At 66.4% G+C, this 113,630-nt stretch carries 107 protein-coding genes, 1 tRNA gene and 1 riboswitch (2 of these 109 only partly in view); of the genes, 41 read left to right on the top strand and 67 right to left on the bottom strand.

The features are described from left to right. The 3 genes from WHH00_RS06045 to WHH00_RS06035 form a co-directional block, all read right to left on the bottom strand. A protein-coding gene (locus WHH00_RS06045; protein ID WP_406638505.1) for an ATP-dependent helicase crosses the window boundary here: on the bottom strand, positions 1–2,884 show its 5' portion. Its footprint begins 761 nt before the window's first position; the window shows 2,884 of its 3,645 coding nt (coding positions 1–2,884); its start codon is at positions 2,882–2,884; the stop codon falls past the left edge of the window. Then, positions 2,884–6,060 (bottom strand): ATP-dependent helicase, encoded by a 3,177-nt coding sequence (locus WHH00_RS06040; RefSeq protein ID WP_406637342.1) that lies wholly within the window; start codon positions 6,058–6,060, stop codon positions 2,884–2,886. Before WHH00_RS06040 ends, WHH00_RS06045 begins: the two co-directional genes overlap by 1 nt. Positions 6,061–6,233: 173 nt before the next feature. Continuing rightward, entirely contained in the window at positions 6,234–6,650 is a 417-nt protein-coding gene (locus WHH00_RS06035; protein ID WP_406637340.1) for an MGMT family protein, read from the bottom strand. 63 nt (positions 6,651–6,713) lie between these two features. Between WHH00_RS06035 and WHH00_RS06030 the strand changes: the two genes are divergently transcribed. From WHH00_RS06030 to WHH00_RS06015, 4 genes are all read left to right on the top strand, one after another. Further along, positions 6,714–7,424, top strand: a complete 711-nt coding sequence (locus tag WHH00_RS06030) for a 3'-5' exonuclease (RefSeq protein ID WP_231456275.1) — start codon at positions 6,714–6,716, stop codon at positions 7,422–7,424. 322 nt (positions 7,425–7,746) lie between these two features. After that, positions 7,747–8,682, top strand: coding sequence for an ABC transporter substrate-binding protein (locus tag WHH00_RS06025; protein WP_231456310.1), 936 nt, complete (start codon positions 7,747–7,749; stop codon positions 8,680–8,682). A gap of 16 nt (positions 8,683–8,698) precedes the next feature. Next, entirely contained in the window at positions 8,699–9,463 is a 765-nt protein-coding gene (locus tag WHH00_RS06020; RefSeq protein ID WP_066277429.1) for an amino acid ABC transporter permease, read from the top strand. Next, entirely contained in the window at positions 9,460–10,197 is a 738-nt protein-coding gene (locus tag WHH00_RS06015; protein ID WP_350001836.1) for an amino acid ABC transporter ATP-binding protein, read from the top strand. The genes WHH00_RS06020 and WHH00_RS06015 overlap by 4 nt, the downstream gene beginning before the upstream one ends. Positions 10,198–10,355: 158 nt before the next feature. Here WHH00_RS06015 and hemL read toward each other — a convergent pair whose 3' ends face one another. From hemL to hemE, 10 genes are all read right to left on the bottom strand, one after another. Next, positions 10,356–11,687, bottom strand: coding sequence for a glutamate-1-semialdehyde 2,1-aminomutase (hemL, locus tag WHH00_RS06010; protein WP_406637337.1), 1,332 nt, complete (start codon positions 11,685–11,687; stop codon positions 10,356–10,358). A 17-nt stretch (positions 11,688–11,704) separates the two neighbouring features. Further along, positions 11,705–12,814, bottom strand: coding sequence for an LLM class flavin-dependent oxidoreductase (locus tag WHH00_RS06005; RefSeq protein WP_406637336.1), 1,110 nt, complete (start codon positions 12,812–12,814; stop codon positions 11,705–11,707). Continuing rightward, the gene (gene hemB / locus WHH00_RS06000) at positions 12,814–13,794 is read right to left on the bottom strand and encodes a porphobilinogen synthase (RefSeq protein ID WP_406637334.1); all 981 of its coding nucleotides are present in this window, start codon (positions 13,792–13,794) and stop codon (positions 12,814–12,816) included. Before hemB ends, WHH00_RS06005 begins: the two co-directional genes overlap by 1 nt. 61 nt (positions 13,795–13,855) lie before the next feature. Beyond that, positions 13,856–14,743 (bottom strand): uroporphyrinogen-III synthase, encoded by an 888-nt coding sequence (locus tag WHH00_RS05995; protein WP_406637332.1) that lies wholly within the window; start codon positions 14,741–14,743, stop codon positions 13,856–13,858. A 61-nt stretch (positions 14,744–14,804) separates the two neighbouring features. Next, positions 14,805–15,803, bottom strand: a complete 999-nt coding sequence (gene hemC / locus WHH00_RS05990) for a hydroxymethylbilane synthase (RefSeq protein WP_406637330.1) — start codon at positions 15,801–15,803, stop codon at positions 14,805–14,807. Then, positions 15,800–17,077, bottom strand: a complete 1,278-nt coding sequence (locus WHH00_RS05985) for a ferrochelatase (protein WP_406637328.1) — start codon at positions 17,075–17,077, stop codon at positions 15,800–15,802. Before WHH00_RS05985 ends, hemC begins: the two co-directional genes overlap by 4 nt. Continuing rightward, positions 17,074–17,775 (bottom strand): hydrogen peroxide-dependent heme synthase, encoded by a 702-nt coding sequence (gene hemQ, locus WHH00_RS05980; protein WP_231456283.1) that lies wholly within the window; start codon positions 17,773–17,775, stop codon positions 17,074–17,076. The genes WHH00_RS05985 and hemQ overlap by 4 nt, the downstream gene beginning before the upstream one ends. A 111-nt stretch (positions 17,776–17,886) precedes the next feature. Then, a complete protein-coding gene (locus WHH00_RS05975; protein ID WP_406637326.1) occupies positions 17,887–18,864 on the bottom strand; it encodes a hypothetical protein in 978 nt (325 codons plus the stop codon). 106 nt (positions 18,865–18,970) lie between these two features. Beyond that, a complete protein-coding gene (gene hemG / locus WHH00_RS05970; RefSeq protein ID WP_406637324.1) occupies positions 18,971–20,431 on the bottom strand; it encodes a protoporphyrinogen oxidase in 1,461 nt (486 codons plus the stop codon). Between the two features lie 4 nt (positions 20,432–20,435). Then, entirely contained in the window at positions 20,436–21,530 is a 1,095-nt protein-coding gene (gene hemE, locus WHH00_RS05965; RefSeq protein ID WP_406637322.1) for a uroporphyrinogen decarboxylase, read from the bottom strand. Positions 21,531–21,688: 158 nt separating this feature from the next. On the opposite strand from hemE, the gene WHH00_RS05960 reads away from it, so the two are divergent. Beyond that, positions 21,689–23,005, top strand: coding sequence for a glutamyl-tRNA reductase (locus WHH00_RS05960; protein WP_406637320.1), 1,317 nt, complete (start codon positions 21,689–21,691; stop codon positions 23,003–23,005). A 311-nt stretch (positions 23,006–23,316) separates the two neighbouring features. Here the strand turns inward: WHH00_RS05960 and moeB are convergent, their stop codons facing one another. Continuing rightward, positions 23,317–24,516 (bottom strand): molybdopterin-synthase adenylyltransferase MoeB, encoded by a 1,200-nt coding sequence (gene moeB, locus WHH00_RS05955; RefSeq protein WP_406637318.1) that lies wholly within the window; start codon positions 24,514–24,516, stop codon positions 23,317–23,319. Positions 24,517–24,599: 83 nt separating this feature from the next. Here moeB and WHH00_RS05950 point away from each other — a divergent pair, with 83 nt between their 5' ends. From WHH00_RS05950 to WHH00_RS05940, 3 genes are read left to right on the top strand one after another with little or no spacing between them, the layout of a single operon-like run. Further along, positions 24,600–25,265, top strand: a complete 666-nt coding sequence (locus tag WHH00_RS05950; RefSeq protein WP_231456289.1) for a TetR/AcrR family transcriptional regulator — start codon at positions 24,600–24,602, stop codon at positions 25,263–25,265. A gap of 48 nt (positions 25,266–25,313) precedes the next feature. Then, a complete protein-coding gene (locus WHH00_RS05945) occupies positions 25,314–25,538 on the top strand; it encodes a DUF3107 domain-containing protein (protein ID WP_104185044.1) in 225 nt (74 codons plus the stop codon). A 37-nt stretch (positions 25,539–25,575) separates the two neighbouring features. Then, a complete protein-coding gene (locus WHH00_RS05940) occupies positions 25,576–25,878 on the top strand; it encodes a hypothetical protein (protein WP_231456290.1) in 303 nt (100 codons plus the stop codon). A 170-nt stretch (positions 25,879–26,048) separates the two neighbouring features. Here WHH00_RS05940 and WHH00_RS05935 read toward each other — a convergent pair whose 3' ends face one another. From WHH00_RS05935 to WHH00_RS05920, 4 genes are all read right to left on the bottom strand, one after another. Next, a complete protein-coding gene (locus tag WHH00_RS05935) occupies positions 26,049–26,387 on the bottom strand; it encodes a 4a-hydroxytetrahydrobiopterin dehydratase (RefSeq protein WP_406637315.1) in 339 nt (112 codons plus the stop codon). 40 nt (positions 26,388–26,427) lie between these two features. Beyond that, positions 26,428–27,240, bottom strand: coding sequence for a thiazole synthase (locus WHH00_RS05930; RefSeq protein ID WP_406637313.1), 813 nt, complete (start codon positions 27,238–27,240; stop codon positions 26,428–26,430). Positions 27,241–27,245: 5 nt separating this feature from the next. After that, complete coding sequence (gene thiS / locus WHH00_RS05925) at positions 27,246–27,482, bottom strand: sulfur carrier protein ThiS (RefSeq protein ID WP_231456398.1); 237 nt, start codon at positions 27,480–27,482, stop codon at positions 27,246–27,248. Positions 27,483–27,490: 8 nt separating this feature from the next. Then, positions 27,491–28,843 (bottom strand): FAD-dependent oxidoreductase, encoded by a 1,353-nt coding sequence (locus WHH00_RS05920; protein WP_406637311.1) that lies wholly within the window; start codon positions 28,841–28,843, stop codon positions 27,491–27,493. Beyond that, a riboswitch (TPP riboswitch) is annotated at positions 28,839–28,956 on the bottom strand. (Overlaps the previous gene by 5 nt.) A gap of 27 nt (positions 28,957–28,983) precedes the next feature. On the opposite strand from WHH00_RS05920, the gene thiE reads away from it, so the two are divergent. From thiE to WHH00_RS05900, 4 genes are all read left to right on the top strand, one after another. Next, positions 28,984–29,733, top strand: a complete 750-nt coding sequence (thiE, locus tag WHH00_RS05915) for a thiamine phosphate synthase (protein ID WP_406637309.1) — start codon at positions 28,984–28,986, stop codon at positions 29,731–29,733. 76 nt (positions 29,734–29,809) lie between these two features. Further along, complete coding sequence (locus WHH00_RS05910) at positions 29,810–31,339, top strand: RNB domain-containing ribonuclease (protein WP_406637307.1); 1,530 nt, start codon at positions 29,810–29,812, stop codon at positions 31,337–31,339. Positions 31,340–31,640: 301 nt separating this feature from the next. Further along, on the top strand, positions 31,641–33,329 hold the full coding sequence (locus WHH00_RS05905) for a DEAD/DEAH box helicase (RefSeq protein WP_406637305.1): 1,689 nt from the start codon (positions 31,641–31,643) through the stop codon (positions 33,327–33,329). 8 nt (positions 33,330–33,337) lie between these two features. Then, positions 33,338–34,210 (top strand): DNA-methyltransferase, encoded by an 873-nt coding sequence (locus WHH00_RS05900; RefSeq protein WP_406637303.1) that lies wholly within the window; start codon positions 33,338–33,340, stop codon positions 34,208–34,210. A gap of 71 nt (positions 34,211–34,281) precedes the next feature. Here WHH00_RS05900 and WHH00_RS05895 read toward each other — a convergent pair whose 3' ends face one another. Beyond that, positions 34,282–35,130 (bottom strand): PHP domain-containing protein, encoded by an 849-nt coding sequence (locus WHH00_RS05895; RefSeq protein ID WP_406637301.1) that lies wholly within the window; start codon positions 35,128–35,130, stop codon positions 34,282–34,284. 135 nt (positions 35,131–35,265) lie between these two features. On the opposite strand from WHH00_RS05895, the gene WHH00_RS05890 reads away from it, so the two are divergent. Next, complete coding sequence (locus tag WHH00_RS05890; protein WP_406637299.1) at positions 35,266–36,852, top strand: aminopeptidase P family protein; 1,587 nt, start codon at positions 35,266–35,268, stop codon at positions 36,850–36,852. 82 nt (positions 36,853–36,934) lie between these two features. Here WHH00_RS05890 and WHH00_RS05885 read toward each other — a convergent pair whose 3' ends face one another. After that, positions 36,935–37,837, bottom strand: a complete 903-nt coding sequence (locus WHH00_RS05885; protein ID WP_406637297.1) for a general stress protein — start codon at positions 37,835–37,837, stop codon at positions 36,935–36,937. Positions 37,838–37,914: 77 nt separating this feature from the next. Between WHH00_RS05885 and WHH00_RS05880 the strand changes: the two genes are divergently transcribed. Genes WHH00_RS05880 through WHH00_RS05870 form a run of 3 tightly spaced genes read left to right on the top strand, consistent with a single transcriptional unit; the run spans position 37,915 to position 41,025 of the window. Next, positions 37,915–39,198 carry a magnesium transporter MgtE N-terminal domain-containing protein gene (locus WHH00_RS05880; RefSeq protein WP_066277496.1) on the top strand — a complete coding sequence of 428 codons (1,284 nt, stop codon included), beginning with the start codon at positions 37,915–37,917 and terminating at the stop codon, positions 39,196–39,198. Beyond that, positions 39,182–39,883 carry a DUF1003 domain-containing protein gene (locus WHH00_RS05875; protein ID WP_174176464.1) on the top strand — a complete coding sequence of 234 codons (702 nt, stop codon included), beginning with the start codon at positions 39,182–39,184 and terminating at the stop codon, positions 39,881–39,883. The genes WHH00_RS05880 and WHH00_RS05875 overlap by 17 nt, the downstream gene beginning before the upstream one ends. Further along, positions 39,883–41,025, top strand: coding sequence for an Mrp/NBP35 family ATP-binding protein (locus tag WHH00_RS05870; RefSeq protein WP_406637295.1), 1,143 nt, complete (start codon positions 39,883–39,885; stop codon positions 41,023–41,025). The genes WHH00_RS05875 and WHH00_RS05870 overlap by 1 nt, the downstream gene beginning before the upstream one ends. Before the next feature lie 80 nt (positions 41,026–41,105). Here WHH00_RS05870 and WHH00_RS05865 read toward each other — a convergent pair whose 3' ends face one another. The 3 genes from WHH00_RS05865 to sigE form a co-directional block, all read right to left on the bottom strand. Beyond that, positions 41,106–41,513 (bottom strand): Sec-independent protein translocase TatB, encoded by a 408-nt coding sequence (locus WHH00_RS05865; RefSeq protein WP_231456388.1) that lies wholly within the window; start codon positions 41,511–41,513, stop codon positions 41,106–41,108. A 69-nt stretch (positions 41,514–41,582) separates the two neighbouring features. Beyond that, positions 41,583–42,455 (bottom strand): anti-sigma factor, encoded by an 873-nt coding sequence (locus WHH00_RS05860; RefSeq protein ID WP_406637292.1) that lies wholly within the window; start codon positions 42,453–42,455, stop codon positions 41,583–41,585. Positions 42,456–42,462: 7 nt separating this feature from the next. After that, entirely contained in the window at positions 42,463–43,077 is a 615-nt protein-coding gene (gene sigE, locus WHH00_RS05855) for an RNA polymerase sigma factor SigE (RefSeq protein WP_406637290.1), read from the bottom strand. Between the two features lie 225 nt (positions 43,078–43,302). On the opposite strand from sigE, the gene WHH00_RS05850 reads away from it, so the two are divergent. Further along, a complete protein-coding gene (locus WHH00_RS05850) occupies positions 43,303–43,935 on the top strand; it encodes an O-methyltransferase (protein ID WP_406637288.1) in 633 nt (210 codons plus the stop codon). Between the two features lie 57 nt (positions 43,936–43,992). Here WHH00_RS05850 and WHH00_RS05845 read toward each other — a convergent pair whose 3' ends face one another. The 4 genes from WHH00_RS05845 to WHH00_RS05830 all read right to left on the bottom strand — a co-directional run bounded on the left by WHH00_RS05845 (position 43,993) and on the right by WHH00_RS05830 (position 46,892). Then, complete coding sequence (locus WHH00_RS05845; RefSeq protein ID WP_009357720.1) at positions 43,993–44,160, bottom strand: DUF3117 domain-containing protein; 168 nt, start codon at positions 44,158–44,160, stop codon at positions 43,993–43,995. Between the two features lie 233 nt (positions 44,161–44,393). Then, positions 44,394–45,674 (bottom strand): hypothetical protein, encoded by a 1,281-nt coding sequence (locus WHH00_RS05840; protein ID WP_406637285.1) that lies wholly within the window; start codon positions 45,672–45,674, stop codon positions 44,394–44,396. Then, positions 45,671–46,051 carry a DivIVA domain-containing protein gene (locus WHH00_RS05835; protein ID WP_406637283.1) on the bottom strand — a complete coding sequence of 127 codons (381 nt, stop codon included), beginning with the start codon at positions 46,049–46,051 and terminating at the stop codon, positions 45,671–45,673. The genes WHH00_RS05840 and WHH00_RS05835 overlap by 4 nt, the downstream gene beginning before the upstream one ends. Positions 46,052–46,109: 58 nt before the next feature. Continuing rightward, positions 46,110–46,892, bottom strand: a complete 783-nt coding sequence (locus WHH00_RS05830; RefSeq protein ID WP_406637281.1) for a TIGR00730 family Rossman fold protein — start codon at positions 46,890–46,892, stop codon at positions 46,110–46,112. A gap of 104 nt (positions 46,893–46,996) precedes the next feature. Here WHH00_RS05830 and WHH00_RS05825 point away from each other — a divergent pair, with 104 nt between their 5' ends. The 4 genes from WHH00_RS05825 (at position 46,997) to WHH00_RS05810 (ending at position 50,279) form a co-directional block, all read left to right on the top strand. Next, positions 46,997–47,752 carry an amino acid ABC transporter ATP-binding protein gene (locus WHH00_RS05825; RefSeq protein ID WP_231456382.1) on the top strand — a complete coding sequence of 252 codons (756 nt, stop codon included), beginning with the start codon at positions 46,997–46,999 and terminating at the stop codon, positions 47,750–47,752. Positions 47,753–47,819: 67 nt separating this feature from the next. Next, the gene (locus WHH00_RS05820) at positions 47,820–48,707 is read left to right on the top strand and encodes a glutamate ABC transporter substrate-binding protein (RefSeq protein ID WP_406637279.1); all 888 of its coding nucleotides are present in this window, start codon (positions 47,820–47,822) and stop codon (positions 48,705–48,707) included. Between the two features lie 85 nt (positions 48,708–48,792). Then, positions 48,793–49,443 carry an amino acid ABC transporter permease gene (locus WHH00_RS05815; protein WP_102974984.1) on the top strand — a complete coding sequence of 217 codons (651 nt, stop codon included), beginning with the start codon at positions 48,793–48,795 and terminating at the stop codon, positions 49,441–49,443. Beyond that, positions 49,440–50,279, top strand: coding sequence for an amino acid ABC transporter permease (locus WHH00_RS05810; RefSeq protein ID WP_406637277.1), 840 nt, complete (start codon positions 49,440–49,442; stop codon positions 50,277–50,279). Before WHH00_RS05815 ends, WHH00_RS05810 begins: the two co-directional genes overlap by 4 nt. A gap of 55 nt (positions 50,280–50,334) precedes the next feature. Here WHH00_RS05810 and dapE read toward each other — a convergent pair whose 3' ends face one another. Beyond that, on the bottom strand, positions 50,335–51,471 hold the full coding sequence (gene dapE, locus WHH00_RS05805) for a succinyl-diaminopimelate desuccinylase (RefSeq protein ID WP_406637275.1): 1,137 nt from the start codon (positions 51,469–51,471) through the stop codon (positions 50,335–50,337). A 50-nt stretch (positions 51,472–51,521) separates the two neighbouring features. Between dapE and dapD the strand changes: the two genes are divergently transcribed. Both dapD and WHH00_RS05795 read left to right on the top strand, forming a co-directional pair. Beyond that, a complete protein-coding gene (gene dapD, locus WHH00_RS05800; RefSeq protein WP_406637273.1) occupies positions 51,522–52,544 on the top strand; it encodes a 2,3,4,5-tetrahydropyridine-2,6-dicarboxylate N-succinyltransferase in 1,023 nt (340 codons plus the stop codon). A 7-nt stretch (positions 52,545–52,551) separates the two neighbouring features. Continuing rightward, entirely contained in the window at positions 52,552–53,409 is an 858-nt protein-coding gene (locus tag WHH00_RS05795) for a hypothetical protein (protein ID WP_406637271.1), read from the top strand. Positions 53,410–53,455: 46 nt separating this feature from the next. Here WHH00_RS05795 and WHH00_RS05790 read toward each other — a convergent pair whose 3' ends face one another. Both WHH00_RS05790 and WHH00_RS05785 read right to left on the bottom strand, forming a co-directional pair. Continuing rightward, positions 53,456–54,067: a hypothetical protein gene (locus WHH00_RS05790; protein WP_231456376.1), complete on the bottom strand. Its 612-nt coding sequence runs from the start codon at positions 54,065–54,067 to the stop codon at positions 53,456–53,458. 95 nt (positions 54,068–54,162) lie between these two features. Next, entirely contained in the window at positions 54,163–54,765 is a 603-nt protein-coding gene (locus tag WHH00_RS05785; protein ID WP_406637268.1) for a TetR/AcrR family transcriptional regulator, read from the bottom strand. 143 nt (positions 54,766–54,908) lie between these two features. Between WHH00_RS05785 and galE the strand changes: the two genes are divergently transcribed. Next, positions 54,909–55,922, top strand: coding sequence for a UDP-glucose 4-epimerase GalE (gene galE, locus WHH00_RS05780; RefSeq protein ID WP_406637266.1), 1,014 nt, complete (start codon positions 54,909–54,911; stop codon positions 55,920–55,922). Positions 55,923–56,067: 145 nt separating this feature from the next. On the opposite strand, the gene WHH00_RS05775 is transcribed toward galE, so the two are convergent. The 3 genes from WHH00_RS05775 to fdxA all read right to left on the bottom strand — a co-directional run bounded on the left by WHH00_RS05775 (position 56,068) and on the right by fdxA (position 59,071). Beyond that, positions 56,068–57,354: a citrate synthase gene (locus tag WHH00_RS05775; protein ID WP_406637264.1), complete on the bottom strand. Its 1,287-nt coding sequence runs from the start codon at positions 57,352–57,354 to the stop codon at positions 56,068–56,070. Between the two features lie 227 nt (positions 57,355–57,581). Continuing rightward, on the bottom strand, positions 57,582–58,730 hold the full coding sequence (gene dapC / locus WHH00_RS05770) for a succinyldiaminopimelate transaminase (RefSeq protein ID WP_406637262.1): 1,149 nt from the start codon (positions 58,728–58,730) through the stop codon (positions 57,582–57,584). Between the two features lie 14 nt (positions 58,731–58,744). Beyond that, complete coding sequence (gene fdxA, locus WHH00_RS05765) at positions 58,745–59,071, bottom strand: ferredoxin (RefSeq protein ID WP_026265673.1); 327 nt, start codon at positions 59,069–59,071, stop codon at positions 58,745–58,747. 136 nt (positions 59,072–59,207) lie between these two features. Here fdxA and WHH00_RS05760 point away from each other — a divergent pair, with 136 nt between their 5' ends. Then, positions 59,208–59,447, top strand: coding sequence for a hypothetical protein (locus WHH00_RS05760; protein WP_406637259.1), 240 nt, complete (start codon positions 59,208–59,210; stop codon positions 59,445–59,447). A 49-nt stretch (positions 59,448–59,496) separates the two neighbouring features. On the opposite strand, the gene WHH00_RS05755 is transcribed toward WHH00_RS05760, so the two are convergent. Together WHH00_RS05755 and typA are read right to left on the bottom strand one after the other, a co-directional pair. Next, positions 59,497–60,306 carry a hypothetical protein gene (locus WHH00_RS05755; protein ID WP_406637257.1) on the bottom strand — a complete coding sequence of 270 codons (810 nt, stop codon included), beginning with the start codon at positions 60,304–60,306 and terminating at the stop codon, positions 59,497–59,499. Between the two features lie 223 nt (positions 60,307–60,529). Beyond that, complete coding sequence (gene typA / locus WHH00_RS05750; protein ID WP_350001894.1) at positions 60,530–62,458, bottom strand: translational GTPase TypA; 1,929 nt, start codon at positions 62,456–62,458, stop codon at positions 60,530–60,532. 271 nt (positions 62,459–62,729) lie between these two features. Between typA and WHH00_RS05745 the strand changes: the two genes are divergently transcribed. Continuing rightward, the gene (locus WHH00_RS05745) at positions 62,730–63,617 is read left to right on the top strand and encodes an SGNH/GDSL hydrolase family protein (RefSeq protein ID WP_406637255.1); all 888 of its coding nucleotides are present in this window, start codon (positions 62,730–62,732) and stop codon (positions 63,615–63,617) included. Positions 63,618–63,685: 68 nt separating this feature from the next. Here the strand turns inward: WHH00_RS05745 and WHH00_RS05740 are convergent, their stop codons facing one another. From WHH00_RS05740 to ychF, 8 genes are all read right to left on the bottom strand, one after another. Continuing rightward, complete coding sequence (locus WHH00_RS05740) at positions 63,686–65,392, bottom strand: dipeptide ABC transporter ATP-binding protein (RefSeq protein ID WP_406637253.1); 1,707 nt, start codon at positions 65,390–65,392, stop codon at positions 63,686–63,688. An 11-nt stretch (positions 65,393–65,403) separates the two neighbouring features. Further along, positions 65,404–66,354 (bottom strand): ABC transporter permease, encoded by a 951-nt coding sequence (locus WHH00_RS05735; RefSeq protein WP_231456368.1) that lies wholly within the window; start codon positions 66,352–66,354, stop codon positions 65,404–65,406. Continuing rightward, on the bottom strand, positions 66,344–67,273 hold the full coding sequence (locus WHH00_RS05730; protein WP_066277571.1) for an ABC transporter permease: 930 nt from the start codon (positions 67,271–67,273) through the stop codon (positions 66,344–66,346). Before WHH00_RS05730 ends, WHH00_RS05735 begins: the two co-directional genes overlap by 11 nt. A 129-nt stretch (positions 67,274–67,402) precedes the next feature. Continuing rightward, complete coding sequence (locus tag WHH00_RS05725; protein ID WP_406637250.1) at positions 67,403–69,073, bottom strand: ABC transporter substrate-binding protein; 1,671 nt, start codon at positions 69,071–69,073, stop codon at positions 67,403–67,405. Positions 69,074–69,335: 262 nt separating this feature from the next. Next, complete coding sequence (locus WHH00_RS05720; RefSeq protein WP_406637248.1) at positions 69,336–71,114, bottom strand: ABC transporter family substrate-binding protein; 1,779 nt, start codon at positions 71,112–71,114, stop codon at positions 69,336–69,338. Positions 71,115–71,177: 63 nt separating this feature from the next. After that, positions 71,178–72,797, bottom strand: a complete 1,620-nt coding sequence (locus tag WHH00_RS05715; RefSeq protein WP_406637247.1) for a cryptochrome/photolyase family protein — start codon at positions 72,795–72,797, stop codon at positions 71,178–71,180. Positions 72,798–72,858: 61 nt separating this feature from the next. Continuing rightward, complete coding sequence (locus WHH00_RS05710; protein ID WP_406637245.1) at positions 72,859–73,551, bottom strand: SDR family NAD(P)-dependent oxidoreductase; 693 nt, start codon at positions 73,549–73,551, stop codon at positions 72,859–72,861. A 179-nt stretch (positions 73,552–73,730) separates the two neighbouring features. Further along, on the bottom strand, positions 73,731–74,816 hold the full coding sequence (gene ychF / locus WHH00_RS05705) for a redox-regulated ATPase YchF (RefSeq protein ID WP_406637243.1): 1,086 nt from the start codon (positions 74,814–74,816) through the stop codon (positions 73,731–73,733). Positions 74,817–74,916: 100 nt separating this feature from the next. Here ychF and WHH00_RS05700 point away from each other — a divergent pair, with 100 nt between their 5' ends. Further along, the gene (locus WHH00_RS05700; protein WP_406637241.1) at positions 74,917–76,164 is read left to right on the top strand and encodes a DNA recombination protein RmuC; all 1,248 of its coding nucleotides are present in this window, start codon (positions 74,917–74,919) and stop codon (positions 76,162–76,164) included. 152 nt (positions 76,165–76,316) lie between these two features. On the opposite strand, the gene WHH00_RS05695 is transcribed toward WHH00_RS05700, so the two are convergent. Continuing rightward, the gene (locus WHH00_RS05695; RefSeq protein ID WP_188809698.1) at positions 76,317–77,396 is read right to left on the bottom strand and encodes a 4-hydroxy-3-methylbut-2-enyl diphosphate reductase; all 1,080 of its coding nucleotides are present in this window, start codon (positions 77,394–77,396) and stop codon (positions 76,317–76,319) included. A 9-nt stretch (positions 77,397–77,405) separates the two neighbouring features. Next, the gene (locus WHH00_RS05690) at positions 77,406–78,257 is read right to left on the bottom strand and encodes a hypothetical protein (protein ID WP_406637239.1); all 852 of its coding nucleotides are present in this window, start codon (positions 78,255–78,257) and stop codon (positions 77,406–77,408) included. 223 nt (positions 78,258–78,480) lie between these two features. Here WHH00_RS05690 and xseA point away from each other — a divergent pair, with 223 nt between their 5' ends. Further along, complete coding sequence (gene xseA / locus WHH00_RS05685) at positions 78,481–79,821, top strand: exodeoxyribonuclease VII large subunit (protein WP_406637237.1); 1,341 nt, start codon at positions 78,481–78,483, stop codon at positions 79,819–79,821. Next, complete coding sequence (locus WHH00_RS05680) at positions 79,814–80,032, top strand: exodeoxyribonuclease VII small subunit (RefSeq protein ID WP_406637235.1); 219 nt, start codon at positions 79,814–79,816, stop codon at positions 80,030–80,032. The genes xseA and WHH00_RS05680 overlap by 8 nt, the downstream gene beginning before the upstream one ends. 61 nt (positions 80,033–80,093) lie before the next feature. Here the strand turns inward: WHH00_RS05680 and WHH00_RS05675 are convergent, their stop codons facing one another. The 6 genes from WHH00_RS05675 to WHH00_RS05650 form a co-directional block, all read right to left on the bottom strand. Then, entirely contained in the window at positions 80,094–80,948 is an 855-nt protein-coding gene (locus WHH00_RS05675) for a polyphosphate kinase 2 family protein (protein WP_406637233.1), read from the bottom strand. A 51-nt stretch (positions 80,949–80,999) separates the two neighbouring features. Continuing rightward, complete coding sequence (locus WHH00_RS05670) at positions 81,000–82,220, bottom strand: pyridoxal phosphate-dependent aminotransferase (protein WP_406637231.1); 1,221 nt, start codon at positions 82,218–82,220, stop codon at positions 81,000–81,002. A gap of 147 nt (positions 82,221–82,367) precedes the next feature. After that, a complete protein-coding gene (locus tag WHH00_RS05665) occupies positions 82,368–83,330 on the bottom strand; it encodes an ABC transporter substrate-binding protein (RefSeq protein ID WP_406637229.1) in 963 nt (320 codons plus the stop codon). Then, positions 83,327–84,073 (bottom strand): ABC transporter permease, encoded by a 747-nt coding sequence (locus WHH00_RS05660; protein ID WP_406637227.1) that lies wholly within the window; start codon positions 84,071–84,073, stop codon positions 83,327–83,329. Before WHH00_RS05660 ends, WHH00_RS05665 begins: the two co-directional genes overlap by 4 nt. Then, complete coding sequence (locus tag WHH00_RS05655) at positions 84,070–84,780, bottom strand: ABC transporter permease (protein ID WP_406637225.1); 711 nt, start codon at positions 84,778–84,780, stop codon at positions 84,070–84,072. Before WHH00_RS05655 ends, WHH00_RS05660 begins: the two co-directional genes overlap by 4 nt. Continuing rightward, positions 84,780–85,880 carry an ABC transporter ATP-binding protein gene (locus WHH00_RS05650; protein WP_406637223.1) on the bottom strand — a complete coding sequence of 367 codons (1,101 nt, stop codon included), beginning with the start codon at positions 85,878–85,880 and terminating at the stop codon, positions 84,780–84,782. The genes WHH00_RS05655 and WHH00_RS05650 overlap by 1 nt, the downstream gene beginning before the upstream one ends. A gap of 248 nt (positions 85,881–86,128) precedes the next feature. Here WHH00_RS05650 and WHH00_RS05645 point away from each other — a divergent pair, with 248 nt between their 5' ends. Next, positions 86,129–87,142: a pirin family protein gene (locus WHH00_RS05645; RefSeq protein ID WP_406637221.1), complete on the top strand. Its 1,014-nt coding sequence runs from the start codon at positions 86,129–86,131 to the stop codon at positions 87,140–87,142. 15 nt (positions 87,143–87,157) lie between these two features. On the opposite strand, the gene WHH00_RS05640 is transcribed toward WHH00_RS05645, so the two are convergent. Next, positions 87,158–88,105 (bottom strand): N-acetylglucosamine kinase, encoded by a 948-nt coding sequence (locus WHH00_RS05640; RefSeq protein WP_406637219.1) that lies wholly within the window; start codon positions 88,103–88,105, stop codon positions 87,158–87,160. A 60-nt stretch (positions 88,106–88,165) separates the two neighbouring features. Further along, positions 88,166–89,140 (bottom strand): LysR family transcriptional regulator, encoded by a 975-nt coding sequence (locus tag WHH00_RS05635; RefSeq protein ID WP_406637217.1) that lies wholly within the window; start codon positions 89,138–89,140, stop codon positions 88,166–88,168. A gap of 174 nt (positions 89,141–89,314) precedes the next feature. Here WHH00_RS05635 and WHH00_RS05630 point away from each other — a divergent pair, with 174 nt between their 5' ends. Beyond that, complete coding sequence (locus tag WHH00_RS05630; protein WP_406637215.1) at positions 89,315–90,544, top strand: MFS transporter; 1,230 nt, start codon at positions 89,315–89,317, stop codon at positions 90,542–90,544. Between the two features lie 174 nt (positions 90,545–90,718). Then, a complete protein-coding gene (locus WHH00_RS05625) occupies positions 90,719–91,222 on the top strand; it encodes an Lrp/AsnC family transcriptional regulator (RefSeq protein ID WP_066277621.1) in 504 nt (167 codons plus the stop codon). Positions 91,223–91,267: 45 nt separating this feature from the next. On the opposite strand, the gene WHH00_RS05620 is transcribed toward WHH00_RS05625, so the two are convergent. After that, entirely contained in the window at positions 91,268–92,512 is a 1,245-nt protein-coding gene (locus tag WHH00_RS05620; protein WP_406637213.1) for an MFS transporter, read from the bottom strand. Positions 92,513–92,682: 170 nt separating this feature from the next. Here WHH00_RS05620 and WHH00_RS05615 point away from each other — a divergent pair, with 170 nt between their 5' ends. The 4 genes from WHH00_RS05615 to WHH00_RS05600 are packed head-to-tail and all read left to right on the top strand — an operon-like array spanning position 92,683 to position 95,176. Continuing rightward, positions 92,683–93,162 carry an Lrp/AsnC family transcriptional regulator gene (locus WHH00_RS05615; RefSeq protein ID WP_350001937.1) on the top strand — a complete coding sequence of 160 codons (480 nt, stop codon included), beginning with the start codon at positions 92,683–92,685 and terminating at the stop codon, positions 93,160–93,162. Between the two features lie 30 nt (positions 93,163–93,192). Next, positions 93,193–93,618, top strand: coding sequence for a DUF1761 domain-containing protein (locus WHH00_RS05610; RefSeq protein ID WP_406637211.1), 426 nt, complete (start codon positions 93,193–93,195; stop codon positions 93,616–93,618). A 34-nt stretch (positions 93,619–93,652) separates the two neighbouring features. Then, complete coding sequence (gene corA / locus WHH00_RS05605) at positions 93,653–94,648, top strand: magnesium/cobalt transporter CorA (protein WP_406637209.1); 996 nt, start codon at positions 93,653–93,655, stop codon at positions 94,646–94,648. Positions 94,649–94,651: 3 nt separating this feature from the next. Next, complete coding sequence (locus WHH00_RS05600; RefSeq protein ID WP_406637207.1) at positions 94,652–95,176, top strand: hypothetical protein; 525 nt, start codon at positions 94,652–94,654, stop codon at positions 95,174–95,176. Here the strand turns inward: WHH00_RS05600 and WHH00_RS05595 are convergent. After that, positions 95,173–95,982 carry a lysostaphin resistance A-like protein gene (locus WHH00_RS05595; protein WP_406637205.1) on the bottom strand — a complete coding sequence of 270 codons (810 nt, stop codon included), beginning with the start codon at positions 95,980–95,982 and terminating at the stop codon, positions 95,173–95,175. The genes WHH00_RS05600 and WHH00_RS05595 overlap by 4 nt on opposite strands. Before the next feature lie 287 nt (positions 95,983–96,269). Here WHH00_RS05595 and WHH00_RS05590 point away from each other — a divergent pair, with 287 nt between their 5' ends. Further along, positions 96,270–96,635, top strand: coding sequence for a YciI family protein (locus tag WHH00_RS05590; protein WP_231457018.1), 366 nt, complete (start codon positions 96,270–96,272; stop codon positions 96,633–96,635). Between the two features lie 43 nt (positions 96,636–96,678). Here the strand turns inward: WHH00_RS05590 and WHH00_RS05585 are convergent. The 4 genes from WHH00_RS05585 to galU form a co-directional block, all read right to left on the bottom strand. Further along, positions 96,679–96,751, bottom strand: a tRNA-Ala gene (locus tag WHH00_RS05585). 128 nt (positions 96,752–96,879) lie between these two features. Continuing rightward, positions 96,880–97,836 (bottom strand): hypothetical protein, encoded by a 957-nt coding sequence (locus WHH00_RS05580; protein WP_406637202.1) that lies wholly within the window; start codon positions 97,834–97,836, stop codon positions 96,880–96,882. 81 nt (positions 97,837–97,917) lie between these two features. Then, positions 97,918–98,538, bottom strand: coding sequence for a GNAT family N-acetyltransferase (locus tag WHH00_RS05575; protein WP_231457017.1), 621 nt, complete (start codon positions 98,536–98,538; stop codon positions 97,918–97,920). A 4-nt stretch (positions 98,539–98,542) separates the two neighbouring features. Continuing rightward, a complete protein-coding gene (galU, locus tag WHH00_RS05570) occupies positions 98,543–99,448 on the bottom strand; it encodes a UTP--glucose-1-phosphate uridylyltransferase GalU (protein ID WP_231457016.1) in 906 nt (301 codons plus the stop codon). A 115-nt stretch (positions 99,449–99,563) separates the two neighbouring features. On the opposite strand from galU, the gene WHH00_RS05565 reads away from it, so the two are divergent. From WHH00_RS05565 to WHH00_RS05555, 3 genes are all read left to right on the top strand, one after another. After that, the gene (locus tag WHH00_RS05565; protein ID WP_231457015.1) at positions 99,564–100,187 is read left to right on the top strand and encodes a 5-formyltetrahydrofolate cyclo-ligase; all 624 of its coding nucleotides are present in this window, start codon (positions 99,564–99,566) and stop codon (positions 100,185–100,187) included. Between the two features lie 125 nt (positions 100,188–100,312). After that, positions 100,313–100,582, top strand: a complete 270-nt coding sequence (locus WHH00_RS05560) for an FmdB family zinc ribbon protein (RefSeq protein WP_231457014.1) — start codon at positions 100,313–100,315, stop codon at positions 100,580–100,582. 203 nt (positions 100,583–100,785) lie between these two features. Then, the gene (locus WHH00_RS05555) at positions 100,786–101,448 is read left to right on the top strand and encodes a Flp pilus assembly protein CpaB (protein ID WP_406637199.1); all 663 of its coding nucleotides are present in this window, start codon (positions 100,786–100,788) and stop codon (positions 101,446–101,448) included. A 5-nt stretch (positions 101,449–101,453) separates the two neighbouring features. Here WHH00_RS05555 and WHH00_RS05550 read toward each other — a convergent pair whose 3' ends face one another. The 7 genes from WHH00_RS05550 to WHH00_RS05520 all read right to left on the bottom strand — a co-directional run bounded on the left by WHH00_RS05550 (position 101,454) and on the right by WHH00_RS05520 (position 112,498). Further along, positions 101,454–105,662: a DUF4011 domain-containing protein gene (locus tag WHH00_RS05550; RefSeq protein ID WP_231457012.1), complete on the bottom strand. Its 4,209-nt coding sequence runs from the start codon at positions 105,660–105,662 to the stop codon at positions 101,454–101,456. Between the two features lie 130 nt (positions 105,663–105,792). After that, positions 105,793–107,382: a glutamine-hydrolyzing GMP synthase gene (guaA, locus tag WHH00_RS05545; RefSeq protein ID WP_231457011.1), complete on the bottom strand. Its 1,590-nt coding sequence runs from the start codon at positions 107,380–107,382 to the stop codon at positions 105,793–105,795. 98 nt (positions 107,383–107,480) lie between these two features. Then, positions 107,481–108,047, bottom strand: a complete 567-nt coding sequence (locus WHH00_RS05540; protein WP_406637196.1) for a DUF3817 domain-containing protein — start codon at positions 108,045–108,047, stop codon at positions 107,481–107,483. Continuing rightward, positions 108,044–108,880: an SURF1 family protein gene (locus WHH00_RS05535; RefSeq protein WP_406637194.1), complete on the bottom strand. Its 837-nt coding sequence runs from the start codon at positions 108,878–108,880 to the stop codon at positions 108,044–108,046. Before WHH00_RS05535 ends, WHH00_RS05540 begins: the two co-directional genes overlap by 4 nt. A 91-nt stretch (positions 108,881–108,971) precedes the next feature. After that, the gene (locus WHH00_RS05530) at positions 108,972–109,460 is read right to left on the bottom strand and encodes a PTS sugar transporter subunit IIA (protein WP_066277659.1); all 489 of its coding nucleotides are present in this window, start codon (positions 109,458–109,460) and stop codon (positions 108,972–108,974) included. A gap of 41 nt (positions 109,461–109,501) precedes the next feature. Then, complete coding sequence (locus tag WHH00_RS05525) at positions 109,502–111,241, bottom strand: glycerol-3-phosphate dehydrogenase/oxidase (protein ID WP_406637192.1); 1,740 nt, start codon at positions 111,239–111,241, stop codon at positions 109,502–109,504. A 120-nt stretch (positions 111,242–111,361) separates the two neighbouring features. Further along, positions 111,362–112,498 (bottom strand): GuaB3 family IMP dehydrogenase-related protein, encoded by a 1,137-nt coding sequence (locus tag WHH00_RS05520; protein WP_066277663.1) that lies wholly within the window; start codon positions 112,496–112,498, stop codon positions 111,362–111,364. Between the two features lie 49 nt (positions 112,499–112,547). Here WHH00_RS05520 and WHH00_RS05515 point away from each other — a divergent pair, with 49 nt between their 5' ends. Further along, complete coding sequence (locus WHH00_RS05515; RefSeq protein ID WP_406637190.1) at positions 112,548–113,153, top strand: hypothetical protein; 606 nt, start codon at positions 112,548–112,550, stop codon at positions 113,151–113,153. On the opposite strand, the gene WHH00_RS05510 is transcribed toward WHH00_RS05515, so the two are convergent. Further along, a protein-coding gene (locus tag WHH00_RS05510) for an ABC transporter ATP-binding protein (protein WP_406637188.1) crosses the window boundary here: on the bottom strand, positions 113,150–113,630 show its 3' end. It continues 1,250 nt past the right edge of the window; the window shows 481 of its 1,731 coding nt (coding positions 1,251–1,731); the start codon falls outside the window, past its right edge; it ends in the stop codon at positions 113,150–113,152. The genes WHH00_RS05515 and WHH00_RS05510 overlap by 4 nt on opposite strands.

Genomic DNA, 113,630 nt, shown 5'->3' with positions numbered 1-113,630 from the left:
TCCCGTCCTGCAGGGCTTCCAACTCAGCCATCACCCGGACGGATGCCCTTTCCATGGCATCCCTGCGGCCCCTGGCAAGGCGGAGGCGCTCTCCCGTCCGGGGATCCACCGGCCCCTCCAACGGATCGTAGGGCCAGCTGGCCACCTCCATGTCAAGAGCCAGTGGGCTGGCCTCCGGCAATGAAGATTCCTCAACCGAACGCGGGTGAATGCCTGCCCGCACTGGAGTACTGTCGCGGGCCGGTGCGGCCAATGGCTCCAGCTCTGCAAGGAACGGCGACATTTCAGCCCGCCCGGACCTGGACCCCACCCACGCTGCGCTGGACGCCCAAAGGACGTGCTTGGCCCGTGTATAAGCCACGTATGCCAGGCGGCGTTCCTCTGACTCCCCATGCGCCTGGACGGCTGCCTTGAAGTCCTTTTCCGCGTCCAGCCACCCCTTTTGGTCCGGCTGGTCCAGGTCCCACTGGGGCAAATCCGCCCGGTCGCCGCGCAGCGGCCAGGGGAGGGCAGCTGACCCACTGCTCCAGCGCGAGTCGCGGTCGCTGGGAAAGTCCTTGGCATTAAGCCCCGGGACAAAGACAACGTCCCATTCAAGACCCTTGGAAGCGTGCACGGTGAGCAGCTGGACAGCCTCACGGTTGACATCGCTTGGCGGTGCTTCCAGGCCGTTTTCTTCAGCTGAGGCCGCCTCCAGCCAGGACAGGAATGCGAGGATGTCCACGCGCTGGGAGGTCCGCAGGAAGCCCGCGGCTGCGTCCTGGAACGCATCAAGGTTCCGGCGGGCCTGGTGGATGCTGATGCCCGGCCGTGCGGCAACCTCGATATCGAGGAGCATCGCCCTTTCCACTTCCCCCAGCAGCGTGGTCAGGTCGTCCCCCAGGTATCCCCGGAGCTGGCGCAGTTCCGCGGAAAGCCGAAGCATCCGCCCGCGCCCGGCCGGAGTGAGGGACCTGCCGTTCGATGAGGTCCATCCCTCCCGCGGCAGCCAGTCCAGCGCCTCCACCAGGCTGGCGGCGTCTGTGAGGTCGCCTTCCAGGACAGCCGGTTCGCCGTCCGGGACGTTGTCGTCGGCCGCTCCTGCCTGGCCGCGCCGCCGGGCCAGCTGGCTGGACCAGTCCCTCAGCGCCATCAAATCTGCCGGGCCTATCCGCCAGCGGGCCCCGGCCAGCAGGCGCATCAGCGCGTCGGAGCGGCCGGGGTCGGCGAGGACGCGCAAGGTGGCCACGAGATCGACAATTTCCGGAGTATCGAGGAGGCCGCCAAGACCGACGATCTCGTAGGCAATCCCCCGGGCCTCCAACTGGCGCCGGATGGGTTCCATCTGGGCACGACGCCGGCACAGCACTGCGATGGCGGGCGGAACCGGGGAACCGTCGGGCTCGAGCTCAAAGTCCGTCACACGGTATTTCAGGATGTCCTCAGCGAGCGCGGCGGCTTCGTCCACGTCGCTGGCAAACCGGCCCAGCACCACAGACCCCGCGGTTGCGTTCGGACTGGGCTGCAGCGGCGGCACTTCGGGAGGCACCGCTCCTCCCCCTCCGGCCGGGCCGCGCTGCGCGGCCGCCCGTTCCAGGGATTCGGACATGACGTTGGCCGCCGCCAGGATCGATCGCCCGTTCCGCCAAGCGGTCGTCAGGTAGGACGTCGGCGCAGGTGCCCAGGTCCCGGCGTCTTCCGCTGCCTCTTTCCCTACGGCCGTTTCCTCCGCTGCCCCCTGACCGCTCGTCCCCGTCCTTACCGGAAACTCCCGTACAAAATGGAAGAGCTGCCCCGCGGAGGCGCCACGGAATCCGTAAATCGACTGGTTGGGATCGCCGACGGCCGTCACCGCATGCCCGCCGCCGAAGAGCCGCGAAAACAGGACCAGCTGGGCGTGGGAGGTGTCCTGGAACTCGTCCAGCAGGACCACCTTGTAGCGCTGCCGCTCCATCTGGGCAGCCAAGGGGACTTCCCGCGCCACACGGGCGGCGAGGGCCACCAGGTCACCAAAGTCCAGTGCACCCCGCGCCCGCTTGGCCGCCGCATAGCGTCCAACCATGTCAGCCACGCTTGCCCGGGTCCGCAGCATCCCGGCGAGATCGGCCACTGGCTGCGGCGGGTTCTTCTTTTTATCGGCAAGGTAAGGGAGTGACTCGAAGTCGGACAACCGCGCCATGAGCCACGCTTCAACGTCTTCGGGCTCCTGGAGGTGCTCGGCGCACTCACCGGCCAGCTGGATAACTGCCTTCACAAGCGTGGACTTGGCAGCCCGGAAATGCCCGTATTCGCCGTCATAGGCCTCCACGACCTCAGTGGCCAGTTGCCAGGCCTGAGCACCGCCCAGCAGGACCACATCACGCTCCACACCCAGCCGGAGCCCGTAATCGGAGACGATGCCGCTGGCGAACGAGTGGTACGTGGAGACTTTCGGTTCCAGGGCATCGCTGCTGAGCAGTCCCTCCGGAAAAACCCCCCGGCCGTTATCCCGGTCAGCCTTGTCCTGGGCCATCTTGTCCTGGGCGACCAAGCGCTGGAGGGCAGCCAGTTTCGCACGGATGCGGGATGCCAGTTCACCGGCTGCTTTCCTGGTAAAGGTCACGCCCAGGACTTCCTCCGGCCTCACCCAACCGTTGGCCACAAGCCAGACCACGCGGTCGGCCATGGTGGCCGTCTTCCCCGATCCTGCCCCCGCAATGACCAGCCGCGGGGTCAGCGGCGAGGCAATGATGGCCGACTGTTCCGGGGTGGGAACGTTTTTCTCGCCCAGAAGCACAGATAGCTCTTCCGGGCTGAACCGCGGCGGGCGCGGTGTGGCGGCACCGGCCCCGTGCCCGGCAGCCAAGGGCCTGGCAGCCGACGGCGCGGCAGCAAAGGAAGCCTCCTGCTCTTGCACATCCTGCATCATTCAGTCACTTGCCTTCCACGCACACACAACGGACAGACCTCGGGGAGCCGGCAGCCATGGCCGCCGTGGCTGCCTTTGGACGGATCATGCCGTGCTTCGAAGGCGCTGCCTCCCATCACCGACGCCGCATCCTTCACCATGTCAAGGGCCCAGTTGTCCTGGGGATCGATCGGGTCCTGCTGCTGGATGGCGGGACTTTTCACTCCGGTTCCCAGCTGGGCCAGTACAGCCCCGCCGGGCACCGCACCCGCCTGGCTGCCCGGACCGTCGTCGAACCCGCCGGCAAGCACAGCGGCCTGGTAGGCGCCCAGCTGCGGATGCCGCGCCAGTTCCGCCTTGCCTGGCTGGCGTTTCCCCGTTTTCAGATCCACGATCACCAGCCTGCCCTCGGCATCTATCTCCAGACGGTCCACCTGGCCGCGCAGGACGGCGTCCCGGTCCGGGTAGTCGTCAACGGGGACCCTGCCAAGCCCCACCTCGAAATCCTGTTCCACTCCAACGAGGCTCCTGCCCTCGCTGCGCATCAGGAGGACGTACTGCGCCAACTTTCGCACCATGGTCTCAGCACGCTGGAAATCAAGCCTGCCCTCCCAGTTGTCCTTCATGCCCAGGGCAGGCCAGCGCCGGACGAGCTCAGCGACGTACTCGGCGCCGGACGCATCCGGCAGTTCCTGGGCAATCGCGTGGACCAGGGTGCCCAGGCTTCGGGCGAAGTCCGTGGCAGCTTCGCCCCCTGCGGCCTGGACGAACCAGTCGAGTGGTGATTTCTGGACTGTCTCCACTTTTGACGGCGAAACGAAGACCGTACCGCCAGGTGGAACCACTGCCGCTTCGGAGCTCAGCGGCGGAAGACCCCACCAGCTCTGCGGATGCGCGCCCGGGACCGGCGGCTCCGCCTTGGCCAGGCGTGCTAGCACCCTGGCCGCTTCCTCCGCCCGCGGCGCGTCCCTTCCGTCCAGCTGGGCATGCTGCCGCAGCTCGGCAACAAGCGCCCGGAGGGTCATGGGACGCTCCACAGAGGTGAAGCCCCGGGTTTCCTTTCCGGGCGCCAAGGGTGCCACGTAGTCGAGGAAGGAGGAGGGCTGGTCGTCTTCGGAAGATACAGCGGTGCAGACCAGAAGGTCGCGGGCGCGGGACACTGCAGTGGAAAAGCTGCGGAGCTCGTCATACCGGATATCGCGAAGCCGGCTCAAGGGATCCCGCTGCAGGGCGTAGCCGGCGCCGTGCTCCACGGCATCGCTGTACAGGGTGCTTCCCAGGAGCTCGCCGCGGAGCCGGGTGTTCGGCCAGACGCCCTCCTGGAGGCCGGCAACAATCACCACCGGCCATTCACGCCCGGCCGCACTGGCAGGAGTCATAAGTTCGACGGCGTCGTCCACCTGGGCGCGGGCGGCAAGGGTGTCCATGGGCAGCTCCTGGTTCAGGAGATATTCGAGGAACTGTTCAGGGCCCGCCCCGGGCATCTGGTCCACGTAGCGCTCCGCGGTGTGGAAGAGCGCCATCATGGCGTCCAGGTCGCGGTCCGCCCGGGCTCCGTGGGGTCCGCCGGAGAGAGCCGTCCCGGTCCAGCTGCCGGCCAGCCCGGTGGAGTGCCAGAGGGCCCAGAGGACTGACTCTGCGTTGGCGCCGGGTTCAGCAGCTGCCCGGCTGCCTGCCTGGATCATTCGTGCCGCCCGCCGTGCGGCACGGCCCTCGATGCCGAGGGTTGACAGCGCGCCGGGCTCCAGCAGCGCCTCGACCAGCAGCGCATCGCTGGTCCGCCCCCCGCCGCCGTTGATTTCTTCCCTTCTCAAGGATTGCCGCAGCCGACGGAGCTCGATGGACGTTGCTCCGCCGATACGCGAGGTCAGGAGCGACACTGCTGCCTCGGGGGTGAGCAGTGCGGGGTCCAGCGCGATGGCGAAAGCATCAAGCAGCGGACGGACGGCTACCTCGTCCCGGACAGCGGACTCAGCCACCGGGACCCGCACGGCGATCCCCTGGCCGGACAGATACCGCTGGAACTCGCTGACCTGCGCGCCGTTGCGCACAATGACCGCGACGTCGGCCAGGTCCCGGCCATGGTTGATGTGCTGGTCCAGGATCCGTTGGGCAACGTAGCGGAGTTCGTGCACGGCGGACGGAACGAGGTGTGCTTCCACTGCCCCTTCCGGCCCGCCGCTGCCGGAGTGTTCGAGGCGCCTGGCCAGCTGGCCGCCGGCCCTCTGGGAGATCCGTCCGGCAACGCTCAGCCAGGCTTCGGCAACCGCTGGTTTCTGCCGGTGGGCATGCCGCAGCGGACGCTCCACAACGGGGGCGCCGGGCGACAGCAGGTGCGGCAGCTCAGCCACGAGGTCTGGCCTTGCCCCACGGAAGCCCTGGACGACGGTGTCCGGGCAGAAGGCGACGAAAGAGTCCTTGCCGCCGGCGATATCGGCCAGCAGCTCAAAGACTGCGGGATTGGCCTCCTGGATGTCGTCTACCAGGATGACCTGCAGCCGTTCGCGTTCCGCAGCCAGGAACGCAGGAAAGTCCTGGAAGATCTGCCGGGCAGCCGTGATGATCCCGGCGGGGTCGAATGCCTCAGGCATCCGCAGGTCCAGGACGTCCCGGTACTCCGAGTAGAGCGCGGCAGCGGCAATCCAGTCCGGCCTGCCGCAGTCATGTCCAAGCCGCACAAGGTCCTCCGGGGTGCGCCCCGATTCGATGATCCGGTCAAACAACTGCCGGACTTCCTGCCGGAAACCGCGCGTTTCCAGCGCTCCCTCCATATCCGCCGGCCAGGGCAGTTCCAGCCCCGGGAGCCGGTGTCCTTCAAGGAGCTCCTTGATAATGAGGTCCTGCTCGGGGCCCGAGAGGAGCCTGGGCGGCCTTGACAGGGAAAGAAGCCCTTCGGCTTTGGCCCGCCTGATGACATCGAAGGCGTACGAGGCCCAAGTGCGCGCCGGCGTTGTGCTCAGGCTCCTGTCCAACCGTGCGGTAAAGCGATCACGAAGGGTATCTGCGGCAAGGCGGCTGGGTGCCAGAATCAGCATCCGCTCAGGATCCACGCCGTCCCGGAATGCCCTGCGGACGGCGGCCTCGACGAGGGTGGTGGTTTTGCCTGTTCCCGGAGCGCCGGGCATCAGTACCGGGCCGGCTCCTTGGGGGACATCAACGGCGGCCTGCTGGTCGGCAGTCAGCCGGGGCTCCACCGCATGGATGTGGCGGGGCGGTAGCAGCCTAAGGCCAACTGTCTCCGGGTTTCCCTGACTGCGGTCCGGGCTGCCGCCTCCGGGGCCGGCACTTGTGTCCGCATCAGGGGCCGGACCTGCCGGCGAAGCATCCCGGTACTCGTCACGTGGGCCTGTCAAAGGCGTTGTTACTGTCACCCAGACATTCCATCATCAGCCACTGACAATCCATGCAGCCGCCGCTCCAGCCCGCCGGCAACGGCATCAATCACGTCCAGTTCACCTTCGGTCGGCGTCCACCGGGCGGCCGGAAGATCCACGCGCCAGCGTCCTTCCCGGGTCCGTTCGTATTCCACATATGCGCCCACCAGGGGTGTCCCCTCGGCAAGGTAATGGCGGAGGGCTTCAACCTCATGCCCGGCAGGTGCATGGCCGCTCGCCTTGAGGATCCGCCACCAGGGCACGCCGCTTCCGTAGTGGCTCATCACACTGCCTACCTGCCTGGGGCCTCCCGAGCCCAGCAGCTCGGCGACGTCGCCATACGCCACTACGGAGGCGGCTGGCACCAGCTCCACCACGGCCAGCACCGCGTCCACGTACTCAATCCGCATTGATCCAATCTAGCGGCAGTGGGGCTCCACGGAATTGTCAGTGGTGCCCTTTAGCGTTGACATATGAGCACTTGGAACACCCTCCCCCGCGCAGCGTTCGACCTCGAAACCACGGGGCGCAACTCGCGGGCTGCACGTATCGTCACAGCTTCGGTAACGGTGGTGGACCACAACGGCGACGTCATCAGGGAACATGAGTGGCTGGCCGATCCTGGGGTGGAGATTCCCACGGAAGCCAGCGACGTGCACGGGGTCACCACGGAAAAAGCGCGGCGGGAGGGCAGGCCTGCACACGAAGTCACGCAGGAGCTTGCCTCAGTCCTGCAGGAACTTTTCGACACGAACGTCCCCGTCATCGCTTTCAACGCGAGCTACGACTTCACCGTTCTGGCCGCGGAGTCCGCACGGTATGGCGTGCCCCAGTTGAGCCGCTTTCCGGTCCTGGATCCCTACATCATGAACAAGCAGGTGGACCGCTACCGGAAAGGCAAGCGCACCCTGACGGCGCTGTGTGAAGAGTACGGTGTGGTCCTGGACAATGCCCACACCTCCGCGGCCGATGCCCTGGCCACGCTGAGGGTCCTGGACGCCATGGCCGGGAAATTTCCCAAGCTGATGATGCCCGCGAGCCAGCTTCACCAGCTGCAGGTGGACTGGGCCATCAGCCAGGCTGCGGACTTCCAGGGGTACCTCCGGAAGACCAAGCCGGCTGCGGTCATCGAGGGTGACTGGCCCGTGCTTCCCCCGCAGGACGCAAGCCTTGGCGGCTTCTGAAAACTGCCGCTGCACGGTGCGAGGCAAGTCACAGTAACAGGGCTTCACATACGGGTACCCAATTCGTGTGCCCACATTCGGCATCTTCCTGCCTGGCCGTTCGATCGAACCGGATGATGCTCCCACGAGGGAACAATCTTCGATTTAGACCGTCTTTACAGTGCCCCAGTTCGGTTCCTTAGGGAAAAGGGGCAGGTGAGAGAATAAAGTTTTGCGGTCACCCCTGCCTTGCCGTGCGTGAACAGCGCCGGGCAGGTGCCAGGCGCCACAGCGCAGCCTTGCGGCCCGGTTGACTAATGACTCAGATGAAAGCGACAACCTGATGAAAATCAAAGCGATGAAGTGGCTTACCACGGCTCCCGTGGCACTTGCCCTGGCTGTCTCCCTCGCCGCCTGCGGCTCAGGGTCCGCCGAGCCCTCAGGGACACCCACGGACGCCCTCGCCGGCAGCGACCAGCAGACGCTGGACAAGTACACCACCGCCGACGTCACTCCGGTCGACCAGATTGACACGGCCACGCTGGGCCTTAATACAGAGGGCAAGCTTGAGGTGGGCACACTGTCCGACGCCCCGCCGAACATCTTCATCGACCCCTCTGGCAAGTTCACGGGCTACGACAACGAACTGCTGCGCGCCATCGCCGGCAAGCTTGGCCTCGAGGTCGAATTCGTTGCCACCGATTTCTCGGCACTCCTCTCCCAGGTCCAGACCAAGCAGTTCGACGTCGGGTCCTCCTCCATCTCCACCACAGATGCCCGCCGCCAGAACGTAGGCTTCACCAACGGCTACGACTTTGGCTTCATGGCCGTGGTTGCCAAGACCGACAGCGACGTCAAGGGCTTTGCCGACCTCACCGGCGACCTCCGCATCGGCGTGGTCCAGGGCACCGTCCAGGACGACTACGTCACCAACACCCTCAAGCTTGAGCCGATCCGCTTCCCGGACTACGCCACCGTGTACGCCAACGTGCGCAACGGCCAGGTGGACGCCTGGGTTGCGCCGTCCCAGCAGGCCACCGGCCAGGTCAAGGAAGGCGACGGCACCGTCATCGCCGAATCCGTCGTGAACACGCAGAACTTCACTGCCTACGCCGTGGCCAAGGACAACCAGCCGCTGATCGATGCGCTGAACTCCGGCCTGGACGCCGTAATCGCCGACGGAACCTGGTCCAAGCTGACCAAGGAGTGGTACCCGGACCGCGAAATGCCGGCCGACTGGAAGCCGGGCAGCAAGGCCGCCACGGTTCCGCAGAGCTGATTGAGCCGGGACGTTTATGGATCTCTTGGACCAACTGGCTGACACCTTCTTCAACTGGGAGGAAATGGCCAAGGTCATTCCCGCCCTACTCATGGTGGGACTGCCCAACACGCTGATATTGGCCGTGGCCTCCGGCATTTTCGGTTCCCTTTTGGGGCTCGCGCTGGCCATGATGGGCATCTCCCGCAACGCGGGAGCCCGATGGGTGGCCCGTATCTATACCGACATCTTCCGTGGCCTGCCCGCCATCCTGGTGATCCTGGTCATCGGCATCGGGCTCAGCCCCATCGCCCGGGAAATTACCGGGTCCCGGAACCCCTACCCACTGGGCATCCTGGCCCTGACCCTGATCGCGGCTGCCTACATCGGTGAAATATTCCGGTCGGGTATCCAGAGCGTTGAGAAGGGCCAGCTTGAGGCATCCCGGGCGCTGGGTTTCAGCTACGGCAGTTCCATGCGCCTGGTAGTGGTGCCGCAGGGCATCCGGCGGGTCCTGCCCGCACTGGTGAACCAGTTCATCTCGCTGCTGAAGGACTCGTCGCTGGTGTTCATGCTTGGGCTCGCCGCTTCCGACCGGGAAATCTTCCGGATCGGAAATGACGCCATGGCCAACACCGGAAACCTCTCTCCGCTCGTGGCCGCCGGGGTGCTCTACCTGATCCTGACCGTCCCGCTGACGCACTTCGTGAACTTCATCGACAACCGCCTGCGGACCGGCAAGCCTGAAAAGAAGGAACCGGACGAGCTGGCCGCGCCTATCGGCAAGGGGGCACAGGCATGACGGAATTCGCTTCCGGTACCCTGACCGGCAAGAACCTGCACCTTTCCTTCGGCCACAACCATGTTCTCCGCGGCATTGACCTGCATGTGGAGAAGGGCACCACGGCCTCCGTGATCGGCCCGTCGGGATCCGGCAAGTCCACGCTCCTACGGGTCATGAACCGGCTGATTGAACCCGACCAGGGCGATATCCTCCTGGACGGCCGCTCGGTGCTGAAGGACAACCCTGACGAGCTCCGGCAGCGGATCGGCATGGTGTTCCAGCAGTTCAACCTGTTCCCGCACAAAACGGTGGTGGACAACGTGTCCCTGGCGCTGCGGAAGCTGCGGAAGCTGTCCAAGGAGCAGGCACGCGCGGAAGCCCTGGAACAGCTGGACCTGGTGGGCCTGAAGCACAAGGCAGACTCCCGCCCGGCCAACCTGTCCGGCGGACAGCAGCAGCGCGTGGCCATTGCCCGGGCTTTGGCCATGAAGCCCGAGGTCATGTTCTTCGATGAGGCGACCTCCGCTCTTGACCCGGAACTCGTCAAAGGCGTCCTGGCGCTGATGACGGACCTGGCGAAGGGCGGCATGACCATGGTGGTGGTGACCCACGAGATGGGATTCTCCCGCAACGTGTCGGACACCGTGACCTTCATGGATGCCGGCGTCGTGGTGGAATCCGGGCCGCCGGAACAGATCTTCACCGAGCCAAGGACGGACCGGCTGAGGGGCTTCCTCTCCGACGTCCTCTAGCTCCAAGAGCGCACAAAGAAATCCCCGGCTGCAGCCCGCAGCCGGGGATTTCTGGTTCCGCCGAGATGGCATTTTGCGGCAGTTTCAGGCTCCGGAATTGCCGTCAAGTGCCATTTCGCGGGGAGTTAAAGGGACGACGGCGGGACTCGCCTGAGTCCCTACCCTTGTGCCGCGGCGGCGGCCTTTGCTGCGGCCGGCAGTGCGTCGAAGATCCGGTTCATGGCGGCGTCATCGTGCGCGGCGGACAGGAACCAGGCCTCGAAGACCGAGGGCGGCAGGTACACCCCTGACTCCAGCATCGAGTGGAAGAACGGCGCGTAGCGGAAGCTTTCCTGGGCCTGGGCGTCGGCGTAGTTGTGGACGCCGTTGGCCGAGGTGCCAAAGGCCACGGAGAAGAGGTTGCCGGCGAACTGGATGGAGTGGTCCACGCCTGCGGCGTCCAGGGCGGTGGACAGTGCCGAGGAAAGTTCCAGCGAGCGGACATCGATGAAGGAGTAGACGTCGCGGGTGGCATGGGTCAGGGTGGCCACGCCGGCTGCCATCGCCACGGGGTTTCCGGAGAGCGTTCCGGCCTGGTACACGGGCCCCGTGGGGGCGAGGTAATCCATAACGTCGGCACGTCCGCCGAGGGCCGCCGTCGGCATTCCTCCGCCGATGACCTTGCCGAAGGTGAGCAGGTCCGGGGTCCACGGCTCGGCGGCGTCCGGCGCCCCGCCGGTAAGCCCCCAGTAGCCGGAGTAGCCCGTGCGGAAACCGGTGAGCACCTCGTCCACGATGAGCAGCGCCCCATGTTCACGGGTGATGCGGGACAGGCCGAGGTTGAAGCCCTCCCCCGGGGTCACCACGCCCATGTTGGCCGGGGCTGCTTCGGTGATCACGGCCGCAATGTTCTGCCCGTGTGTGGCGAAGGCTTCCTTGACGGCGGCGAGGTCGTTGTAGGGCAGCACCAGCGTCTCGGCGGCGGTGGCTTCCGTAACACCGGCGGACCCGGGCAGGGCAAGGGTGGCGACGCCGGAACCTGCGGCCGCGAGGAGACCGTCCAGGTGGCCGTGGTAGCAGCCGGCGAACTTGATGATGAGGTTGCGCCCCGTGAACCCGCGCGCCAGGCGGACGGCGGTCATGGTGGCCTCGGTGCCGGTGGATACCATCCGGAGGCGTTCGACGGCGGGAACGCGTTCCTTGACGATTTCGGCCAGGTTCGCCTCATCCGGAGTGGAGGCACCGAAGGACAGGCCGCGGTCCACTGCCGCGTGTACCGCGTCCAGCACAGCGGGGTGTGCGTGGCCCAGCAGCGCCGGACCCCAGGAGCACACCAGGTCCACATATTCCTTGCCGTCGGCGTCCGTCAGGTACGGCCCCTTGGCGGAGACCATGAAGCGCGGCGTACCGCCCACGGACCCGAAGGCGCGGACCGGGGAGTTGACCCCGCCCGGCATGAGCTGGCGGGCGCGGTCGAAAAGTTCCTCGTTGCGAGGGTTGCTGGAAGTCATGGTTCCTATTCTCTCAGTTAGCGGGCCGGTGAATCGGCCAGCAGTTCAGCCACGCGGGGCGCCACTGCCGTCCCCATCAGCTCAATGGAGCGCATCATGGCGGAATGCGGCAGCGGGCCGTTGCTGTATTTGAGGTCGAAGCGGTCTACGCCCAGGTTCTGCCTAAGCAGGGCGATCTTCCGGGCCACCGTCTCGGGAGAGCCGACGTAGAGGGCACCCTCGGGCGCGCACAGGGCGTCGAACTCGCCCCTCCCCGCCGGACCCCAGCCCCGTTCGGCGCCGAGCTTGTTCCGCAGCTTCAGCCAGTGCGGGAAGAGTTCCTCGCGGGCCTGCTCGTCGGTGTCCGCCACATGTCCAGGCGAATGGGTGGCCACCTGCTGCATGGGGTGGCCGTACTTCGCCATCGCTTCTCTGTACAGGTCCACGAGGGGGCGGAAGGCACGGGGCTGCCCGCCAATAATGGCGAAGATGATGGGATAGCCGTACTGCGCGCACCTCAACACGGATTCGGGCGTGCCGCCCACCCCGATCCAGGTGGGCAGCAGGTGGCGCTCCAGCGGCGGGTACACGCTCAACCCGGCCACTGCCGGCCTGGTACGGCCTTCCCAGTGCACGGGCTTCTGCGCCCGGACTTTGTCGAAGAGCTCGAGTTTTTCCTCGAACAGGACCTCGTAGTCGGCCAGGTCGAGCCCGAACAGCGGAAAGGACTCGATGAAGGAGCCACGGCCCAGCATGACCTCAGCGCGGCCGTTGGAGATGGCGTCCACGGTGGAGAACCGCTGGAACACCCGGATGGGATCATCGGAACTCAGGACGGTGACAGCTGAACCCAACCTGATGCGGGTGGTGCGGGCGGCAGCGGCGGCGAGGAAGACTTCCGGTGCGGACACCGCGTAATCCTTGCGGTGGTGCTCCCCCACGCCAAAGGCATGGAGTCCGACGGCGTCCGCCAGTTGGGCCTCTTCGAGCAGCTGGCGCAGCACCCGGGCATGCGGCTGCGGGCTTCCGTCCGGATTCTCGCCGACGTCGCCGAACGTGTTCAGGCCCAGAAGTATCCGGTCCGGTGCAACCGGGGCGGTGGGACTCTCGGGAACGGATACGGACCGGGGAGCCGGGGTGCCAGCCATCAGGACTCCCTCAGCCAGCCGGCCAGCTCAGCGGCCCAGTAGGTCAGGACCATGTGGGCGCCGGCGCGCCGGATGCCCAGCACGGACTCGGTGATGGCGGCCTGCCTGTCGATCCAGCCGTTGGCGGCAGCAGCCTCGATCATGGCGTACTCGCCGGAGATCTGGTAGGCCGCCACCGGGACCGGGCTCATGGCGGCAACATCGGCCACGATGTCCAGGTAGCTCATGGCAGGTTTGACCATCACGATGTCGGCCCCCTCGGCGAGGTCCAGTTCCACCTCGCGAAGGGCCTCGGTACGGTTGCCGGCATCCATCTGGTAGGTCCGCCGGTCACCCTTCAACTGGGAGTCGACTGCTTCGCGGAAGGGGCCATAAAAAGCGGAGGCGTACTTGGCGGAGTACGCGATGACGGACGTGCTGGTGTGGCCCGCCCCGTCCAGGGCGGCGCGGATGGCGGCAATTTGGCCGTCCATCATGCCGGAGGGGCCCAGCATGTGGGCGCCGGCGTCTGCCTGGGCCACGGCCATTTGGGCGTAGATTTCCACGGTACGGTCGTTGTCCACGTAACCGTCGGCGTCGAGCACGCCGCAGTGGCCGTGGTCCGTGAACTCATCCAGGCACACGTCGCTCATGACCACCAGGTCGTCTCCCACCTCGGCGCGCACGTCCCTGATGGCCTTGTTCAGGACTCCGTCCGGGTCAAGGGATGCCGTTCCCTCGGCGTCCCGGGTCTCCGGGATGCCGAACAGCATGATGCCGCCCAGCCCGAGCTCCACCGCTTCCGCCGCGGCACGCTTCAAAGTCTCCGTGGTGTGCTGGACAACGCCCGGCATCGAGGTGATGGGGTTGGGCTCCGCCAGGCCTTCCCGGATGAAGGCCGGAAGGATAAGTTCTGCGGGCGCCAAGCGGGTTTCGGCCGTCAGCCGCCGCATGGCGGGGGTGGTGCGGAGGCGGCGGGGGCGGTGGCTGGGAAAAGTCATGGTCCTGTCCTTAACGTTGTACGGGTGGTGTGCTCATGCCCGCTGGCGGGCGTCCCCCGCGTCAGGGTGGTTCTCCGCCGGCATCCTCGGTTGTGCGGAGTGCTGCAACGACGGCGGCAACAAGCCCTGCCGGCGAGGGCTCAGCCGCAACGGCAGCCACCGGCAAGCCAAGCGCGGCGGCCTGGTCCGCCGTCGAACGCCCGATGGCCACGAGGCGGCACCCGCGCAAAGGGGAAAGTTCATGGATGCGCCGGGCGGCGCTGGGGGAAGCGGCGATGACGGCGTCGAGGCGTCCGGCCGCCAGCTCCGCTGCGGCGATTTCCGGTGTGAGCAGGGCGTACGACGGCGGCTGCCGGTCCGTTCCCCCGCTGTCCGCCGGGATGGCCAGCCTGCGTTCCGCTGCCGCGGGGTAATCAACGGTGCGGTATGCGGTCACTGCAGTGACGTTGCTTCCGGCCGCTGACAGGCCCCCCGCCAGGCGGGGCGATGCTATGTCGGCCTGCGGCAGCAGGACCTTGCCGTCCCCGCCCGGCCACACAGCGAGCAAACCTGCTGCGGACTGCTCATCCTCCGGCGTGAGTGCGACCTTAAGCCCCCGGTCTTCCAGGAGCCTGCGCGTCGCCGCACCCACCGCGGCTATCCGGGTGGCAGGCGGGATCCACTGGGCCGGTGACAGGCCCCGTTCAGCGGCCTTGGCCGTGAGCACATGGACCGTGGTGGCGCTGCTGACCACCAGCCAGTCGAATGCCCCCGCACCCAGGGCATCGCAGGCAACATCGAGCGAGTGCTGGTCCGGCGCACGCTCGAAGTCGATCAAGGGCAGCAGGAATGCACTGGCGCCGGCCTCCTGCAGCGCGTCCACGAGCGCCAGCGATCGCTCCGGACTGCGCGTGATCAGTACCCGCGCCCCGGTCAGTGGCCGCTCCGGCGGCAGACCCTTGTCCTGCATACTTACCCGCGTCCCGGCCGGACCTGCCGGACGCACTGGACAGGCAACCGCATGGCCGGAATCAGGAAGCCTGCAGGTCCGCGATGTCCGCGGCGCCGGCGGCGAGCAGGACTTCGGCCAGTTCGATGCCCAGCAGCGTGGCGCCCACCTCGGTGAGGCCGTCGGTGGCCCGCTTGTCCCGGACAGAGGCCGTGCCGTCCACCGCGCACACCACGGCCTCCAGGTGCAGCAGGCTGCCCTTGCGGAAGGCGTAGGCGCCAACCGGTGCCGCGCAGCCGGCCTCAAGCCGGGCCAGCAGGGCCCGCTCGGCCGTGACCGCGAGCCGGGTATCGGGATCGTCAAGTGCGCTGAGGGCCTGGGCCAGGACGTCCTTGGACCCTTCGGCAAAGCCGGGCCGGGCGGGGGCGTCGGCCGTGCGGCACTCGATGGCCAACGACCCCTGCCCGGCGGCGGGAAGCATAACGTCCGTTTCGAGGAACTCGCTGACGGTGTCCAGCCTGCTGATGCGTTCCAGGCCTGCGGCTGCCAGTACCACGGCGTCCAGGTCGCAGGACTTGCCGGGAACCACTTCAGTTGTGGCGTTGCCCGGCAGCCCGGGGACCCGGCCAAGGCGGGTGTCCACGTTGCCGCGGATATCGACGATCTCCAGGTCCGGCCGTGCGGCGCGGAGCTGGGCGGCGCGCCGTGGCGAGCCGGTGCCCACCCTGGCGCCCGCGGGGAGGTCGGCAAGTTTCAGCCCGTCCCGGGCGCACAGGACGTCGCGGACATCAACCCGCCGCGGGGTTGCCGCCAGGCTGAGCCCTACGGCCGCGCCCGTGGGCAGGTCCTTGAGTGAATGGATGGCGACGTCGCACTCGTTGCGCAGCAGCGCATCGCGCAGGGCGGCGACGAAAACGCCGGTGCCGCCCATCTGGGAGAGCGAGCCCGTTAGGACGTCGCCGTCGGTCCGGATGTGGACGAGCTCCACCGGAAACCCTCCGACGGCGGCCAGCTGGTCTGCGGTCTGCTGCGTCTGGGTGAGCGCCAGCTTGCTGGCGCGGGTGCCGATCCGGACCGTCACTGCTGCGGCGCTCCCCCGGAAGCGGCTGGCTGGCTGGCGCCGGCCTCGCCGGGGTAGGAGTCGTGCCCGGTGCCCACGGTGGTGTCCGCACCGGCAATCGTGGGCTTTTCGCCGCGGAAGTTCTGGCAGCAGCCCGGGCGGCAGACGTCGTACCAGGGACCGAGGTCCGTCAGCGCCGGACGGTCACTGATGTTGTTGGCAGCCGTCCGCTCTGAGATCAGGTCCACCATGCCGTTGACGAACTTGCGGTGTGTCCCGGGTGTGGGGACGCGCGTGGCGGTAAGCCCCAGGTTGTCGCAGGTTTCCAGGGCTTCGGTGTCCAGGTCCCAAACAACTTCCATGTGGTCGCTGACGAATCCGAGCGGGACGATGACAATTCCCTTGACACCCTGGCCGGCCAGTTCCTCGATGGCGTCGTTGATGTCCGGCTCCAGCCAGGGCACGTGCGGAGCGCCGGACCGGGACTGGTACACCAGGGACCAGGGCGCCGTCAGGCCCGATTCCTCCTCCACGCGCTGGATGACGGCTGCAGCCGTGGCCAGGTGCTGGGCAACGTAGGCGGAGCCTTCCGCGAATTCGCGGGGCTCGCCCTCTGAGCGGCCGGCCGCCTCCGCGTCCCGGGTGGGGATGGAGTGGGTGGCGAACAGGATCTGGACCGGCGCGTCCGGGGTGCCTGCGGCTGCGAGCTTTTCCCGGACTTCCGCCAGGCCGGCGGCGGTGCCCTCTACGAACGGCTCCACGAACCCGGGGTGGTCGAAGTACTGGCGCACCTTGTCCACTTCGAGCCGGCCGTCCAGGCCGGTTTCGGTCAGTGCCATGCCGATGTCCTCGCGGTACTGGCGGCAGCTGGAGTAACAGGAGTAGGCACTCGTGGTGATCATCAGGAGGCGGCGGTGGCCGGCGTCGTATGCGTCCTGCAGGGTCTGCGGAATGTACGGGGCCCAGTTGCGGTTGCCCCAGAGGACCGGCAGCTCGATGCCGCGGGCAGCAAGTTCGGCCTCCAGGGCAGCCTTGAGCTCGCGGTTCTGCTGGTTGATGGGGCTGATGCCGCCGTTGGCGCGGTAGTGGTGCGAGACCTCTTCCAGCCGTTCATCCGGGATGCCGCGGCCGCGGGTCACGTTGCGGAGGAACGGGATGACGTCCTCCTGGCCTTCCGGCCCGCCGAAGGAGGCGAGGAGGACGGCGTCGTAATTCTTGGGTGCCATCCGCCCGGCCTCGGTGACAGGGTTGACGACGACGGGGCCGCCGTCGGTTGTGGGGTCAAGCTGGCTCATGCGAGCACCTCCGCTACTTCTGCCGGGGAAATCCGGCGTCCGGTGTAGAACGGGACTTCCTCCCGGACGTGGTTGCGTGCTTCGGTGGCGCGCAGGTGGCGCATCAGGTCCACCAGGTCCACCAGTTCGGGGGCTTCAAGGCCCAGGATCCATTCCCAGTCACCGAGGGCGAACGAGGAGACGGTGTTGGAGATGACCTGCGGGAACTCCCGGCCCAGGAGGCCGTGTTCGCGAAGCATCGCGCCCCGCTCTTCCTCGGGCAGGATGTACCACTCGTAGGAGCGGACGAACGGGTAGACGCACAGCCATTCCGCCGGCGCTACCCCACGGGAGTATGCGGGCGTGTGGTTCTTGGCGAACTCGGCCTCGCGGTGCACGCCCATGGCGGACCAGACAATTTCCGTGCCGGCAAAGAGGGTGCTGCGGCGGATGTCGCGGATGGCCTGCTGCAGCGCTTCCGGCTTGGGGCCGTGGAGCCACACCATGACGTCCGCGTCGGCCCGCATGGCGGAGACGTCGTAGCTGCCGCGGTGCGTCACACCGGCCCGGGCCAGCCGTTCCAGGAGGGCCTCGAAGTCAGCGGCTGCGTCGGCGCTGCGGATCAGGGTCTCCGAGCGCTTGAATACCGTCCAGAGGGTGAAAAACTGCTCGGCTGATTCTTCGGTTTTAGTGACAGATTCGGCAGATGTGTGGCTCATGGTTACAAGTTTGCCCCCTCCTACCCGTCAAGTCGAAACCAACAACTTCTACAAGCCGTAGAAGTGCGCAACGTCACATCAGCGGGAGGGCCGGGCAGTTCCCGGCTTCCCCTAGGGCTTCCGCAACCGAAGGTAGATCACGCCCGCACCGGCGGCCAGGCCCACCAGTCCCAGGCCGAGCCCGATCGTCGCTGCCTGCAGCTCCGGCTGCGTGCTGATGTAGGAGCCCACGCGCTGCCTGCTGCCCGGCAGCGTCCCTTCGGCCTGCGGAGTGCGGCCGCCCGGTTCCCGGGCCTGGTCCGGCTGTGCTGCTTCGGCTGCCCCCGGAGCTCCCGGCGTGCCGGCCCCGGCCTCGGGGCCGGCCGCAGGCGGCGGCGCGCCGTCCCCGGGAATGCCTGGCTGGACGGCGCCCGGCTGGGCGGTGGCCGGGTGCTCGGTGCTTGGGCTTTTAATGCCTGGGTGTTCGGTGCCAGGCAGGTCTGCCGCGGGCTGCTCCGCCCGCGTCCCGGGTTCCGACGACGGCACGGGCGCCCCGGTGGGAGTGCCGGCCGGTGTCGGCTGGGCGGGCGCGGAAGGAGCCGGGCTCCCTGTCAGTGTCCCCGGCGAAGACAGGGACGGTACCGGAACGGCTGTTGCAGGAAGCGTTGCCGAAGGGATCTCCGGCACGTCTGGCGGGAGCGGGAGGGGCGTCGACGGTACGGCCAACGGGGACGCCGCGGCCGAGGGAGCCAGCGAGGCTGTGACCGCCGGAAGGAGGGGAGCTGGAGCGGACAGGGTGGAAGGGACTGGAGAAGGGGCAGCCGCCTCCCTGGTAGGCCTGCCGCCGTCGTCGGTTTTCTCCTTGCGCGGCTCCGTGCGTGGTGCCCTGCCTGCCTCCTTGCCGCCAGGGTCTTGGCTTGGGGCGTCCTGCCTGGAAGGAGCGGAAGTGCTGCCGGGCTGGGGATCCCCCTCATCACCCAGTGAGGCGGGGACGCCTGCTGCAAGGACCAGTACCGCTCCGACCGCCGCAGCCGCAGTGCCGCGCCGGACTCCCCCATGGATGCCGGTCCGGGACGTGAGAATTTCAGACCTGTTGTGAAACATAGTCATCGACCCTAGCCACGTCGCCAGGCGAAATAAAAGCCGGGCAGATCAGCGGCTTAGTGCCCGGGCAGGAGGCCCATGGCAGCTACCGGCTCCTGACCAGTAGTGACGTTCAGCGGACCACGCTGCGGATCTGTTCGATCGTGTCGGACACCACAGCGGCCAGCCCGTTGCCCGCCACCCAGCCGCCAACCACAGCCAGGTTCCCCGCCGCGGCACAGGCCTTTCGGATGTCCGCTACGCGGGCGCGGTGTCCCACAGCGGCGAAGGGCAGCGATCCCCGCCACCGGACCACATCCCAGTCCACCACGTCTTCGGCTTTGATGGCCACGCCCAGCAGGGCCTGCGCATCACGCAGGGACGCGCCCAGCAGTTCGGCGTCGGTGTCAGGACCGCCGGGCTGTTCGCCGGCCCCGTGCACCCGGCCATAGGAGAGCCGGACAACGTGACGGCCGGGGCCGGCCGCTTCGGCCAGCCAATCCCATTTGCCGGTGGCATGGGTCAGGGCTTTCGCCTCAATGCCGGGGGTCTGGGGCGCCACCAGCACGCCCGTGCCCCGGGGACGGCGGTCCAGTTCGGGCTTGTCGAGAACAAGCGTGACGAGCTTGACGTCGGGTCCTGCCGGAGGCCGTCGCCCTGCCAGGGAGGGCACCGCGGCTTCCAAAAGTCCGACGGCGGCCGGACCGTCAACGCCTACCACCAGCAGGCCGGCGTCGAACGTTGCTCCCGGCGAGCTGACCCGCCACCCTTCAGCAGTCCGGGCCACCGCTGAGGCGGGCGTCGCGGACAGGAGCGTCACCCCGCGGGTGCGAAGGTCGCCCACCAAAGCGGTGACCAGCGTGTGCATCCCGCGCTCAAGGCCGGCAACGGCAGAGCCTGCCTTGGCCGGAACGGCGGGCTCCGGCCTGCGGCCGTTGTGCGCGGGTGACCCGGCGCCGGCGCGGCGCTGGGCGGAAACGGCAGCGGCAAGGGAGCCGTGCCGCCTGATACCGGCGCGGAGCCCCGGAGCCACCATGTCGACGTCGAGCAGTCCTGGATCCGCGGAGTGGACACCGCCCACCACCGGGGCCACCAGGCGTTCCAGGACCCTGTTTCCCATGCGTGCTCTCACCAGGGCGGAGACGCTGATGACATCGTCCGCCGTCCCCACTGAGGCCGGGAGGAACCTGTCCAGGGCCGCCCGGAGGGTTCCCAGGGCGCCCAACGACCTCCTGACTTCCGGGTCCCACGGGTTGGCCGGAATGCCCAGGACGCCCGTCTTGGGCAGTTCGCGCGGGCCGTCCGGAAGCTGCACCCAGGCTCCCCCCGGGCGCGGCGGGACGATGCTGCCGGCGAGGCCAAGCTCGCCGGCCAGGCGCGCGACGGCGTCGGAGCGGGTGGCGAAAGATTCCGCGCCGCTGTCCAGGGTCAGGCCGGCAACGGTGTGGCTGCCCACGCAGCCGCCCCATTCCGGTCCGGCTTCCAGGACTGTGACCTGGAAGCCGGCGGAAGCCAGCTCGCGGGCGGAGAGCAGTCCGGAAATACCGCCGCCCACCACCAGCGCGGTCCGGGGCTGAGCCGGCATGCTGGCCATGGGGTTACTCCGGGGAGATGGAGTGGATGAGTTCGACCACCCGGGTGAGGACGGCGGGATCCGTCTCCGGCGGAACGCCGTGCCCCAGGTTGACCACGTGCCCGGGGGCTGCCGCGCCGGCGGCTATGACCTCGCGGACGTGCGCTTCGAGGATGTCCCAGGGGGCCGGCAGGAGGGCGGGGTCGATGTTTCCCTGCAGCGGCACCGTGCCGCCCAGCCGGCGGTTTGCCTCATCGAGCGGGAGCCGGTAGTCCACGCCCACCACGTCCACTCCGACGTCGCGCATGGCCACCAGGAGCTCTGACGTGCCCGTGCCGAAGTGGATCAGCGGAGCACCGAGGTGCCGCACATGGTCCAGGGCGCGTGCAGAGGCCGGCGCCACATACCTGGTGTAGTCCGCCAGGCCCAGGGAACCGGCCCACGAGTCGAACAGCTGGGCTGCGGAAGCGCCGGCCTCGAGCTGTGCCTGCAGGAACATGCCGGAGGCGTCGGCGGCCCAGTTGGCCAGGGCGTTCCAGGTTTCCGGGTCGGCGTGCATCATGGTCCGCGGACCCAGGTGGTCACGGGACGGCCTGCCCTCCACCATGTAGGCCGCAAGCGTGAACGGTGCACCGGCGAAGCCGATCAGCGGGGTGCTGCCGAGCTCGGCCACAGTGAGGCGGACCGCTTCACGGATCGGCTCCAGTGATTCCCAGGTAAGTTGGGGCAGCGCTGCCACGTCTGCGGCCGTGCGGACCGGGCTGTCCAGGACCGGTCCCACGCCAGGCACGATGTCCACGCCGACTCCGGCAAGCTTCAGGGGAATGACAATGTCCGAGAAGAAGATGCCAGCGTCGACGTCGTGGCGGCGGACGGGCTGGAGCGTAATCTCGGAAGCCAGCTCCGGGCGCAGGCAGGAGTCCAGCATGGCAACACCTTCGCGGACCTTGAGGTACTCAGGCAGCGAACGTCCGGCCTGCCGCATGAACCAGACGGGGCGCCGGGACGGTTTGCCTCCACGGTATGCCGTAATCAGCGGGGAATCTGCGGTGCGGCCGTCCAGCAGCGGGTGGTCTGCGGCGAGGGCACCGGCAGGGGACATGGCGGGGCTGGAAGTCATGCCTTTGATTGTGCCGAAAATCGGCTCCAAAAGATAACGACAAAGTGTCATCCGAAGGTGCTTTGGCCGCGCCGTGTCAGGAATCACAGCCTCCGCCTGCCCCAGTCCGCGCCCGGAGTTGTTCTACCGAGTAACGAAAAAGCTATGATTGTCCTGCTGTGGTTCTTTTTTCATTGGTGGCTACACACGCCGACATCGATCTTGAGACCGTTGCTCAGTTGAGCAACGGTTCCTCGGGGATCGCCACATCCGCCCTTTCCGGATCGCCGGCAGTGACGGGTGCCATTGTCCTTGCCACCTGCAACCGCTACGAGATCTACGGCGAGGCACCCCATCCGGATGATGTAGAGGCAGCCCGCGCCGCCCTGGTGGCCCAGATCAGCGACGTCAGTGGACTAAGCGAACCCCTAGTCTCACGCTCCTTCAGTACCCGCACCGGTCCGGAAGTCAGCCAGCACCTCTTTGCCGTCAGCGCAGGCCTGGACTCCGCCGTCGTCGGAGAGCGTGAAATCGCCGGGCAGGTCCGGCGGGCACTCATCACCGCCCAGCATGAAGGCACGGCAAGCGCCGGCCTGGTCCGGCTGTTCCAGGCGGCCTCAAAAACTGCCAAGGATGTTGGCGCGCAGACCGCCCTCGGCTCACGGGGCCTGTCCATCGTCTCGGTCGCCCTGGACCTGGCAACTGACCTGTCCGAGAATCCGGACTGGTCCAGCAAGAAAGTGGTGGTGTTCGGAACGGGAGCCTACGCCGGTGCCACCATGGCGCTCCTGCGCGAACGCGGCTGCACGGACATCTCGGTCTTTTCCTCTTCCGGCCGTGCCGAAGGTTTTGTGGCCACCCGTGGCGGCACCGCGCTTGACGCCGACTCCCTCCGCCCGGCCGTGGCTGCGGCTGATGTCATGATCGGCTGCAGCGGTTCCGATACCAGGGTGGAGGCCGATGAACTGGCTGATGTCCGGGCGAACTCCCCGCAGCCGCTGATTGCCATCGACCTTGCGCTTACCCATGACTTCGACCCCGGAGTTGGCGAACTTGATGGCGTTGAGCTCCTCACCCTGGAGTCGGTGCGCCTCGCCGCCCCCCAGGAGCAGGCTGAATCGCTGGCCCAGGCCAGCGGCATTGTGAGCGGCGCCGCGAAGGCCTTCGAGCACGAGCGCGAGGTCCGGTCCGTGGATTCCGCTATCGTTGCCCTGCGCCGGCACACCATGAGCGTCCTGGACGCGGAAATGGAAAAGGTCCGGGCCCGGCACGGCTGCACCGCCGCTGCCGAGGAAGTGGAGTTTGCGCTTCGCCGCATGGTCAAGCAGCTCCTCCATGTGCCCACGGTGCGCGCCCGCGAGCTCGCCGCAAACGGCCAGCAGGACGACTACGTGGCAGCCCTGGAGGCCCTCTACGGCATCACCGTGGAGCAGCCGGCGGCTGCGGCCCCTCAAGCCGAATGCCCGGTGGACCACCGCGGCCTCGAAACCGCCTGATCCGCCCTCCCCCGCCAACGCTCTCGCACTTCCTGCGCCGTTTTCGCCAACGCTCTCGCACTTCCTGCGCCGTTTTCGCCAACGCTCTCTCCATTGATGCGCCCTTTTCGCCAACGCTCTCGCACTTCCTGCGCCGTTTTCGCCAACGCTCGTTCACCTCCTGCAGGAAAGTGATAGAGCGTTTCGGTCCAAGCCACATCAAGTGATAGAGCGTTTCAGTTCGCCCCACATCAAGTGATAGAGCGCTTCAGGTCAACCCACATCAACTGATAGAGCGTTTCGGTTTAACCGACATCAAGGGAGAGAGCGTCCTAGTAGACGGGCTTGTTGGGTTCCACCTCACGCACCCAGGCGAGAATGCCGCCGTCGAGATGGCTGACCCGCTGGTAGCCCGCTTTCCTGGCCGCGGCCAGGACGTTGGCGGACCGTGTACCGGCTTTGCAGAGGAACACCACGTCCCGGTCCTGGGGAATCTCCGGCCAGGCCTCCCCCGCCAGAATCCGGCCCTGCGGGATCAGCACAGCGCCGTCGATCCGGACGATGTCGTACTCGCCCGGTTCCCGCACGTCCACCAGGTCGAAGTCCTTGAGGCCGGCTTTCCGCGAGGCCAGCATGGTGGCCAGCTGCGTGGCCGTTACCGAGTGTTCGGTATCCGCCTGCCCTGCCGGCTCAATCCCGCAAAACGCCTCGTAGTCGGTCAGTTCCGTAATCGGCTCCGCCGCCGGGTCCTTGGATACCCGGATCTCCCGCCAGCTTCCGCCGAGGGCGTCGTACAGCGCCACCCGGCCCAGCAGGGAACGTCCGACGCCGGTGATCAGCTTGACCGCTTCGGTCACCATCAGCGACCCCACGGCCGCGCACAGCATGCCGAACACGCCGCCCTCGCCGCAGGACGGCACAGAGCCGGCGGGGGGTGCCTCAGGGTAGAGGTCACGGTACGTGGGCCCATGCTTTTCCCAGAACACGCTGACCTGGCCGTCAAAACGGAAGATGGAACCCCAGACGTACGGCTTGCCCAGGATGGCTGCAGCGTCATTAACCAGGTAGCGGGTAGCGAAGTTGTCCGCACCGTCCAGGATGAGGTCGTAGCCCGCGAACAGTTCCAGTGCGTTGGAGGCATCCAGCCGGACATTGTGCAGCCGGACGTCCACCAGGGGGTTCAGTGCCGCGATGGCATCGCGTGCCGACTCGATCTTGGGCCGGCCAACGTCTGCCACCCCGTGGATGACCTGGCGCTGCAGGTTGCTAAGGTCAACGTCGTCATCGTCAATGATTCCCAGCGTCCCCACCCCGGCGGCGGCGAGGTACAGCAGCGCAGGCGATCCGAGCCCGCCGGCCCCAATGACCAGCACTTTTGCGTTCTTGAGCCGCCGCTGCCCGATGGCGCCGATCTCGGGGATGATGAGATGCCGCGAATAGCGCTCCACCTCTGCGGCGGTGAGGTCGGCTGCCGGTTCCACCAGCGGATCCAAGGACACAGTTGAAACATTTGCAATGAACGTCGAGGCCATACTTCAATGTATGCCCCGGGATACCGCCCGGTCATATTACCCCGCAGTAAAGTGGAGGTAACTGCAACGAAAGAAGGACAACCGTGGTCCATGAAGCACGGGCTAACCGCCCGCCGGCCGTCGAACCGCAAACGCCCTCGCGTCCTGCAGGCCAACGGTCGGCCAGGCTTCCACGGGACGAACGCCGCGCCCAGCTGCTCATGGCAGCCCAGGAAGTCTTCGTGGCCAACGGTTACCACGGTGCAGCCATGGACGAGATCGCCGAGACGGCGCACGTCAGCAAACCGGTGCTCTACCAGCACTTTCCCTCAAAACGGGAGCTGTACCTCGCCCTGCTCGAAAGCCACCTTGCGTCCCTGACCGACCTCATGCTGGGGGCGCTGAACTCCACCACGGACAATGACGAACGCGTCCAGGCCGTCATGCGGGCCTATTTCCAGTTCATCGCCAACGACGACCAGGCCCACCGGCTGGTGTTCGAGTCGGACCTGATAAATGACCCGGACGTCAGCGCACGGCTGGAAACCTTCAACAGGACGTTTGCCGACGCCATCGCGCGCGTCATCGCCGAAGACACCAAGCTCCCCCACCTTGAGGCGCAGCTCCTGGGCCGGGGACTCGCTGGAATGGCGCAGGTCAGTGCCCGTTACTGGCTTGAAACGGACGGCAACCTGGACCTCGATGTCGCCAGCGACCTCATCTACCGTTTAGCTTGGCGCGGAATCTCTCGCTTCCCCAAAGAGTCCTAGACTACAAATAAGACATAACCAAGCAACGTGAATGGCTGGGAGGCCCCTGTGGAAATTAAGATCGGCGTTCAGAATATCGGCCGCGAAATCGTACTGGAATCAAACGAGGATGCGGATTCGGTAGCCAAGATAGTGGAGGATGCCATCACCAAGGGCAGCGAACTCCGCCTGAAGGATGACAAGGGACGCCTGATCATTGTTCCCGGAAACGCCCTGGGCTACGTGGAAATCGGGGCCGAAGAGGCACGGCGCGTAGGTTTCGGCCAGTTCTAGGGCCTGCCGAAGAACCACCCGTAGCCCAAGGAGGACCATGCTTTCGCTGACCATCGTTGTACTGGCAGCCGCCGCCGCAGGCTTTATTGTCTGGGCAAACGACAAGCGGCATGCCAAGTACGGGGCCGGCGTGCCCGCCGGGGTTTCCGTGGCCGTTGCAGCCTTGGCCTGGATCATCCTGATGGCCGCCGGATTCGGCTACCTGCCGGGACTCACCTGGATCCCCTGGGTCCTGCCGATCGTCCTTGGAGCCGCGGCCGCAACAGCGGCCGCCATCTACCTTGGCCGCTCACGTGCGCGGCAGGATACGGAACGGCTGACAGCGATCCTGCGGGCCTGAAGCCGGCCAGGAACGTGGACGAGCGCAGAACCTTGCGCACGCTGGACAAAAGTGGCCGCCACCCCTCGGGGTGGCGGCCACTGCCGTTTAGAGGTCACAGTGCCTGGTGAACGCGGCCGCGTGGTGACCCCTCTGCTACACGGTGCGGGCACTTGGGGCTGTACGGGCACCTAATGCCCCTGCACGTACTTCGCCGGCTCGGCCACGGCCCCCGCCGCTGCCGCTGCTGCACTTGCTCCCGCGGCTGCCGCGAGGTCCCTCGCCGTCACCTGTCCCCCGGCGTCGTGGGACGTGTAGCGGATGAAGATTCGGTTGTAGCGCCAGTCGAGGTCCGGATGGTGGTTCTGCTCCTCGGCCAGGCGTCCGACGTCGGCAATCACCGTAAGTGCGGCAGCCGCCGTCGGCATCTTGAAGACGGTGACCAACCCGCCGTTGCCGGCCCGCCAGTCAGGCAGCCCAGCCAGGGCTTCATCGATGCGTTCCGGGGGAAGTGCGTCTTTGCCGGCCACTGCTGCTCCTGGGATCAGGGCGCGGCCGCCAGAATGCGGGCTACAGGAACTCGGCCCGGCCCTCCATTGCCGACGACGCCAGCGCGTGTTCACGGCGGGGTATGCGGCCCGCCGCTTTCGCCAGCCTACCGGCGATGACGGCGTGCTTGAAGGCCTCCCCCATCAGGGCAGGGTTCTGCGCCCGCGTCACCGCCGTGGCCAGGAGCACGGCGTCACAGCCCAGTTCCATCGCGAGGGCGGCGTCGGAGGCAGTACCGATGCCCGCGTCCAGCACCACAGGGACCGAGGCCCGGGACACAATGAGTTCAATGTTGTGCGGATTGAGGATGCCCAGGCCGGTCCCGATCGGCGAGCCAAGCGGCATGACGGCGGTGGCGCCGAGGTTTTCGAGCCGCAGGGCCAGGACAGGATCGTCATTGGTGTACGCGAAGACCTTGAACCCCCTGTTGACCAGCTGCTCTGTGGCGTCCACAAGCTCAACGGCGTCCGGCAGGAGGGTGTGTTCGTCTGCGATGACCTCGAGCTTCACCCAGTCGGTTTCGAGGGCTTCCCGGGCCAGTTCGGCAGTGAGGACAGCGTCACGCGCCGTAAAGCACCCTGCGGTGTTTGGCAGGACCCGGATGCCGTGGTCCACCAGCAGCTGGAAGAGCGAGCCTGCCTCGTCCGGCGAATAGCGGCGCATGGCCACGGTGGTGAGTGAAGTGCCGGAAGCCAGGAGTGCGGCGCCCAGCCCGTCCAGGCTGGGCGCGCCGCCGGTGCCCATGATGAGCCGGGATGCCAGGGGGACGCCGTCTATGACCAGCGGGTCATCGAGGCCGGAGAGCTGGCTGTTGTTGATGGTGGTTTCGGTCATGGTGCTCAGCCTCCCTGTACTGCCGTGACAAGTTCGACGTCGTCGCCCTCGGCGAGCGCCGTGGCGGACCACAGGCTGCGGGGCACAACCTGGGCATTGCGGGCCACGGCCACGCCCAGCTTCCGGCCGTCCGTGGCCCGGCCGTCAGCGGCCAGTGGACGGCCGGTGACCTCGCTGACGAGCGCCGCGATGGACGAATCGCCGGCCACGGTGCGGCCGGTTCCGTTCAGGGTGATGTTCATGCTGTCTCCTAGATGTTGAGTGGGCGGGCCGCGTCAGCCGGGTGGGAGGGAGCCGCGCAGAACCGGCCGGGGTTGAACGGGGCCCAGCGGGGGTCTTCCCTGCCGTCCAGGAGTTCGCGGCAGATTGCGGCCGCGGCCGGGGTGAGCAGGATGCCATGGCGGAAGAACCCGGTGGCAACAATGAGCCCCGGCACGTGGCCGGCCCCCGGAGCGTTGGGCACTTGGGGTGCGGGTTGGCGGCCTGCGGAGGGCTCGCCGGGCAGGGGCACCCGTCCGAGCAGCGGGGCGTTATCCGGTGTGCCGGGCCGGGCACGTGCCGCGCATTCGAGCAGCTCAAGCTCGGCGACGGCGGGCACAAGCACCTGCGCGTCGCGGAGAAGCTGGTACACGCCCCCGGCAGACACCGCCCCCGCGCTGGAGCCTGCGTCCCTTCCCAGCGCGTCCTCACGCTGGGTTGCCCCGACCACCACGGTTCCGTCCTGCCTGGGGACGATATACACGGGGGTCCCGCGGACCAGCCCACGGACAGTTGAGGCCACCAGTGGCCGCAGGTGGGCAGGTACTGCGAGCCGCAGGATGTCCCCGTACACCGGCCGCAGTGGAAGGTGCAGGCCCGCCGGCAGTCCTGCAAGTTCCGCGGCGTGCAGTCCGTTGGCCACCACCGTCTCCCCGGCCAGGACGGTCCCACCGCCCTCCAGGACTGCTCCGGCAACGGCGCCGTCCTTCCAGAGCAGGCCGGCTGCCGTGTCCGGCACCGCGTATCCGTCGACGGCGCCCGGCACATGACTTCGGTTGCCTGCCGTCCCGCCGGCATGCCGGGCCAACGCGCGGCGGAGGCAAACCACCAGCAGCCTGGGATCCACCTGGTGGTCCGCCGGGGTATCCAGCGCACAGGCAATGCCCGGGCTCAGCAGGGGCTCGCGCTGCCGGGCCTCGCGGATGGTGAGCGGTTCAACCGTGAGCCCGTGGGACAGCTGGACGGCACGCAGATCCAGCAGAGCCCGCCTGTCCGCGGCGTCGGCACCCACGGCCAGGGTCGGCGTCGTAAGATATCCCGGATCCGAACCCGCGGCCGAGGCGAGGTCCGCGGCGAAACCCGGCCAGCGGGCGGAGGCGTCGAGCATGAGTTCCAGGAGGTCCTCCTCCTGGTAGTGCAGCTCGCTCACCGGTGCAAGCATCCCCGCGGCAGCCCAGCTGGCTCCCGAGCCCGGGACGTCATCGATCACCACCACCGAACGGCCCGAACGCCTCGCCTCCCAGGCGATGCCGTGGCCCACCGCTCCCCCGCCGATCACGGCAACATCCGCCGTGATCGCGGAGCCGGGAGCAGGGCGGCCGGTAACGTCATGCGCGTGAGGCATCGATTGTCTCCTTCCCTACGCCGGTATTAACCGGATCAGGTCAAGCGGTCGGCTCTGACGCCCTCTCAGCCCGGCGCTTTGTGACAGCTGCCGCGGCTCCCGCAGTACGAGCCCAGTGTAGAGGAACTAGGCTGGCTCCCATGAATGTGTCCCACCCGCCTGCCGCCGCTTCCCGTCCGTCCGGTACAGACGCCTTTATCAATGCGGAAGGCAGTGCCGGGCTCCACAATGCGCGCCTGTATCTCTGCACGGATGCGCGCCGCCGCCAGGGCGACTTCGAACAGTTCGTGGATGCCGCGTTCGCGGGCGGCGTGGACATCATCCAGCTCCGGGACAAATCCATCGAAGCCGCCGAGGAGCTGGAACTCCTGGCCGTCCTGAAGGAGGCAGCGGTCCGCCACGGCAGGCTGTGGGCAGTAAACGACCGCGCGGACGTTGCTGTGCTCTCCGGCGCCCCGGTCTTCCACATCGGCCAGAAAGACCTTCCCCTCAAGGCAGCCCGGACGCTGCTGAACGGGAACGCCGCAATTGGCCTGTCCAGCCACAGCCCTGACCAGGTGGACGCCGCCCTGGCCGCTGCCGCCGGCCCCGCCGCACTCGACTACTTCTGCGTGGGCCCCCTGTGGGCAACACCCACCAAGCCCGGCCGCGCCGCCGTCGGCCTGGACCTGGTGAAGCATGCGGCCGCCGCCTCCGCGGCGCAGGGGCAGGGAAAGCCCGACGGCGGCGTGCCCTGGTTCGCGATCGGCGGGATTGACCACGGCAACGTGGAGCAAGTGGTGGCGGCCGGTGCCAGCAGGATCGTTGTGGTCCGGGCCATCACGGAAGCCGATGATCCGGCAGCAGCCGCCGCATCGCTGCTCGGCGCCCTGGACGCTGCCCGCCCCTGACGCGGAGCCGGATCTGCGGCGCATTCTGTGCCCGGCACCGTGCATAATTTACGAAATTCGGGCTACGCTGATTTTCGTGTCACATCATCGGCTGGCCCCCAATGTCCACGAGCACACCAACGCCCTCGAGGCTGCACTCAGCGCCCTGCGGACGGAGCTTGAGCTGCCGAACGAGTATCCAAAAGATGCCGTGAAGGACGCCGAGGCCGCGGTGTCGGCACTGCAGCTGCCAGCCCATGACCTCACCGGCATCGACTTCATTACCATCGACCCGGCGTCGTCCACAGACCTTGACCAGGCGCTCTACATTGAGCGGGACGGCAGCGACTACCGCGTGCTGTATGCCATCGCCGACGTACCCGCCTTCGTGGCTCCCGGCGGTCCGCTGGACGCCGAGACACGGCGCCGGGGCCAGACTTTCTACACACCGGACGGCCGCATTCCGCTGCACCCGGAAGTCATCAGCGAGGGTGCAGGAAGCCTCCTGCCGGGGCAGGACTGTTCGGCCTTCGTTTGGGATTTCCGCCTTGATACCCGCGCCGAAGTCACCGCCGTGACGGTAAGGCGGGCACGGATGCGCAGCCGCGCCAAGCTCAGCTACAAGGGCGCCCAGGCGGAACTCGACGGCGGCAGCCCTTCAGCCGTCCTGGTCCTCCTCAAAGAGGTGGGGCTCAAGCGCGTGGAGCTGGAGCGCGCCAGAGGCGGTGCCAGCCTCAACATGCCGGACCAGGAGATCGTCCAGCTTCCCGACGGCGGCTACCGGATTACGGCGGCCCCGCAGCTGCCCGTGGAAGACTGGAACGCCCAGATCTCGCTCATGACGGGCATGGCGGCGGCGCAGCTGATGCTGGCCGGCAAAGTGGGCATCCTCCGCACCATGCCCTCACCGGACGAGCGTTCCCTGCACCATTTCCGGCTCCAGACAGAGGCCCTCGGAAAGCCATGGGACGGTGAGGTGAGCTACGGCGAATACCTCCGCAGCCTGGACCCCACCGATCCACGCCAGCTGGCCATCATGCATTCGGCGGGAATGCTCTTCCGGGGCGCTGCGTATACGGCATTCGACGGCACGGTCCCCGAAGACGCCGTGCAGTCAGCCATTGGCGCCGCCTACGCCCACACCACCGCACCGCTGCGCCGCCTGGTGGACCGCTTTGTCCTGGTGACCTGCGAGGCGTTGTGCAACGGCGGCGAAGTGCCCGGCTGGGTCCGTGATGCGCTGACGTCGCTTCCCGAGATCATGGCCGGCTCGGACCAGCTGGCGTCCCGGATGGAGCGCATGGCCCTGGACACGGTGGAGGCCGCGCTCCTGGTCAACCACATCGGGCAGGAGTTCGACGCGATCGTCATCTCCGGATCCAAGCCCCAAAAGGAAAACGGGAACGGCGGCAACGGCAAGAACGGCAACGGGGGCAACGGTAAAAACGGGAACGGCCGCAACGGCAATGGCAACGGGGGCTCCGGCATCATCCAGATTGCCGAACCTGCCGTCACGGCGCGCTGCGCCGGCGAGCTGGAGGCCGGCACTAAGGTCCGGGTGCGCCTGGTGTCCTCGGACATCGCCACCCGGGAAGTGCATTTTGAACTGGTCCCGCCGCTGTCCTGAGCCGGGCTGTTTTCCTTCCTGCCGGCAGGCACGGCGGCCCAAAGCCGGGTTTCCCTGCCCTTGCGGCTAGACTGGAGAGGTAGAAATGGATGCCCGGTCGTTGATTTCCTTGATTTGAAACCAACAAGCCCGCCCCTACGCGATCTTGAGAAACACCCGCTGGTCACCAGTGCCAGCATTTTAGATAGCCCGCGATCGGCTTCCACTGGAATTGCTTGCGCGCCTGAGCGTGCTCCGGAACGGCCCAGGCCGGCCCGTTGAGCAGGCAGCGCCATTGCCCAAATGAATAAGGAAACTCCACGTGAGTGAATTGCATACCCACCAGCTTCTGACGGACGACTCCGGCACCGAAACGATCGAGCCGGAAGAAACCATCATCTCCGACGAGAAGCCGCACGAGATTGAGGAGAAGTCCTTCGCGGACTTCAACGTCCGCGCCGACATCGTGGAATCCCTGGCGGACGCCGGGATTACCCATCCCTTCCCCATCCAGGCCATGACCCTGCCGGTGGCCCTCTCCGGCCACGACATTATCGGCCAGGCCAAGACCGGTACCGGCAAGACCCTGGGCTTCGGCATCCCCGCCCTGCAGCGGGTCGTGGGCCGGGACGACGCCGGCTACGAGAAACTCGCGGTCCCCGGCGCACCGCAGGCCCTGGTCATCGTCCCTACCCGCGAACTCGCGGTGCAGGTGGCCAATGATCTTCAGACTGCCTCCCGCAAGCGGAACGCCCGCATCGCCACCATCTACGGCGGACGGGCCTACGAGCCCCAGGTGGAAGCCCTGAAGAACGGCGTGGAGGTTGTGGTGGGAACCCCCGGGCGCCTCATCGACCTTTACAAGCAGAAGCACCTGAGCCTGAAAAACGTGAAGATCGTCATCCTGGACGAGGCCGACGAAATGCTTGACCTCGGCTTCCTGCCCGACGTCGAGACCCTGATCGCGGCCACGCCGGCGGTCCGCCAGACCCTCCTGTTCTCCGCCACCATGCCCGGGCCCGTCATTGCCATGGCCCGCCGCTACATGACCCAGCCCACCCACATCCGCGCCGCTGACCCGGACGATGAAGGCCTCACCAAGCGGGACATCCGCCAGCTGATCTACCGTGCGCACAGCATGGACAAGATCGAGGTGGTTGCCCGAATCCTCCAGGCCAAGGGACGCGGCCGCACCATCATCTTCACCAAGACCAAGCGCACCGCGGCCAAGGTTGCCGAGGAACTGGTGGACCGCGGCTTCGCGGCAGCAGCGATCCACGGCGACCTGGGACAGGGTGCGCGCGAACAGGCACTCCGGGCGTTCCGCAATAACAAGGTGGATGTCCTGGTGGCAACTGACGTGGCCGCGCGCGGTATCGACGTGGACGACGTCACGCACGTCATCAACTACCAGTGCGTGGAAGACGAAAAGATCTACCTGCACCGGGTGGGCCGCACCGGCCGCGCCGGCAACAAGGGCACCGCCGTCACGTTCGTGGACTGGGATGACATGCCGCGCTGGGGACTGATCAACAAGGCCCTGGGCCTGAGCGTGCCCGAGCCCATCGAAACCTACTCGTCCTCCCCGCACCTCTACGAGGAACTGGACATCCCGGTGGGAACCAAGGGCCGGCTTCCGCGCGACAAGCGCACCCTCGCCGGAGTTGACGCCGAAGTGCTCGAGGATCTGGGCGAAACGGGTAAGAAGAACGCCCGCGGCGGCCGCGACGCCGGCAGCTCCCGCGACCGCGATGGCCGTGGCCGCGACAGCAGGGACCGCGGTGCCAAGCGCGAAGGCGGCCGCAGCGGCGACTCCGCTGCCCGCTCCGGTGAGCGCCGCCGTCGTACGCCTGAAGCAGCCTCAGCACCCGCTGCCGCCGGTGACGCTCCGGCTGCAACCGAGGCCGAGCAGCCTTCACGCACCCGGCGCCCCCGCACCCGCACCCGGCGCCGCAACGGTGAAGTGGTGGGCGGCGGAAACGCTGCACAGCCCGGCAGCACCGAGGCCTAATACCCTTCATGACTGACACTGTCTGGGCGCCGGACGGCAGCAGCCTGGTGGTCCACGCGGACAACGCGGACTTCCTCCCCTCGCTGCCGGACGGCGCCTTCACGCTTATCTATGTGGACCCCCCGTTCAACACGGGCCGGGCCCAAAGCCGCCAGCAGACCACCATGGTGGCCAATGCGGACGGCACCGGCGACCGCGTCGGCTTCAAGGGACGCTCCTACGACACCATCAAGGGCGCGCTCCACCGCTACGACGATGCCTTCAGCGACTACTGGTCCTTCCTGGAGCCGCGCCTGGTGGAGGCGTGGCGGCTGCTCGCGGAGGACGGCACCCTGTACCTGCACCTGGACTACCGAGAGGTGCACTACGCCAAGGTGATGCTGGACGCGATCTTCGGCCGGGAGTGCTTCCTGAACGAGATCATCTGGGCCTACGACTACGGCGCCCGGGCCAAGAACCGCTGGCCCACCAAGCACGACAACATCCTGGTGTACGTCAAGAATCCAACGAAGTACCACTTTGACAGCGCCGAGGTGGACCGGGAACCGTACATGGCACCGGGCCTGGTCACGCCTGCCAAACGCGAACTGGGCAAGCTGCCCACGGACGTCTGGTGGCACACCATCGTCTCCCCAACCGGCAAGGAAAAGACCGGCTACCCAACGCAAAAACCCGAGGGCCTCATCCGCCGGGTGGTGGCAGCGTCCAGCCGGCCCGGTGACTGGTGCCTGGACTTCTTCGCCGGTTCCGGAACGCTGGGCGCGGTGGCCGCCAAGATGGACCGCAGGTTTGTGTGCGTGGACCAGAACCAGCCGGCCATTGACATCATGGCCCGGCGCCTGGGTGCCCACGCCCAGTTCACCGCCTACCCTCCCAACTAGGTAGCAGCAGATGTCGTTTTGACGGTTCAAAACGACACTTGACGCTACTTACTTGGGGAGTCAGCGCGCGATCAGGGGCGTACGACGGCGGTCCCGGTCCCCATCTCCTCGATCCGCGCAAGGACGTCCGGATCGGTGAGGTTCTCCCCCAGCAGGTTGGGTTTGCCCGTGCCGTGGTAATCCGATGATCCGGTGACCAGGAGGTCATGCTTGCTGGCCAGCCGCCGCAGGAAGGCGCGCCCCTCCTCCGGATTGTCCCGGTGGTTGATTTCCAGGCCTGCCAGGCCGGCGTCGATCATCTCCTGGTACACCCGCTCGCCCACGATCCTCCCGCGCGAGGACGCCACGGGGTGGGCGAAGACAGGGACTCCGCCGGCGGCACGGACAAGTTCGACGGCGATGGCCGGCGCGGGTGCGTAGTGCTGGATGAAGTAGCGCGACCGCGAGGTGAGGATGGAGGCGAAGGCCTCCGAGCGGTCCTCCACCACGCCGGCGGCCACGAGGGCGTCCGCGATGTGGGGACGGCCGAGGGTAGCGCCCGGGGCTACATGGTGGATGACGTCGTCCCAGGTGAGGGGGTAGTCCTCCGCGAGCAGGGTGACCATCCGTTCGGCACGGGTATGCCGCGCGTCCTTGGCCTTGGTGATTTCCTCAAGGAGTCCCGGGTGTTCCGGGTCATGCAGGTAGCTCAGGAGGTGGACGCTGATGCCCTCCTCCGTCCGGCAGGAAACCTCCATCCCGGGGACCAGGGCTACTCCGTGCTCAACGGCCGCAGCGGACGCCTCATCCCAGCCGGCCGTGGAATCGTGGTCCGTCAGCGCAACGACGTCCAGGCCGGCACGGGCAGCAGAAGCCATGACGTCTGCGGGATTCTCGGTGCCGTCCGAGACATTGGAGTGGGCATGCAGGTCAATCCTCACCTGTCCAGAGTAGTTGACCCGGCGTTCACCCTGCGTATGCGCGGCCGCACCAACCGGCCGGCCCCGCGCCGCAGGGAGTCCGCACACTGGCTCCGCCTGTTCGCATAGCCGCGGAGCTGGTGAGACGATGGTGCCGTGAAAGATGCCGAAAACACCCCCACCTCTGCTTTCCAGCCGCTGGAAGAGCGCGTCAACAATCGCTCACAGCGGCCCAGCTCCGACGCTTTCAAGGCCTTCATGGCCGGCAACTGGGCGCCCGCAAGCCAGGAGCTCCCGAAGCGTGACGCCGTAGCCGGCTACGCCGCAACCCGGCGCCGGGCAATCTCCGGACAGTTCAAGGGCGAGCGCCTGGTGATCCCAGCCGGCCCGTTGAAAGTCCGCTCCAACGACTGCGACTACCGCTTCCGCCCACACTCCGGATTCGCGCACCTCACCGGGCTCGGCCTCGACCACGAGCCTGACGCCGTCCTGATCCTTGAGCCCGTCGCGGAAGGAAAGGGCGACGACGGCGGCCACCACCGGGCGACGCTTTACTTCCGGCCGCTGGCCGGGCGGGACACCGAGCAGTTCTACGCAGACTCCCGGGCCGGCGAATTCTGGATCGGCGCCCGCCCCACCCTCGCCGAGTTCGAGGCCCGCCTTGGCCTGGCAACGGCCCACATCGACCAGCTGGAGACCGCCATCACCAAGGACGTGGGCGCCCCGGAAATCGGCGGCATCTCCATCCGGCTGGTCCGCAAGGTGGACGAGAACATCGACGCGCTGGTGGACACTGCCCGCTACAACACGGCGAAGGACCCGGACAACCTGGACCTCGCCGTCCTCGATGCCCTGGACGAAAAACTGAGCGAAGCCCTCTCCGAACTGCGCCTGCTCAAGGACGACTGGGAAATCGAGCAGATGAAGCTCGCGGTGGCAGCCACCGTTGAAGGGTTCGAGGAAGTGGTGAAAGTCCTGCCGCGCGCGCTCACGCACGCCCGCGGGGAGCGCGTGGTGGAAGGCGCCTTCTTCGCCCGGGCACGCGAGGTGGGGAACGAGCTGGGATACGACACCATTGCGGCCTCCGGCAACAACGCCACGGTTCTGCACTGGACCCGCAATACCGGCAAGATCCACGCCGGAGAGCTCCTCCTGCTGGACGCCGGCGTTGAAGCGGATTCCCTGTACACGGCAGACATCACCCGCACCCTTCCCGCCGGAGGGAAGTTCACGGACATCCAGCGCAAAGTGTACGAAGCAGTGCTTGACGCCGCGGACGCCGGCTTTGCCGCCGCACAGCCCGGGGCAAAGTTCAGCGACATCCACACCGCAGCCACCACCGTCCTGGCCGAGCGGCTTGCGGCGTGGGGGCTCCTCCCCGTGACGGTGGAGGAGGCCATCAGTCCCGAAGGCCAGCAGCACCGCCGGTGGATGCCGCACGGCACCAGCCACCACCTGGGGCTGGACGTCCACGACTGCGCCCAGGCCAAACGCGAGCTCTATCTGGACGGCATCCTCACAGAAGGAATGGTGTTCACCATCGAACCCGGACTGTACTTCAAGGCCGAGGACCTGGCGATCCCGGAGGAATACCGTGGAATCGGCGTCCGGATCGAGGACGACGTCCTGATGACGGCAGACGGCCCGGTCAACCTGAGCGCTGCCCTGCCGCGCAAGGCCGAGGACGTGCAGGACTGGATGGCGGGCATCTACCGCGAAGCCGACGGGGCCCTGGAAGCGTAAGCAACAACGAAAAAACGGGGCTGCCGGAACAATATGTTCCGGCAGCCCCGTTTTTGTCCTCGCCCGTTCGGCTGCCCGCAGGCTACTGCCGCGGCTCACCCGGGTGCTGCTCAGGTGCGTCCTGCTGACCGTCAACGCGCTGCCCCTGCGTGGGCTGCTGGCCGCCCTCAGGGTGGCCGGCGTCAGCGGCGGGAGCCTGCGGCAGCCGGACCCCATACTGCGGCCGGCCGTCCGGCAGGTCCGGGTACCGTACTGCCCGTGCCGGGGCGGGCTGCTCCTGCGCGTCCTGGGCGGCAGCAGGCTGGCCCTGGTTCTCCTGGACCGGATGTGCCTGTGCGGAGGACCCGGAGGACTGCTGGCCGTAGGGATCGTTCCACCCTGACGGGCGGGCCGGACCCTGGCCGGGCTGGTTCTGCTGGTAGGGCTGGCTGTTGTAGTCGCGCTGGGTGTAAGGACCCCCTCCGGCGGCCGCATCCGAGCGGGTCATCGGCAGCTGCTGGAGCAGGCGCCGCGCCTCGTGGGCAGCCTCCGGCGACACCACGACGTCGTAGCTGGTGGCCACCACCTGGTTGGTGGAGGTGAAGTCGCGCTTGCCGCGCTGCATGGCGTAGGTGACGATGCCGAAGAGCATAAAGAACGCTGCGCCCATCAGCACTGAGGTAAGAATGGAGAAGTACCCCGGTGACGGTGCGAAGAAGGACAGCATGACACCCACGAACAGGCCGAACCACATGCCGCTCAGCGCTCCGGAGAGTGCAACCCGGGGGTAGCTCAGGCGGCCGGTGACCCTCTCCACCATCTTCAGCTCGTTCCCCACAATGGACACCATGTGGACCGGGAACTGCTGGTCCGCCAGGTAGTCCACGGCCTTCTGGGCATCCAGGTAGGACGTGTAGGAACCCACGGTATCGCCGGTGGGAACGGCCCGGGCTTCATCCATTCCGCCGGGCCCGCCGGCCTTGGGAGCACCAAATATGTTTGCCATACCCCCATTCTTGCCCATGAGCATGTGTGCTGCCTGTAAATTCAGCTAAAAGAGAGCAGACTCGGTAGCCTGTAGGAGTGAGCACAACTCCTACCCGCGTCTTCGTGGCGCGCCTTTTGGGCCTCGACGTCTTCGACCCGCTGGGCGACCGGCTGGGCCGGCTGCGCGATGTTGTTGTGCTGTCCCGGGGAACCCAGGGCGCACCGCACGTGGTGGGCATCGTCGTCGAAGTTCCCGGCAAGAAGCGCGTCTTCGTGCCGATGACGCGCATCACCTCCATTGACCAGACCCAGATCATCTGCACCGGGCTGGTGAACCTGCGCCGCTTTGAACAGCGCGGGGCCGAAACGCTGGTGGTGGCCGAGATGTTCGACCGCCGCGTCACCCTACGGGACGGCAGCGGCGACGCCACCATCGAAGACATCGCCATGGACCAGCACCGCTCGCGCGACTGGTTCGTCAGCAAGCTCTTTGTCCGCCGCGGCCACTCCCTCTCCCCGCTGAGCCGGCTCCGCCGCAACGAAACCCTCATCATCGACTGGGCCGACGCCCTCCAGGGACCGCGCACCGAACCGCAGGCCGCCACCCAGTTCGTGGCTAACCATGAGGACCTCAAACCCGCGGACTTCGCCGAAGCGCTACAGGAGATGAGCGACAAACGCCGTTTCGAAGTGGCGAGCGAGCTGCAGGACGAGCGCCTGGCGGACGTCCTCCAGGAGCTCCCGGAGGATGACCAGGTGGAGATCCTCTCCGCCCTGGACGTCCAGCGCGCAGCCGACGTGCTGGAGGAGATGGACCCTGACGACGCCGCCGACCTCCTTGGTGAGCTCCCCTCTGCCCAGGCGGAGGAGCTGCTCCAGCTGATGGAGCCCGAAGGAGCAGAGGACGTCCGGCGCCTGCTGGAGTACGACGAGGACACCGCAGGCGGGCTCATGACCCCGGTGCCGGTCATCCTTCCTCCCGAGGCCACGGTGGCCGAGGCCCTGGCCCACGTTCGCCGCGAGGAACTCTCCCCCGCGCTTGCCTCCTCCATCTTCATCGCACGGCCGCCGCTGGAAACGCCCACCGGCCGCTTCCTGGGTGTTGTCCACATCCAGCAACTGCTCCGGTTCCCGCCGTTCGAGCCGCTCGGCAACCTGGTGGACAAGAACCTGGAACCTCTGTCGGACCAGGCCCACATCAGCGAAGTGGCGCGGACGCTGGCTACCTACAATTTGAACTCCCTCCCCGTGGTCAATGACGCCGGCCGGCTCGTGGGGGCGGTGACTGTTGATGACGTCCTGGATCATCTGTTGCCGGATGATTGGCGCGCCCATGATGGCGAAGCCCCGATAAGAAGGCTTGGTGGCCGTATTGGCTGAGAGCAGCGCACCCAAGAATCCCAACCAGCGGACACCAGCCCGGAAAACCGCAGACAAGGGCAGCCTGGATACGCCACTGAGCGGGCGCCAGCGCATCCTGCCCAAGTTCTCGCCGGATCCCGACGCCTTCGGCCACGCCACGGAAGGCTTTGCCCGTTTCATGGGCACGCCGCAGTTCCTCGTCTACATGACGGTCTTCGTGGTCATCTGGCTGGCCTGGAACACCTGGGCGCCGCTCGAGTGGCAGTTCGATTCCCGCGCCCTCGGCTTTACCTTGCTCACCCTGATGCTGTCCCTGCAGGCCTCCTATGCCGCACCGCTGCTGCTGCTGGCCCAAAACCGGCAGGACGACCGCGACCGCGTCTCGCTCCAGCAGGACCGCCAGCGCGCCGAGCGCAACCTGTCCGACACGGAGTACCTGACCCGGGAACTCGCATCCCTGCGGATTGCGCTGCGCGAGGTTGCCACGCGCGACTACGTCCGCGCCGAACTCCGCTCACTGCTTGAGGACATGCTGGAGGCCCAGGAGGAGCTCCGGACCCATGATCCCTCCGGCCAGGGGCAGCACGAGTCCCCGCGCGACAAGGTCAAGGAAAAACTCAAGGAACAGCGGGACCGGCAGCGAAACCCGCGCACCCAGCAGATCCCCCGGGTCAAGCCCGGCCATTCCACCCAGGACCGTTAATGAGCGAACACATTGCCAACACTGCGTTGGCTGAGGCAGTCAACGCTGCCCTGGCCACGGTGATCGATCCCGAACTCCGCCGCCCCATCACCGAACTGGGCATGGTTGAGTCCGTCTCCGTTGACGGCGCCGGCAGGGCCAGCCTGGTTGTCCTGCTCACCATTTCCGGCTGCCCCCTGCGGGACACCATCACGGCCGATGCCACAAAGGCGCTGCTGGCAGTTCCCGGCGTGGCCGCCGTCGACGTTGAACTCAAGGTGATGACCCAGGAACAGCGCGATGCCCTCAAGGAACTGCTCCGCGGCGCGGGAGGCCAGCGCGGGATCCCCTTCAACGAGCCCGGTTCCCTGACCAGGGTCTACGCGGTGGCAAGCGGCAAGGGCGGGGTCGGTAAGTCCTCGGTGACCGTTAACCTTGCCTGTGCCCTGGCAGCCCAGGGTCTGCGCGTCGGCATCGTGGACGCGGACGTCTACGGTTTCTCCGTCCCGGCCCTGATGGGCATCACGCAGCCGCCCACCCGGGTGGATGACATGATCCTCCCCCCTGTCGCGTACGGGGTGAAGGTGATTTCCATCGGCATGTTCGTCAGCGGCAACCAGCCTGTCGCCTGGCGCGGGCCGATGCTGCACCGCGCCCTGGAGCAGTTCCTCACCGACGTCTATTTTGGCGACCTGGATGCCCTGTTCCTCGACCTCCCGCCCGGCACCGGCGACATTGCGATCTCCGTGGCCCAGCTGCTGCCCAAGGCGGAAATCCTGGTGGTCACCACGCCGCAGGCTGCTGCCGCCGACGTCGCCGAGCGCGCCGGCGCCATCGCGACGCAAACGGGCCAGAAGGTGGCGGGAGTCATCGAGAACATGTCCTACCTGGAAATGCCCGACGGCGGAAGGATGGAATTGTTCGGCAGCGGCGGCGGGCAGGTCCTCGCCGAACGGCTGACGGCAACGGTAGGGGCGGAGGTGCCGCTGCTAGGCCAGATTCCGCTGGACATCCAGCTGCGGGAGGGCGGGGACGCGGGTGTGCCCATCGTCCTTGGCCAGTCCGGGACTCCTGCTGCGGCGGCACTGTCAGGCATCGCCGGGCAACTGGCAGCAAAACCGCGTGGGCTGGCGGGGATGAAACTGGGGCTTCAGCCGCGCTGAGCCGGCGGCACCCAGCCGGCAAGGCTAAGCCAACTCGGTCAGGCAGCTGAATGCAGTGTCGTATAGCCCGTGTAGGCGTTCTAGGTGGCTTCGGTGTCGAAGGGGGCTGCTTCGCCCGGCGGCAGTGACTGTATCACGCGTTCGGGCCGCTTCGGCGCAGCGTCGGCTGCCACGGCGGCGGCCCCGGAGACGGCGGCCACGGCGGCCGGCGCGCCGGCGCTGACGGGTTTGGAATCGTCGTCGAGGAGCGCCTCTTTAATGATGCGCCGGGGGTCGTACTGCCGGGGGTCGTACTTCTTCCAGTCGACATCATCGATGTCGATCCCGACTTCTTCCTTGATCTGCTCGCGGGCACCGGAGGCCATGCGCCGGACTTCCTTGACCAGGTTCGCCAGCTTCTGGGTGTATTCGGGCAGCCGCTGGGGGCCGATCACCAGAACGCCAATGATCAGCAGAAGAAAGAACTCCGGGCCGTTGATTCCAAACACTTTAGGAAGATTACCCTCTCCGGGCTGCCAGTGACGATTTCAACCCGGGGCCCGGGAGAAGTGCCTGCACTATGGGGTGAAAAAGGCCACGATCCGGTTCGCTCCCCGCTGCAGGCGCGTGGTGAGCGGCTCCCCTCCTGCTTCCGGGGACTCCGCGGTTCCGGCAGCAACCCCTTCTTCAGCCCTGGTGCCCAGGCGCTGCAGGATGGGGAGGGCGTCATCGGCCCGCTCCGCCGGCAGGTCGGACTCGTAGGTGAAGCTGTGTCCCGGTGTCCGGTAGGTTGCCAGCCACGGCGAAGACTGCCACACGCGCAGGTTGGTATCCGCTTCCCGGTCCGCAGTTCCGCCCTGTTCTCCACCGCCTTGCGCGGGAAGCCGCTGTTCGGTCACGGTGGCGTAGTGGGACCCGTCCGTCAGCCGCAGCTCGACCGCCGGCTGCCCGTTGAGCACTGTGGCCTTCGCCGACTCAAGGTGGAAGCCCATCGCTTCAAGGTCCGGGCAGGCCCAGCCTTCGGAGCGAAGCAGGGTGAGCTGTTCAGCGTTCAACTGCCTGCCATCCGCCGGTGTCCGGGACGAGACCTGCGAGAATGCAGCCGGGTTCCCCAAGGCCTCCCCGGGCAGGGGGTCCCCAGCCGCAGCAAAGGCGCCTGCAGCCAGGACAGCCGCCGCGGCCGTGCTGCCGCCGGCGGCCAGCGCCAGGACCCGGACAGCCGTGCGGGGCTGCGCGGGCCGTTGCATAGGAACCTGGGGGGCGGCAGCCAGCTCCTGCGTCCGGGCCAGCAGCCGGGCTGTCAGGTCATCGCTGGCGGGAGGGATGGGGGCATCGCGGAGCCGCTCCAGGTATTGGCGTTCCCGCCGCACCGCTGCAGAGCATTCCTGGCAGGACCGGAGGTGGCTGCTGGTGCGCTGGTGCCTGCGTCCGAAGGGAGTCGGGGACCTCATGCGCCGTTCAGAGGATGCCGGCGATACGCGGCATGGACAGTTTGCGGCGCGACTGATGGGGACGCGGGTCCCGGTGTGCCAGCTTCTCCCGAAGCATGGTCCGGCCGCGGTGGATCCTCGAGCGGACGGTGCCCAGCTTCACGCCCAGCGCTTCCGCCACTTCGTCGTAGGACAGGCCTTCGAGGTCGCAGAGGACGACGGCGGCGCGGAAGTCCGGGGGAAGTTCCTCCAGCGCAGCCTGGACGTCCAGGTCCAGGTTGTTGAGCTCGAAGCTCTGTTCCGGACCGGGCTCGCGGCCGGGAAGCCGCGACTCCGCATCCTCGGCGAGGGCGTCGAACCTGATCCGGGTTTTCCGGCGCGCCTGGTCCAGGAAGAGGTTGGTGGTGATCCGGTGCAGCCAGCCGTCAAGGGTGCCTGGCTTGAAGTTCTCCAGTGAACGGAAGACGCGGACAAACACCTCCTGGGTGAGGTCCTCGGCGTCGTACTTGTTGCCCGTCAGGCGGTAAGCCAGCCGGTAGACCTTCGCCGAGTGGTTGGTGACCACTTCTTCCCAGGTGGGACGCACCCACTCAGCCTCAGGATGGTTTGTTGCAGGGACAGGTGCCACAACTGAAGATGACATCGTCCACTCCCCTCGTGGAATACTAACGCCCGGATACTGTTGACATCTCTGATTCGGCGCCGGTCACCTTTTGGATGAGCGGATATTAATCATTTCAAACTTGTCTGGGAATTTCCTGATTGTGGAAAAGTTCAGCCCTAGGCGCAACCGCCCGCCTCCCCTGCCGTTGCCACCGGACACAGTAGGCTGTAAAGGACATTCCCTGCCGCCCAGAAAGCGATACCCATGAGCGCCGACAAGTCCACCAGCTGGTCCTATGCAGAAGATCTTCCTGCTGAGGATGAGGTCATGCTTCGGGCCAGGGAGCGCTCCTTCGAGCTTGGCGTGACGCCCATTGGCCCGGGAGTGGGAGCAGTCCTCACCGTGCTGGCTGCCGCGTCCAAAGCCCAGACCGCCGTCGAGATCGGAACCGGGGCTGGAGTTTCAGGTGTGTGCCTGCTCCGCGGCCTTGGCCCACAGTCCGTGCTCACCACCATTGACGTGGACGTCGAACACCTTCGGGCCGCGCGGGAGGCATTCTCCGAGGCGGGCAGCCCGGCCAACCGCACGCGGACCATTTCCGGCCGGGCGGGCGACGTCCTTCCCCGGCTGACGGACCGCGCCTATGACCTGGTGTTCATTGACGCCGACAAGCCCGGGCTTCCCGGCTATGTGGAGCAGGCCATCCGGCTCCTGAAGCCTGCAGGGCTGCTCATCATTAATGACGCGCTGGACAAGGACAAGGTGGCCAACCCGGCAAACCGCGAAGCCAACACCGTAGTCCTGCGCCAGGTTAGCAAGGCCATCCGCGACGACGACAGGCTGGCTTCGGCCATGCTTCCCACCGGCGACGGCCTGCTGGTGGCCGTAAAGAAATAGGGATCCGAAAAAGGCAGGGCCCGCAGCCTGGTGGCTGCGGGCCCTGCCTTTTCACGATTATTCGGTAACGCCGACCAGGCATTCCTTGAGGTTGGCTGCCTCAGCAGCGTTCAGCTCGACCACCAGTCGCCCGCCGCCTTCGAGCGGGACGCGCATGATCAGGCTGCGGCCCTCCTTGGTGACTTCCATTGGGCCGTCGCCGGTGCGTGGTTTCATAGCCGCCATGAGGAATTCCCCTCCATTTAGTCCCAGGACTGATCAGCCCGGGCGGGCTGTGTCCGCATGTAGATCAAGCTGCCATGGCGGAGTGGTTGGACACCGCCCGGGCTGCGCGTATTCTGAATGCTTTTTGTCCTTGCTTACTTACTATTATCGCGGAATTACCCGCACGTAGCTAATCGATGGACATTTCCTGCGTCCCGCTATTTCCGCCCTGACCTGCGCGGAAGCCCCAGGGGCTAGGGTGGATAATCCCCGCCGCCCGGCAATTGCGCCCAGGCCCACAGCCACACGATCCAGACAATCTGCAGCAGCACGAACATGAGTACCACCGTGCCGCGGTAAGCCCGGGACCTGGAGGCCAGGGCGGCCCCCAGCGCCAGCGGAAACAGCGGCAGCAGCATGCGGAAGGTACTGGTCTGCGGATGCAGGAACACCACCAGGTACGCCATGTAGCAGGCGCACCACAGCCGGAGTTCGACGCCGATCTGCCGGACGGGGGGCAGGAAGAGCATGGCGGCGAAGAGCGCCACGTAAATGAAAGGCGCAAGCACCCCGAGCACCGGCCCGAAAAGGCTGATACCGGTGTCGAACCACGGCTTGAAGGGCACCAGGTCGTGGCCGCGCCATACGGTTTCCGTTTTGGTGTAGGCCTGGATGTCTCCGGTGGCCGCCCACGCCGCTGCGGGCCAGGCGAGCGCCATGGCACCTCCGACGCCGGTCAGGACAGCGAGGCCCGCGAGGTCGCGGGTGGAGTGGGTTCCTTCCCGCTGCCCCGCACCGGGTGGTGCATTGCGGAACCGATCCATGCCGAACCGCACCCAGAGACGGTGCAGGAGGAGCAACCCCAGGGTGGCGGCAAAGGGAACCCCTACCGGGCGGGACAGGCACAGGAGCACCACCACGGGAATGGCCCAGAGGTACTGCCGCCGGATTACCAGCAGCAACGCCGCAGCGAGGAGCAGCAGGGACAGCGGTTCGGCGTATGGCACCTGCAGGACAGCCGAGACCGGAAAGGTCGCGAAGAAGGCTATGCCCCACAGCGCCGGTGCGTGGGAGGCCTTGTGCCGGAAAAGGACGTAGACAACCAGCGCCGCACCCCAGCCCGCAAGCATGGCGATGATGGTCAGGGCCGCTGCGGGAGCCATGCCGGTAAGCCCGCTGAGCCCTCCGGCCAGGGCCGGAAACAAGGGATAGAAGGCCCACGTGTTTTCCTGGACGTTGCCGGCGGCATCCGTCGGCAGGACGGAAGGATAACCGCCGGCAATGACCTGGGCGTACCAGCGGGCGTCCCAGATGTTGATGAAGTTCCAGTAATCGGGTTTTGCCGGGAACCAGGGATTGGGGCCCTGGTGAAGGGCAGCGGCCATGAAGATGCAGGCGCTGACCAGGCGGGAGGCCAGGTAGATGGCGGTGACCTGCAGCCACCACGGAATTCCCCGGAGGGCCGTTCCCGCCTGCGCGGCCACCCCTTGAAGCGAGGGGAGAATGCCTGCGCGGCGCCGCGCCACTGTGCTCACAGCGTGTTCTTTCCAGTAGACGCTGTCCCGCCAGGTTCCGTGGTACCGGCTTCCTGCAGCGCCAGCAGCTCAGCCCGCAAGGCGTTAATCTCTTCCTGTTTGGAGGCGAGCTGGTCCCGCAAGTCATCCAAAACCTGGTCCACCTGGTCCATCCGGTAGCCACGGAGGCCAAGGGAGAAGCGCACACGGTCCACATCCTCCGGCGCGGCCTGGGCAGGGAGCAGGACAGGGGGAAGGTTGGCCGGCGGCTGCTCAAAGCCGCCGTCGAGCAGGACGGGCAACGGACCGTTGCCTTTCCCGCCGGAACGCAGCCCAAGGCCCACCCAGAAAACCGCCCCGACCAGCCCGATGGCCAGGAAAACCAGAAAGAAACTCACCGTTCCATCGTGCCAGACCGGGTGGGTACTGGCAGCCCGGACACCCGGGCGGTAACGGCTACTCCGGCCGCTGTTCTCCCTTGAAGGAGGGAGTAACGGCCCCGTGAAGCACGCGGTCCACGGCCTCACCCGGATCGTCAACCACCTGGATCAGGTCCAGGTCCTTCTCGGAGACCATGCCTTCAGCCACCAGCGTGCCCCTGATCCACTCGATCATTGGACTCCAGAACTCGACACCGAGGAGGACGATCGGGAAGGACGTCACCTTCCGCGTCTGCACCAGCACCATGGCCTCGAACAACTCGTCGAGTGTTCCCAGCCCGCCGGGCAGGACGATGAACCCCTGGGCATATTTGACGAACATGGTCTTCCGGGCGAAGAAGTACCGGAAGTTGATGCCCAGGTCCACCCACTGGTTCAGGCCCTGCTCGAACGGCAGCTCGATCCCCAGGCCCACGGACACGCCGTTGCCTTCCACGGTGCCGCGGTTGGCGGCCTCCATGGAACCGGGCCCGCCGCCGGTGATGACGGCAACGCCGGCCTCCGCCAGTTTCCGCCCCACCTCCACGCCCATCTCGTAGTAGGGGCTGCCGGGCTTGGTGCGTGCTGAACCGAAGACGCTCACGGCCTTGCCGATGTCCGCCAGGGCACCGAACCCTTCCACGAACTCGCTCTGGATGCGCAGGACCCGCCAGGGATCGGTGTGGACGAACTGCCCGGGGCCCTTGGTATCAAGCAGATGCTGGTCCGACATCTCCACGGCAGCCTGTTTGCGGCGCAGCTCAAGGGGCCCCTTACGGCGTGGCTGGGAATTTCTTGCCGGATCTGCACTGATGCTCATTCCCCTAGGCTAACCTGCCCGCGGGAGGTATCTCTTGAATCACGATCCGCAGCAACATGGGGTGATTCGCGTCATAAGCCTGTGATGTTCGCTAGATTCTTCCTATGACTACTCATGTGCCCGGCGATGCCCTCGTCTCCCTGAACGCCGTAAACAAACATTACGGCCAGCTGCACGTACTGAAGGACATCAACCTCCAGGTCCGCAAGGGCGAGGTTGTTGTGGTCATCGGGCCTTCGGGCTCCGGTAAGTCCACCCTTTGCCGCGCCATCAACCGCCTCGAAACCATCGAAGGCGGGACCATCAGCATCGATGGAAAGGTCCTGCCCGAGGAAGGCAAGGAGCTGGCGCAGCTGCGTGCCGACGTCGGAATGGTCTTCCAGTCCTTCAACCTCTTCGCCCACAAAACCATCCTCGAAAACGTGACCCTCGGGCCCATCAAGGTCAAAGGCGTCTCCAAGGCAGCCGCGGACAAGGACGCAATGGCGCTCCTCGAACGCGTTGGCGTGGGCCACCAGGCCCCGAAGCTCCCGGCACAGCTGTCCGGCGGGCAGCAGCAGCGCGTCGCGATCGCCCGGGCGCTGGCCATGAAGCCCAAGGTCATGCTCTTTGACGAGCCCACCTCGGCGCTCGACCCGGAAATGATCAATGAGGTCCTGGACGTCATGATCCAGCTGGCCAAGGAGGGCATGACCATGATCGTGGTCACCCACGAGATGGGCTTCGCCCGCAAGGCCGCGGACCGCGTCGTCTTTATGGCGGACGGCCAGATCGTTGAGGACGCCACCCCGGAGGAGTTCTTCACCAATCCGAAGAGCGACCGCGCCAAGGACTTCCTGTCCAAGCTCCTCACCCACTGACCCACCCGAACAAACACTCCAAGTTCGCACCCAGGCCGTGACCCACGGCCGCAATGAAAGGAATGTCATGAAGGCATTTATGACCCGGCGGAAGTCATTCTTCGTGGCGGCTACCGCCGCTCTCGCCCTGTCCCTGAGCGCCTGCGGCGGGGGCGGCACCGACGCCGGGGGCGATCCCTCGGTTGCTGCAGAGCCCACGTTCGCTGCCGGCACCACCATGGAAAAGCTCGCCTCGGCCGGCACCATCAAGATCGGCACCAAGTACGACCAGCCCCTCTTCGGCCAGGTGGGCCTCGACGGCAAGCCGGTTGGATTCGACGTCGAAATCGGCAAGCTGATCGCCGCAAAGCTGGGCATCGCCGCTGACAAGATCGAATGGTCCGAGACCGTCTCTGCCAACCGCGAGCCGTTCATCGAACAGGGCAAGGTTGACCTGGTCATCGCCACCTACACCATCAATGACAAGCGCAAGCAGGTTGTCAGCTTCGCGGGCCCGTACTACGAGGCCGGCCAGGCGCTGATGGTCAACAAGGATAACGACACCATCAAGACTCCCGAGGACGTCAAAGGCAAGAAGGTCTGCTCGGTGACGGGCTCCACCCCCGCAGCCACCATCGTGGACAAGTACGGCGCTGAACTCGTTCCGGCCGCGACCTACTCGGCCTGCCTTGAGCCGCTGCGCAACAAGCAGGTGGAAGCCGTCACCACGGACAACGTGATCCTGGCCGGCTTCGTGGACAAGGAACCGGACGCGTTCAAGCTTGCCTCCGACGAGACGTTCACCAAGGAGCCCTACGGCATCGGCCTGAAGAAGGACGACACCGAATTCCGCAACTGGATCAACGACCAGCTGGAATCCTTCGAAGAGGACGGGTCCTACAAGAAGGCCTGGGAAGCCACTGCAGGCGCAGTCATCAAGACCGCCCCCGAGCTGCCCGAGATTGACCGTTACTAAGTAACCCCAGTGGTTGCCGGGGCTGCTCCGCGGCCCCGGCAACCGCCGTCTCCGCTTCCGTCCACGCCCACATCCAAAGGATCCTATGGACGTCATTCTTGAGAACCTTCCCCTCTACTGGAACGGTTTTCTTCGCACGCTTTTCCTCTCCGCCGTTTCCGGCGTCATCGCACTGGTACTCGGCACCCTCCTCGCGGCAGCCAGGGTTTCGCCCGTGGCAGCGCTCCGCGGATTCAGCACGGTTTACGTGGAGGTTCTCCGGAACACTCCCCTGACCATTGCTTTCTTCTTCGCGGCCATTGTCCTTCCCCGGCTCGGAGTGAAGTTCGAACAGTTCGAAATTGCCGCCATCATTGCACTCAGCACCTACACCGCAGCGTTCATCGCCGAAGCTGTCCGCTCCGGTGTCAACAGCGTCCCGGTGGGCCAGGCCGAAGCGGCCCGCAGCATTGGCATGAACTTCGGGCAGGTCCTGAACCTCATCATCCTGCCGCAGGCCCTGCGGACGGTGGTCCCGCCGCTCATCAACATCCTGATCGCACTGGTCAAGAACTCCTCGGTTGCCGGCGCATTCTTCGTCCTGGAGCTGTTCGGCTACGGCCGGCAGCTGGCAAACGCCAACGGTGACGCCGTCATCCCCGTCCTGCTGGGCGTTGCGTTCTTCTATCTGCTCCTCACCGTTCCGCTGGGCATCCTGGCCAGCACGGTGGAACGAAAGGTGGCGATTGCCCGATGAGCTCAGTCCTCTACGACGTGCCAGGCCCCAAAGCCCGGCGCATCTCCCTGATCGGATCCATCGTGGGTTCGCTCCTGATCCTGGGCCTGCTGGCCTGGATCATCATGACGTTCGCGCAGCAGGGCATCTTTGAAGGGCGCCGCTGGCAGATCTTCACCCGGGCCGATGTGTGGACGCTCCTGGGCAACGGCCTGGGCGCAACCCTCAGCGCCGCAGCCCTCGCGGCTGTCATCGCCTTCCCCCTGGGCCTGCTGCTCTGCCTGCTGCGCATCTCGGATGCGGCCTTCATCCGGATCCCCATCCGGGTGGTGCTGGAATTCCTCCGCGGCATGCCGGTAGTCCTCATGATGCTGTTCGTCCTGCTGGGCTTCGGCACCTCGCCGTTCATTGCTGTTGTCACCGGCCTGGTGCTGTACAACTCCGCGGTGTTCGCCGAAATCATCCGTGCCGGCATCCAGTCGCTGCCCAAGGGCCAGCGTGAGGCCGGGCTTGCCATCGGCCTGACCAGCTTCAAGTCACGCATGCTGATCGAGCTGCCGCAGGCGATCCGGCGCATGATGCCGTCCCTGGTGGCGCAGATGGTGGTGCTCCTCAAGGACACCTCGCTCGGCTACATCGTGGCGTACGGCGAGCTCCTTCGCGCCGTGCAGGTCATGGCGGACTTCCTGGGAACGCAGTTCCTGTTCCCGATCTTCTTCGTGGCGGCAGCCATCTACATCGCCATCAACATCCTCGTGTCGAGGATCGCGGTGTGGATCGAGCGGCGCGGATCGAAGAAGGCGGCCGGCGGAGTGGCCAAGGCTGAACGCGAAGCCGCCGAAGCAGCTGTTCCCTGATAGTTCTCCCTGCAACGATGGCCCGGACCAACTGGTCCGGGCCATCGTTTTAAGTTCAGGTTGCGAGCCAGTCCTGCAGCGCCCGCAGGCAGGTGCGGATGGCATCCGCGTGGACGTGTTCGTTGTCCTTGTGGGCCAGCAGCGCGTCCCCCGGACCGAAGTTCACCGCCGGGATCCCCAGTTCGCTGAAACGGGCGACGTCGGTCCAGCCGTATTTGGGCTTCGGCTCGGCTCCCACGGCGGCAACGAAGGACGCGGCAGCCGGGTGGTTCAGTCCGGGCCGGGCGCCGGCGGCAGCATCCGTGCGCACAACCTCGAAACCTGCCAGGAGCTCCCGCACCACGGCGTCAGCCTGGTCGGGGGTTTTGTCCGGCGCGAACCGGTAGTTGATTTCCACCACGCACCGGTCCGGGATCACGTTCCCGGCCGTCCCGCCATTGATCTTCACGGCATTGAGGCTTTCGCGGTACTCGAGTCCGTCCACAGCGATGGTCTGCGGTTCGTAACCGGCCAGCCTCGCCAGGACGGGTGCCGCGGCGTGGATGGCGTTGCTGCCCATCCAGGCGCGGGCGGAGTGTGCCGCCTCCCCCACCGTTGTCACCTCGAACCTGCTGGTGCCGTTGCAGCCGCCCTCCACCGTGCCGTCCGTCGGTTCCAGGAGGATCGCGAAGTCGCCGTGGAGCAGGTGGCCGTGGTTACGGACCAGGCGCCCCAGGCCGCTCTTGACGGCTTCCACTTCCTCGTGGTCGTAAAACACGAAGGTGACGTCCCGCTTCGGCGCGGCGCCGCCGTCGAACATTGTGGCCGCCAAGGCCAGCTGAACCGCAACGCCGCCCTTCATGTCCGTGGCACCCCGCCCGTACAGGATTCCCTCCCCCGGGACACCCGACTCCCAGCGGGAAGGCACGGTCCCTTTGGCACCCCCTGCCAGGGGCAGCGGCACCGTGTCGAGGTGCCCGGCCAGGATGACGCGTTCGGGGTGGCCCAGTTCGGTGCGGGCGATGATCGAATCGCCGTCACGGAGCACAGTCAGCTGGGGAATGGCCAGCAGGGCCGCCTCCACGGCGTCCGCGAGTTCCTTTTCGTTCCCGGACACGCTGTTGATGTCCATGATGGCGGCGGTAAGGAGCGCAACATCCTGGCGGAGGTCGAGCTGCAGGATGGAAGGCTGGGGGGTGGTTTCGGCAGTCACGAAGCTAGTCTAGTTCGGACCCTGTCCCCGCCCGTCGATAGACTGGGGCCATGACTGAGACTGCTTCTTCTGCCATGCCCGAAACCTCGCCTGCATCCACTGACCACCGCTCCGCCTACGGCTTCGGCGTGGCCACCGTTTCCACCAGGGACGCCAGCGTCCTGGATGTCTGGTTTCCCGCTCCGGCCCTTGGTGTTGCCGCCGAAAACCTGCGTTCCGTCGATAACGCGGATGAGGCGCTGACCAGCATCGCCGAAAATGGTGCCGACCAGGACCGCGGCACGGAGCAGAAGGTCGTTTTTGTCCAGATCCACCTCGATGAAGCCCCGGCCGACACCGCCGATGCCTACCTGCGGCTGCACCTCCTCTCGCACCGCCTGGTCCGCCCCAACACCATCAACCTCGACGGCATTTTCGGCAAGCTGCCCAACGTCGTGTGGACCAACTTCGGCCCCGCCGCCGTGGAAGGCTTTGAGCTCACCCGGGCGCGGCTGCGCCGCCGCGGCGCCGTCACCGTCTACGGCATCGACAAGTTCCCGCGCATGGTGGACTACGTGGTTCCTTCCGGAGTGAGAATTGCCGACGCCGACCGGGTGCGGCTGGGCGCGCACCTGGCCGAAGGAACCACCGTGATGCACGAAGGCTTCGTGAACTTCAACGCCGGAACCCTGGGCACGTCGATGGTGGAAGGCCGCATCTCGGCCGGCGTGGTCACCGGCGACGGCAGCGACGTGGGCGGCGGGGCCTCCATCATGGGCACGCTTTCCGGCGGCGGCAAGGAAAAGATCACCATCGGCGAGCGGGTGCTGCTGGGGGCAAACTCCGGCGTGGGCATCAGCATCGGTGACGACTCCGTGGTGGAAGCCGGCCTCTACGTGACGGCCGGGACCCGGGTGCGGGTACCGGGGCCCAAGGACGAGGTGGGCGAGGACACCACGAAGATCGTTAAGGCTGCCGAGCTGTCCGGTGTGCCCAACCTGCTGTTCCGCCGCAATTCCACCACCGGCGCGGTGGAGGTCCTCCCCCGCAAGGGCCAGACCGTGGAGCTGAACGACGCCCTCCACGCCAACTGATCAATCCATGGCACGAAGACGCGGACTGCGCCGCCTCGCAGTACTGGTGCTCACCCTGGCGCTGGTTGCAGGCGGCGTTTACTCGGCCGTGTTTTTCCTGCAGCGCTCCGAAACGCTTGTTTCGGAGCGCTGCAGGGCCGTTATCGGCGAGCGTACGTCGGAACTCGCCCCGGACCAGGCCGTCAACGCATCCCTGATCACCGCCGTGGCGGTGCAGCGCGGGCTTCCGCCGCGCGCGGCGAGCATCGCCCTCGCCACCGCCATGCAGGAGTCCAAGCTCCGGAACATTGACCACGGGGACAAGGCCGGACCGGACTCCCGCGGGCTCTTCCAGCAGCGCCCCTCCCAGGGATGGGGAACCGAGGCACAGATCATGGATCCCTACTACGCGGCAAACGCCTTTTACGACGCCCTGGTCAAAATACCCGGTTATGAATCACTGGAAATCACGGACGCAGCCCAGCGCGTCCAGCGCTCCGCCTACCCCACCGCCTATGCGCAGCACGAGGAGATGGGGCGGACCTTTGCCTCCGGGCTGTCCGGCCAGACGCCCGAAGCCGTCCAGTGCACCCTGCGGGCGGCTGGTGCGGGCGGGGACACCGCCGCGTTGTCCACCGAACTGAGCCAGGCCTTCGGGCCGCTGGGAACAACTGTTGAGGGTGAAACGCTGGTGGTGGAGGCCGCCGGCAGCCAGGCCTGGTCCGTGGCGCAATGGGCCGTTGCCAACGCCAAAGGCTTCGAGGTTACCCGGGTGGAGGTCGCCGGCCGCAGCTGGATCCGGGAAGCGCGGAACGGGTGGCAGGCCTCGGCAGCCACGGATGGACAGGTCCGGATCACGGTGGCGGCGGAAGGGACCGGCAGCTGAACGGTGGCTGCAGGAATACTGCCCGGCTGTTGCCGAGTGGAGTTCCCTACACGAGGATCTCGACCACCGGCTGAACGTAGCTGCGGAAGAGCTCAGGCTCGGCCATCAGCCGGTTGCTCATAATGATCTTGTCCGGTTCCAGGTACCAGGCCCGCTGCTCGTTCAGGGGCAACTCGATGATGGTCAGTTTGAAGTCCCTGGAGTCCCGGCCAACCTCCATCAGCCTGTCGTCCACCATGTCCTCAAGAAGCTGGTCCGCACCGCTGGCGGCCCGCTCCGCCTCAAGCTCGGCATATTCGCTCCTGCGCTCCCGGGCCCATGTGAGGGCGGAGCCGAAGTGTGCTTGGAGCACGCGCTGCAGGGCGGGAGAATTGCCAAAAGCGTCGAATTCCGGCGGCGACAGCTCGGGTGAGGTCTGGGGGTGGGCCTTGAGCAGCTGCTGCCACCAGGCCTCCCACTCCGTTTTCAGTGCGCTCAGGCCGCCCACATCCGCGGTCAGGTGTGAATGATCGGCGCGGCGTACCTTGGGCGCGGCATGGGACAGCGCGGGGTGCCCTGCGCCGTCCAGGCCTGCAGTATCCCGGACGAACAGGGCTATCATCATTGGCCCCGACGTGTCCGCGGTGATTTGCCACCTGGTGCCGCTTGTCTGATACATCCGACGTCCTTCCGTCGCGCGCCCATGCCGGGGTGATCCGGTAGCTCCCCCGGCTCCCAGTCTATTCCCCCTGACGCCCACGTTAGTGGCATACATCACATCCCGTCGAGGTGCTGTTCCAGGACGTCGATGCACATCTCCCTGGTCATCCATCCGGGCTGCAACAGGGCGTGCATACACAGCCCGTCCAGGGTGGCCAGAAGCCGCTCGGCTTCCACCACCAGGTTTTCCTTCGGCTCGTCCTCCGGCCTCAGCGCCCTGATGACCGTGCCCACGATGACGGCCACCTCCCGGTGGCTCCTGTCTGCTTCGGCGGCCAGGAACGGACGCACCCTCGCGGCGTTCCGGAACGCCATCCACGCGCAGACCTCAAGCGCGCGGGGCCCGTCCAAGGGCAGGAGGCCGCACAGGAGGGTTAATATGGCAGCCCGGTGCCCGGGGCTACCGGGAACCGCTGCATGGACGCCAGGCAGTGACGCTTCAAGCCGGCGTACGATGCGGTCCACCACTGAGGCGAAGGAGAACGCCAGCAACTCCTCGCTGCCTGCGAAGTAGTGGCGGACAGACCCCACCGCCAGCCCGGCTTCGTCCGCTGTTTCCCGAAGTGAAGCCCGCTCCAGGCCGTCACCTGCAATGATGCGGAGAACTGCTTCAACAACGTCCTGGCGCCGGGCTTCGGCATCTACGATTTTTGGCACTCCTCCTATTTAGCACGGATGTGCTCCTAGGAGGGGTCCGGCATGCCGTGCCGCTGCCACGCGCCGTCCCAGGGTTCGGCGGCCCTGCCCGGCATCCGGAACACTGCGGCGGCGGCAGGTGTCCGTGGGATAGCGTTAGAGGCATGAAAATTCTGGTCACCGGGGGCACCGGCTACATTGGTTCCCACACTGTTTTATCCCTGCAGGAAGCCGGCCATGATGTGGTGGTCATCGACAACCTGGTCAACTCCAGCGAGGAATCGCTCCGCCGGGTTGCCGAGCTCAGCGGCAAGACTGCGGAGTTCCACAACGTCGATCTGGTGGACGAGGCCGCCGTCGAGCGCGTCTTCGCAGCCAGCCCCATTGACGCGGTGATCCACTTCGCCGGACTGAAAGCCGTTGGCGAATCCGTCCGGGAACCGCTGAAGTATTACCACAACAACCTGGTGGGAACCTTGAACCTCATCCGGGTCATGGACCGCCACGACGTCCGGTCCATCGTCTTCAGCTCCTCAGCCACCGTCTACGGCGAGCACAACCCGATTCCCTACGTGGAGAAGATGGAGATCGGGGCCAACAACCCCTACGGCCGCACCAAGGAGCAGATCGAGGACATCCTCTCGGACCTGGGCGCCGCGGACTCCCGCTGGCACATAGCCCTGCTGCGCTACTTTAACCCCGTCGGCGCCCACCCCTCCGGCCGGATCGGCGAGGACCCCCAGGGCATCCCGAACAACCTTGTACCCTTCATCGCCCAGGTGGCAGTCGGCCGCCGCGAGAAGCTGATGGTCTTCGGCGGCGACTACGACACCCCGGACGGCACCTGCCTGCGCGACTACATCCACGTTGTGGACCTTGCCGAAGGACATGTGGCCGCGCTCAACTACGTTGCGGAGCGCACCGGCGTCTTCCGCTGGAACCTGGGCTCCGGCAAGGGCTCCTCCGTCCTGGAGGTGCTGCGCTCCTTCGAGAAGGCAGTCGGGCAGCCAATCCCCTACGAGATCACCGGCCGCCGCGCCGGCGACCTCCCCGCCTTCTGGGCGGACGCCACCTCCGCCCTGGCAGACCTCAGCTGGTCCACCACCAAAACCGTTGACCAGATGTGCGAGGACCACTGGCGCTGGCAGAAGAACAACCCGCAGGGCTACACCGCCTAGCTCCCCAATCGATTGCTCCGTAGGTGTCGTTTTGACGACCCAAAACGACCGGTACGGAACAATCGATGGTGATTAACGACGTCGGCCGCCCACCTTCGGAAGGTGGGCGGCCGGCGTCGTACGTCAGGCTTTGCTGAAACGGAGGTCAGCGGACGGGGTAGTCCCGCTCCGGTTCACCGATGTAGAGCTGGCGCGGACGGCCGATCTTGGTGTTCGGGTCGCTGATCATTTCGCGCCACTGGGCAATCCAGCCGGGCAGGCGGCCGATTGCGAACAGGACCGTGAACATCTTCTCCGGGAAGCCCATGGCCTTGTAGATCAGGCCGGTGTAGAAGTCCACGTTCGGGTAGAGCTTGCGCTGGATGAAGTAGTCATCGTTGAGCGCCTTCTCTTCCAGGCGCAGGGCGATGTCCAGCAGTTCGTCGTTGCCGCCAAGCTTGCTGAGGATCTCGTGGGCCGTGGCCTTGACGATCTTCGCGCGCGGATCGTAGTTCTTGTAGACACGGTGCCCGAAGCCCATGAGGCGGACGCCGTCTTCCTTGTTCTTGACCTTCTCCATGTAGTCCTCGGGCTTCGTGCCCTCGGCCTGGATCTGGCGCAGCATCTTGAGCACTGCCTCGTTGGCGCCACCGTGCGCGGGACCGAAGAGAGCGTTGATGCCGGCGGAGACCGATGCGAACAGGTTGGCGTTGGACGAGCCCACCAGGCGCACGGTGGACGTTGAACAGTTCTGTTCGTGGTCCGCGTGCAGGATCAGCAGCAGATCCAGCGCCTTGGCAATGACGGGGTCCACTTCGTACTGCTCGGCCGGCAGGCCGAAGCTCAGGCGCATGAAGTTTTCCACGAGGTTGTGGGAGTTGTCCGGGTACAGCATGGGCTGGCCGATGGACTTCTTGTGCGCGTATGCCGCGATCACCGGCATCTTGGCCATCAGGCGGATCGTGGAAACTTCCACCTGCTCGGCGTTGAACGGGTCCAGCGAGTCCTGGTAGAACGTGGACAGCGCCGAGACTGCCGAGGACAGCACGGGCATTGGGTGCGCGTCCCTCGGGAAACCGCTGAAGAAGCCCTTGAGCTCTTCATGCAGCAGGGTGTGGCGGCGGATCTTCTGGTCGAACTCTTCCAGCTCCGTGGGGCTGGGCAGGTTGCCGTAGATCAAAAGGTAGGACACCTCAAGGAAGCTGGAGTGCTGCGCCAGCTGCTCGATGGGGTACCCGCGGTAGCGCAGGATGCCAGCATCGCCGTCGATGTAGGTGATAGCCGAAGTCGTGGCTGCCGTGTTCATGAAGCCGGGGTCAAAGGTGACTGCGCCCGTCTGCTTCAGCAGCTTGGAAACGTCGTAGCCCTCGTTTCCTTCAACAACCTGGATGCGCGGCAGCTTAAGCTCGCCTCCTGCGTGGTGCAGGGTGGCCGCATTGTTGGTCTCAGTCATGGAGTCCCCTTCATGAGGCTTCTGGGCCTCTGTCGAAAGCTTGATCCAACATCAGGTGAGCCGCGCACGAAGCCTGAGAACACAGGTTCCAACACCCGGGCTGCCTTCTTGTAGAAAGCCACCATTGATAGTCACTTAAAAAGTACCGCCCCTTGGCGGGTGCCACTAATCCGAGACGGTCCGGAAGCCCCTAAAACCCGGCTGTTGTGGCGCGAGTCACAGTATTGTTACGGCGCCGCAACGAGCCGGGACACTGCTGCATCGATGCGCTCGTCCGATCCCGTCAACGCCACGCGGATGTAACCGTTGCCGGCTTCGCCATAGAAAACCCCGGGGCCCACCACAATGCCCCGCTCCGCCAGACGCCCCACGGTGTCCCAGGTGCTTTCCCCGGCGGTGGACCACAGGTACAGCCCGGCGTCGGAATCCTTGATCGCAAGGCCGAAGTCCAGCAACGCCGGAACAAGCCGTTCGCGGCGCCCCCGGTAGAGGTCCTTCTGTGCCTCCACGTGGGCGTCGTCGCCGAGCGCCACGCGCATGGCCTCCTGGACCGGATAGGGCACGATCATGCCCGCGTGCTTGCGGCTGTTCACAAGGTTGGGCATGAGCCCGGGGTCACCGGCAACGAACGCTGCCCGGTAGCCCGCCACGTTGGACTGCTTGCTCAGGGAGTAGACGGCCAGCAGGCCTTGGTGGGAGCCGCCGGCCACGCGAGGATCGAGGATGCTGGGCACGGCCTGTCCGCCGCGCTGGACATCCCAGTCGCCCCAGCCAAGTTCCGCGTAGCACTCGTCGGAGGCCACCACGGCGCCCAGTGCCCTCGCCTGCTCCACCAGTGCCCTCAGGGAGTCGACTCCCCGGACGCTGCCCGTGGGGTTACCCGGCGAATTGACCCAGATCAGCCGGACGCGCGCACGGGTGGCGTCGTCCAGTTCGTCCAGGTTGTCCGTCGCCACCGACGTAACACCCGCGAAGGTGGCGCCGATGTCATACGTGGGGTAGGCGACCTTGGGGCGGACGACGACGTCTCCGGGCTTGAGCCCCAACAGGAGCGGCAGCCAGGCTACCAGTTCCTTGGAGCCCACGGTGGGCATGATGTTGCGGGGATCAAGCCCCGCGACGCCGCGGCGCCTTTCAAACCATCCTGCAATCGCTTCACGCAAAGCCGGGGTGCCGTGCACGGTAGGGTATCCCGGGGCGTCAGCAGCGGCCTTCAGTGCATCCTGGATCAGGGCCGGCGTCGGGTCCACCGGGGTCCCGATGGACAGATTGACGGCCCCGCCGGGGTGCTGCGCTGCCTTGGCGGCATACGGCGCCATGGCTTCCCACGGGTAGTCGGGCAGGTCCAGGCCAAACGTCCTCGCTGCTGCGGTCACGGTAGCTTCCCGGGTCAGTGGTCTTGGTTCTGCGGCGGCAGCGCGGCAATCATGGGGTGGTCCTTGCCCGTGTTGCCGACCTTCGCTGCTCCGCCCGGCGAGCCGAGGTCGTCGAAGAACTCCACATTCGCCTTGTAGTAGTCCGCCCATTCCTCCGGGGTGTCGTCCTCGTAGTAAATGGCTTCAACAGGGCACACCGGTTCACAGGCACCGCAGTCCACGCACTCGTCCGGATGGATGTACAGCGAACGCTCACCCTCATAGATGCAGTCGACCGGGCATTCCTCAATACATGCCTTGTCCTTGACATCTACACACGGCTGCGCGATTACGTACGTCACGTCCCTGGCCTCTCCACGTTGGTTCCGGCAACCCGCCGGCACTTGCATCCGGCGCTGGGGCCGGACCATTGACATCTGAGCCTATTATCTCCCAGCCCGTTCCCGCGAACCTAGCCGGACACCCTAGTATGAACTGGTGAGTCAGCCTGTACCTCCCCCTGCCGGGTTCCTCTCCGGCGCAGCACCCGGACTGCGGGTGGTGGTGCGGTACCGCATCGAGGGCGGCCTGACGGACGCCTTGGGCCATCTGGTGGCGTGCGACGCCGGTGCCTGCACCATCCGCACGCGGAAGGCCGACGTCGTCATCCAGCTCTCAGACGTGGTGGCCGCCAAGGAAGTTCCGCCGCCACCCGAGCGGCGCCGGCCCGCGCAGTAGGCGCGCTCCTCACTGCGCAGGGACTGCGGCAGCGGATCGAATCCGCGGCTCACTGCGCAGACCGGTACGTTGCGAGCGCCTGGCGCACCAGGCGCACGAACTCCTGGGGCTCGCCGAGCAGCATTTCATAGGTCACGCGAAGAGTGGGAACACCCCGGACTACGGTCACGTTCCAACGCCGTCTGTCCTCACGGTACGCATCCCTGCTGGCGTGGTGGGCATACCCATCCGCCTCAATGCCCAGCAAGCCGTCAACCAGCAGATCAAGGTGACCCATCCCGCGAATCTGGACCTGCAACTCGACGTTCAGCCCTGCCTCTTCCAGCAGGTACCGGGCCATCGTCTCGATGATGGACCCGGATTGCGGCCGGATTCTGGCCACCAGGCGAACAATCGCCTGTTCCCGTACCGCCGGAAAGCGCTCCCGCAGCGCCGGAAGCTGAACGAGCCCCTTTTTGACTGCAGATTCCGCAATTGCCAGTCCCTCAAGCGGCGGCAGGCAGCGTAGGGCCTGGCACACGATGTCCAGATGCGTCGGTGGTACGGCGCCCCTGTGCACCACGCAACCACTGATCGGCCTGCCATGCCGGGCAGCCAGATGCGGTTTACCGGGCGTTCTGACTACCCATAGCCCCGCTGCGGAGGCAGCCGTGACACAGCCCGGCACCGCATGATGGCGGCCGGCGTGGACCAGCATGGGGTCTGAGTTCGGCAGCGCATACACGCCCCGCGCCACTCTTTGGACAGCGGCAGCACGCACGCCGGCTTCGATACTCCGCCGCGAGACCCCGGCCTGCTGCAGTGAGCTGGTGCTCGCCACTCCCCCAAGCGCGGCCAGCGCCGCGATAACAGTTCGCATGAGAGCATGCTTCCCGGTGCGGAAGGTCGGGCACAGCAGCAGGGGTGGCTATGTGGGAAACGTCCGGGCGGAGTGACAACCGGGCTCTGTGCGCAGGGAGCGTCCCGGCGCACTGACGGCCGGGGTGGCTGCGCAGCCAGGGCCGCCTCAAACAAAGAAAAAGCCGGTACGACGGCGGGAATTCCCACCGCCGTATCGGCAGTTTCAGTTAGCGCTGAGGTAATTAGACCTTGGCGCGGGCGCGGTTGGCCTTGGCGCGCTCGTTGGTGTCCAGGATGACCTTGCGGATGCGGATGGCTTCCGGGGTCACTTCCACGCACTCGTCCTCGCGGGCGAATTCGAGGGACTCTTCGAGGGTCAGGTCGCGCGGCGGCGTCAGGTTCTCGAAGGTGTCGGAGGAGGCTGCACGCATGTTGGTGAGCTTCTTTTCCTTGGTGATGTTGACGTCCATGTCATCGGCGCGGGAGTTCTCGCCCACGATCATGCCTTCGTAAACCTCGGAGGTGGGCTTGACGAAGAACGAGCCGCGCTCCTGCAGGTTGATCATGGCGAACGGCGTGACAACACCGGCGCGGTCAGCAATCATCGAGCCGTTGGTGCGGTACTCGATGGGGCCGGCCCACGGCTCGTAGCCCTCGGAGATGGACGCTGCGATGCCGGCGCCGCGGGTGTCCGTGAGGAACTTGGTGCGGAAGCCGATGAGGCCGCGGGCGGGAACGATGAATTCCATCCGGCACCAGCCGGTGCCGTGGTTGGCCATGTTGGTCATGCGGCCCTTGCGGGCTGCCATCAGCTGGGTCACGGCGCCCAGGTACTCCTCGGGGACGTCGATGGTCATGTGCTCCATCGGCTCATGGATCTTGCCGTCGATCGTCTTGGTGACAACCTGCGGCTTGCCCACGGTCAGCTCGAAGCCTTCGCGGCGCATCTGCTCCACCAGGATGGCCAGCGCCAGCTCGCCGCGGCCCTGGACCTCCCAGGCGTCGGGACGCTCGGTGGGGAGAACCTTGATGGAGACGTTACCGATCAGTTCCTTGTCCAGGCGGTCCTTCACCTGGCGCGCGGTGACCTTGGCGCCCTTGACCTTGCCGGCCAGCGGCGAGGTGTTGATACCGATGGTCATGGAGATCGCGGGATCGTCCACGGTGATCAGCGGCAGCGGCTGCGGGTTCTCGGCGTCGGTCAGGGTCTCACCGATGGTGATGTCCTCGATACCGGCGACGGCGACGATCTCGCCCGGGCCTGCAGACTCCGCGGGAACGCGGTCCAGGGCCTTGGTGGCCAGCAGTTCGGTGATCTTGACGTTCTTGAGCTCACCGTTGGCGCGGGCCCAGGCAACGGTCTGGCCCTTGCGCAGGGTGCCGTTGTAGATGCGCAGCAGGGCGAGGCGTCCCAGGAACGGGGATGCGTCCAGGTTGGTGACGTGCGCCTGCAGCACACCCTCCGGGTTGTAGGTGGGGGCCGGGATGTGCTCGATGATGGTCTTGAACAGCGGCTCCAGGTCTTCGTTCTCCGGGGCGGTGCCGTCAGCGGGCTGCTCCAGGGAAGCACGGCCAACCTTGGCGGCGGCGTAGACAACGGGAACTTCGAGGATCTTGTCCAGGTCCAGGTCCGGAACTTCGTCCGCCAGGTCCGAGGCAAGGCCCAGGAGGAGGTCCATGGACTCGTGGACGACTTCCTCGATGCGGGCATCGGGACGGTCGGTCTTGTTGACCAGCAGGATGACGGGCAGGTGCGCGGCGAGGGCCTTGCGCAGCACGAAGCGGGTCTGGGGCAGCGGGCCCTCGGAAGCGTCAACGAGGAGGACGACGCCGTCGACCATGGACAGGCCGCGCTCCACCTCGCCGCCGAAGTCGGCGTGGCCGGGGGTGTCGATGACGTTGATGGTGATGGTCTCGCCGTTGGAGGACGGTCCGTTGTAGGCCACGGTGGTGTTCTTGGCCAGGATGGTGATGCCCTTTTCGCGCTCCAGGTCACCGGAGTCCATCACACGGTCTTCAAGGTGGTTGTGCTCGGCAAAGGAGTTGGTCTGCTTGAGCATGGCGTCGACCAGGGTGGTCTTGCCGTGGTCAACGTGGGCCACAATCGCGACGTTGCGGAGGTCACTGCGTGATGCAGTGGCTACCGCGGTGTTGGTGGTGGTTTCAGACATGCGTAATGGCTCGATTCAGTGGTGAAAGTCAGCTGTTGTATCGCGACATTTCCAACCGGAACGCACGACGGATCAGGCCCTTAGCACAGGGCACCTTCCTCCATTCTAGCGCCAGTGCCATTTATTGGCCTAAATTTTCAGGGCGGCGTGCGGGCACCTCATGGCCCGGGTCCTGCACCGCCACGGAAAATTGTGGCCAATATCACTGGCCATAGGGGACGGCATGCCACATGATTGCTCTGACAGACCGCGCAAGCCCGAAAGACACCAGATGCGAAAATCCCCGGCCGCCAAGGCCTGGACCCGTTGTGCCGCGTCCGGCGTCGCTGCTGTTGTTGCCGTGTCTGCCGTTGTCCTCTCCGCCTGCGGCCTGCCCGCCCCGTCCTCCGAAAATCCTGCCCGTCCAGTTGCGGCGGCGGCAGTAGCGGCGGGATCCCAAGGGGCACCAGGGAATCCTGTCGGAGTAGCTGCCGGTTCCCGCGTCCTGAACCCGGTCAACGGCCGGCTCGAGGCCGAGATCCCCGAGATCAGCAGGACCGTCCTGCTGATCGGTGATTCACAGTCGGAACCGGTGGACGGCTGGCCACGGCTGGGCCTGGCTGCGGCAGGGTACAAGGTGTACTTCTGCGGCCGGGGCGGGACCGGTTTTGTCGCCTCGAACGGCGCAACAGGCAACTACATCGACGCCCTGCTGCGCGGCGACTGGCTGCTCCCCTCCGGCACGCCGGCGCTCATTGTTATCCAGGGCGGCGGCAACGACGCAGCCGGCGGAGCGAGTGACAGACGGATAGCCGCCAACGCCGAACGCCTTATCGCCGAGCTCCGGGAGCGCTACCCGGGCACGCGGATGGCGATCATTGGAACACTTGCCCGTGGCGAGGCCCACGGCGGCGGCCGCCGAACCGAAGTTGATGCCGTGCTGGGGTCGGTGGCTGCGTCCCATGCCCTGCCCTTTGTATCCGTGGGCGACTGGTTGACCCGGTACAGCCTGGTCAAGGACCTGGCCGACTCGGTGCACATGAACCCCGCAGGCCGCCAAAAATTGGGAACCCTCCTCGAGGGCCGCCTCCGGGAGTTGGGCCTGGACCGGAAGCCGACGGCGGACCAGCAGCCGCTGCGCGCCTCGGGCACCATGGACGACGGCCCGGGCCAGGACTGACACGAAAACGGCTGGAGCCGACGCCCGAAGGCCCCGGCTCCAGCCGTTCCTGTTGTGCAGCCCGGTGCTTATGCAACCTCCGGCGGAAGCATCAGCTTGGCCCCCGGAATGGCGTTGAGCAGCGCCTGCGTGTACTCCTGCTGCGGCGCGTCGAAGACGTCGTCCGTGGAACCCGTCTCCACCAGGCGCCCCTTCTCCATCACGCAGACGTGGTCCGCGATCTGCCTCACGACGGCGAGGTCGTGGGTGATAAAGAGGTAGGTCAGGCCGAGGTTGGACTGCAGGTCAGCCAGGAGGTTCAGCACCTGCGCCTGCACCAGGACGTCTAGTGCGGACACCGCCTCGTCACAGATGATGACTTCGGGGTCCAACGCCAGCGCACGGGCAATGGCAACGCGCTGCCGCTGCCCGCCCGAGAGCTCGTTCGGGTACCGCTGCATGGTGGATTGCGGCAGCGCCACCTGGTCCAGCAGCTCGCGGACCTTCTTCTCGCGGCTGGCCTTGTTCCCGATCTTGTGGACCCTCAAGGGCTCCTCAATGGTCCGGTAGATGTTGTACATCGGATCCAGGGAGCCGTAAGGGTCCTGGAAGATGGGCTGCACCCGGCGCCGGAACTTGAACAGTTCCGAGGGCTTCAGCAGCGAGGTGTCCACGCCGTCGAAAAGTATCCTGCCGTCGGTCGGCTTCTCCAGCTGCAGCACCATCTTGGCCACTGTGGACTTGCCGGAGCCTGACTCCCCCACGATCGCCGTCGTGGTTCCCCGAAGGACGTCGAAGGTAACGCCGTCGACGGCCGCAAAATCGGATGATTTGCCCAGCCCCTGCCGGAGCTTGTACACCTTCCGCAGGTCCTGGATCTGCAGGACGTTGTCGGCGGTGAGTGCCTCAGCGGCCGGAGCCAGGAGGTCAGCCGCTTCCACGCCCTGTTCCTTGGCAACCTGGATCCGTCGGCTCGCCAGGGACGGCGCCGACTCCACGAGCCGCTTGGTGTAGGGGTGCTGCGGATTCTGCAGCAGCTCCAGGGACGGCCCCGATTCGACCACCTGACCCCGGTACATGACCACAACCTTGTCCGCGCGTTCGGCAGCAAGGCCGAGGTCGTGGGTGATCAGCAGGACAGCCGTACCGAGCTCGGACGTCATGCCTTCAAGGTGGTCCAGGATCTGCCGCTGCACCGTGACATCCAGCGCCGACGTGGGCTCATCCGCAATCAGCAGCCGGGGCTGGCAGGACAGGCCGATGGCGATCAGCGCCCGCTGGCGCATGCCGCCGGAAAACTCGTGCGGGTACTGCTTGGCGCGGCGGTGGGCGTCCGGAAGGCCTGCCTCGGACAGGACCTTCGCGATGTCCTCCGGTCCGCTGGGCCTGCCGTTGGCGCGCAGGGTTTCCTTGACCTGGTAGCCGATTTTCCACACCGGATTGAGGTTGGACATGGGGTCCTGGGGCACCATGCCGATGGTGTTGCCGCGCAGCTCGATCATCCGCTTTTCCGGCGCGTGTGAGATGTCTTCGCCGTCCAGCAGGATCTGTCCGCCGGAGACCCGGCCGTTTGCCGGCAGCAGCCCGATGGCTGCGAGGGCGGTTGTTGATTTGCCCGACCCGGACTCGCCCACGATCGCCACGGTCTCGCCCGGCATGATGGTCAGGTGCGCATTCCGGACCGCGTTCACGTCGCCGTTGCTGGTGTTGAACGTGATGGCCAGGTCCCGGATTTCCAGGAGCGGCCGGTCTGTGGGGGTTCCGGCTTCGGTAATGGTGACATCTGATGCAGTCACGTGTGCCTCCTTCATCGCTGGCGGCTCTTCGGGTCAAGAGCATCGCGCAGGGCATCGCCCAGCATGATGAAGCTCAGGACGGTGATGGACAGGGCGGCAGCCGGGTAAAGGAGCACGGCGGGGTTGGTTCGGATTGAGGACTGCGCCGCCGAAATGTCGTTGCCCCAGGACATGATGCTGCCGGGAAGACCGATGCCCAGGAAGGACAACGTCGCCTCCAGCACGATGAACACACCCAGCTCCATGGTGGCCAGCACGATGATGGGTGCCAGGGCGTTGGGCAGCACATGCTTGATGAGGCTCTGGATCCTGGACACACCCAGCGACCGGGCGGCCGTGATGAAGTCGGCATTGCGGACTTCGATCACCGCGCCGCGGGTCAACCTTGCCATCTGCGGCCACGCAAGCAGCACAATGATCATAATGACCGTCCATACACTCTTGTTTTCGCGGAAGAACGGCAGCTGGGTAACCACCAGTGCGCCGAGCACCAGCGGCAGTGCAAAGAAGATATCGCCAAGGCGGGCGATCACGGCGTCGATCCAGCCGCCGTAGAAGCCGGCCAGCGCGCCCAGGGTCACTCCGATGATGAGCACGCCGATGACGGCGAACACGCCAACCATGACCGAGGCCTGCGTGCCGTAGATGACGCGGGCGTACACGTCGCAGCCCTGGAAGGTGAACCCGAACGGATGCCCGGCCGAGGGCGCACCGTCCGAATTTGCCAGCTGGCAGTTGTCGTTCGGCGGAGTCTGGGTGAACAGGCCGGGGAAGAACGCCACAACAAGGATGACCAGGATCATCACTGCCGAGACGATGAACAGCGGACGACGGCGGAGCTTCCGCCAGGCGTCAGCCCACAGGCTCAGCGGGGCCTGGTCAGTCTTAACCGCATCCGTTGCCAGCAGAGGGGTCTCCTCGAGCGGGGCAACGAAGTGCGTGGTGTCTTGGTTACTTTTCATAGCGAATCCTCGGATCAAGCCAGGCGTACAGCAAATCAACCAGCAGGTTGGCGATAACGAAGACCAGCACCAGCACACTCACGATCGCGACGACGGTGGGTCCTTCGCTGCGGAGAATTGCCTGGTAGAGCTTCTGCCCCACACCGGGGACGTTGAAGATGCCTTCGGTGACAATGGCGCCGCCCATCAAGCCGCCGAGGCTGGCGCCCAGGTAGGTGACGACCGGAATCATCGAGTTGCGGAGGATGTGCGCCATGACCACCCGCGGCCGGGACAACCCCTTGGCAGTGGCGGTACGCACGTAATCGGCCGTCGAGTTTTCAATCACCGACGCGCGGGTGAGGCGGAGCACGTAGGCGAAGGAGACCAGCGCAAGCGCGAAGGCCGGAAGCAGCAGCGTACTCCAGCTGACGTCCGTGCCCACGGTGGGCTTAGCCCAGCCCAGGTACACACCAAAAACCAGCTGCAGGACGAAGCCGAGGACAAAGATGGGGATGGCGATGACGACGAGCGAGGCCAGCAGGACGGTCGAGTCGAAGATCTTTCCCTTGCGGAGGCCGGCGATGAGCCCGAAGCCGATGCCGAATACTGCCTGGATGACCAGCGCTTCGACCGCCAGCATCACAGTGACGGGGAAGACGCGGCCGAGGGTGGCGGCGATGGGCTGGCCGGTGAAGTCAACACCCAGGTTGAACGTGAAGAGGTTCTTGAGGAACAGGCCGTACTGGACCCAGAACGGCTGGTCGAGGTTGTACTGCTGGCGAAGGGCCGCGATCACGGCTTCGCTCGGGGGGCGGTCGCCGAAGAGCGCCCTGATGGGGTCCCCTGGCAGGGCGAACACCATGAAGTAGACCAGCAGGGTGGTGCCCAGGAAAACGGGGATGACTTGGAGCAGCCGCCGGAGAATGAACTGGATCACAGCAGATCCTCCGGGGTTTGTGGAGATGGGGGGAATTTCATGTAGGACAGCTTCCTGCCGGTATCAAGGCTATGGGGGCCCGGCTGGTGCCGGACCCCCACTAGCTATTTGAGTTGGACGGTCTCAGGACTACTTTGCGGTGATGTTGTAGTACTGGATGACACCGTTCCAGCCGCTGTCCACGTTCGTGACGTTCTGGCTCCACACGACCTGGCGTGCGGAGTACCACAGCGGGAGGTTGGGCAGGTCCTGGAACAGGATTTCCTGGGCCTCGGTGAACTTCGCGTTGGCGTCGTCGGTGGACTTCGAACCCAGGCCTTCGTCAAGGAGCTTGTCGAACGCGGGGTTCGAGTAGCCCTCGTAGTTGGCGCTGGCACCGGTCCGCAGCAGCGGGCCGAGGAAGTTGTACAGCGACGGGTAGTCTGCCTGCCAGCCGGCCCGGGCGAAGCCGGGAAGCGTCTGGGACTTACGGAGGTCCAGAAGTTCGGCAAACTTGGCGAAGGGCTGGCCTTCGACCTGGATGCCGAGGTTGTTCTTCAGGTTGTTGGCGACGGCGTCGATCCATTCCTTGTTGCCGCCATCGGTGTTGTAACCGAGCTGAAGGGTCTTGTCAGCCGGCCACGGGCTGATGGCATTCGCCTTTTCCCAGGTTTCCTTTGCCTTGGCGGCATCGAACTTCAGGACGTCGGATCCTTCGACGTTCTCGTTGTAGCCGTCCACGGCCGGGGAGGTGAAGTCCTTGGCCGGGATGCGGGTACCGCTGAAGATCACCTTGGTGATCTCGTCGCGGTTGATGGCCATCGAGATGGCCTGGCGGCGCAGCTTGCCGGCTTCGCCCTGGAACTCGGGCAGGTAGCCCGGGATGTTCAGGGTGGAGTTGCCTGCGTACGGCTTGTTCAGGTGGTTGTCCGGGAAGTCCGTGGTGTAGGTCTTCAGGGCGTTGGTCGGAAGGACGTCCGTGACGTCCAGGTTGTTGGCCTGGATGTCGGTGTAGGCAGGAGCCGGGTCCGTGTAGAACTTGAAGGTCACGCCGCCGTTCTTGGCTTCGCGGCTGCCGGCATAGTCCTCGTTCTTGACGAGTTCAATCTGGCTGTCGTGCTGCCAGGCGCCTTCCTTGGCCATCTTGTACGGGCCGTTGCCGACGGGGTTCTCGCCGAAAGCCTTGGGATCAGCGATGGCCTCGGAGGGAAGCGGCATGAAGGCCGTGTAGCCAAGGCGCAGGGGCCAGTCGGCCTCCGGCTGCGTCAGCTTGACCTCAATGGTTGAGTCGTCCTTGAGGACCAGGCCGGAGAGGGTCTCGGCCGTGGGAGCGGGAACCTCCGTCTCGCCTTCCTTCTTGGTGGCGCTGACGGCGTCGTAGCCCTCGATGGACTCGAAGAAGCTGCTGTTCGCCTGGGCATTGGTGCTCAGCGCTGCGAAGTTCCACGCGTCAACGAAGCTCTTGGCGGTGACTTCCTCGCCGTTGGTGAACTTGGTGCCGCTCTTGACCTTGATGGTGTAGTTCTGGCCATCCGGGGATTCAATGGACTCTGCCAGCGCGTTGACCGACTCGCCGCTGGGGCTGTAGCTGGTCAGGCCTTCGAAGAGAAGCTCTACAACGCGGCCGCCGTAGACTTCGTTGGTGTTTGCCGGCAGCAACGGGTTCTGTGGCTCGTTGCTGTAGGCGGTGATGATCTTGGCCGGATCGCCTGCGGCGTCGCTTGCCCCTTCATTGCTGCCGCCTCCAGCGCCGCAGCCGGTCAGGGCGAGGGCGGCGATTGCCACCATGCCCAGTGCTTTGGAAGTGCGCGCAAAACGCATTCCGCCTCCTATGAGTTGTGGGAGATAACGAGGGGGAATCTGGTGCTTCCCCGCAGGCGAGACGCAGCTTTCGACTGTGACGCAACCTACATATACGAGTAGCCTAACCGCACGAAGTCCAGATACTGGTACTCCGTTGCCAAACCGTGACCGGCTTCAACTGAACGCCTAGTCGGTCAACGGAAGTTGTGCAAGTCACATGCTACTCGCCGGTAGCCCCCACGGCGAATCGGGCAGGCTGGAAGCTTTTTGTCCGCAGATTTCAGGATGCTGACGGCTGCGCCAGGCGCCAGTCCCACACGTTCCACCACACACCCAGAGGGCCGGCACTTGTCTTGACGCCCGCCACCCGGGCGCTGAAGGCTGTGGCGCCAACGGTCTGGTAGAGCGGGAGGCCATAGGCCTTTTCCCAGATCTGTCTGTCAATCTCCGCCAGCAGGTCATCCTGCTTGCCCAGGTCCGTGGTGCCGGCAAGCTGTTCCATCAGCCTGTCGGCGTCGCCGTCGGAAAAGCGGTTGAAGTTGCTGCCGGCCCCGGTACGGAATATCTGGGGGACGCGGCTGACCCCCGCGGAGGTGCCAATCCATCCCAGCAGCGCGGCGTCGTAGCCTTCGCCGCCGAGTGCACGGGCCCAGTCAGCGCTCCCCTGCCCCGCATCGACCACCTGGAAGCCTGCCTGCGCGGCAGAGTCCCTGATCAGGGAAAATGCTGTGGCGCGGTTGGGGTTGTCCCGGTTGTAGAGGATCCGGATGGTGGGGGTGTCACCATCCAGGAGCGCCTCTGCCCCGTCGATGTCCACCTCCGCGTAGTCGGACGAGCCGTTGTTCTTGACGGTGTCGTTGTATTTGGGCTGGGAGGGCAGGAACACGTGCGAATCCAGCGGCGCCGCGTCGGGCTGCCGGTCGCCCACCACGGCGTCAATGATGGCCTGGCGGGGTACCGCTTTGAGGAACGCCTGGCGGACGTCCTCGTCGGCGAACGGCCCGGAGAAGTTGAGGTCCAGGTGGTCGTAGCCTGACTGGTTGTACCACTCGACGGTGTTGCCCTGGTCCGCGAGTCCTGCCAGGAGTTCCCCGGTTTCGGCGGAGGGCTGTGGCGAGATGATGTCCGCCTGGCCGTTCCGGAGCGCTTCGACTGCCGTGGGCACGGAGCCGGTGAAGCGGATGGTTATTTCATCCAGCCAGGGCTCCTGTCCCCATACGTAGTCGCGGTTCCGGACGAGGGTCATGGAGACTTCTGGGACGATGTCGCGGACGATGTACGGGCCGCTGGAGAGGAACACGGACGGGTCATCGGGCAGGCTTTTGGAGTCGAACCCGGAGTTCCAGAAGTCGCCGACCCGTTTGAGGGGTTCGTTGACTGCGGGCTCTTCCCCGTTACCGCGGGGCGAGTCCAGGATCAGCTCGACCAGGTCTTCCTCGTCGTTCAGCCCGCTCTTCGCTGCCACCACGTGCGCCGGCAGGCCGACGTCGAACGCCACTTCCCAGTCAGCGTAGGGGACGGCGTATTCCAGGGTGAATGAACGGCCGTCTGCCCCGATTTCCGGCAGGACGGTACCGGCAAGGCCGCTGGTGTCAGAGGCTACCGAAAAGTATGTGGTGCCTGTCCCCGCCAGGGGGTCGGCGTCGTCGAAATATCCTGACCCCGCCGCCCAGCTCAGGAGGAGGTCGCCGGCGTCGACCGCCTCGCCGTCGGACCATTTAACGCCCTCGTTGACGGTGTACCTGACCTTAAGGGGCTGGTCCGAGACCTTCTCGTAGCGCCCGAATTTTTCGTTCCGCACCACCTTTGCCGCGTCATCAAGGTAGTAAAAGCCCGAGTGGGTGATGTAACCGATCTTGGAGTTGATATCGGTGTTGCCGTCCGCGCTGTAAGGGTTGAAGGATGAGAAAGTGTTGGCCTCCGCCACGGTCACGCTGCCGCCGCGTTTGGCTTCCCCCACCACCACGGGAGCGGTGCCGCCGTTGCCTGAACACCCCGACAGGACCAGGGCGGCCGCCACCGCCGCGGTGATGTAGTGCACCAGACGCCTGAACGGCATGCCGCCTCCTTCTTTTCCTTCTGCGGGAGGGGCTCCTGGAATCGCCAGGATCACGCCCTGTACTCAGGATAGTGGGTGCGGCCCCTTGATTGCCGGTGCCGCCCGCAGCAGCCGTGTTGCCTCCTGCCCTGCGCCGAGCAGGGCTTCAGCACGACGGCGGTGCTCCCGCCGCTTCTCCGGGTCCATGGCGTCCAGCAGGGAGACCGCCATCCGGGAGCGCGGATTCCGTGCGAAGACCTCCCGGTGGTCATCGATGAAGGTCCAGTAGAGCCCGTCCCAGTCGTGCACCCATTCCCCTGCCGGCAGGTCCGACATCCTGCGAAGGTAGTTGCTGCCGGAAACGTACGGTTTCGTGGTGATCTCCTCCCCCGCGGCGAACTGGCTCATGGCATACACGTTGGGGACCATCACCCAGTCGTACGCGTCGACGAAGAGTTCCATGAACCATTCGTAGACGTCGTCCGGATGGACCCGCAGCAGGGACATGGCGTTGCCCAGGACCATCAGCCGCTCAATGTGGTGGGCATACCCCGTGGCGAGTACCCGCGAGATCACCATGTCCACGGGGGCCAGCCCGGTACTTGCATCCCACCACCCGTCCCCCAGCCCGTTGCTGTGGTTCAACCGGTTGGCGGTGCGCATCTGCCGGCCGCGGGTCCGGTAGGTGGCGCGCATGTATTCACGCCAGCCAATCACCTGCCGGACGAAACCCTCCAGGGAGGCCAGAGGAGTATTTGGGACTGCCCCGTCGAGCACGGCCTCCAGGACCTCCCGCGGGTCCAGCAGTCCGATGTTCAATGCCGGCGTGAGCAGGCCATGGGCGATGAAGGGATGGGTGGTGGAAATCGCGTCCTCGTAGGGGCCGAAGTCGTCCAGCCGTTCGCGGACGAACTCGTGCAGGTGCTTGCGAGCCTCGTCCGCGCCCGTGGGCCAGGCAAACAGGGCGGGATCGCCCGGAGCATCCGGAAACTCCACGGCCACCCAGGCAATGGCCCGTTCGACGTCGTCCGACGCCACGTCCCCGTCGGCGGCTTCTGGTCCGGTTATGGCATCAAGGTCAAAGGTCCCCTCCGGCCGCTGGACGGGGTGGCGGGCGAACCGGCCCACCGTGGGAGGCGCGTACCTCCGGGGAAGCTTTTTCCGGTTGTCTGCGTCAAAGGACAATTTCCCGCCTGCCGGCTCCCCGCCGTCGACAAGGACGCCGAGCCGGCGGCGCTGCCACACGTAGAAGTCGTGCATGCGGGCAGCGTTGGCGGCAAACCACTGGTCAATCTGGCCTCGGTCGGTGAGGAAGTTCGGCGTCTCCAGCACGTCCTCGCCGCGCATCCGGTAGCCGCCGTCGGCCAGGCCGGCATAAAGGTCCTGTTCAAGCCAGTCGTCCACCACGTCGAACCAGGTCACCTGGGCCGGGCGGCGGCGGCGCACCAGGTCCGCGAGCTGCTGGCGGGAGCTGCGGCCGGCGTCACTGCGGAGGACAACGACCTCGTTGCCCGTCCCGCCGAGGCGGCGGGCAAACCGGCTCATGGACGCCCGGTGCAGGACCAGCTTGTGGGAGTGGAACGAGTACTGGCGAAAGAGCAGGTCATGCTCGATCAGCACATACACGGTCCCTTCTGCCGCATCGAGTTGCTCGCGGAACAACTGATGCGGCAGAACCAGGCGCAGGTGCGGGCCGGGCATCATTTCCCAACCATAGGCGGCTTGGACGCGTCCGCCGCCAGCAATGAACCCGCTTCGGGGTCCATTAGCTTGTTTGGCGCTCGGCTGAAGGACCTGGCCGGGACTGGAAGGCGGTGCTGGGCAGATCCTTCTCGCCATCGGCGATCGCGGTGATAATCCGCGCTGCAACCAGGTCTGGGTCCAGCCCCGCGCCGAATTGCGGCGCTGACCCCGCAATCGGATGATCGGACAGTGCGGTGCCAGTGTGGCCTGGACGGGCGTCCACGATCCGGATGCCCGCGCGGCGATACTCGCGCGCCGCTGCGACAACGAAGGCCGCGAGTCCGGCCTTCGACGCCGAGTATGCCGCCAGGCCGGCGACGGGTGCCTCGGCGACAACGCCGCTCAGTGTGACAACGAAGGGTTCCCGGCCCTCACGTGCCGAGGCCGCGAGGTAGGGCTGGCTCCGGGTAATGAGCTGGATCGGACTGGTCGTGTTCACAGCGAAGAGTTCGTCCACCGTAGCGGGTTCAAGGTCTGATGCCGCGCCGAAGGCGACGACCCCGGACGCAACTACCAGCCCGTCGAGGCGTCCGTACTGCGCAGTCGTTTCATCCAGCACCTCCTGGATCACGGAGGGTGTGCGCAGGTCGTGCCCAGCAGACTTTGACGACCGGGCGACGATGGCGCCGCTCCTTTCCAGCTGGGCGGCGATGCGCGAACCGAGTCCGCCGGTGGCGCCGACTACCAGAACAACCGCACCCTGAAGAGTCGTCATGGGTAGATCCTAGGTCACATGCTGCAGGGAGCCGAGCGCGGGTCGGTTCCCTGAGGCAGGACGGCTGCGGTACTACGCAGGCAACGAAGCAGGCTTCACCCGCTCATCCGGGATGGTGCCCGCCAACAGAGACGGGCCCATCTGCGGAAGCAAATGGGCCCGTCCCGAAATCCTGTGGGTTAGACGTTGAAGCGGAACTCCACCACGTCGCCGTCGGCCATCACGTATTCCTTGCCCTCAATGCGGACCTTGCCGCGGGATTTGGCCTCGGCCATAGAGCCGGCTTCGATGAGGTCATTGAAGGACACCACCTCGGCCTTGATGAAGCCGCGCTGGAAGTCAGAGTGGATTACACCCGCTGCCTGCGGTGCAGTATCGCCCTGGCGGATGGTCCAGGCGCGGGTTTCCTTGGGGCCGGCGGTCAGGTAGGTCTGCAGCCCCAGGGTGTGGAAGCCGACGCGCGCCAGCTGGTCCAGCCCGGATTCGTCCTGGCCATTCATTTCCAGCATCTCGCGGGCTTCTTCCTCGTCCAGTTCCACGAGGTCGGCTTCGAGCTTGGCGTCAAGGAAAACGGCGTCAGCCGGGGCAACCATGGCCCGCAGTTCCTCCTGCTTTTCGGGATTGCCCAGGATGCCTTCATCGGCGTTGAAAACATAGATGAAGGGCTTGGCCGTCAGGAGGCCGAGCTCCTTGAGGTGTTCCATTTCCAGCTTGTCGCTCTTGATGGAAGAGAAGATGGTGTCGCCGCGCTCCAGGACCACCTGGGCCGCCTTGATGGCGGCAAGCTCAGCAGCTTCCCGCTTCTTGATCTTGACTTCCTTTTCGATCCGCGGAATGGCGTTCTCGATGGTCTGCAGATCTGCCAGGATGAGCTCGGTGTTGATGGTTTCCATGTCCGAGCGCGGATCCACCTTGCCGTCGACGTGGATGACATCGGGGTCATCGAACACCCGCACCACCTGCGCAATGGCTTCGGCTTCGCGGATGTTGGCCAGGAACTTGTTGCCCAGGCCTTCTCCTTCCGAGGCACCCTTGACGATGCCGGCGATGTCCACGAACGACACCGGCGCGGGCAGGAGGCGCTGCGATCCGAAGATTTCAGCCAGCTTCTGAAGCCGGGGGTCGGGCAGGTTCACGACGCCGACATTGGGTTCGATGGTGGCGAACGGGTAGTTCGCGGCCAGGACCTGGTTGCGGGTGAGTGCGTTGAAGAGAGTTGATTTGCCGACGTTGGGCAGTCCGACGATGCCAATAGTAAGAGCCACGAGGATTTATTCTACCCGCAGCGGGCGGCCCGGGGTCCGGAGCGGGCCGGGGAAAATGTCGCTTCGGCAAAATGTCACAGCCCCGTGCGACAGTGAGGGCATGGATGGTTTCGCGTTGATTCTTGCTTTGTTCATGCTGCTGCTGGGTGCCTTTGTGGGTGCTGCCGCCGTGTTCTTCGTGCTGCGGAAAAACGGCCGCGGCCTGGAAGAGGACTTCGACGCCGTGTCGTCACGGCTTTCCGAGGTCAGTGCGCAGTTTGCCGCGGCCGACGCCGAGCGAAGGCTTTTGGCGGCACAGAACCGCGAGCTGGGTGAGGCCAGGACGCAGGACGGCAGCGTGCTGCGCGCACTTGCCCCGGTGGCGGAGAAACTGACGGCCGTCCAGCAACAGGTGGCGCTGCTGGAACGGGACCGGGTGGAACAGTACGGCCAGCTCGCCCAGCAGCTGCAGGAAGCGCGGCTCTCCGACGAACAGCTGATCCGCTCAACCCATGCACTGGAGTCCGCCCTCCGGTCGAACAGCGCCCGGGGCCAGTGGGGTGAAGTCCAGCTCCGGCGGGTGGTGGAAGCCTCCGGCATGCTGCGGCACGTCGATTTCGTGGAGCAGGTCCACAGTGCCGGGCACGATTCGGGCGTAAGGCCGGACCTGGTGGTGCAGCTGCCGGGTGAAAAACAGCTGGTGGTGGACGCAAAAGTACCGCTCTCCTCCTACCTGGAAGCCCAGGAACTTGGCGCGGCGCAGGACCTCCGCTCCGCCGAGGGTTCCAGCGCCCGGCAAACCGGACCGCTGTCCGGGAGCGACCGCCGGAACCAGCAGGCGCTGCTGGGCGCCCATGCCAAGGCATTGCGGGCACACGTTGATTCCCTGAGCAGCAAGAAGTACTGGGACATTCCGGGCAACTCCCCCGAGCTGGTGATCTGCTTCATCCCTGCCGAGTCCATCCTGGCCGCCGCGCTCATGGCGGACGCCGGGCTCCTTGATCATGCACTGTCCAAGAACGTGGTCCTGGCATCACCCAGCACGCTGCTGGCCGTGCTCAAGTCCGTGGCCTTCACCTGGCGGCAGGACGTCCTGACGGACAGCGCCCGGGAGTTGTTCGAACTGGCACGCCAGCTGTACGACCGGATGGGGACCCTGGGCGAGAACGTCACCAAACTCGGCTCGTCCCTGAAATCGTCAGTGGACCGCTACAACGCCCTGGTGGGGACCCTCGAAGCCCGCGTCCTTCCCACCGCCCGGAAGCTGAACTCGCTTGAGGAATCCGGACTTGCTGCCCCTCCGGTGGTCGAGGTTACCCCGCGGGCCCTGGCGGCGCCCGAATTGCAAAGCGACCACGAAGCAGCCTGAGACCCTCGCCAAGGGGACAAAAGTGGGCCCGGCAGTTGCCGGGCCCACTTCAACAATAGTCACTGTGAACTGCAATCAGGTGCGCAGACACTGACTGCGCACACTACGAACCGCGCACACCACGAACCTGCGCCGGTTCGGCTGGGTGCCGGTCAGTCCCGGGAGCGGCGCCCGCCCAGGGCACGGCTGACGTCGCCGGCCTGCTTGAGTGTCGCCCGGAGTTCCTTGGGCAGCGAGAAGAGCAGGTCTTCCTCAGCGGTAACGACTTCCTCCACGGTGCCGTAGCCGTAGTCGGCCAGCAGGCGCAGGACGTCCTGGACCAGGACTTCCGGAACGGATGCCCCGGACGTCACGCCAACAGTGGCCACGCCTTCGAACCAGGCCTCGTCCACCTCGTTGGCGAAATCCACGCGGTAGGACGCCTTCGCCCCGTATTCCAGGGCCACCTCCACGAGCCGGACAGAGTTGGAGGAGTTCGCTGAGCCCACCACGATCACCAGGTCTGCCTGCGGCGAGATCTTCTTGATGGCCACCTGGCGGTTGGTGGTGGCGTAGCAGATGTCATCGCTTGGCGGATCCTGCAGGGTGGGGAACCGCTGCTTGAGCAGCCGGACGGTCTCCATGGTTTCGTCCACGCTGAGGGTGGTCTGGGAAAGCCAGATCACCTTTTCGGGGTCCCGGACGGTTACCTTGTCCACCTCGTGCGGGCCGTTGATGATCTGGATGTGTTCCGGCGCTTCGCCCGCCGTGCCCTCGACTTCCTCATGGCCGTCGTGGCCGATCAGCAGGATGTCGAAATCGTCCTTGGCAAACCGGACGGCCTCCTTGTGGACCTTGGTCACCAGGGGGCAGGTGGCATCAATGGTTCGCAGGCCGCGGTCCTCGGCGGACTGGACAACTGCCGGCGATACGCCGTGGGCCGAGAAGATGACCAGGGCACCCTCGGGCACTTCGTCAGTCTCGTCGACGAAGATGGCACCCTGCTCCTCCAGGGAGCTGACCACGTGCACGTTGTGGACGATCTGCTTCCGCACGTACACCGGGGGGCCGTAGTGCTCCAGGGCCTTCTCGACGGCGATGACGGCACGGTCAACGCCGGCACAGTATCCGCGGGGAGCAGCGAGCAGCACCTTCTTGGTCCCGGAGACGGGGGCTGCGGCAGCAACTTCCTCAGGTGAGCGGCGCCTACGCGGGATGGTGGGCATCGAAAGGGAAACAGCTGAGGGGGTCATTACTCCATGCTACCGGCTCGCCCGCGCCCGCTTTCGCGTGGCCAGCCCGGCCACCAGGCCCAGCAGCAGCAAGGCGCCGCCACCAACCGCCGCTGCCATGGTCCAGCCGCCGAAATCTGCTGCAGCGGCAGCCACGAACTCGTCCCTGAACGTGTTGGCAACCTCATTTCCGCTGTCCGCGGACACAACAGCAGCTGACGCAATCCCGGACCCCAGGGACCATGCAGCCGCGAGGACGAGCGCGCCTGCTCCTGCACCGGCAACCACTGACCAGCGCCGGTTCGCCGCCACCAGGGCCAGGAGCAGTGCGATCACCGAGCCTCCGGCCAGCAGGTAGCCGGCGGGGGCGTACGTGGTGAGCCTCTCGGTCCATTCCTTGTGCTCGGGCTGGCCCACATTGATAAGGGTCTGGTCCGGCGGGTCCAGCGGCAGCCCGGTGGTGCGCGAGATCTCCCCGGCGCCCAGCGACACCAAGGGGGCGACATCAAGGGTGAGCGATGAAGCCGGGGCTGATCCGCCGTCGTCCGTTGCCGGGCCGGCGAAGCTGAGCCGGTGGCTCTTGCGCAGCGTTTCCTCCCAGGCGGCCGGATACTCCGGCAGGGCGGCCAGTGCTGACGCGGCATCCTCCAGCACCGGCTGGACCAGGTCCGAAAGAAACCCGGGAACGGCGCTGGTATCGATGGTTGCCACTGCAGCCGTGGCCAGCTGCTGCTGGAACCCCGGATCCCTGCCGAGCGGAGCCGCCAGCTCAACGAAGCCCTGTTCCTGGACGATGTTGCGGTCCAGCCAGATGGCGGGAACTGCCACTGCGGCCAGCAGGACTGCCAGCACGGTGGCGGCAGCGGAGACAAAACTTCGCACGGAGCATCCTTCAGGTTGGCGGGCGGTCAATCCATCCTAGGCGGGGCTCCGGACGGGATCCTGTCAGTCCTGGGTGGTAGAGCTTATGGATAAGGTTGAATGACCGCCGAAGAACCACCAGCCGTATAACAACCGGCCCTATGAGAACCCGCGCTGCAACAAACACCCCACCAACGGACGAAGGACCCCATGCCCGCAGCTCCAGCCCGCCACGAGCGTCCGCATGTCTGACCAGGCGTCGCTTCCGGTCTCCGGCCAGCAGCTTGCGGCGCCCACAACGCTGCCTGCCACGGCCGCCGAAACCAGCCCGGACAACCCGTGGCCGCTCCAGCTGCTGTCACAGAAGCTCAAGGCCCATATCGACCGGACCCCTTCGGCATGGGTTGAGGGCCAGGTCATTGAGCTGAACCGCCGTGGCAGCAACGCCTACCTCACCCTGAGGGATGTCGACGCCGAAGTCTCGCTGCCAGCCTCTGTCTGGACCAAGGTGCTGGAACGCCAGAACCTGCCGCTGGAGCGGGGCTCGCGGGTCGTTGCACTGCTGAAGCCGGAGTTCTGGATCAAGACCGGCCGGCTGAACATGATGGTCAGGGACATCAGGCCGGTGGGCCTGGGCGATCTCCTGGCCCGGATCGAGCGGCTGCGCCAGGCCCTCGCCGCCGAAGGCCTCTTTGCGGACTCCCGCAAGAAGCCCCTGCCCCTGCTGCCGCACCGGATCGGCCTCATCACCGGCCGTGATTCCGACGCCAAGAAGGACATCCTGCGCAACGCGGCCCTGCGCTGGCCCGCGGTCGAGTTCGAAATCCGGGAGGTGGCCGTGCAGGGAAACACAGCGGTGGCCCAGGTGGTCCGCGCCCTCCGCGACCTGGACGGCCTGCCCGAAGTGGATGTCATCGTGATCGCCCGCGGCGGAGGAGCCCTGGAGGATCTCCTGCCCTTCAACAGCGAGGAACTGATCCGAGCCGTGGCCGCCGCCGCCACCCCGGTGGTCAGCGCCATCGGCCACGAGGCGGACCGGCCGCTGCTGGACGACGTCGCGGACCTGCGGGCTTCCACCCCCACGGACGCCGCCAAACGGATCGTCCCGGAAGTGTCCGAGGAACTGGCAGGAGTGCGCCAGGCAAGGGTGCAGCTTCGCCGGTGCATGGAACGGCTGGTGGACCGGGAGTCTGACCGCCTGGCGTCCCTCCACTCACGGCCGGTGCTGGCAGCACCGGAAGGACTGGTGACCATCCGGTCTGAGGAAATTGAGAGGCTTCTCCGGAGGTCCTCGGCTGCCGTCAGCTCCTCCGTGGTCCGGGCGGCCGACCAGCTGGAGCACCTGAAGGCCCAGGTGCGGGCGCTGTCGCCGCAGAAGACGCTGGACCGGGGGTACGCCGTCGTCGAACTCGCCGGAAAGCAGGCCGAAGAAGCCGGCACCGCGGGCCATGCGGTGGTGCGCCGCCCGGCGGAGGCTCCGCCCGGCTCGCCCCTGTCCATCCGCGTGGCTGAAGGCCGCTTCGGCGCAACCTCCACCGGGACACTTGAACAGCCCACTACCGAAACCGGAGAAGTCAATGACTGAGCAGAACCCAGCGGCCGACATCAAGGCACTGAGCTACGAGGAAGCGCGGGAACAGCTCATCGCTGTGGTGGGAAAGCTTGAGGCCGGCGGCGCCAGCCTTGAAGAATCCCTGGCCCTGTGGGAACGCGGCGAGGCCCTGGCGGCGCGCTGCGAGGAATGGCTGGAAGGCGCCCGGAAGCGGCTCGCAGCTGCCCGCGACCAGCCGCTCTAGGCCCGGAGCCCGGATCCCGTACCCGGCCCTGAGCCCGGCCCCCCGGATCCGCAGCACAGTGTCAGGACCGTGCCACCAGCTCCCGTTCCAGGGCGACGTCGAATTCGGCCTTGGGCCATTGAAGGTCCATTCCGTTCAGTGCCCCCAGCAGCAGCTGCTGCACGGCGATCCTGGCAAACCATTTCTTGTTGGCCGGGACTACGTACCAGGGGGCGTTCGCGGTGTTGGTTTCATCGATGGCCGACTGGTAGGCGCTCATGTAGTCCTCCCAGAAGGCCCGCTCGTCGAGGTCGCCCCGGCTGTATTTCCAGTGCTTGGCCGGGTTGTCCAGCCGCGCCAGCAGCCGCTCCTTCTGTTCTTCTCCACTGATGTGGAGCATCACCTTGACCACCGTGGTTCCGGAGCCACTGAGCCTGGCCTCAAACTCGTTGATGGCCACATACCGGCGCTTGATTTCCTCCGGGCTGGCCCAGCGGTGGACACGGTGGATCAGGACGTCCTCGTAGTGGGAACGGTCAAACACGCCCACCATTCCTGCAGCGGGCACTTCCTTTTCGATCCGCCACAGGAAATCGTAGGATTTTTCCACATCCGTGGGGGCCTTGAAGGCCTTGAACTGGACGCCCTGGGGATCCATCGCAGCCATCACATGGTTGACGATGCCGCCTTTGCCGGCCGTGTCCATGGCCTGGAGGATCAGCAGGATGCGCTTGCGCCCGCCGAACCGGGACTCTGCGAAGAGTTTCTCCTGCAGTCCAGCCAGTTCGTCGTCCATCGCCGCGAGCAGGGCCTGGCCGTCCTCCTTGGTGCCGTCGAAGCCCGGCGTGGAGCCAGGGTCCAGGTCGCTCAACGAAAACCCCTTGCCGGCCCTCAGGGTCTCGGTGGGGTCCTGGTGAAAGCCAACGGCGCCGGCCATGGGAAGTCCTTTCGCGAAGTTCCACGGGACCGAAGCGCCCGTGAGCACAGGCTAGTTCCCCTGGTACCTGCTTAGGAAGTCCCCCATCCGGCCCACGGCCTCCTCGATGTCCTTGACGTTGGGCAGGGTGACCATGCGGAAGTGGTCCGGGCGGACCCAGTTGAACGCCCTGCCGTGGGACACCAGGATCTTTTGTTCCCTGAGCAGGTCCAGGACAAACTTCTCGTCGTCGCGGATGTGGTAGACCTCGGGGTCAAGTTTCGGGAAAAGGTAGAGTGCGCCCCGCGCCTGCTGGGTGCTGACGCCCGGAATTGCGTTGAGCATGTCGTAGGCCTTGTTGCGCTGCTCCAGCAGGCGCCCGCCCGGCAGGATGAGGTCATTGATGCTCTGGTAGCCGCCCAGCGCAGTCTGGATGGCATGCTGGGCCGGAACGTTCGCACAGAGGCGCATGTTGGCCAGGAGGCTGATGCCTTCGAGGTAGTCCGCGGCATCCTTCTTGGGGCCCGAGATGGCCATCCAGCCTGCCCGGTAGCCGCACACCCGGTAGGCCTTGGACAGGCCGCTGAAGGTCAGGCACAGGACGTCATCGCCGGTCAGTTTGGCCAGGTTGATGTGGACGGCGTCCTCATACAGGATCTTCTCGTAGATCTCGTCAGCGAAGACCACCAGGCCGTGCTTCTCTGCAAGGGCAACGATCTTCCTCAGCGTCTCTTCCGGGTAGACGGCGCCGGTGGGGTTGTTCGGGTTGATCACCACGATGCCCTTGGTCCGGGGCGTGATCTTTGCTTCCATGTCCTCCAGGTCCGGCTGCCAGCCCGTTTCCTCGTCGCAGAGGTAGTGGACGGGCCTGCCGCCGGCGAGCGCCACGGACGCGGTCCACAGCGGGTAGTCCGGGGTGGGGATCAGGACTTCGTCACCATCATCGAGCAGGGCCATCAGGGACATGGTGATGAGTTCACTGACGCCGTTGCCCAGGTAGATGTCATCCACGTGGATGTTCTGGATGTCCCGGGTCTGGTAGTACTGCGACACGGCGGTCCGTGCGGAGAAAATGCCCCGGGAATCGCTGTAGCCCTGGGCGTGCGGCAGGTGGCGGATCATGTCCACGAGGATGGCGTCCGGCGCTTCGAAGCCGAACGGCGCGGGATTGCCGATGTTCAGTTTGAGGATCCGGTGCCCCTCTGCCTCCATCTGCTGGGCAGCCTGGAGGATCGGTCCACGAATGTCATAAAGGACGTTGTTGAGCTTGGTGGACTGCCTGAATTCTGCCATTCCTCAAATATGCCACAGGAAGGATGAACGGCCGTTGAGACACCAGCCACAGGCAGCGCGCCGCCACCCTGAACGGACGACGGCGGCTGCCGGACTTCTGGAAGTCCGGCAGCCGCCGTCGTACTGCTAAGGGCCAGGAAGGCAGCCCTACTTGACGATGCCCTTTTCCTTGAGCCATGCGTCCGCAGCTTCCTTGGCACCCTGCTTCTGGCTGCCGCTGACTGCCCGGTTCAGGTTGATGAGGTCCTCGGTGGTCAGGATGCGGGACACCGAGTTGAGGGCCTCCTTGGCCGTGTCCGTCATTTTCGCCTCGTTGTACAGCGGCACCACCTGCTGGGCGATGAAGTTGTTCTTGGGGTCTTCCAGGACAACAAGGTCGTTGTCGGCGATGGACGGGGTTGTGGTGTAGATGTCCGCCACCTGCACCTGGTCCTCCAGCAGCGCCTTGAGCGTCACGGGACCGCCGCCGTCACTGAACGGCTCCAGCTTCTTCGGTTCGCAGTTGTAGTTCTCCTTCAGGCCGGGCAGTCCGTAGGCGCGCTCGGCGAAGGTGGCGGGGGCGCCCACCACGATTTCGCTGCACACCTTGGCCAGGTCCTCGAGGGACTTCAGCTGGTATTTCTCGGCGGTGGCCTTGGTGACCACCATGGCGTCCTTGTTCTCGGCTTCGGAGGGTTCCAGCACCGCCAGTCCCTCCGGCAGCTTCTCCGGCAGGGCTGCGGCGATGTCATCCGCCGATTCCTCGGCGGCTTCCTTGTCCACGTGCAGCAGGAGGTTTCCGGTGTAGTCCGGCACCACGTCCACCGATCCGTCCTGGACGGCCTTGATGTACACCTCGCGGGAGCCGATGTTCGGCTTGGTGGTGGCGGTGATGCCGGCGGCGGTCAGGGCTCCTGCGTAGAGTTCTGCCACGATCTGGCTTTCCGGGAAGTCAGCCGAGCCGACAATGAGGGACGTCGCTCCCCCGGAGGCTGCCCCGCTGGTGGCCGGCGCGTTGCTCAGCGGATCGGAGGATCCTCCGCACGCGGACAATGCCATGGCCAGGCCGAGCCCCGCGGCGAGCCCGCTGAATGCACGCCTGCCGAGATGGTGTGGACGGCTTTCCTTCATGATTTACCTCCTTGTACCACAGCCTCCGCCAGGACGGGGTCTGTGAGATCGGCCGCAGCCTGCTGGCTGCGGCGGGACTGGCCGGAGGCGCCTGTTGCCAGGAACAGCCTCTGGAAAAGGGACAGGACGAGGTCGACGGCGATGGCGAGCGCTGCGATGAGCAGGGACCCTCCGAGCATCTGGGGGAAGTCGCTGAGGACCAGTCCGTCGAAAAGGTAGCGGCCCAGGCCGCCAAGGTTGATGTAGGCCACCACGGAGACCGTGGCGATGACCTGCAGCACGCCGGTCCGGAATCCGCCGAACATGACGGTGAGGGCGTTGGGCAGTTCAGCCCGGAACAGGACCTGCAGTTCGGTCATGCCCATGGCGCGGGCGGCATCCACCACGTTGCGGTCCACGCTGGAAATACCGGCGTAGGTGCCGGCCAGCAGCGGCGGGACCGTGAGGATCACCAGCGCCCAGATGGGCGGCATCAGCCCGATTCCGGCGAGCAGCACGAAGAGTGTCAGCAGCCCCAGGGTGGGCAGGGCGCGCAGCGCACCGGCGAGCGCCACCACGGCAACCCTTCCCCTGCCTGTGTGGCCCACGTACATGCCGACGGGGACGGCAATGGCAACGGCGATCAGCATGACCAGGCCCGTGTACTGGAGGTGCTCACCCAGCCGGGCGGGAATTCCTGCAGCGCCGGTCCAGTGCAGGGGGTCGCCCAGCCAGGCGAACGTGTCCGTGAAAACGTTGCTCATGCGTGGTCTCCCTTGGCCGCCGGCACCAGGTCCCGACTGTCTTCTTCACGGGCGCCGGGGCGCGGGCGGTTCTTTCCGGCCCGCTCCCACGGCGTGAGGAGCCGTTCCAGCAGGACGAGCAATGCGTCCATGAGCAGGGCAAGGACAAGGATGGCAATGATCCCCACCACGATTTCCGTCACGAAACCCCGCTGCAGTCCTGAGGTGAACAGCATGCCCAGGTTTCCGATGCCCAGCAGCGCTGCCACGCTGACCAGGGAGATGTTGCTGACGGACACCACCCTGAGCCCGGCGAACATCACCGGCAGGGACAGCGGCAGGTCCACCCGCAGGAACCGCGCCAGCGGTTTGTATCCCATGGCCACCGCGGCCTGCCCCACGTCCTCGCTCACTGAGTCGAAGGCGTCCAGGGCGGCACGGACCAGGAGGGCAACGGCGTAGATGGTCAGGGCCACCACCACGTTGAGCGGGTCAAGGATCCTGGTGCCCAGGATGGTGGGAAGGATGATGAACAGGGCCAGGGACGGAATGGTGTACAGCAGCGAGGAGGCTGTCAGCACCACCGAGCGGAGGGTCCGGTTCTGGCGGGCCAGCTGCGCAAGCGGAAGGGAGATGACCAGTCCCAGGACCATGGGGACGAGGGCAAGCACCAGGTGCTGGCCGGACCGCTCCAGGACCATGCCGCTGTTGGCCAGGAACCATTCCATCAGAGTGCAGCCTGCCGGAGCTGGCGGGCTTCCTCGATGAGGGCCAGCACTTCGCCGCCCCGGATGACTCCCTGCACCCGGCCGTCCGCATCCACTGCGACGCCAAGGCCCGACGGCGAGGACAGTGCAGCGTCCAGTGCCCGGCGCAGGCTCTCCCCGGGACGGAACAATGAACCACCCGGGATGAGGCCGGTATCCGTGCCGGGCGTGGACCAACCCAGCGGGCGCATGTTTTCATCCACCACCAGCTGCCAGCCGCCGGCTGCCTCCGGATCCGTCCCGGAGCCGCTGCCTCCGCGGATGATCGTCGGCACACTGTGGAGGGTGACGCCGTCGGACGGGGTGAAGCCCAGGTGCCTGAAGCCCCGGTCCCGTCCCACGAAGGAGGCCACGAAGTCGTTTGCCGGGGCACGGAGGATTTCCTCCGGCGTGGCGTACTGGGCAAGCTTTCCGCCCACCGCGAAGACGGCGACCTTGTCGCCAAGGACGGTGGCTTCATCGATGTCGTGGGTGACGAAGACGATGGTCTTGGCCAGGTCCTTCTGGAGCCGCAGCAGCTCCTGCTGCAGCTCGTCGCGGACCACGGGATCCACGGCGCTGAACGGCTCATCCATGAGCAGGATGGGCGGATCGGCGGCGAGCGCACGGGCTACCCCCACGCGCTGCTGCTGGCCGCCGGAGAGCTGGGACGGGTAACGCTTGGCGAGCGGCCGGGCCAGGCCCACCACATCCAGGAGTTCCTCAGCGCGGCGGCGGGCATCCGCCTTGGACACGCCGTTCAGCCGGGGCACGGTGGCAATGTTGTCCAGCACGGAGCGGTGGGGCAGCAGCCCGGCCGACTGCATCACGTAGCCCATGGAGCGGCGGAGTTCGGGAGCGGGCACGGATGTGACATCCTTGCCGTCCACCGTGATGGTCCCGGAGGTTGGTTCCACCATCCGGTTGATCATGCGCAGCGAGGTTGTCTTGCCGCAGCCTGACGGGCCCACGAAGACGGTGATGGAGCCCTTGCCGATGGACATGGAAAGGTTGTCCACGGCCGGCTGCCCGCCCTGGAACTGCTTGGTAACGCTCTGAAACTCGATCATGGCCTGGTCCATGGCGCGGACTCACCTGTTCTCTGGGACGGCCTCTGGAAGCACCGCGACATTGTCATCAGCACGCTGATAGTTACGGTAACCCAAACCGGGGCCGGCAACACCTGCAGCGCCCCGAATCCGGGCAAAGGAATCCCTACTGTAACCATTCGGAGCCGCGGCCGTGCCGGATGGGAATCGCTCTTCCGGCCGGGGACAACCATGGCGTGGGGCGCTGTTCCGCCGCGGGCAGACCGGCCTAAAGTGATGGGGTGACCAATTTGGAAATAGCGCCGCAGCAGGAAGTCTGTCCGCCGGCGGCCCCTGAAGGCAGTTCCGGACCCTGCCTGCAGCTGTGGCCGCAACGCGAGGTGCCGCTCGGCGGGGTCCGCGCCATGAACGTCCAGCGGACGCTGCCGCAGCGTGGCCTCCCCACCATCGGGGCATGGTGTTTCCTGGACAGCTTCGGTCCCGACAGGACTGCGATGTCCGTGCTCCCCCACCCCCACACCGGCCTGCAGACAGTGACCTGGCCTCTGGCCGGGCACATCCGCCACCGGGACAGCGTGGGCAGTGATGTTGTGGTCCGGCCGGGTGAACTGAACATCATGACTGCAGGCCACGGCGTCTCGCACTCCGAGTTCGCGGTGCTTCCGCCGGCTGGCGGGGCCCTGCCGGTGCAGCGCGGGCTGCAGCTCTGGGTGGCCCTGCCGGATAACGAAAGGCACAGGGAGCCGGCCTTCGAGCAGCACCGCGAGCTTCCCCGCGTCAGCGGCCACGGCTTCACCGCCACGGTCATGGTGGGTGAACTCGCCGGCGCCACCTCCCCGGCCACCATGTACTCACCAATCGTGGGTGCGGACGTTTCGTGTGAAGGCGCCGCTGTGGTGCCGCTGAACGCAGGGTTTGAGCACGGCCTCCTTGTGCTCGACGGCGGCCTGGCGGTGGACGGGCAGGAGATTCCTCCCGGCCCGCTGGGCTACCTGGGCACCGGCCGCACGGAGCTGCAGGTGCAGGCGCTTCCCGGCACCCGCTTCCTCCTTATCGGCGGCGAGCCCTTCCAGGAAGAGCTGCTGATGTGGTGGAACTTCGTGGGCCGCACCCATGACGAAGTGGAGCAGGCCAGAAGCGACTGGGAAGCGCAGGCCGGCCTGCCTGAGACGGAAACGGCGGCAGCACGGTATGGCCTGGTCCCCGGCCACGGTCCGGACGCGGGGGCGGAAGCGGGACGCATTCCCGCCCCTCCATTGCCCGGCGTGCGGCTGACGCCCCGGAAGCGGCTCTAAAAGGGCCGGCCCGGGTCAGGCCTGCTCGGCCACCAGCTGCAGCACCCCGAACACGGGTTCCTGGTCCAGCACGCGGATATCGGTCACGCCGGCGTCGGTCAGATGGCGGCGGAAGGAGTGCTGCAGCGGTGCAACGTTCATGCCCAGGCCGCCGCCCAGGATCACGGGACCGGTGATACCCAGCTGGTCCAGCACCTGCAGCGCCAGGCCGGCGAGGTCCTTCCCGGCCTGGTCCAGCAGCGCCTGGCTCTCCGGGTGGCCGCCTGCCGCCGCTTCCACCACGTACCGCGCCTGCTGGGCCCAGAAGCGCCGGCCGGTCTTCGGCGAATGGAACAGCGCAATAAGGCGGTTGGGGTCGCCCACCCCGCAGGACTGCAGCAAGGCCGTGGTGAGCTCGTCGGCAGGCAGTCCCCGGTTCATTCGTGCCAGGCTGTGCCGCACCGCTTCGCGGCCCAGCCAGTAACCGCTGCCTTCGTCACCCAGGAGGTAGCCCCAGCCGCCTGCCCTGGCTTCGCCGCCGTCGGCATTCCTGCCCCAGGCTGCCGAGCCGGTGCCCGCAATCACCGCGACTCCCGTGCTTGCATGCCCGGCGGCCAGCAACAGGCGTGAATCATGGACTACCGTCACCCGGGCCCCGGGCACGTGCGGCTGGATCAGGGACGCCAGGGCTGCGGCGTCCTCTTCGGTATCGATGCCGCCCGAGCCCGCGTAGACCCGGGACACCTGCCCTCCGCCGATGCGTGACAAGAGGTCAGCGAGGTTGGCGGCCGCCTCGTCGCGGCTGACGTTCTGCACGTTGGAGCTGCCGGCGGACTGGTCCGCCACCGGTACGCCGTCTTCGAAACGGACCCCATGGGTCTTGGTCCCGCCTATGTCGAGTCCAATGATGACACCGCGGAGCGGGCTTGGCACGGAAACCTGGGCAGCGGCGGGGAGCGCGGAGGAATTTTCGGTGTTGGTCACGTCACAAGGGTAATGGTGCGGGGGCCGGGTAAGGCCCATGCCCTGCCTTCCCGGCCGCAGCTAAAGGGACCGCTGGCGCACCAGCCCGGCCAGCAGTCCGGGCCCCTCCGCCACCACCATGTCCCGGAACAGCCGGACCGGCACGGGCTCTGAACCGGGTTTCCGCCTCCGCCAGGACAGGCCCACCTCACGGAATGCAAGGGCGGAGTCGAGGGGAACTTCAACCCAACCCAGGTTCCCGGTTTCGGGGCTGACGGTACGGCCCGGACCATCACCGCCCGGCGGCAGGATGCTCACGCCCAGGCCGGCGGACACCAGTCCGCGCACGGTGTGCGAGTCCTGGCTCTCGAAGGCGATGCGCGGCCTGTAGCCGGCCTCGCGGAACAGCGCATCGGTGAGCGAACGCATCCCGTACCCGGGGCCGAGCGCCACGAAAGGATCTGCCCTGATGTCCGCAAGACGGGCGGAGGCCTTTGCGGCGAGGGGATGGCTGTGGTGCACCACCAGGCGGAGCGGCTCGCGGTAGAGCGGCGCCGAGGACAGGTTCCGGCCCGGCGGCGCCACGGGAGCCGTCAGCGCCAGGTCCGATTCACCCGAGGCCAGTTCGTCAAGGCAGGCGTTCCGGGCCCCCTGGCTCAGTGTGAAGGCGGCGCCGGGATGGCGGGTCCGGAAGGCACTGATCAGGAGCGGCAGGGCTGCCTCGCCGAACGTGTGCTGGAACGAGACGGAAATCCTCCCCCGCACCACCTCCGACTCGTCGCGGACCAGGTCCAGTCCCGCCTGGAACGCCGTGAGTGCCTGCTCGATGTACGGCAGCAGGGTGCGGGCCGCGGGTGTCAGCCGGACTCCCCTGCCGTCCCGGACCAGGAGTTCGGTACCGACGACGGCGCTCGCCCGGGCCAGCGCACGGCTCACCGTGGACTGGGGTACTCCGAGCAGTTCCGCGGTTTCCGTCACGTGCTCGGTACGTCCCAGCTCAGCAAGCACAGGCAGGAGCGGCAGCAGCTGCACGAGCTGTTTTTGGTCTGGCTCCACGGGCCGGCCTCCTTCCTGCTCCCCGCCGGCCCAACTAGGTAGCGCTAAGTGTCGTTTTGACGGCTCATAACGACACTTGGCGCTACCCAGTTGGGAGATGCATGCGAAATGGCTATCAGTTTTACACAAAGCATGCATTGGAGGCATCTATTGGCTGAAAGCTAGGCTGGCCGGATGGCACACATCGTCCGCCCAGGCAGCGCGCTCCCTCCCAGCTGGGACGGTCATGCCAAGGGCTCGACGGCGTACGCCAGGATCCTCGCAGGCCTCTCCTTTGCCGGTGTGGCCACCTTCGCCCAGCTTTACTCCACCCAGGCCGTGCTGCCGATCCTGGCGTCGGACCTGCAGGTCAGCGCGGCGGATGCCGCCTTGACCATCTCGCTGGCCACGGTGGGCCTTGCGGTGACGGTGATTCCCTGGTCCTTCCTCGCGGACAGGATCGGCCGGGTCCGGGCCATGGCGTGGGGCATTTCGATAGCCACCGTCCTTGGCCTGATGGTTCCGCTGTCCACCAGCTTCGGTATGCTGCTTTCCCTGCGGCTCCTCGAAGGAATGGCGCTTGGCGGGATCCCGGCCATCGCCATTGCCTACCTCAATGAAGAAGTCACCAAAGCCCACGCCGCCCTGGCGGCAGGGAGTTATGTTGCCGGGACCACGCTGGGCGGGCTCGCCGGCCGCCTGGTTGCCGGGCCTGCCGGCGAACTGTGGGGCTGGCGCGCGGCTGCACTGGCCGTGTCCATCCTGGCCACCCTCGCCGCCGTCGCCTTCCTGATCCTGGTGCCGCGGGCCCAAGGTTTCGTCACGGCACCCGCCGCCGGGCTGCGCGGTGCTTTCCGGACCCTCGGCGGCCATCTGGGGAACATCAGGCTGCTGGTCCTCTACGGCCAGGCCTTCCTGATGATGGGCGGGTTCGTGGCAGTGTACAACTACCTGGGGTTCCGGCTTTCGGGCGAGCCGTTCGGCCTTCCGGGAACGCTGATCAGCCTGATCTTCCTGGCTTACCTGTCGGGGACCGTCACGTCGCGCTGGTCGGCGGGGCTGACCCTTCGCTTCGGCCGCCGGACCGTCCTGCTCGCCGGCCTGGCGTTGGCCACCGCAGGCCTTGCCCTGACGCTGACGCAGTCCCTTGCCCTCATCCTGGCCGGCCTGGTGGTGTTCACCGGCGGGTTCTTCGCCGCCCACAGCATTGGGGCGGGCTGGACCGGCGCCCTCGCCAGCACCGGGCGGGCCCAGGCAGCCTCGCTGTACAACCTGGCCTACTACCTCGGGTCCAGCATCATCGGCTGGGCCGGCGGCCTGGTGTTCCAGTCCCTCGGCTGGAATGCGCTGGCCGCGGCAGTCATGGTCCTTGCCTGCCTCACCGCGGCGACTGTCGCCGTCGTCCATCCCCGGACGGAACGCTGACGGGCGTAAGGGCCGGCGGCGCTGGAATTTCCGTGTACACGCCGGTGCGCCGTGAATAATATGCCTGCTTCCCGGAAAGCTGCAACGGAAAATTCGGCGGTCAGCCCGCAGCGTACGTGGTACCGCAGCCGGGCGCGGCTAGGATGAAACCCAGGATCGTCACAAGGAGCTGCAGTGAGCACGAATGCCAGGAACGCCAGGCCGGGAGCGCATCTGGAACCGCTGGACGCGATTGACGAGCGGCTCCTGGCAGCCCTGGTGGCTGACGCCCGGATCTCCAACAAGCAGCTCGCGGAACTGGTGGGAATCGCGCCCTCAACCGCCCTGATGCGCACCCGCGCCCTGTCTGAGCGGGGAATTGTCCAAGGCTACGAGGCGAAGCTCAACCTGTCAGCGATCGGACGGTCCGTGCAGGCGCTGGTTGCCGTCCGGCTCCGTGCCCACGACCGTGACCAGATTGACCGCTTCACGGGCAGGGTGCCGCATCTGCCTGCCGTGCTGTCCACCTTCCACACCTCGGGCTCAGTGGATTACCTCCTGCACATCGCGGTGGCAACCACCGAGGACCTGCGGGACTGGGTGCTGGACAACCTGGCTACGGACCCTGTGGTGGGGCATACCGAAACCACTCTGGTGTTCGAACACATCCAGGGCAACCACGGCCCCCTCCCGGACTAGCCGCACGTTCGGGCTGAACTGGCCGGGCTGAACTGGCCGGGCTGGCTACTTGGGTTCGATGAGCGCCAGCCGCAGCGTTAGGGCCGACAGGATCAGCGCCGCCCCGCCGCACAGCGCCACGAATCCGGCCACGGCAGCAGGCAGGCCGAAGGCGCCTGCTGCCCAGCCGAGGCCGAGGACCGGCACTGCGCTGCCAAGGTAGGTGATGACGTAGACGGTGCTGACGATCTGCGCGTGCCGGGATGCCTCCACCCTTGCGGCGACGTCGTTGAAGACGGTGCGGAACGCGATGCCCTGCCCCGCACCGGCGGCGATGGCTGCAGCCACCAGCAGCACGGGACTGTGCCAGGTTCCCGCCGCCCCCAGGAGCAGGACAGACACACCCAGGACCGCCAGGCCGGCCGGGACCGTGTAGCGGCCACGGAAGGTCACCAGCTGGCTCAGCGCCGAGGACCCGAGGGCGAGGCCGGCCAGGACACCTATGAGGGGGCGGGAGCCGGTCTGCAGGACCTGCGCAAAGTAGCCGGGGGCCAGCGACAGGCAGAAGCCGAAGACCGCGAAGCTGAGGAATCCGACGCCGGCGGCAAGCCAGAAGGCTCCCCTCGCCTCCCGGGATACGGATGGACGGCGCGGCGCCAGTGCCTTCAGGGGCCGGGTTGGTGCGGGGATGCTGATCGCGGGCCGGGCGCGCAGCAGGAACAGCGGCACCAGGAGCCCGGCCAGCACCAGTGAGTGGACATAGTACGGGGCTGTGGTGGCGCCCGGGAGGAGGGACAGCAGTCCGCCAATGACCGGCCCGGCCGCCACTCCCCCGGATGAGGCCAGCAAGGTGAAGCGGGACGCCCATTCCGGACGGGATGGAAGGAGTTCGCGCAGGGCGGCGGCACTGGCTCCCGTGGCCAGCGCAACCGCTGCCCCCTGCAGGGCCCTGCCCGCACACAATGCCGCGAGCGTCTGGGCCTCGGAGAAGACCCAGCCGCCGGCCAGTCCTACAAGAACGGCCAGGATAAGCGCAGCCCGCCGGCCGATGTGGTCAGACCAGTGCCCGGCCAGCATCAGCGTGGCAACCAGGGACAGGACGTAACTGGCGAACGCGGCGGTGATTCCCAGCGTGGACAGCCCCAGTTCGGCCTGCAGGAGGGGATACAACGGCGTGGCCAGGTTGGCGCCCACCAGGAGGGTGAAAATTACCGTTCCCGCCATAACCAGCCGGGTTGTAGTGGATGCATCCCATCCGGCGGACGCAGAAGCGGGGGCCGGGCGCATGCGGAGTTCGCTGAAGACCGTCATCGTGTGCCGCCTCTGGTTCATCCGCGGCAGTGGTCCTTGTGGGACTCCGGCGCGGGGTGGATATCCGATGCCTCAAGAGTGCGTTACGACTGCTTCTTTGAGCGTATTTTCATGGGAGAATTGCGCAGGATCATCAACAATGCCGTTCTTTTGTGATTGGAAGTGACTATTTGAACCAGCTGGACCCTACCGACCTCAAGATCCTCCTGGCCATGATCCGCGACCCCAGGATCCAGATCGGCGAACTGAGCGAATCGCTTGGCATTGCCCGGAACACGGCCCAGACCCGGGTCCGGCGCCTCCTCCGCGCAGGCGTGCTGCGGCCCGGCGGCCGCGAGGTGGACCTGGAAGCGGTGGGCTATGACGTGGTGGCCTTTGTGACCATCGAGGTGTCGCACCGGGAACTGGACGGCGTGGTCGCTGCACTCCGGCTGATCCCCCAGGTCCTGGAGGTTCATGAGATCTCGGGCCGCGGAGATGTCTGGTGCCGTGTTGTGGCCACTGACACCCACAACCTCCAGGCCTCGCTCCGGCAGGTCCTGAGGATCAAGGGCGTGATCCGGACCGAAACGGTCCTGGCATTGCACACCCATATCCCCTACCGCACCGAACCCCTGATCAGCGGCCTTGCCAGGGCGTCCGGCACCTGACGCCCTGGCCGGGCGGCTAGGATTTCCAGAATGGATTGGCTCTCAGACGTCTCACAGATCAACTGGCTTGCCGTGCTGCTGGCCTTCACCGCAAGCATGGCCATCGGCTTCGTTTGGTACATGCCTACAGTACTGGGCAACCGCTGGATGGCCGCGATCGGCAAGACGGAGGAGGACCTGAAGAACATCAGCGGCGGCGCCGGGATCTGGTTGCCGATGATGCTGGCTGCCGCACTGACGGCGGTACTGCTGGCTGTCCTGATCGCCCGGCTCGGGCTAGACAACGCCGTGGCCGGCGGCCTCTTCGCCCTGGTGGCAGGACTGGTCTTCCGCGCAGGCGGCCACGTCATCCACAATGGCTTTGCAGGACGCCCCGCGGCCGTCACCCTCATCGATTCCGGGCACGACCTGGTGGCGATGGCGGTCTCCGGCGCAATTATCGGAGGAATGTCCTGATGGCCGCATTCCTGTCACCCGGAGCGCGGCGCCCATGACCATCATCGACAACGCCGTCTATGTGGACGGCGTGCGCCACGTGGAACCCGAGACACTTGAGCAGACCTTTGACATGCTCGCCCACCATGGCGGGATGGCCTGGATCGGGCTGTACCGGCCCACGCCCGAGGAAATGGCGGCGGTGGCAAGCGAATTCGGCCTCCACGATCTTGCAGTGGAAGACGCCATATCGGCACACCAGCGCCCCAAACTGGAGCGCTACGACGACAGCCTGTTCACAGTGCTCCGGCCTGCCCGGTACATCGACGATACCGAAACCGTGGAGTTCGGCGAGCTCCACATCTTCACCGGCAAGAACTATGTGGTCACCGTCCGCCATGCCGAGATGGCCGGCGTGGCCCGCGTCCGGCGGCGCATGGAGGCCCGGCCCGACCTTCTGCGCCACGGCCCGGAAGCTGTCCTGTACGCGCTGCTGGACCGGGTGGTGGATGACTACGCGCCCGTGGTGGCCGGGCTCGAAAACGACATCGACGAAATCGAGGACCAGCTGTTCAGCGGCGACACCACGGTGTCCCGCCGGATCTACGAGCTGGCCCGAGAAGTCATCCAGTTCCAGCGGGCAATCCACCCCTTGCCGGACATGATGCACCAGCTGGAGCAGGGCTTCGAGAAGTACGGCGTGGAAACGGACCTGCGGCACAGCCTCCGCGACGTGGAGGACCATGTGGAGCGCGTGATCTCCCGGGCAGACTCCTTCCGGGACCTGCTGCAGAACGCCCTCACGCTGGACGGCACCCTTACGGCGAACCGGCAGAACGAGGCCAGCGCCGAACAGAACGAACAAGTAAAGAAAATCTCCTCCTGGGCCGCGATCTTCTTCGCGCCGTCCTTCGTGGCCGGCGTATACGGCATGAACTTTGACCACATGCCCGAGCTCCACTGGGAGTTGGGCTACCCGTTGTCCATTAGCCTGATGATTGCGATGGCGGCCCTCATGTACGGAATCTTCAAGAAGAAGGGCTGGCTGTAGGCCATGGCCGCCCAGCCGGAGCCGCCGGTCCTCCGCGAGGGCCGCATCCTGGTGCCCGGCAGCAGCCGGCAGCTGGCTATCTACGGCCTCTTCCCCCCGGCTCCCGGCCAGCACCGGAAGGCCGGCGCCGGGTCCCGCGTCTTTGCCGCCAAGGCCTGCGAGCCGGAACTGCTGTGGATCAGCTTCGACGAACTGTGCGCACCGGGTACCTCCAGGGAGGATTACTCCTTTCTTGCGGAGGGGCCAGAGTTGTTGGTCATCGATGATGTTCCGGCACCGTCGCCATCGGATGCAGGCCCGCGGGCCGCGGCATGGGAGCTCTTTGCTGCCGTGCTGACGGTTGCGGCGGCCCGGGGAACCACGGTGTTCGTGGCCGGCACCGCGCCCATGGATTGGGCTGCCGCGTCCGGGTCGGCGGAGGACGCCCGGCTGCGGTCAGCGCTGGCGGAAGCCGCCCGGCTCCTTGCACCACTGAAGCGGGTCGAGTCCGATGAGACTGTTGCTGTGCAGGGCGTCTCAGGGAGTTAGTGTGCGGGCCGGAGTGCACCCTTGGCCAGCTCGCGGCTGCCGGCGTAGGCAACGGCCGCTGCGGCGAGGACGGCAACGGCTCCTGCCAGGACCCACCACGCCACGAGGTATGGGTAGGGGCTGCCCTGCAGGTCGGAAAGGAAAAACTTCGTGAAGCTGTTGAACGCCGCGTGGAACAGGATCACCACGGGCAGGCTGGCCTGCGTACTGTTGTACAGCCAGGCGAGCAGTACCGACTGCGCAAGGATATAGACCGCAAAGGGCGTCAAGGGACGCTGGCCCGGGTCCGACACCAGTTCCGGAAGATGCCAGGGAAACCACGCCAGGCCAGTAATCAGAGCGGCCGACAACGCACTGTGGTCCCGCTGCAGCCGTGGCAGCAGGAACCCCCGCCAGCCAAGTTCCTCGAAGATGCCCACAATGACAATCGTGACGACGATGGTGCCGGCAACCTGCAGCACGTCCGACGGCTCCCGGCGCGGGACCGGCGCTCCTGCGATCACTGCCGCCCACAGGGCCAGACCGGGGACGGCCAGCGGCACACCCAGTGCAATGCCGTACCAGGCAGGATCAACCCGCCAGTGTCCGAGCTGGCGCAGGAGGCCGAACAACTCGGGGCGGCCTCCCACCAGCAAGGCAACCAGGACCGCCGCCAGCCCGGGCCCGAAGGGTACCAGTGGGCTGCTTTCCGGATTCAGGAGCACCAGCGGCCAGATGGACCAGGAAAGGACATACGCCAGTCCCAGGTAAAGCACAATGTCGTACCGGGCCGCCCAACCCCGCGGCCGGCGTCCGTGCACCGCCATCACAGACCTTCTTAGATTGGTGCCTGAGTGCTGTTAAGTGTGGCACTCCCTGATGCCGGCAGGCAGGCAACCCTGCCCCCGATAAGACGTTAGGTAGGTCATTGGGTTCTGGGGTGGACCGCGTGGACAGCGGGCCGTTCGGCGCGTCCGCGCAGGCCGGTCGCCGGATAAGATGAAGTGGTTCCCTGGAGGGCGTGTCAGGAATTAGTGCGCGGGCCTGCCTACCGTTGTGAGCCGCGCGAGGACTGCGCCACCGACGGGGCCCATCCACAGGGAGGCATCACACTATGAAGCACTTTCTGCTCAGTATCCAACAGCCCGACGGCGGTGCTGCGCCGCCGGAGATCCTTGAACCCGTCATGCGTAAGGTGGACGCCTTCAACAGCGAACTGAAGTCCGCCGGGGCGTGGGTCTTCGCAGGAGGTCTGGATCAACCAGCTGGGGCCGTGGTGGCACGCAGCAGGGCCGGCCAAGTGACCATCACACAGGGCCCCTACTTCCAGGGGAACGAGCACCTCGGTGGGCTCTCCATCATCCTGGCCCGTGATCTGGCTTCCGCGCTCGAGTGGGGGAAGAAACTGGCGAATGCCACCATGCTCCCCGTGGAGGTGCGGGAGTTCCAGGGCGGCCCCAGTGATCATTTGGCCACTTGACGAACCGGGCTCCAGGTCATGCCCCTGCTTGAGCAGTATTTTGTGGAGCTAAGGAGATTCGAACTCCTGACCTCTTCGATGCGAACGAAGCGCTCTACCAACTGAGCTATAGCCCCGGATGGATCCGCTCCTGGAGGAGCGGCACCGGTGACCCTAGGCTACAAATTTTCCCGGCTTAATGCCAAACTGCAGCCCCGAACCCCGCAGCGTGTTCCGCGGGATACGCATGCAGGGCAACAAACCGTCAGGCGCGGCGGCGCTGCAGGACGTCGTCGAGGTTGCTGAGGGCACTCTGCGCCTTGGACAGTTCCTGGCCTTCTGCGGACGCCGGGGCGGCAGGCGGCGCGGCGGCAACGCCTTGCTTGAGGGACGGCTTGCCCGCGGCCTTAGGGGCCTCCGGGAGCTCCAGCGGCTCAGGCGCCGGGCGCTCGGCCTTAGCTGCCTCGACGTAAACAGGCTTGGGCACCTCCACCGGCTCCCAGGTGGTGGGAGCAGCCGGGGTGGCCGTGGAACTGGCCTTGGCCGCGCTTGAATCGCCTGCGGCAACCGCGACGGCCAGCGCGGCTTCGCGCAGTTCCATGGCAGTCAGCGGCTTGACCCGGGGCTCGTGTGCCTGTGCGTCAAAAAGGGGGTTGTCCTTTTTTGCCGGTGCTGCCTGCGGCTTTGGGGGGACGCTGGCCACGGCTTCGGGCTGCGGGCGTCCCTTGCCAGCCGGAGCGGACATGGCGGCCCGAAAAGCTGCGTTGACTTTGGCCCTCCTGTCACGGACGGCCAGCCAGCGCAGGAGGACGACGGACCCGGCGGTGAGCGCCAGGCAGGTTAGGGGAAGCACAGGAGTGCCCAGCCCAAAGATCGAAAGCACACCGGAAACGAACGCGGTAAGCAGCGACAGCAGCCCCACCAGGGCAATGCCGGTGCGGCCGTAGCGGATACGGAACGTACCTCCGGATGGGGAGCCTGCAGTGGCGGTCGCGGGTCCGGCACTCTTCCTGGTGTCCATGGCTTTCTCCTGCTGGGCGGCGACGTTCAATACCAAAGCGGCTGGCGGTTCCGGTGTTTCATCTGCTGCGGAGTCCGCCGTAAATTCACCGGCGGGCTGGAACTGGTGCCTGCGGTTCCGGAGGACGTAGGGCCCAACCCACACAATCCAGAGCACGACGGCAACCACAAGGATCACTGAGCTGCTAAGGGGGAAGTCCACACTCAAAACCGTATGAGCATCCTGCCCGCTGCGGCAGCATTAGCTGCGGTGTGTCGTGGCGCAGCCGGCAAATCAATGGATTTATGACGGCCGCGAGGCGAGCCAGGGCCGGAGCAGCCCGTCCGGGACTTCCTCCGCAGTCAACGCAAAAGACCGGTGGTCGGCCCATTCGCCATTGATATGCAGGTAGCGGGGGCGGTACCCCTCGTCCCGGAAGCCCAGCTTTTCCACCACCCGCAGGCTAGGTCCGTTTTCCGGCCTGATGTTGATTTCCATCCTGTGCAGGCCCAGAGTCCTAAAGCAATGGTCCGTAACCAGAGCTACGGCAGTGGGTGCGATTCCACGGCCCGCGCGGTCCTGGTCCACCCAGTAGCCAAGGGTCGCCATCATCGCTGATCCCCACACGATCGACGAAACGGTCAACTGGCCAACAATGGCAGAACTCCCCGCTGTGGGAATGCGCTCGGTGATGACAAAAGGCAATGCCGTTGCCTGCGCCGCCTGCGACTTCAATGAGCGGACCATCTGGCGATAGTCCGGGAGGCCCCCGGCGGGATCCGGGTTGGAAGCTTCCCAGGGCGCCAGCCATTGGCTGTTGCGGGACCTGACCTCGGTCCACTCCTTCTTGTCCCGGTACCGGATGGGCCGCAGGATCAAGTCCCCGCACTCCAGTGTTACGGGCCAAATGGGACCAGCGCGCACGGCGCTACTTGGACAGGCCGGCGGTGAAGCCCGGCAGCCACTCCCGCAAGCCCGGCCCAAGGTCCTCGCTGTCGATGGCCAGCTGGACGCAGGCCTTGAGGTAGCTGAGTTTGTCCCCGGTGTCATAGCGGCGCCCGCGGAACACAACGCCGTAGACCCCGTACCCCTCGCCTTCGCCGGTTGCCAGCTCCTGCAGCGCGTCCGTCAACTGGATTTCATCGCCGCGCCCGGGGGCGGTGTGTTCGAGGACTTCGAAGACGGCGGGATGGAGGACGTAGCGGCCAATCAGCGCGAGGTTGGAGGGCGCCTCGTCAACCTCCGGCTTCTCCACCAGCCGGTTGACGCGCACGTAGGACTCACCTTCGATCGGCTGGACATCGGCGCATCCGTAGGCACTGATCTCGGACGGTTCCACCTCGATGAGCGCAATAACCGACCCTCCCGTTTCCGCCTGGACGTCAATCATGGTGCCCAGCAGCTCGTCGCGGGCGTCGATCAGGTCATCGCCCAGCAGAACGGCAAAGGCTTCATGGCCGACGTGCTGCTTCGCGCGCAGCACGGCGTGGCCCAGTCCGTGCGGATCCCCCTGCCGGACATAGTGGATATCGCCCAGCTTGCTGGCGGCCTGGACGGACGCAAGTTTCTCGGTGTCCCCCTTGCCCTCAAGAGTGGATTCGAGTGACGGGACCCGGTCAAAGTGGTCTTCCAGTGCCCGCTTGTTGCGCCCGGTAATCATGAGGAGGTCGTGGAGGCCAACGTTCACGGCTTCTTCAACGACATACTGGATGGCAGGCTTATCCACGACGGGGAGCATTTCCTTGGGCATTGCCTTTGTTGCCGGCAGGAACCTGGTACCGAGTCCGGCGGCAGGAATGACGGCTTTGCGAACTCTCGGGTTACTGGTAGTCACCGGACTAATCTAACGTCAGCGTCAAGCATTCAGTAACAACCGGGCCCGCGACACCCGCGGAGGGATGGACCACACGAACTACCGGCCGGACATACGGCAGTGATGGAGGAAGCACGTGACGCTTGAGGAAACAAAAGCAGCCAAAGACCGGATCCGCGCAGCCCACCGCCGCCGGCGGGCTGCGATGACTTCCCTGGAACGGGAGGACGCCGGCACTGCCCTTGCCAAACACGGCGCCGCGTGGGCGGCTTCGGTGATCCCGGCTGATGGAGCCACGGTGTGCGTGTACCTGGGCGTCGGCGCGGAACCGCCTACGCTGCCACTGATCGCAGCCCTTCACGACGGCGGCCACAGGGTCCTTCTCCCCGTTTGCGAACCAGGGCGTGAGCTGGGATGGGTCTTCTGGACGCCGGATGTCGAGCTCGCACGCAGCAAGTTCGCCCCCATCCTGGAACCGGTAGGGACCCGCCACGAAATTGAGGTCGCCGGGGAAGCGGCTGCGCTGTTCATCCCTGCCACGGCGGTGGACCTCGCAGGCAGCAGGGTTGGCCAGGGCGGCGGCTATTACGACAAGTTCCTGGGCCACCTTGCGTCAGCCGGGAAGGATATTCCCCTTGCCGCCGTTCTTTATGACGGGGAATTACTGCCAGCCGGCGCCATTCCGGTGGAGGAATTCGACCGCCCCGTCCCGGGCGTCGTGCTTCCCTCCGGTTTCCGGGGCCTGGCGAACGCTGCCTGACCGGAAATCCGGCCGCAGGAGAATGATAGAATTGGCACTCAGGCCCTGTGACTGCTAATGGATATCCGGCTGGATCACCAAGCAGCAGTCCGGGACCTCTCGTTTGCCCAAGAGGAGGAGCACCAGTGCCAACGTATGCGTACGCCTGCAAGGATTGCGGCCATGCCTTTGACATCGTCCAGTCGTTCTCGGACAGCTCTTTGACGTCATGCCCCGAATGCCAGGGTGCCCTGCGCAAGAAGTTCAACAGCGTGGGCGTTGTCTTCAAGGGTTCCGGCTTCTACCGCACGGACTCCCGGGACTCCAAGGGCAGCACGGTTTCGGCCGCTCCCGCAGCAACGCCGGCACCGGCGGCCGCACCGGCCGCTTCGGCATCCGCAGCTGCTGCCAGCTGATCCAAGGTCTTCACCTACGGCTCCGTTGGGCGGTCGGGCAAGGTTGTCCACATACCCGCGATGGCCACTGACGCAACACTTTGCGGCGCCCTTAGCGTAGGCACATGCCTGCATCCCGCCCGTCCAGCCCGAGATCATCAAGCTCGCCGCGTACCGGACTCCTCCGGAAACCGGTGCGACGCCGCGCCGGCAAGGTCCGCAGTGTGGAACGGAACGCAGGCAGGCGTCCTCCTGCGCGTTTTGCGGGCTGGTTAAGCCGCAACCGGCGCCTCGCTGTCGCGCTGCTCCTCTGCGCCGCAGCCGCCATCACGGTGCACCAGCTCACCCCTGCCCCGGTGTACACGGTGACTGCGCTGGCCGCCGCAAGGGACATCCCCGCCGGCGCCGCACTCTCGGAGGCTGACCTCGCCGCCGCACAGGTTCCGCCCGGCATACTGGCCAGCGGATTCCTCCGGGAACCCGGCGAGGCCGCAGGCAAACAGCTCGCTGCGCCCCTGCGCAAGGGGCAGCTGCTCACGGACGCCCAGCTTCTTGGTCCAGGCCTCCTCACGGGCACTTCCCCGGGATCAGCGGCCGTCCCCCTGCGCATGGCAGATCCGTCATCCATCCAGCTTGTCTCCCCCGGGCAGCTGGTGAACGTGGTGCTCACCTCAGCCAACGGCTTCGACCAGCAGGGACCACCCGAGATTCTGGCGTCCGGCGTTCCCGTGCTGTGGACCTCAGGCCAGGGCGGCCAGACGGGACAGTGGCTGGGCACTGCCGAAACAGACGGCCTGATAGTGGTGGCTGCCACGGCAGAGCAGGCAGCCCGGCTCGCCGGCGCCTCCACCCAGGGCAAGCTGTTCTTCGTCCTGGTGGGGCCGTAAGCCGCTTAGCCCCAGTGCGGCGGCTTCTGTTCCTTCAGCCAGGCGTCGTGGTCGTCGTCTTCCCGGTCGCCCCAGGCGCGGGGGTCGTCCTCGGCGGCTTTGTTGGGCACGGCGGGTTCCGCGGGCAGGGCGGACGTACCGGAGTCGGTGCCAGCTTGGCCGTCCTGGTCCTGACCGCCTGCCGTGTCAGCGGGCTGCCCGGCGTCCGGAGCGTTGTCTTTCTCGTTCTCCCGGGCCATGGTGCCCGCCTCCTTGCTGTCCTGGCCCTCGGCCGGTATGTGTTCGTCAATGGGCGCAGGGTGCAGGCTTTCAGGGGCCAGCGCGGGGCCGCCCTGGTCATTGCCAGCCGTGGCAAGCCGCTCCCGCTCCCCCTGGTTTTCGGCGTCGATTCCGTTGAGCGCCTGGTCCACGTCGTCGTCCAGGAACGCGACGGAAGTGGCTGCCCGTCCGGAAAGGGCCATCTTCTCCAGGCCCAGGTACCCGGCGATCCTGTCGGCGCAGGCGGAGGGATCGGTAAACACCTCAATGGTCCACAGCGGCATGTAGCGCCATCCCAGGCGCTCCAGCAGCTGGGGGCGCAACCGGCTCCGTTCCCGCACACTCATGGTGCGGTACTGCTCCGTGCCGTCCGATTCGATGGCAACAGGCCACGGCAGGTCCCCGTGGTCCTGCCCCATGGTGCTGAGGGGATCAGCGGCCGCAACGACGTCGATGGCGCCGTCGTACTGGTGCCACACCCGCGCGCCGCGGGCACGCAGGCGGTCCCCGAGGTCCGCCACCAAAGGATCTGCCCCCAGCGCCTGCTCGCTTGCCGCAGCCCGCGACGCTGGAGTTCCGAGGTCAGTATTTCCAGCAATTTCGCGGTCCAGCAGCGCGTACAGGTCCACGGCGCCGTGGCTCAGCCTGGTCTGGTCCAGGTCCTCGGGCCGGAAACAGGTGAGGACGTGCATGGACCGGCGTGCCCGCGTCATGGCCAGGGCGAACTTCTCCCTGCCGCCCTCGGCGGAAAGCGGCCCGAAGTTGTGCAGGGCGCGCCCGTGCGGGGTGCGGCCAAAACCGGGCGAGAAGATGACGTGATCGCGCACCAGTCCCTGCGCCCGTTCCAGGTCAACCACCCGGAAGGACTCGGGGCCGGCCCCGAAGAAACCCGCCAGCCCGGGGTAGTTGGGCAGCTGCAGCCGGATGGATTCCCCGATCCGGGCCGCGTGCCGGAGGCTCGCTGTGACCACGGCCAGCGACGTGCGCGGGCGCAGGCGTGCGTGCTCGAAGACCAGATGGACGACGCGGTTGACTTCCGCCACCACTGATTCGACGCCCTCGTGGTCGGCGCTCGGCAGCCCGGTGCCGTCCGGAAGGTATTCAACCAGGAGGGACCGGTCCAGCCCGGTGGCAGACTGGCCTTCCGGCAGCCGCCGCAGGCCGCCGTCGTAAAAATTCTTGCTGAGCTGCAGCACAAGGTCCTCATCCACCGCGCGGTAGACAAAGTTGAGCCGCCACACCGGAAGGACCTGCGACAGCGCAGTGAATGCGCTGTCCACGCGCTGGTGCGCTGACTCGCCGGGGGCAAGCCGTTCCACGCCCACCGTGAAGGTCCGGGGGCTGGCGATCCGGGCGTCACCGAACGCGATGACCTGCCTGGCACGTGCGATGGACGGCAGCACAGCCTGGAGTGAGGTCGCCTCTGCGTCCAGGATTACTACAGCGTCGAAGTGCTGTTCCGCCGGCAGCAGGCCGGTCATCAGGTAGGGGCTTACGGACCAGACCGGGACCAGGGTGCCGATCAGCTCCGGCGCCTGGGCCGTGAGCGACGGCAGGGATACGCGGCCGTCCTTGAGCAGGCTCCGGAGGAGCTCCGCCTGCCGGGGATGCGCGGCGAGGGCGCCGCGCCAGCGCTCTGCGAGATCCCAGCGCAGGCGGGCGGCGCCGCTGGCGATGTGGGCGTTGTCAGCCAGGCGGTACTCGGCCTCGAGCCTGCGGAGGGCGTCGCCGTCGGACATTGCCAGGTAGTCGTCGCCGCTGATCATTGCCTCCAGCGCCGACTGCCACCAGGCGAGTTCAAGCTCGGCAGCAACCGAGCCGGCCGGAACTTCCCGCTCCGCGAGGTCGGCCAGGAGCTCGCCCAGGCCGTGCTCGCGCATGTTCTCCACCAGCAGGGTGCGCTCCGGCAGCGTCTTCAGGGTGTCGGTGTCCGCCACCAGACGTTCCAGGCGCTCCATGAGTTCCTCGTAGCGCACCGTAGTCAGCGAGCCGCCGGCCTCCGTGTGCCGGAGGGCCTCGCCAAGGCGGGCAAGGTCGCTGTCCAGGGACCTGTACATGGCGTTCATTTCGGCCAGCCCCGATGGAACGGCAGGGTGCCGCTGTGTGGTGGCGTAGCGGGCCCACAGCGCACGCTGCTCCTGGACCAGCAACAGCGACGTGTGGAGGTCGGCGATGTGGACCCCCGGCCTGACGTACTCCTTCGCCACCCTGCGCAGCCTTGAGCGCTGCATGGACGTCATGTCGACGCCGCGTTCCTTGCGCCAGGACGACGGGGCCGTTGCGGAAATGAGGTCTGTGACCGGACGGTCGAAGATGTCCGGGGTGAACTTGTCCAAGCTTCCGCGGACCGCCACCAGGAGCTCCAGCTGCTCGCCCCACTCGGCGAAGGAGGCACCGAGCCGGATCTCCGCGTGCTCTGCAACCGCCTTCATGCGGTCGCGAAGCGCAGGGAGGCTCTTCTCCACTGACCGGACCAGCTCCTGGGCTTCCTCGGTTTCCTTCCGCGTCAGCAGCCGGGCGCCATGCCAGGGGCTGGTGGTGGATGCCTTGCTGAAGCTGCCCAGTTCCGCCGCACGCTTGAGCCTGCCTGCGAGCTCCTCACGGTCCCGGATGCTGTCCAGGACGCTACGCTTCAAACGCACGGTGGTGGCCGGCGCGGGGTGGATGGAGGTCAGTTCCGCCAGGGACTGCATGGCCTGGTACGGCGAGCACCCCCACCGCTGGCGGACATTGTGGAGCGAGGCCACATGGTCCATCAGTGCGTGGCGATGCTCGATCAGCGTGTTGTGGAGGTTTCCCAGCTGGGGTTCCAGCGACTTTTCGTTGCGGACAATCGCACGGACCAGCTGGGCCTTCAGCTGCTGGGCTGTGACGTTGCCGGAGAGCTGGAACAGGATGGACTCCAGGCCCAGGCCCTCCAGCTGGCCTGAGACTTCGTTCAGGCTTGCGCGGCGGTCCCCCACTACCAGGACGGTCTTTCCGGCATCCACCAGTGCCCCGATGGTGTTGATGGCTGTCTGGGTCTGCCCGGTGCCCGGCGGGCTGCTGACCACCAGGGAGTCGCCGGCGCGGGCGGCATCAATGACGTACTGCTGGTCGGTGTCCGCATCCAGCAGGAGCAGTTCGTCCTTGGGGTGCCTGCTGTCCAGGGAGGGGAAGCGGGAAGGGTCGGGCTCCTCCACGTCCACCATTTCCCCGCCGCCTGCTGTGGCCAGGGCGGAGATGATCGGGTTGGAGTCGTTGATCCAGGGGTCGTCCAGGTTGCCGGAGAGGTCGGCGAAGGTAGACACCAGCAGGTTGTGCTGCGCCTCGGCGCCATGGATGGGCCTAATGAGGGTGCCCAGCCGGTCCAGGACGGGCTGCGGATCGAAACGGGCGGTGCTGTAGGCAAGCCGGGTGACGGCGTTGACGTCGAAGACAATCCCGTGGATGTTCTTCAAATGCCGGACCAGCGCCGGGTTGATGTGTGCCTGCTCCGTCAGCTGGAGTTCGTAGTCGTCCTCGCCGGGCCGGACCGTCAGTGAGATGGCGGTGAGCATGACCGGGGCTGAAATGCGCTGCGGCTTGCCGCCCACGGCCGATGTCCACACAACCGTGCCGGCAGAGAGATAGCCGGCGTCAATGCCGCGGTCGTTGGCCAGCTCGAAGATCTTTGAACGGATGTTCCGGGAGGCCCTGGCTGCGACGACGTACTGCTGCCGGTCCCGGATCAGGGTGGAGAGGCGCGTCTTGCGGCCGGCCATCAGCTGGGCCAGGCCGGACGGGTGCGCGTGCGTCAGGTCGATGGAACCTTCAGGCGTCTTGGTGAAGCGCAGCATCGTGTCTGCCCCGGTAACGGGTTTGAGCCCGGACAGCCATTTGCGGAGCTCCTCGGAGCCCTCCGGGTGGCCTTGACCAACTGACACTTCTGCCTTCTTTTCTGCGTTTGCACGTGACGTCCTGGACCATACCGGCATAGGTTCGAGCGTAGCCGCTAAGACGGCAGGACTGAGAGACCGCAACACGTGATGGGCCTAAATTGCGGAGGTTTTTGCCCCGGGAACACCAGTGGCCGGCCTCCTTGACGGAAGCCGGCCACTCAGGATGCTACTCCCACTCGATGGTTCCCGGCGGCTTGCTGGTGACGTCCAGCACCACCCGGTTCACGCCCTCCACCTCGTTGGTGATCCGGTTGGAGATCCTGGCGAGCAGCTCGTACGGGAGCCGTGACCAGTCCGCCGTCATTGCGTCCTCGGAGGAGACCGGACGGAGCACGATTGGGTGGCCGTACGTGCGGCCGTCACCCATGACGCCCACGCTGCGGACATCCGCCAGCAGGACCACGGGCATCTGCCAGACTTCGTTGTCCAGGCCGGCCGCGGTGAGCTCGGCGCGGGCAATGGCGTCGGCCTTGCGGAGCAGGTCCAGCCGCTCCTTGGTGACCTCCCCGACGATGCGGATGCCAAGGCCGGGCCCGGGGAAGGGCTGGCGGCCCACGATCTCCTGCGGCAGGCCAAGCTGGGCTCCGACGGCGCGGACCTCATCCTTGAAGAGTGCGCGCAGGGGTTCGACGAGTTCGAACTGCAGGTCCTCGGGGAGGCCGCCCACGTTGTGGTGGCTCTTGATGTTGGCCGCACCTTCGCCGCCGCCGGATTCGACGACGTCCGGGTAGAGGGTGCCCTGGACCAGGAACTTGATCTTCTCGCCGTGGGCGGCAGCCTCGGCGATGATAGCCAGTTCTGCTTCTTCGAAGGCGCGGATAAACTCGCGGCCGATGATCTTGCGCTTCGTTTCGGGATCGCTGACCCCGGCCAGCGCGGACAGGAAGCGTTCCTGTTCGTTGGCGACATACAGCTTCACGCCGGTGGCTGCGACGAAGTCGCGCTCAACCTGCTCGGCTTCGCCCTCGCGCAGCAGGCCGTGGTCCACGAACACACAGGTCAGCTGGTCCCCGACGGCGCGCTGGACCAGCGCTGCCGCGACGGCGGAGTCCACGCCGCCGGAAAGGCCGCAGATGACGCGGGCGTCACCGACCTGCTTCCGGATCCGTTCCACCTGCTCTTCGAGGATGTTGCCCGTGGTCCAGTTGGGTTCGATCCTGGCGCCCTTGAAAAGGAAGTTCTCCAGGACCTGCTGGCCGTAGGCGGAGTGCTTCACTTCCGGGTGCCACTGCACTCCAAAAAGGCCTTTTTCCTCGTTGGCGAAGGCAGCCACTTCAGCACCCGCCGTCGTCGCAAGGACCTCGAAGCCCTCCGGGGCCTCGTGGACGGAGTCGCCGTGGCTCATCCAGGTGTTCTGGTGCTGGGGCATGCCTTCCAGCACCGACCGGCCCTCGCCAATGATGGTGGTTGCAGTCGAGCCATACTCCCGCAGCCCGGTCTTGTCCACCTTGCCGCCGAGGGCGTTGGCCATCGCCTGGAAGCCGTAGCAGATGCCGAAGACGGGAACACCGGCTTCGAAGAGGTCCGCACCGACGCTGGGGGCGCCGTCTGCGTAGACACTCGAGGGGCCGCCCGAAAGGATGATGGCGGCGGGGTTCTTGGCCAGGAGCTGCTCGGTTGTGTAGGTATGCGGAACCACTTCCGAATACACATTCGCTTCCCGGACGCGGCGGGCAATAAGCTGCGCGTACTGGGCACCGTAGTCAACAACCAGCACCGGCTTCTGGGAAGTCTGGGATGCAGTGGGAGTAGTCACCGTACTAGCCTACTGGGCGCCCTTGCACCGGCGCATCTTGAGAAGCCGGGCTGTGACGGAGCGAACTTCCGCCGCAGGCGTTGCCGCCCGGCAGCCGGTCAGTAGCGCTGGGGCGCCTGGGGGTTTGCCGCGAGCTCGGCCTCCACGTCGGCGTGGAACTTCTTCTCCACGATGAAGGAGAGGAACGGGACCACGCCGCCGAGGGCCAGCAGGATCAGCTTGAGGAATGGCCAGCGCATCAGCGCCCACAGCCGGAAGTTGGACATCAGGTACACCACGTACATCCAGCCATGGACGATCAGGACGGCCACGGAGAGGTTGACGCCGCCGAGGACTCCGGGAGGTTCGGCATCCGCGAAGCCGAACCCGAAGGGCTGGCCCGTCACGGCATTGGTTCCGCCGGCAAAGAGGTACTGCCCGAACCCGTAGCGGGCAATCAGTTCGGCGCACAGCAGCAGCAGCATCCCGCCGGTGAGGTAGGCCAGCACCTTGTAGAACTTCAGGGCCGAGCGGATCTGGGCTTCGGTTCCACCGAAACGGCGCTTCTTGCCGCCTGCCTTGGTGGCTGGGTCAGTGCCTGTGTTGGCGGCTGTGTTGGTGCCCGTATTAGTGCCTGTGTTGGTGCCTGCGGCCGCGGCGGGGTTTGCCGGTTTAGGGTCAATCATGGCTGTACCTCTTGCTGGTTGTGTTCTGGGTGCTGGTTGTCTTCATCGCTGTCCTCAAGCCTTTCCTCAAGGTCGCGGTGGTAGTCGTCCTTGACGAGCCGCCACCAGATGAAGAGTGCGAAGCCTGCGAAGACCACCCACTCGAGGGAGTAGAAGAGGTTGAGCCAGTTGATCTGCTGGGCGGGCGGCTGGGGGCCGATGTCCAGGGCAAGAAGGTCGCCCGGCACCGCGGCGGCGCTGAAGTCCGCGCCGTTGGCCACTTCGGCGGTGGCGGCCACGAACCCGGGATAGCTGCTGACCTCCCAGTAATTGATCAGCTCGGCCACGGACACGGCGGTCGCCTCACCTGGCTTGGGTGCCGTCCCCGGCACGGGCGCCTCGGACGGCAGCAGCCGCCCGGTCAGTTCGAGGGTTCCCGACGGCGGTGCGGGGGCATCGCCGGGTTCCGCCACCCAGCCGCGGGCCACCGGGATCCAGGTCTGCGGCGACGCTGCTGCGCCGGTCAGGGCGGGGGCCCCGTTGACGGCGAAAGCGGACACCACCCAGTAGCCGGTCTTGCCGTCATGCAGCCGCCCCGGGACCAGGAGCTGTTTTGAGGGGTCGTAGGATCCCTGGGCCGAGACCATCTGGTCCGCGTCCGTTCCGTGGAAGAACTCGCCCGGCTGGAGGGTCTCGGTTAGCGGCTGGACCTGCTCGGTGGCAGGATTCGTGGGCACCTCGGGCTGGGTGGAGCGCCCGAACTGCCATTGGCTCAGCAGCACAAAGACCCCGGAAACAGCGATCGCAAAGACAAAACCGGCGATCCATCGGGGCTTAAGAGCAGTTTTCCACACGTCTTAACCGTACTTCGTAGCGCTGTAGAACAACTAAACGCGAGACCAGGGCCAGGTCCTGCCTCCGGGCGGGACCAGGGCTGCGGTCCGGTCAGTGATCGAAGAACACCAGGCTGGAGTTGATGAGCTCGGCGATCATATCGGGATCATAGGCCCGGCGCAGCGACTCCCGGAACGACTCCTTGGACAGGGACCGGGCCAGCGTGGCGAGGACCTCAAGGTGGTCGGAGAAGGAGCTCGCCGGGGTGGCAATCAGCAGGATCACCGTGGCCGGACCATCGGCGGCGCCGAAATCGAGGGCGTGCCCGTACTTGGTAATCCCGACGGCGATGGAGGTGCGGGAGACAAACTCGCTGCGGGCGTGCGGCAGGCCGATGCCGCCCGGCAGTCCCGTAGCGAGCTGGTGTTCCCGGGCGTTCACATGCTTAAGGAACCCGTCCAGGTCCGAAATCCGCCCGGCGGCGTGCAACCGCTTGGCAAGCTGGGTGGCGGCGTCGGCCTTGTCCTTAGCCTCCAGCTCCAAGATCACCATGTCCGGCGTGGTGAGCTCGGCGTCGTACCGGTCAAGTGGTTCCGCCAAGGCGTATCCCTTCAGTCAGCGTTGCTGGTGCCGTGAATCCCTCAGCGCAGGGGCACGATGTCTTCCACGCCCAGGCGGGCGGCGTCTGCGGATTCGTCGTCCGGCTGTTGCTGGCTGAGGCGTTCGGCCTCCACCCGTGCAATGTAGTGCCGCACCTCGTTTTCACGCTGGGCGTCACTCCAGCCAAGGACGTCACCCATTAGTTTAGCGACAACAGGCACGGCGGACACTCCGCGGTCCCAGGCCTCGATGGAAATCCGTGTCCTTCGCGTCAGCACGTCATGGACGTGGCGGGCGCCCTCATGGGTTGCGGCGTAGACGGCCTCCGCCTGGAGGTAATCGTCGGCGCCCGGCAGGGGCTCAGCGAGGGCTGGATTCTCCCCGATGATGGACAGCACCTCGGAGGTCATGGATCCGTAGCGGTTCAGCAGGTGCTCAATCCGGGCAACATGCACCCCGGACTCCTCAGCGGTACGGTTGCGGCGGTTCCACGCCGCCCTGTAACCCTGTGCGCCAAGCAGGGGGATCGTCTCCGTGCAGCTGGGCGGAACCCGCTCGTCCATGGTGCGGGTGGCTTCATCCACCGCGTCCTTGGCCATGACCCGGTAAGTGGTCCACTTGCCGCCGGCCACCACCACAAGGCCCGGAACGGGGTGGGCCACCACGTGTTCGCGGGACAGTTTGGCGGTGGAGTCGTTTTCCCCGGCCAGCAGCGGACGCAGGCCGGCGTAGACGCCTTCGACGTCCTCGCGGGTCAGCGGACGCTTGAGGACCTTGTTGACGTGTTCCAGGATGTAGTCGATGTCCTTGCTGGAGGCAGCCGGATGGGCTTTGTCCAGGTTCCAGTCGGTGTCCGTGGTGCCGATAATCCAGTGCCGGCCCCACGGAATGACGAACAGCACCGACTTTTCGGTGCGCAGGATCAGGCCAACAGTGGACTGGAAACGGTCCCGCGGCACCACCAGGTGGATGCCCTTGGAGGCACGGACCTTCAACTGGCCGCGATCGGTCACCATGGCCTGGGTTTCGTCCGTCCACACGCCGGTGGCGTTGATGACCTGCTTGGCGCGGATGTTGAACTGCGTCCCGTCCTCGTGGTTGACCACCTTGGCCCCCACCACCCGCTCGCCTTCGCGGAGGAAGTCCACAACCTTCATCTGGTTGACGGCGTGGGCGCCGTAGTAGGCGGCGGTACGGACCAGGTTGGCGCAGTACTTCGCGTCATCCACCTGGCCGTCGTAGTACCGGATGGAGCCCACGAACGCATCGTTCTTAAGGCTGGGGGCAGCGCGCAGGGTGCCCCGGCGGCTGAGGTGCTTGTGGAACGGCACTCCCCTGCTGTGCCCGCTGGAGACGGACATGGCGTCATAAAGTGCGATGCCGGCTCCCACATAGGGGCGCTCGATGAAGGGCTTGGTCAGCGGATACAGGAAGGGCACGGGCCTGGCCAGGTGCGGCGCCAGTTCGGAGAGCAGCAGCCCCCGCTCCTGCAGCGCCTCCTTCACCAGGCCGAAATCGAGCATCTCCAGGTACCGGAGGCCGCCGTGGATGAGCTTCGAGGACCGGGAGGACGTGCCGGCAGCCCAGTCGTTCGCTTCGACGATGCCGACGCTGAGGCCGCGGGTGACAGCGTCCAGGGCTGCCCCGGTGCCGACGATGCCGCCGCCAACGATGAGGATGTCCAGTTCCTGGCCGGGGTCCGCCGTGCCCCGCAGCCCTTGGATGGATGCTTCCCTGGCTTCCGGGCCGAGGGCCCCGCCGTTAACAGGAAAATTCTTCATTGAACGCCTCCAGTGCCTCAAGTGCCGGTAGTAAAACCACCCTACTTGCTTGCGGCACGCTTGGGCAGGAGGGCAGCGGCGGGATACCGCCGCAGCCCTCCCGGTTCCGGGGGGAGTGCGTCAGTTCCCGGAGTACGGGGAAACCACGACGTCGACCCGCTGGAATTCCTTCAGGTCCGAGTAGCCGGTGGTCGCCATGGAGCGGCGCAGCGCACCAATGAGGTTGGAGGTTCCGTTGGTGTGGTGGCCCGGGCCGAACAGGACTTCCTCCAGCGGTCCCACGGTGCCCACGTTGGCGCGGTCTCCGCGGGGAAGCTCGAGGTGGTGGGCTTCCTGGCCCCAGTGCCATCCCTTGCCCGGCGCCTCTTCGGCCCGTGCCAGTGCACTGCCGAGCATAACGGCGTCGGCCCCCATTGCGATCGCCTTGACGATGTCGCCCGAGGTGCCCATGCCGCCGTCGGCAATGACATGCACGTACCGGCCGCCGGACTCGTCCATGTAGTCGCGGCGGGCGGCGGCGACGTCGGAAATTGCGGACGCCATGGGCGAATGGATGCCCAATGCGCGGCGGGTGGTGGTGGTGGCACCCCCTCCGAAGCCCACCAGCACGCCGGCGGCGCCGGTGCGCATGAGGTGCAGCGCGGGCGTGTAGCCGGCCGCACCGCCCACGATGACGGGGACGTCCAGTTCGTAGATGAACTGCTTGAGGTTCAGCGGTTCGTGGTCCTTGGAGACGTGCTCGGCGGACACGGTGGTGCCGCGGATGACAAAGATGTCGACGCCGGCGGCCACCACGGTCTTGTAGTGCTCCTGGGTGCGCTGCGGGGTCAGCGACCCTGCCACCGTCACTCCGGCCTCTCGGATCTCGGCCAGGCGGGAGGTGATCAGCTCAGGCTGGATGGGGGCCTTGTACAGCTCCTGCATCCGTCCGGTCACGGCCGGGCTGTTGGTTTCATCCTCCAGGGCGCCGATTTCGTCCAGGATGGGCTGCGGGTCCTCGTACCGGGTCCACAGGCCTTCGAGGTCCAGCACGCCGAGGCCGCCGAGCCGGCCCAGCGCGATAGCTGTCTGCGGGGACATGGCTGAGTCCATGGGCGCTGCAATGACGGGCATGTCGAACTTGTAGGCGTCAATCTGCCAGGAGACGGAGACGTCCTTGGGGTCGCGGGTACGACGGTTAGGGACGATTGCAATGTCATCCAGGGAGTAGGCACGACGCCCACGCTTGCCACGGCCGATCTCGATCTCGTAAGTCACTGCTCTAGGTTATCCCAGCAGCTGTGGTGTGTTTGGCTACAGTGGCCCTATGGGTTCACGGTGGGTATTTGACGGCCACATTGCCGGCATCGGCACAGCCTCAGGCCTTCGCGCCGTGGTGGGCATCTGGCAGGAGTCGCCGTTCGGGCCCTTTGCCGATGTCATGGTCCAGCACCCCTCCGGGCACCGGCAGCTTCTGGCCCCCAGCCCGGAGGTGGCCGACTTTATCGCCGCCACGTACACCTTCGACGACGTTACGGAAGTTGACCTGTCGGCGCGCCTGGGCCACGGCACGCTGGAGGTCAACGCCGGTCCGCTGGCGATCAGCGCCCGCCTCGGCGGGCGGGCCCTCCTGGGCAGGATGCTGCGGGCAGTCCCCCGGCGCCTCGCCGTGCACCCCGGGTGGCTGCACGCCATCAGCCCGGTTGCCGGGATCCTGAGCAACGGGTCCCGGACCTCCGGCACCGCGGGCAGCGGCCGGCGGGAGTACTACGGGGTGAGCGACCTGCACAACATCACATCCGCCGTCGTGAGCTGGGACGGCGTTGACGCCGGCGCGCTGGCACCTGTCCGCCCTGCCGTCACGTTCGGGTTCAGCAGCGTCCCGCCGCGGCCGGGCATTGCGCGGGTCCGCACTACGGTGGCGGAGTCCTAGGCCCCTCCGGCTTCCGGGGTTGCTCCCGTGAGCTGGGATTCGAACATCCTGAAGTAGCGGCCGCGAAGGGCGACGAGCTCCTTGTGCGTGCCCTGCTCCACGATCCTGCCATCCTCCAGCATGTACACGATGTCTGCCTTCTCGATGGTGGCGAGCCGGTGGCTGATGGCGATGATGGTGCTGCTGCGGTCCGCGAAGAGGCGGGTGAAGATCCGGTGCTCGGCCAGGGCGTCAATGGCGGAGGTTGGCTCGTCCATCACCATGAACGAGGCGTCCCGGTAGAAGTTGCGGGCCATGGCGAGGCGCTGCCACTGTCCGCCGGAGAGTCCGCTGCCCTTCCGCCCGCGCGGGTCCTCCATCCAGTTGCTGACGTGGTTGTCCAGGCCGTTGGGGAGTTTGTTGATGAAGTCCAGGGCCTCCGCATCCGCTGCCGCCGTGCGGATGCGGGCGTCATCGCGGGGCGAGTCGACGTCGCCG

It is taken from the genome of Pseudarthrobacter quantipunctorum (assembly GCF_045291495.1).
Classification (GTDB): domain Bacteria; phylum Actinomycetota; class Actinomycetes; order Actinomycetales; family Micrococcaceae; genus Arthrobacter; species Arthrobacter quantipunctorum.
This window is presented reverse-complemented; position numbering and strand designations above follow the sequence as displayed.

Coding starts and splice junctions, on each gene's coding strand:
- WHH00_RS05670 (WP_406637231.1), bottom strand. CDS start 82,220: ATGGCAGAATTCAGGCAGTCCACCAAGCTCAACAACGTCCTTTATGAC.
- WHH00_RS05710 (WP_406637245.1), bottom strand. CDS start 73,551: ATGACGACTCTTCAGGGTGCGGTTGTTCTGGTAGTCGGCGCCACCGGC.
- WHH00_RS05660 (WP_406637227.1), bottom strand. CDS start 84,073: ATGAGCAACGTTTTCACGGACACGTTCGCCTGGCTGGGCGACCCCCTG.
- WHH00_RS05830 (WP_406637281.1), bottom strand. CDS start 46,892: ATGAGCATCAGTGCAGATCCGGCAAGAAATTCCCAGCCACGCCGTAAG.
- moeB (WP_406637318.1), bottom strand. CDS start 24,516: ATGGCCTCGACGTTCATTGCAAATGTTTCAACTGTGTCCTTGGATCCG.
- WHH00_RS05845 (WP_009357720.1), bottom strand. CDS start 44,160: ATGGCGGCTATGAAACCACGCACCGGCGACGGCCCAATGGAAGTCACC.
- WHH00_RS05885 (WP_406637297.1), bottom strand. CDS start 37,837: ATGGCAAACATATTTGGTGCTCCCAAGGCCGGCGGGCCCGGCGGAATG.
- WHH00_RS05975 (WP_406637326.1), bottom strand. CDS start 18,864: ATGACTATGTTTCACAACAGGTCTGAAATTCTCACGTCCCGGACCGGC.
- WHH00_RS05600 (WP_406637207.1), top strand. CDS start 94,652: ATGGCCGCCCAGCCGGAGCCGCCGGTCCTCCGCGAGGGCCGCATCCTG.
- WHH00_RS05700 (WP_406637241.1), top strand. CDS start 74,917: ATGGATGGTTTCGCGTTGATTCTTGCTTTGTTCATGCTGCTGCTGGGT.
- WHH00_RS05850 (WP_406637288.1), top strand. CDS start 43,303: ATGAGCGCCGACAAGTCCACCAGCTGGTCCTATGCAGAAGATCTTCCT.
- WHH00_RS05675 (WP_406637233.1), bottom strand. CDS start 80,948: ATGGCCGGCGCCGTTGGCTTTCACCAGGACCCCACCGAGACCCTGAGG.
- WHH00_RS05680 (WP_406637235.1), top strand. CDS start 79,814: ATGACTGAGCAGAACCCAGCGGCCGACATCAAGGCACTGAGCTACGAG.
- WHH00_RS05515 (WP_406637190.1), top strand. CDS start 112,548: ATGGGTTCACGGTGGGTATTTGACGGCCACATTGCCGGCATCGGCACA.
- hemB (WP_406637334.1), bottom strand. CDS start 13,794: ATGACTTTTCCCAGCCACCGCCCCCGCCGCCTCCGCACCACCCCCGCC.
- WHH00_RS05815 (WP_102974984.1), top strand. CDS start 48,793: ATGGACGTCATTCTTGAGAACCTTCCCCTCTACTGGAACGGTTTTCTT.
- WHH00_RS06030 (WP_231456275.1), top strand. CDS start 6,714: ATGAGCACTTGGAACACCCTCCCCCGCGCAGCGTTCGACCTCGAAACC.
- WHH00_RS05860 (WP_406637292.1), bottom strand. CDS start 42,455: ATGAGGTCCCCGACTCCCTTCGGACGCAGGCACCAGCGCACCAGCAGC.
- hemG (WP_406637324.1), bottom strand. CDS start 20,431: ATGGCCAGCATGCCGGCTCAGCCCCGGACCGCGCTGGTGGTGGGCGGC.
- WHH00_RS05725 (WP_406637250.1), bottom strand. CDS start 69,073: ATGCGTTTTGCGCGCACTTCCAAAGCACTGGGCATGGTGGCAATCGCC.
- WHH00_RS05995 (WP_406637332.1), bottom strand. CDS start 14,743: ATGCAGGACAAGGGTCTGCCGCCGGAGCGGCCACTGACCGGGGCGCGG.
- WHH00_RS05595 (WP_406637205.1), bottom strand. CDS start 95,982: ATGGCGGTGCACGGACGCCGGCCGCGGGGTTGGGCGGCCCGGTACGAC.
- WHH00_RS05775 (WP_406637264.1), bottom strand. CDS start 57,354: ATGACTGAGACCAACAATGCGGCCACCCTGCACCACGCAGGAGGCGAG.
- WHH00_RS05795 (WP_406637271.1), top strand. CDS start 52,552: ATGGCACGAAGACGCGGACTGCGCCGCCTCGCAGTACTGGTGCTCACC.
- WHH00_RS05715 (WP_406637247.1), bottom strand. CDS start 72,797: ATGATGCCCGGCCCGCACCTGCGCCTGGTTCTGCCGCATCAGTTGTTC.
- typA (WP_350001894.1), bottom strand. CDS start 62,458: ATGTCTGAAACCACCACCAACACCGCGGTAGCCACTGCATCACGCAGT.
- WHH00_RS05820 (WP_406637279.1), top strand. CDS start 47,820: ATGAAGGCATTTATGACCCGGCGGAAGTCATTCTTCGTGGCGGCTACC.
- WHH00_RS05755 (WP_406637257.1), bottom strand. CDS start 60,306: ATGCGAACTGTTATCGCGGCGCTGGCCGCGCTTGGGGGAGTGGCGAGC.
- WHH00_RS06025 (WP_231456310.1), top strand. CDS start 7,747: ATGAAAATCAAAGCGATGAAGTGGCTTACCACGGCTCCCGTGGCACTT.
- galE (WP_406637266.1), top strand. CDS start 54,909: ATGAAAATTCTGGTCACCGGGGGCACCGGCTACATTGGTTCCCACACT.
- WHH00_RS05665 (WP_406637229.1), bottom strand. CDS start 83,330: ATGAAGGAAAGCCGTCCACACCATCTCGGCAGGCGTGCATTCAGCGGG.
- WHH00_RS05735 (WP_231456368.1), bottom strand. CDS start 66,354: ATGAAAAGTAACCAAGACACCACGCACTTCGTTGCCCCGCTCGAGGAG.
- WHH00_RS05550 (WP_231457012.1), bottom strand. CDS start 105,662: ATGCCGGTATGGTCCAGGACGTCACGTGCAAACGCAGAAAAGAAGGCA.
- WHH00_RS06015 (WP_350001836.1), top strand. CDS start 9,460: ATGACGGAATTCGCTTCCGGTACCCTGACCGGCAAGAACCTGCACCTT.
- WHH00_RS05655 (WP_406637225.1), bottom strand. CDS start 84,780: ATGGAATGGTTCCTGGCCAACAGCGGCATGGTCCTGGAGCGGTCCGGC.
- WHH00_RS05590 (WP_231457018.1), top strand. CDS start 96,270: ATGAAGCACTTTCTGCTCAGTATCCAACAGCCCGACGGCGGTGCTGCG.
- WHH00_RS05620 (WP_406637213.1), bottom strand. CDS start 92,512: ATGACGGTCTTCAGCGAACTCCGCATGCGCCCGGCCCCCGCTTCTGCG.
- WHH00_RS05940 (WP_231456290.1), top strand. CDS start 25,576: ATGCTTTCGCTGACCATCGTTGTACTGGCAGCCGCCGCCGCAGGCTTT.
- dapD (WP_406637273.1), top strand. CDS start 51,522: ATGACTGAGACTGCTTCTTCTGCCATGCCCGAAACCTCGCCTGCATCC.
- WHH00_RS05745 (WP_406637255.1), top strand. CDS start 62,730: ATGCGAAAATCCCCGGCCGCCAAGGCCTGGACCCGTTGTGCCGCGTCC.
- corA (WP_406637209.1), top strand. CDS start 93,653: ATGACCATCATCGACAACGCCGTCTATGTGGACGGCGTGCGCCACGTG.
- WHH00_RS05920 (WP_406637311.1), bottom strand. CDS start 28,843: ATGCCTCACGCGCATGACGTTACCGGCCGCCCTGCTCCCGGCTCCGCG.
- WHH00_RS05930 (WP_406637313.1), bottom strand. CDS start 27,240: ATGACCGAAACCACCATCAACAACAGCCAGCTCTCCGGCCTCGATGAC.
- WHH00_RS06035 (WP_406637340.1), bottom strand. CDS start 6,650: ATGCGGATTGAGTACGTGGACGCGGTGCTGGCCGTGGTGGAGCTGGTG.
- WHH00_RS05720 (WP_406637248.1), bottom strand. CDS start 71,114: ATGCCGTTCAGGCGTCTGGTGCACTACATCACCGCGGCGGTGGCGGCC.
- hemQ (WP_231456283.1), bottom strand. CDS start 17,775: ATGAGCCACACATCTGCCGAATCTGTCACTAAAACCGAAGAATCAGCC.
- xseA (WP_406637237.1), top strand. CDS start 78,481: ATGTCTGACCAGGCGTCGCTTCCGGTCTCCGGCCAGCAGCTTGCGGCG.
- WHH00_RS05900 (WP_406637303.1), top strand. CDS start 33,338: ATGACTGACACTGTCTGGGCGCCGGACGGCAGCAGCCTGGTGGTCCAC.
- WHH00_RS06020 (WP_066277429.1), top strand. CDS start 8,699: ATGGATCTCTTGGACCAACTGGCTGACACCTTCTTCAACTGGGAGGAA.
- WHH00_RS05650 (WP_406637223.1), bottom strand. CDS start 85,880: ATGGACCAGGCCATGATCGAGTTTCAGAGCGTTACCAAGCAGTTCCAG.
- WHH00_RS05540 (WP_406637196.1), bottom strand. CDS start 108,047: ATGATTGACCCTAAACCGGCAAACCCCGCCGCGGCCGCAGGCACCAAC.
- WHH00_RS05790 (WP_231456376.1), bottom strand. CDS start 54,067: ATGTATCAGACAAGCGGCACCAGGTGGCAAATCACCGCGGACACGTCG.
- WHH00_RS06005 (WP_406637336.1), bottom strand. CDS start 12,814: ATGGCTGGCACCCCGGCTCCCCGGTCCGTATCCGTTCCCGAGAGTCCC.
- WHH00_RS05810 (WP_406637277.1), top strand. CDS start 49,440: ATGAGCTCAGTCCTCTACGACGTGCCAGGCCCCAAAGCCCGGCGCATC.
- sigE (WP_406637290.1), bottom strand. CDS start 43,077: ATGTCATCTTCAGTTGTGGCACCTGTCCCTGCAACAAACCATCCTGAG.
- WHH00_RS05825 (WP_231456382.1), top strand. CDS start 46,997: ATGACTACTCATGTGCCCGGCGATGCCCTCGTCTCCCTGAACGCCGTA.
- WHH00_RS05870 (WP_406637295.1), top strand. CDS start 39,883: ATGAGCGAACACATTGCCAACACTGCGTTGGCTGAGGCAGTCAACGCT.
- thiE (WP_406637309.1), top strand. CDS start 28,984: ATGAATGTGTCCCACCCGCCTGCCGCCGCTTCCCGTCCGTCCGGTACA.
- WHH00_RS05985 (WP_406637328.1), bottom strand. CDS start 17,077: ATGAGCCAGCTTGACCCCACAACCGACGGCGGCCCCGTCGTCGTCAAC.
- hemE (WP_406637322.1), bottom strand. CDS start 21,530: ATGACTTCCAGCCCCGCCATGTCCCCTGCCGGTGCCCTCGCCGCAGAC.
- WHH00_RS05525 (WP_406637192.1), bottom strand. CDS start 111,241: ATGAAGAATTTTCCTGTTAACGGCGGGGCCCTCGGCCCGGAAGCCAGG.
- thiS (WP_231456398.1), bottom strand. CDS start 27,482: ATGAACATCACCCTGAACGGAACCGGCCGCACCGTGGCCGGCGATTCG.
- WHH00_RS05630 (WP_406637215.1), top strand. CDS start 89,315: ATGGCACACATCGTCCGCCCAGGCAGCGCGCTCCCTCCCAGCTGGGAC.
- hemL (WP_406637337.1), bottom strand. CDS start 11,687: ATGACTTCCAGCAACCCTCGCAACGAGGAACTTTTCGACCGCGCCCGC.
- WHH00_RS05695 (WP_188809698.1), bottom strand. CDS start 77,396: ATGACCCCCTCAGCTGTTTCCCTTTCGATGCCCACCATCCCGCGTAGG.
- WHH00_RS05610 (WP_406637211.1), top strand. CDS start 93,193: ATGGATTGGCTCTCAGACGTCTCACAGATCAACTGGCTTGCCGTGCTG.